Source organism: Bifidobacterium sp. ESL1133, assembly GCF_058107325.1.
Genome location: NZ_JBYLUI010000007.1, coordinates 1 through 100,982, shown reverse-complemented (window position 1 = coordinate 100,982; position 100,982 = coordinate 1). Strand labels below are relative to the sequence as shown.

Genomic DNA, 100,982 nt, shown 5'->3' with positions numbered 1-100,982 from the left:
CGGCGAAGATGCGGTAGTGCTGTTGTGATGCATGGTTCCTCAATAAGTACGATGTGCCCGACTTCAGACAACAAGACAAATCTAGCACCACCTGAGCCGAGCCGCTAAGCCCATCACACGAAATGTAACCTTTCACACATAGACTGAGCACTGCTGACAACCACCACGAAACCGGCGTTCGGCGCGCCGTCACTGCGCAGACATCGCTTCACCGCTTTTACCAGCAGCGAGAATTCCACTCACACTTCATCGCAGCTGCCGCCGAAGAACATGGTACGGCCGCAAACCTAAGGGCGGAGATTCTGTATGATGACAGTATGGCCAACACTTCGAGAATGACGTCATATCAGCGGCGTGAACAGCTGATAGCCATAGGGCGCGCACTGTTCGCCGCAGAAGGTTTCGAAGCGGTGAGCGTGGAGGAGATAGCGGCTACTGCCAAAGTAAGCAAACCGATTGTCTACGAACACTTCGGAGGCAAAGAAGGGCTGTACGCCGTGGTGGTGGATCGCGAGATGCGCAAGCTGACCGACACCCTGATCAACGCATTGTCAGCCAACGACGAGCATCCCCGTCAAATCGTGGAGCGCACCGCATTGGGACTGCTCACCTACATCGAAGAGAATGCCGAAGGATTCCAGGTGCTGGTGCGAGACTCCCCCAGCACCGATCCGGCCAGCTCTTTCAGCTCGCTGTTGGGAGACGTGAGCATGCACGTCGAAGAGCTGCTGGGCAAAGCGTTCAAAGCCCACCACCTGCCCGTCAAGACCGCACCATATTACGCACAGATGCTCGTAGGTATGACCGTATTCACCGGTCAATACTGGGCAAGCCACCCCAAAATCAGCAAGGAACAAATCGCCGCGCACATCGTCAACCTGGCATGGCATGGTCTCTCCCGGCTAGAACCCAAGCCGGAGTTGCGATTCGAGAGCAACAACGGCAAGGCTGCCGGCAGCGCCACCAACGCTGACAATATCGACAACGCGGGCAGCACCGCGAATTCCGACAGCACCAACAGCACCGACAGCCACGCCGAATAACCACACCAGGGGCAGCGCCGCAACCTCGGGAGCCTTGTCTCCAACGAATTCAACAGGCCATGCCGCCCCTGACCAATACCTAACGCACTACGTCAGCGAGGACGGTCGGAGAGCGCAAAAGCATTGTTCATCAGGTCGCTCGACGTAAAGAGCACCTGGGAGAGCAGCTTCTGGTTGCGCGCCTGCAAGTAGTCCGACATGCGCTGATTTGCACGTTCCAGCAGCGTGCGCAACGCTTGCTGAGACGTTGACTGCGCAACCGTGTGAGCAGCCTGATCTGTTTGATCCACAAACATGTGCCCATGCCCCATCACATCTTCATGGAACGCCTCGAGCGCATTGCTGTTGGGATTGTAATGCGCGTCGGCAATCACCGAAATCAAACGGTTGGTCCAATACAACGAGTTGGTGTCCACCTCACCCGTGGTATCACGCAAGTAGGCAGGGGTATCGGCCACTGACGTATAGAACGGCACCGGGCAGGTAAAGGGTTGTGCGCCGAAGGCAAGCCACATCAGCGAACGGTAGGATTCCGGCATGTACGGGCGGATCTGCATGATGGCCATGTGGCCTGTGCGGCTGATACCGATGGGACGATACCGGTGACGAGTCTCTTCGGTCCCCAGACGCCCGTAAGGATCATACGGTGTGTCTTCGTAGTGGGAGCTGAGCACCATGTCCATGTCTTCGAGCGTCACCTTACGCTCAGGCACGCGCGCCCAGGGCATGTCCTCCGAGATGGGAGTAAAACGCGCGTCCGGCGAATCCCAGTCGTCGCTCGGGTTCAGACAACGCTGCATATACCAAGCACGAGGCGTGTTGTAGATGTGGTCCTTGGTGGTGGCCGTTCCAAACACATGGCGCGGGTTCATGTGACGCCACCGGTCTTCCCCACTCTCCATGGACCGGTCAAGATGATTGGCTGCAATAAACTCGCGCATATCCTGCGAGCACAGGAAATCACACGGTTTTTGCTCATCACCGTCGTAGGCAAGTGCCGCCTCAAGATCGAAATCATCAATGCCCAGCTGATTGGGAATCGCGGCGTAGCAGTCGTCAGGCACGCGCTTGGCAATCCAGTGATGCCCACCGATGGTTTCCACGTACCAGACTTCGTTCACATCAGAGATGCTCACACCGTTGGCTTCATATGTTCCGTACTGTTCCAGCAGCGACCCCAAGCGCACCACCGCTTGGCGAGCCGTGTGCACATACGGCAACACCAGAGTGATGATATCTTCTTCGCCGATTCCCCCTGGAACCTCTCCATGCGCCTGCACATCGGAGGGAATGTCACTCACGGCATTGGGCGCCGCATCGGAAGGCAGCAAATCATTGACCTGCAGGCCCGTGTCCAGAATGCTGCCGTCATACGGTTCAGCCTCGCCGTGCAACCGCCAGAACTGGTCTACGGCAAGCTCACCGGCATCACCCTGCGCTTGGGAACCGTTGCCGGCGGCATGTTCGGTGCGCGCCTGTCGCAGCTCGACCATCGGATCGGCTCCGAGCACCCGCTCGTTGACGGCGATGGTTTCCGTGGCACTCATTGCCACGTTGCGCTCGCTCACACCAGCTTCGGCCAGAATACCGCGGTCACGCAAGGCGTCGGGAGCAATCGTGTACGCGCAGGGATCATCCGGCAGATCGATCTCAACGTGGCTGAGCGTGCTGCGGTAGTGGCGCGGTTGATCCTCGGGGCGCACAGCCACCAAACGCTTGGGATCATAGCGACCGTGACCGGAGTCGTCGTCACGCGCAATCAGCGTGGACCCGTCGTAGCTAGCGTTTTTTCCTACAAGAAGAGTGGTACAAGACATAGCCCGATTCTACCTACTGCCCACTACCCATGCCCGCACCATACATACCACAACAATTCAAATTTGACAGGCGGCAACGCCGGAGAGTCAAATTCACAAAACGAGAGACTTCCGTGTGTCTCGTCAAGCAACGCTGTATAATGGCTTTTCGTGCCCCTCTGGCTCAATGGTTAGAGCAGCGTCCTTTTAAGTCGTGGGTTGTCGGTTCGAGTCCGACGGGGGGCACTTTTGCTGTGTTCAGCATTCCCGACTTTCAGCGATGTAGGTGCTTAGTACCGTGTATTGGCCATTCACAGCAGCCAACACGAAACGCTAAGTTCCAGCAGCATGAGAAAATAGTAAGCATGAACACACTTGAGGATCTGGAACAACGACATTCCGTGCGCTCCTACACCGACGAGGCCGTCGATGGCGAAACCTTGGCCCGCATCCAGCATGAAATCGAGGTCTGCAACGCAGCTTCCGGATTGCACATCCAAATGACAAGCGGATTGGACGACGCCTTCATGGGCTGCAAAACGCATTACGGCAGGTTCCGCAATGTCCACAACGCCATTGTGTTGATCGGCAAAGGCAAGGGACTCACTGGAGACGAACTCAAGCACGCCGCCACAAGTGGAACAGCAGAGGATGCCGACGAAATCGCATTGCAAACGAACGTCGGATACTGGGGCGAGCACCTGAGCGTGTTCCTGGTGAGCCTAGGCCTGGCGACCTCGTGGGCCGTGCTCGACAATGCCACCGATGGCTGGTGGGACCTCAACCCGGGCGAACATATCATCTGGGTGTTGGCGTTCGGCCATCCCGCAGGCAGGATTTCGAAATGTCGCAGCAAAGCCATGACTCAATTGTGCGAGATTCCCGATGACATGTCGCTGGATTGCGGTTGCTCCAGCACAGAAGCGAACAGCACAGGTACGGGCTCGCCAAGCGTAAACCTACCCAGCGCAAGCTCACCCAACACAGACAAACCCGGCACAACCGCTGCACCGACGCAAACTGCGGGAGAATCCCAACCGGCACCGCAGTGGTTCCTGAACGGCATGCAAGCCGCGATGCGTGCTCCCACATCGCTCAACCAGCAGCCGTTCGTCTTCACTTTGCACAGCGGAACGAACGGCGAGGCGACCGTAAGCGCCCGAGCGAGCGAGGGGCTTTTCGCCCACGTGGGGTTGGGCTGCGCCATGTACAACTTCGAGATCGGCGCAGGGCCAGAACACTTCAACCAGCTGCTCTGGCGCACGGCAAATCAACAGTGATCCAACCCCGGGTCGATAGACGGATTAGGTTGTTACAGCACCTTTGAGAGGAACGACTTCAGGCGTTCGCTCTTAGGATGGTTGAAAATCTGATCGGGTGTGCCCTGCTCCTCAATCACACCACTATCGGTGAAGATGACGCGGCTGGACACCTCTCGCGCAAAACCCATCTCATGAGTAACCAGAATCATCGTCATGCCTTGATCCGCCAGACGACGGATTACTTCAAGCACATCGCCGACCATCTCCGGGTCAAGAGCACTCGTGGCCTCGTCAAAGAGCATAATCGACGGATTCATAGCCAAGGACCGCGCAATGGCAACACGCTGCTGCTGACCGCCGGAAAGAGAGGACGGCATGGCATCCTTCTTCTCCGACAGTCCGACCAAATCAAGCAAGCGGGCTGCGGTTCGGCGAGCCTCCTCCTTGGGTGTCTTGCGCACCATGGTGGGAGCGAGCGTGATGTTCTCTTCCACACTCATGTTCGGGAACAGATTGAAGTGCTGGAACACCATGCCGATCTGCTCGCGCACCTTGTCGATGTTCACGTCCCTGGAGGCAATATCCTCACCGTTGACCACAACCGACCCCGAAGTCGGCGTTTCCAAGCCATTGAGGCAACGCAGCAACGTTGATTTGCCGGCGCCCGAAGGCCCGATGATGCACACCACCTCACCCTTGCGCACCTGCAGGTCAATGTGCTTCAACACCTGCGTATCGCCGTAGCTCTTGCACAGGTCGCGCACGTTCACCACCAGTTCACCTGCATCTGCTGTGCCGGCTGCAGCGCCGTCGGTCATGGCAGTATCAGCTGCGGTCGCACCCGATACTGTAGCGTTTCCTCCGGCTACACCCATCATCTCGTCCGTCATGGTTTCTCCCATCATCATTCTTCTCATCAGCATTTCTCTCATCGTCGCATCATCGTTGTGGATTCGCGGTTCACTTCTTGTTCAAACGTCGGTCGACAATGTTCGCCAGCCACGTGAGCACGGTGATGGCCACGAAGTAGATGACACCGACCATAAGCAGTGTCTCCGTAACGCGGAAGTTCGCCGCATAGAGCTGTTGTGCCTGGTAGAGCAGGTCGGCGAAACCGATGGTGAGCAGCAGCGAGGAATCCTTGAGCAGAATGACCAGTTGATTGATCACGGACGGTGTGGCGTAGGCAATGGCCTGCGGCAGCACGACTTTACGCATGGTCTGCCCACTGGTCATACCCAGCGAGCGCGCCCCCTCGGTCTGACCGACATCCACCGACTGAATGGATCCGCGGATAATTTCCGTCAGGTATGAGCCGGAGTTGAGCGAAAGCGTGAGCAAGCCGGAGATCCACAGCCAGTGCGGCAGCGAGTGACCGACCATCTGCGGGATGCCGAAGTAGAAGAAGAAGGCCCAGACCAGCACTGGTGTGCCGCGGAATATGGCCGTATAGATCCTGGCAATCCACTGAAGGATCTTGTTCTCACTGACACGCATCAGCCCGAACACCAAGCCAAGAATGAGGGCGACCACGAACGAGAGCACCGTAATGATAAGCGTGTTTTTCAGGCCTGTCATCAATGCCGGGAAGGACTGTTTGACCAAATCCCAGAATCCTACCTTCTTGACGGTTTTGACGCTGTTGGTGTCTTTCGAACCAGTGGCGTTGTCCCCCAAGTAGGTGGTAAGTATCTTGTCGTATTGTCCGGATTCGCGCAGCTGTGCAAGACCGACGTTGAAGGCCGCGAGCAGTTCAGCATTACGCCCCTTGTTGACGGCGAAACCGTAGGAACCTTCCGGAACCTTGGGCGTGACGGCTTTCAGCCCGTTGTTTTGCGAGATGCCGTAAGCGAGCACCGGATAGTCGTCGAACATGGCGGCGGCGTTGCCGGACTTGACCATTTCAACCATTGTGGCCGACTGGTCAACAGGCTTTACAGTGAAACCGTACTTCTCGCTGATCGACTTGGCGTAGGTCTCGCTTTCGGAACCGGTTTTGACTGTCACCGTCTTGCCCTTCAGCCCCTGGTATCCCTTGATGCTGTCGTCGGACTTGGCGACGGCCATCTGCACACCGGACTGGAAGTACGCGTCGGAGAAATCATAGGCTTGGCGCCGCTCGTCCGTCATCGACATGCCTGCGATGACGCCATCGGCCTGATTCGAGCTCAAAGCCTGCACTGCCGCATTGAAGCCAAGCGACTGAATGGTGACGGTGAACCCTTGGCTTTTGGCGATGCCGTTGACAATGTCCATATCGATACCGACGAGCTTACCGTTTTGCCTAAATTCAAAAGGTGCGAATGTGGTATCCGTGGCGATGGTGTAGTGCCGCCCCTTGGCCTTGACTGCGAGCGCCTTCGTCTCGTCGGTGACGCTCGACTTGCCGGACTGGTCAATGCCTTTGTTTGCGCCTTCGGCTTGCGTTGCAGCCGTTGCGCTCACAGCAGTGGAAGCCTGTGCATCATCGGGGAATGCGACAGAGAAGCCGAAGCTGGCCACGACCATCAGTGCGGCCAGCAGGAAAGCGAGCCATTGATGTGCCGATCCCCGCGTCTTCACATGTGTTGTCCTATGTGGAAAACCAGTCATAAATATCCTTCTTTTCGACGTAACAGTTTGTGCGGTTCACTGACGCTCAGCAAGACTCATGTTTGGTCTTCGCCTGCGATGCTCAGCAAACATCCGCTTTTAGTAACTCTTAATGCCGTATTCGTTGTCCGGTCTCATTACGATATGGCAACATCCTATAGCAATTCCGTTTTCGTGTATGTTACAGATATATCACCGCCGAGACAGACCGAACACAGTCACGCAACACTCCGGCCCGGCATTACACTTGTTGTACAGACGCGCACAGCTGCGTTCCTGCCGTCGGCAAGTAAGGGGAACCATGAAAAACGATTTGATCTACCAGTCCACTGACTACACATGCGCCCCCACCACCGTGTTCAACGCGCTGCGCTACCTGTACGAGCGCGAGGAGCTACGCCCGGACGTGGTGTGGTCCGTGTTCACCCGCACGATGGACAATTACGACCCCGATGGCACTTTTGCTGGCAACGGCACCTCGCCAAGCGCCATGTTGGCGCTGATGGACGTGCTCAACATGTACGGCGAGACGGGACGATTCCCCATACGAGCACAGCTGTATCGGGGAGATCAGGCTCTGGCCGGTGCAGCCGGAAGCCCTTTGCGCACTGCGATACAAGATGGGGGAGCCGGCATGGCACGTATCTGGTCCAACAAGATGAATGGCCATTATGTGCTCGTCACCGGATTCTCTCGGCTTCCTGACGGCCAGGACGCGGTGGAGGTGTTCGACCCTTATCTGAATTCAGCTGTCGATGAAATGCAGGTCCAACGTATCGAAAACAAGCCCGGACGCGCCAATCGCCTTATCTCCGTACGGTTGTTCGACGGCGGTGAGCGCCGACCGTACGCCTTGGTCAACGACGAGCACCAACGTCGCGTCATCATTGTTGACCGTGGCGATGCATGATAGCTGGCGCCGTACGAATTGCCGGCATCCGCCATACCGGTGTGATGGGGTTTGCTGATAGTCCAGCATAAGCAACATCAATATCGTAAATACCCGTGTCCGTCCATTTCCGTAACCAACTTGTTTTATACTTACTGGAAGCCTCGCTCCGGCGTGCAGCATCCGTACGTTCAACTTGAGGCGAAAATCAAGAGAAGGAGTAGTGCCATGACCGTCCTTACCCGAAATGTCAAGAAAACCGCATCTCTTATAGCAGCGCTCACTGCAACCGGTATGCTGTTGGCCGGTTGCGGCGCCACCGGCGACACCAAAGCCGACAACAAATCCTCGTCCTCGGCGCAAAGCGAGACGAAAAACTCAGTCGGCAAGCCGCTGGACACCAAGGCTTACGACGCTCTCATCAAGAGCGGAGACGTGGCTTCCGCAGCTGATGTGAATGCGAACAAGTGGGCCGCATCGGTCAAGAAGGACGGCACACTGAAAGTGGGCGCGGTCAAGACTTCCACACTGTTCTCGTTGCAAAGCCCGGACGACGGTAAGCTACGTGGATTTGATGCCGGCCTGTCTCAACTGCTGGCACGATATATCCTCGGGGACGCCAAGACCAGCGTGAACGTGGTAGATTCCTCCACTCGCGAGGCTGTGCTGCAGAACGGCACGGTGGATGCTGTGTTCGCCACGTATTCCATCACCGACCAGCGTAAGGAAAAGGTTGACTTCGCCGGACCTTACTACAGCTCCAAGCAAGGCATTCTGGTGCGTTCAAACAACGACGACATCAAGGATGTCAAGGATCTGGCCGGCAAGACCGTAGGCGTGCAGGAAGGCTCCACAGGCCCCCAGATCGTCAAACAGTATGCCCCAGAAGCCAAGATCCAACAATTCCAGACCGATGCCGAAATCGTGCAGGCGCTGAAGCAGAAGCGCGTGGATGCCTATGTGGTCACACAGTCGTTGCTGCTCGGAGACGTAGCAAAGGACCCGAAGTCGCTCAAGGTGGTCGGCGAAGGCTTCGGCACCGAGGATCCCGCCGGCATCGGCTTGCCTAAGGGCAGCGATGCCACCACGTTCGTGAATGCCTGGTTGAAGAAAATCATCGATGACGGCACGTGGGCCAAGCTGTGGCAACTCACCATCGGCGACCGTACCGGCGTTGACAAAGCCCCCACTCCCCCAACGGTTCAGTAACAGGTTCAGTGGCGTATGACCCAAGCAAATTCGGGATGGGACAGCATCCTCTTTCTCCTTCAGCATTACTGGCGAGACTACTTGGCCGGTTACGGGGTGACACTGCGCATCGGCGTCATCTCGTTCGTCTTGGCTCTGGCGCTCGCGCTGGTGCTCACGGTGTTCAGGGTGAGTCCCATCCCTCCGCTGCGGACTGCGGTTTCCGCGTACGTAGAGGTATTCCGTAACATTCCAGTGCTCAGCCTGCTGATTTTCATCGTCTTCGCACTGCCGGAAGTGGGTGTGGTGCTTGACTACGAGCCGAGCGTAATTGTCACACTGGTATTGGTCGGCTCGGCCTTCGGCTCCGACAACTTGCGTTCAGGCATCAACGCCATTGACGTAGGGCAAATTGAGGCGGCCCGCTCGTTGGGTCTTTCGTTCCGCCATATCGTCTCTTCCATCGTGCTTCCGCAGTCGTTGAGAGCCGTGGTGCAGCCTATGGTCACTCTGTTCATCTCGCTGATCATCAGCTCCTCGACCGGAGCGATGGTGCCGTTGGCTCACGTTGAGTTGACCGGCTTGGTATCGCGCATCAACAACGACGAATCTTTGGGGATTCCCACATTCTTCGTCGCAGCGCTGTTTTATGTGTGTACTGGATTGGTCATTGCTGCCATCGGTCGCTTCTTGGAGAAGAAGGTCATGCTATGGCGATGACACCAACTGAATCCGCACTGTTCGAGTCCGCCGGGCCGCGCGCACGGCGACGTATTGCCATCGGCACCGCCATCGCTTTGTTGGCCGTGGCTGCTCTGGTGGTCTGGGTGGTCATGCAGCTTGACGCGAACGGCCAGTTCGACCCGATGTATTGGAGCCTGTTCGCCAACGTGAACGTGTGGAAGTTCTTGGGGCAAGGTTTCGTGGGAACCGCTCGCGCCGCGTTGGGAGCAGGAGCCATCGCACTGGTGGGCGGTCTGGTCCTCATGTTCGGACGCATCTCGACCATTGCGCCGATTCGTTGGATTGCCACGGCCGTCATTGAGTTCGTCCGGGGCACACCGACCCTGTTGTTCATCTACTTCTTCTTCCTGGTACCCAGTCAGTTCGGCATCCACCTGAGCACATACTGGATGGTGGTCATACCCGTTTCTCTGGGTGCTTCCGCAGTGCTGGCTGAGGTGTATCGCGCCGGCGTGCAGGCGGTGCCTACCGGGCAGAAAGAAGCCGGTCTGTCCATCGGTCTGACCAAGTGGCAGAACTACCGTCACATCATCTTGCCACAAATGATGCAGATCATTGTGCCCACTCTGGTAACCCAGCTGGTCGTGGTGGTCAAGGACACCACGTTCGGGTATGTGGTCACCTATCCGGAGATGATGCAGAACACCAAGGTCATCATCGCCAACTACAACAGCCTGCTGCCAGTATACCTCGTCACCGCGATCATCTACATCCTGGTCAACTACGCGATTTCACACTTCGCACGCTGGCTGACCTACCGTATGGGCAGGAAAACAGTAGATCATCGACCGTTACAGTAGTGCAGGTACTCGTCGAAGAGGTTGTCGACCGTGCGGCTTTCCAAGCGATATGCAGGGAAGGCCGCCGGATCATTCGTAATGATGCGATACCCACCCAGCGGGTCGGCCTGCGGTTCGGCCTCGCCGATATGCCCGATGAGACCGGCATTCGCATAATGGCGGTATTGTTCGGCGCCGAGGTGGAACACCGAAAGCGAGTACGGGGCCGGGAACGCTCGTTTGAAGTCTTTCCGGGCAATCACACCGCCGTGCGGCATGAAGGAGTACCGGTACGAGGCAATGCCGGTCTTGTCGGCCACGTATTGCGCAAAACCGGAGACATCCACCGACTCGTCCATCCAGTGCCGATAGTCCTCAAGACGCAGTTGCCGGGCAAGAAGATCCTCCTGCCCGCTCTCCAGGAAGTTCGCGTCATCCCGACTGCCGGGACCACCCCAATCAGCATCTCGGCGCTCGTCGGCACCATGACCCGGATCCATTCCGTGCATGTCAATCAGACTGGCCTCTCGCGAAAGCACGCTGCCATCATCGCCGATGGTGAAGCGCATGCAGCCAACGTGGGAGCCCTGGTAGCCCGGCTGCACATATACCGCGCCTTGGCTCTCGCCGCAAGCGGTCCGATGCTGGTGCCCACACAGCAGGCCGTCGATGCCCGGCACCTCGCTGAGCATACGGTATGCCTCATCCTCACCGGTCGCATATTCGGTCGGATGCCCGTCGCCCATGTCACATTCGATGCCGCCATGATAGGCCACCACCACAAGATCGCAATCCTGCCGCACCTGCGTCACGGTGTCTCGCACGCACTCCACAGGATTGAGCACATGGATGTCGGCGGTGTTGGCGAATGCCGTCAGTTGCGGCAACGCTCCTGTAACCGCTCCAATCACGCATACGCGCACCTGAGCGACCTGCACCATGCGGTACGCGGGGAAGAGAGGGACTCCGTCCGCATCGGTCACATTGCAGCACACCAGACGCTCCCCCAGCACCGGCACCTGCCTGCGCAGGAAGTCCGAGCCATGGTCGAAATCATGGTTGCCCGGGGCCATAGCGGCATACCCGAATTCCACAGCCATATCGGACAGCGGCGAGGGAACGGAAGACTTGGCAGCACACTGGTCATCTTCCAAGAACGACGTGTATGCACTGCCAAGGAAGAAGTCCCCCGCATCGATGAGGATGCTCGTGGCTGGGTCGAACCGTTGCATGGCCAGAGAACCCGCCATGATACCGGCGGCGTGCCCTCCTGCCACGGACGGATCGTCGCCATCCCACCCGGCGGCCCTCCCAAGAGCCGCCGGGACAAAACCGTGCAAATCGCTGGTTCCCAGCACTGTGACTTCAGTCATGCAATCTCCTTCACCGATGCGTCCGCCCGCAAGATGCACGAGTTAGACGCTTTAAACGCGTTGATCGAGTTCAGCAGGCATCGATTAGAGCAGCTTTTTGCGCAGCCACCCGGTCACCAAGTCGATGACCGCAACTACCACGATGATGCCCAACAGCAGGATGCTCACCCGGTCCCACTGCCGGTTTTGAATGGCGAAAATCAGCGGGGCACCGATACCGCCTGCACCGACCAAACCGAGCGTGGCGGCGGAACGCACCGCAATCTCGAAATGATTAAGCGACAGCGACGCGAAAATGGGCATCAACAGCGGAATACGACCGAACAGCAGAGTCTTGGTAAACCCTGCACCGACGGAAGCCATCGCCTCGGCCGGCTGATCGTTCATGTTCTCGATGGACTCCGTGTACAGTTTGCCCAGCATGCCGATCTGATGCACGCCCAATGCCAGAACACCTGCGGCGGGGCCCGGGCCGACCACCTTGACGAAGATAATGGCGTAGACCAGCTCGGGGAACGCACGAAGCACATCGGTGATGAACTTGGCGACCTTGGGCACGATACGCGCATGCGGCCACAGCGTAGTAGCGCTGATGAACGACCATGGGAACGCGATGACCGTGGAGATGATGACACTCAAAAACGCAATGGCGATGGTTTCGAGCATGAGGGACACCAGATCCTCGCCCGAACCGTCGTAGACATACCCCCAGTCGGGATGCAGGAGCTGCCCGAGCGTGGTGCCGAGCGTGCTGAACGACATCGGTGTTTTATCGGAGTAATCCACCGTGGCGAAGGCCCAGACCACCACCAAGGCCATGAGCGCGTAGCCTGCCCGTTTCAGCCATTGCATGGCTGTCGAAGAAGCAGCGGAACGATGCCCGGCATTGCCGGAGGTACGTGAAGCAGTTGTTGCAGCCACCTTGTTCATCAGCGTACCGCCTTTCTGATGGCCTCGCTCAAGGTGTCCACGATGACGACCAGCACCAGGACAGTAAGGATGACGAGGGATACACGGTCGTAGCGCATGAGGCTCAACGAGGAGTTGAGCATCACGCCGATGCCGCCGGCACCGACATAGCCGAGCACCATCGAGGCTCTGATGTTGATCTCGAACACATACATGGCGTACCCTACGATGTCGTCCATGATTTGCGGAGCGATGGCGGTCCAAGCGATTTGCACACGGTTGGCGCCCACCGACCGTGCGGCCTCGACCGGGCCGAGATTGCTGATTTCAATGGCCTGATAGACCAACTGGCCGACGATGCCGAACGTAAACACGGCGATGGTGGCCACACCGCTGACCTGCCCGATGCCCACGAAGGTGACGATCAGCGCGGCGAGCAGCAGGGTCGGTATGGTGCGGATGATGTCCATGACAAACCTGGCCACACCGGTCACCGCCATATTGGAAGTCACAATCTTCGTGCCCAGAAATGCGAACGGCACAGCGAACACCAGTCCGATCACCGTTCCCACCACCGACATGCGGATCGTCTGCAGCAGTGGAGTCCACAGTGTCGGGAAGAATCCCCAGTCGGGGCGTAACAGTTTCGAGAAGAAGTCTCCGGCCTGGTCGGCGTTGGAGAACACCTCACCCAAGTCGGTTTCCGTGATATTCGCAGCGGCGAGCACACATATGGCCAGCACGGCAAAAGTCAGCGCACGCTTGAGCAACGAACGATGGACGGTCTGCGAGAGAGGACGGCGAGCAGATGCGGCCGTTGATACTGTCTGTGCCATCACCGCTCCTCGCCGCTGTCGGAAGCGGACTGGTAGATTTGCGCGAACATGTCGTCACTGAGCTCGTCGGGGGTCCCGTCAAAGACGATGCGACCTCGACGCATGCCCAGGATGCGCGTGGCGTACCGTTTGGCAAACTCCACCGAATGGATGCTGATCAGCACCGTGGCATGCTCCTCGCGGTTGAAGACCTGCAAGTCGTCGAGAATGGTCTGGGACGTGACCGGGTCGAGCGAGGCAACCGGCTCATCGGCCAGTAGCAACCGAGCCTGCTGCACACGGGAACGGGCGATGGCGACGCGCTGTTGCTGGCCGCCGGAGAGCTGGTCGCTGCGCTCCTGCGCCTTGTCGAGCAGCCCGACGTTATCCAATGCCTGATCGACCAACGCATAATCCTCTTTGGGGAAGATGCCAAACAGCGTTTGCAGGGTGGAATAGCGGCCAAGACGCCCCGATATGACGTTCTTCTGAACCGTGGCATTGCCGACCAGGTTGAACTGTTGGAAAATCATGCCGATTGCACTGCGCATCTTACGCAGCTGGCGACGGCTGGCGTGCGTGATCGACTCGCCGTCGATGCGAATATCTCCCGAAGTCGTGTCTTCCAGCCGATTAACGGAGCGCAGCAGTGTGCTCTTACCTGCTCCACTCGGCCCGATGATGGCCACGAATTCGCCATCGTTCACCTTCAGGCTGATGTCGTCAAGTCCGACGGTACCGTTGTCGTAACGTTTCACGACATGTTCTATTTCAATCATGATGTCTCCGTTGTTGCTCGTTCATCGCCAAGAGCCCAGCCTCGCAATCTGGAATCTTGGCGAGGCAAACGGGCCGGCAGGGGCTGCGCTCAAGTAACTCGCGCAGCCCCTGCCGTTATATCAGCGTCTACTCCGCCGCCTTGTTGATGTAGCTTTCGATGGTGTCATAGGTCTTCTCGTTGACGGGACTGTAACCATCATGGTTCCACATCTTCATCGCCGTCTTGCCTTCCTTGTCGTTCTTCATGTCAAGGAACGCCTGCTTGACCTTGTCTTGCATGGCCTGATCCATCTTGGGGTTCACCGCGATGGCATCGTTGGGAATGTCACCGTCGGTGAGGTACAGCACTCGCAGTTCCTTGTACAGATCATGGCCGGGGAACTTGTCGCCGAAGGCGTTTCTCGTCCCCTCAAACCCGAAGCACGCGTCCTGCTGAGAGCCGAGCACCGCGGTCAGCTCGCTGGGAATATCGTTGACGGTGGTCAGCGTGGACTGGGTGACCGGGTCCACCCCAGCCTTGCTGCGCATCTCCACCACCGGGTAAATGTAGCCACTGGCCGACCCGGGGCTGAGCGTCGCGATCTTCTTACCCTTAAGATCCTTCAACGTCTTGATGGGACTGTCGGAGCGCACCAGCACCTCGGCCTTGTACGAGCTCACCATCTTGTCCGGCGTCGGCCTGCCGGTCTTGCGGTCGTACCCACCGCGCTCGGAAGTCAGCAGAGCCTTGGCAGCCTTCTTATCCCTGGCCTGCACATAAGCGGCCGGAGGCATGACGCCGATGTCCACCTTGCCGGAAGACATGGCCTCCACAATGGTGGTGTGGTCGGTGGCCAGCGTCACCTTGACCGTGCGGCCGAGCTTGCGCGTCATATAGTCCGCGAACGGCTTGGCTTTGGCCTGCATGGAACCGTCGTTGTTGGTGGGAACGAACTGCAACGTCAGCGGCTTGTCGTCCGACTTGGCAGAGCTGGAACTACCGCACGCCGCCAGCGAGGCGCTGACCGCAACGACCGCAGCCGCAGCGAGCATCGTTCTGAGTAGTTTGGAGGATTTTTTCATGACATGGTCCTTTCGAGAGCAACCACTATGCATTGTGTAGCGAAACGATGAGGTGGATATTGATTATCGAAGAAAGATGAACTAATGAATGAAACGATAATGAACGATGAAATATTGAGATAGCTGATACAGCTGAGTACTACAAACGATCAACATACGCAACGGTATGTCCACAACGAAACGGCACACTTACGGTGTCATGTCAAGCATCCTCCCCTCTCCACGCCGAGCACCCATCAATAATGGGCTGATACAGCTCAGGTAGCGTCGCAGCCTGATAGGTTGGATGCGGACCTGAGACAGATGATTCAGGTGTGCGCTCGCCGATGAGCGCTCCCTGAAAACCTTGTGCGACCACTGGTTCAACGTCATTGCTCCAGTAATCGCCGATGCTCAACAAGTGCGTTGAGCGCGCGGTAGCAGTGAGATAAGCGAGATGTTCGTTCCAATGGGAAGGCTTGCCGGCGGAGGCAATGACCTCATCGAACAGGCCGTCGACCCCGAAACGCTGCAGGGTTTGCACCAATCCGGTCGTCGGGGAATTGGAGAGCAACACACGGCGGCACCCCAGCTCTCCCAATGTCTCAAGGAACTCATGGAGTCCATGTGGAGCGTGCACCGAAACCGAGCCGGACGCTAGATCCTCACGACTGGCCAAGTACGCCTCATTGCGCAGCTCGGGCCCTACAGACTCCCCACACAAAGAAACGACGGCATCGTAGCCGTCGTTCCAATCCACTGCACCCGCAATCTCACCCTGCGCGGAATCTTCTGGGCCCTTTGAGATCTTTGAATTTTCTGGGCTCTTTGAATCTGTTGGGCTCGTTGGACCTTCTGAGTTCTTTGGCCCTTCTGAGTTCGCGGAATCCTCAGAATCTGATGGATTTACTGGATTCGCTGGATTTGCTAAAGCATGCAGATAGCGGTACAGCATATGTTCTGCTTCAGCTCGTCGTGGCTCATCGAGATGTGCGAATGCATGGTGCGCGTAAGCAAGAACGGGGCCATCCCCCAGACTTATGGTGCCATCAAAATCGAAGACCACCGTCCCGAGGTATAACTTGTTAGAGGGAATTGGCCGTTGTGTTCGGCCAGTGGAGAACTCCTGCAAGAGCGATTCCTCTAATGGCATAAGTCCGATTATAGCTTAGAGAGAGATATAACACGCCCGTACCTCACATTTTCGAACGGGCATGATGTTATCGCGGTGGAACTCATGTTGCCGACACGGTGGAACTGTCCTAACTGTAGGACTTATCGAAACCATAGAAACAATAGGATCTATCGGAACCATCGAAGCCGTCCGAAACATGACAATTCGCGCGACGCTGCGCAACCTCAGAAAAGCAAAGCGGCGAGACAGCTCAACCGTCTCACCGCTTTTGCAGTCATCCCAGCGCCTGCAAGCAGACGCCTACCGCATCAGCCTCGCTTAGAGCAGCGTGGCGATGTCGAGCGGAATGCCGGGGCCCATCGTCGAGGTGATGGTGGCACCCTGGATGTAGCGTCCCTTCACCGTGGAGGGCTTCAGGCGCTTGATTTCGTCGGCAACAGCCTGGAAATTCTCGGTGAGCTTGGCATCATCGAACGACATCTTGCCGATGATGAACGCCAAGTTGCCGTCCTTGTCCACGCGGAACTCGATCTTGCCGCCCTTGATGTCGGCAACAGCCTTGGCCACATCCATGGTCACGGTGCCGGTCTTGGGGTTCGGCATGAGGCCACGGGGGCCGAGCACGCGGCCCAAACGGCCGACCTTGCCCATCATGTCGGGGGTGGCAACCACGGAGTCGAAGTCCAGGAACCCGCCCTGAACCTTCGTCACCAGCTCGTCATCGCCCACGATGTCGGCGCCAGCCTCGGTCGCTTCAGCAGCCTTGGGGCCGCGAGCGAACACGAGCACCTTGGCGGTCTTACCAGTGCCGTTAGGCAGGTTGACTACGCCACGCACCAACTGATCAGCCTTGCGCGGATCCACGTTGAGACGATACACAGCCTCGATGGTCTCGTCGAAACCACGCTTGGGCATGCTCTTGAGGAGCGCTACCGCCTCGGCGGCGGTGTACAGATTGCTCGAATCGACCTTTTCGGCCGCTTCACGATACGCTTTTGAGTGCTTCTTAGCCATCTGTTTCTCTCCCTTACTCGTTCACCGTGATGCCCATCGAGCGCGCAGTGCCCTCGATGATCTTCATGCCAGCTTCAATGTCGCGCGCCGACAGGTCGGGCATCTTGGTTTCGGCGATTTCGCGAACCTGAGCCTTGGTGACGGAGCCGACCTTGGTGGTCAGAGGATTGTCGGTACCCTTCTTGATGCCGGCAGCCTGCTTGAGCAGCGCCACGGCCGGAGGGGTCTTGGTGATGAAGGTGAAGGAACGATCTTCGAAGACGGTGATCTCAACAGGAATAACCTGGCCCATCTTGTCCTTCGTGGCGTCGTTGTACGCCTTGCAGAAGTCCATGATGTTCACACCGTGCGAACCCAGAGCCGGGCCGAGCGGCGGGGCCGGGTTGGCCTTGCCGGCCTCAATCTGCAGCTTGATTAAAGCTGTGACCTTCTTATTCTTGGCAGCCATACTATGCTTCCTTTTCTTTCGTGCGGTACCAACGGTCGCTTCCCTATTCAGCAGCACGCGCGTTACGACCTCTGCCGTTCCGCTTGGTTTCAGCCGGTTATTGGCCGACTCACCATGCGCACCACCGTGTCCGGAAGTCTCCTCCCGCAATCGATATTGCTGTGCTGTGCTAGCGGGTCTCCCCTCCAGGCGCAAGCCTTTCCATTGTCCCTCTCAAGCCCGACAAGCATTACGCTTCAGCACCAATGACAGGCTCTCTTGCAACGGTCTATCTGTTCCGCTTGCCTCGGGCATGTTCATTTGCCTCGTCTGCTGTATTTGTCTTGTCTATTTCATTTGTCTCAAGCACGCATTCATCCGCCCGCTTCGCTTGCTCTTGGTGCCTCGGTCATCGGCCACTGCCCAACGTCCAACGTCCAATGTCCAATGTCCAAACCGTACCCACAATCCGGATATCACAATCAAACGCGTACATTTCAATCAATATTGCGCCCTGACCTGACCAGACCGTACCCATCTTCCGCAATAAACCACCAAACCGGGTACGGTACGGCCACCAACCCCCCCCACCTTCATGACCAAACCGTACCCACAAACCACCACAACCACCACAGCAGGTACGATACGGTCTCCAAACCCAACCTTCACAAACAAGCCATGTCCACAATTCGGATATCACACATCAAACGGGTACATTTCGGTCAATATCACACCCTTACTTGACCAAACCGTACCCATCTTCAGAAACAAACCACAAAACAGGTACAATCCGGCCACAATACCACGCATCGCACCAGACACCAGCCCCTACCGCGCACCCAACGCAACAAACCCGACGCTCACACCAACTCAGCGACGGTTCGGTTGCACACTCCGCACCAAACGCAACAAACCCGACGCTCAACTTCATCTGGCGACGGTTTTGTTGCGTTAGTACTCCATCCGCTTGGATCTCACTATGCCATACGATCACACACCCACACCAAACGCAACAAAACCGTCACTCACCCCCGCTCAGCGACGGTTTAGGTGCGTATCACTCGCCTCACGCAACAAACCCGACGCTCAACTTCATCTGGCGACGGTTTTGTTGCGTTAGTACTCCATCCGCTTGGATCTCGCTATGCTATACGCATCACACACCCACACCAAACGCAACACAACCGACGCTAGTATTCATTCAACGTCGGTTTGAGTGCGCATCACTCACCAAACGCAACACAACCGACGTTCAGGTTTGAGCAGTAACTGTTGGTTCCGTTGCATCACTGTATCCTCGCGTACCCGAATCGACACTCGAACTTGTTAAGCGACGGTTTAGTAGCACATCGCTCGCCTCACGCAACACAACCGTCACCCACACCGCCTCAGCGACGGGTTGGGTGCACGGCACTCACCCTGCGCAACAGAAGCGACGCTCACACCAGCTCAACGTCGGTTCAGTTGCACACTCCGCACCCAACGCAACAAACCCGACGCTAGTATTCCTTCAGCGACGGTCCGGTTGCGCAGCGCTCATCAAACGCAACAAACCCGACGCTCACACTGGCTCAGCGACGGGTTGGGTGCACGGCACTCACCCTGCGCAACAGAACCGACGCTCACTCCAACTCAACGACGGGCTGGGTGCGCACTCTGCTCCTAACTCACCCAGCTCAGCAAACGCACCACATACGAACAGACCTCGCCTATCAGCTAGGCGAGGTCTGGTGCAACATCGAGCTGGTCCTAACACAGTTGCGCAGCAACATAGCCACGGTTACACAAATATAGTGTCACACAACCACGCGGTCGCACAGCCCACGGTCATGCGGTTGCACGGTCACACAACCCACGGTCATGCGGTTGCACGGTCACACAACCCACGGTCATGCAGTTGCACAGTCACGCAGTTGCACGGTCACACAACCACGCGGTCACGCAGCCCACGGTTATGCGGTTGCACGGTCTGCAGCCCACAGCTACGCAGCTACACGGACGAGCAGTTACACAGCTGCGGCCATGAAATCGTCAATTTGCTTGAGATATTCAGCCTTACGTTCCTCGCTGATCCACGAGGTCTCGAACGAGTTGCGCGCCAACTGTGCCAACTCCTCCTTACTGAAGCCGTGCTCCTGCCCCAGCAGCAGGTAGTTGTCGGCAATGTAGCCGCCGAAGTAGGCAGGATCGTCAGAATGTATGCTGATCTTCACACCTTCGTTAAGCAGTTCGCGAATCTCCTTGGACTTGCAGTTCTGCGGGCAGATGAAGCTGTTGGAAATCGGGCAGCTAGTGAAGCCCGTGCCTTTGGCCTTGGCAAAGGCAACCAAATCCGGGTTCTCCACAATGTTGGTGCCGTGATCGATGCGCTCCACCTCGATGATTTCCAACGCCTGCTTGATGTGATCGATGGAATCCACCTGATCGATGTCGCAGTGCATGGTGATGTGGTAGCCCTGCGCCACACCGTCTGCAAACTGCGTTGCGAATTTGAGCGGCGGATGATGATGCTCGTCGGAGTCAAGCCCCAGCCCCAAGATACGGTCACGGTACGGTTCAGCCTCAGCCAGCGTGCGGCGCGCGGATTCCTTGGACATATCGCGCAGGAAGCACATGACCAGCTGGGCGTCCACCGCATCGCAATCGTCGATGGCACGCAGCAAACCGTCAATCACCGTGTTGAAGGCGACACCACGGCTAGTGTGCGCTTGCGGGTCGAAGAAAATCTCGGCGTGCTTGACGCCGTTGGCCTGCGCGCGGGTGAGGTATGCCGTCATGAGATCGTAGAAATCCTGCTCGGTCTGCAGCACATTCATGCCGGAGTAGTAGGACGCGAGGAATGAAGGCAAATCGTCAAAGTTGTAAGTGGCGCGAATTTCTTCCACGCTGTTGTATTCAAGCTCAATACCGTTGCGCTGAGCCAGTGCGAGCTTAAGCTCCGGCTCCAGTGTGCCCTCAATATGAACATGAAGCTCAGCTTTGGGCAGGTCGTGAACGAAGGATGGCAATGCTACATCTGACATGAGAATTTCTTTCTGTGATGTGTCAATTGTGTGTAAATTGCATCACTATTATATCAATTTCGTGCCCACAAACGCTGCTGCGAGGCGGAGCTGCAGAGGCGCAGCGGTGAGGAGGAGCGGTGCACGAACCGGAGCGGCGGCTGCCCTAGGTCATTCCGGCGAGCCGGCACTCAGCATGCAGCTGGCGGCACTATAGCAAGAACGACTTCGGTACGTGATGACGAAACCACCCTTAACGCATAGTCAGCGGTGACTTCGCCATCATCCGCACACCGGCACGCTGCAATTCCACCGAGATGCCTGCCCCGAGTATGGGGCAACATAAGCCAGTAGTATGCGAGCAGCACACAAGATGGCTTGCCATCGAACACACGTGGCTCGGTTGCACAAATGCGCACACAGCACAGAACGCAAGACAGCACAGACAGTGCAAACAACGCAACAACACAGATAACGGGTAACTCAGCAACGCAAACGGGCGCCTGCACAAGAAGTGCAAGCGCCCGCTGCTATAAACGTCTGTCGATATCAGGCAATCTTCTCGACCTGATCGAAGCCCAGCTCCACAGGCGTGTCTCGGCCGAAGATGGAAACCAGCACGGTGAGCTTCTGCGTGGTGGGCTCCACACCCGAAACCACAGCCGCCATCGTGGCGAAAGGACCGTCAGTAACCGTGACCTGGTCGCCCACAGCATAAGAGACCTCAAGCGTACGCTTCTTGGCTGCGGCAGGCTTGTCGCCAGCCTCCTTGAGCGCCTGGGAGGAAATCATCGGAGCCATCATCTCCACGACTTCCTTGCGGGTCAGCGGCGCCGGCTCCTTGCTGGGGCCTACAAAGCCGGTCACACCCTCGGTCTCACGCACAATGCGGCGTGCATCGTCGTCGGGGTACATGCGGATGAGCACATAGCCTGGCACACGCACACGCGTGATGACCTTCTTGCCCTTATCCGTATGTTTCTCCACTTCCTCAAGCGGCACCTCGACCTGGAAAATCTTGTCTTCCAGACCGTAGCTTTGAATACGGGACTCCACGTTGGTCTTCACACGCTTCTCATACCCGGAGTAGGTGTGCAGCACATACCATTTGCCTTCGAGACCGCGCAGGCTCTTGGAGAACTCCTCAATGGCCAAGGCTCCGGCATCCGTTCCCGCAGGTGTCTCCTGCTTGGCAGCATCGGCATCTTCCGCTTGCGGTTCATCGCCTTTGCCTGCATCGGAGGATTCTTCTGTGCCTTCCTCAGACGCGCCTGACTGAGACAGCGCAGCCGAATCGGCATCGACACCGTCATCAGCGTTGTCACCGCCCATGTTCAGTGCCTGCGCCATCACCTCGTCGGCACTTTCACTGGCCCGAGCTTCGGCCTCTGCATCTGCGGAACTACCCTCGCTCATCGGAATATCCGGCAGAGCATCGAGGTTCTCGAGATTGACTTCTTCATTCATGCTATTCGTCACCTTTTCGTTACACGGTCAACGACCTGGCGCTGCAGCTCAGCCGAAAATAAACAGTGTGAGCTTGCCGAGCCCGAGATCCATCAGCGAAACCACGACCATAAGGATGAACACGAAAACGGACACTGCCACAGACCATCCGGCGAGCTCCTTACCGGTGGGGGTGACCACCTTGCGCAGCTCGTCAATGCACTGACGGATGAACAGGCCGATGCGCATGAAAATGTTTGGCTTGCCATTGTTCGGTTTTTTTGCCTTAGCCATTTCCATCCTTCGTCTTGGGTTTCGCATTGCGTGGCAGGGAAGGCGGGACTCGAACCCACAACCTACGGTTTTGGAGACCGTTGCGCTACCAATTGCGCCACTTCCCTAGGTGAACGTAGTCCAGCGTACCCGAAGCTGGGGACTGCTGGAAATCGCCGAGTCACCACTATAGCGCAGACCGGCACTTTCGTCCAGCGCACTCACGCTCGGCGAGTCACCTCTCACAAGTCCCATCTTGCACTTGATCCATATGCAGCGTGCCGAAAAGCACTCAGCCCACCCACTGCTTGAAACGGCGCATACCTTCAGCCAAGTCATCGTCAGCCAGAGCGTAGGAGAAACGCAGGAATCCGGGAGCACCAAACGCCTCGCCCGGCACAGCCGCCACATGGGCTTCGTCGAGCAATAGAGCAGCAAACTCCGCGGAGGTAGTTGCCACGGAACCGTTCGGCCCCACCGGCTCCCCCAGCAGAGGAGTGATATCAGCGAAAGCGTAGAACGCGCCCATCGGTTCCGGGCAGGTAACACCACGCACGTCACGAAGCGCCGCAACAATGGCCTGCCGACGCCGACCGAATGCCTCTCGCATCTCGTGTGCCGCGTCGAGTGAACCCGATACCGCCGCGAGCGCCGCACGCTGGGAGACGTTCGCCACGTTGGAAGTGAGATGACCTTGGAGTTTGGAGAAGGCTTGGGCGACCGGCGCGGGCGCAATGGCCCACCCCACACGCCAGCCGGTCATAGCGTAGGTTTTTGCCACGCCGTTGAGCACAATGAGCTGATCGCGCACGGGCGGATATACCGCTCCGATGGCGACATTGCTGGCAGTGCCATACGTCAGGTGTTCGTAAATCTCGTCGGAGATGACCCAAACGTGGTGCTCCACAGCCCACCGGGCAATGTTTTCGAGCGTCTCCTGGCTCCATACCGCACCGGTAGGATTGTTGGGAGAGTTGACGATGATGGCTTTGGTGCGCCCGGTACGCGCAGCCTCGATAGCTTCCACACTCGGCTCAAACCCTTGCTCTGCCGGAGCGAACACCGGAACCGGCTTGGCTCCGGCCAACTTCACCGCTTCTGGATAAGAGGTCCAATATGGGGCGGGAATGATGACCTCATCTCCAGGATTAAGCAACACCTGCATGGTTTCATATACCGCCTGCTTGCCGCCGTTGGTCACGACCACCTGACTGGCTTCAACCTCATATCCCGAGTCTCTGAGCGTTTTAGCCGCAATCGCCTCCCGCAGCTCAGGCAGCCCGGCGGTAGGCGTGTAGCGATGATTTTTAGGATCCCGGCACGCAGCCACAGCAGCTTGCACCACATATTCGGGGGTGGGAAAGTTGGGTTCACCAGCACCAAAGCCAATGACGTCAACCCCTGCGGCTTTCATCGCTTTTGCTTTGGAGTCCACGGCGAGGGTGGCGCTCGGCGTCACCTCGTTGATGCGTTCACTTAATACTTGCCAGTCTGCCATAGTCATGGATTCGATTCTACGGCATGACCGCTCCACAGACCATCTTGGTCTCACCAATCGGTGGCATCACCAGCAATCTGATAATCTGGCAAACCAGCAATCCACGCATACCATGGCTCACGCCGCACACAACACGCACGATGCCCGCAACGTGATTGCAGCACGGCAATCACCACGTTCGCCGTCTAAACCGTCTAGACCGTCTAAACCGCCGTCACCGTCTACACCAGCACGAGATTGTCCCGATGCACGAGCGGGTGAGCGTACCCTTCACCCAGCAACCTGCTGAGTTGAGCAGTGGTGCGTCCCAGCGTGCGCGGAACCTCCTCCGAGTCGAAATCACAAACTCCCCTCGCTAAGTGATGCCGCTGTTCGTCGTCGATCCACACGATGTCACCAGAGGAGAAGTCACCGTGAACCTCCAGCACTCCGGCAGACAACAGACTCGCTTTTCCGGAAAGCACCGCCTGCGCGGCACCGGCGTCTGCCACAAGAGCCCCCCTCGGGCTCGAGGCATAGCCGATCCACAAGCGTTTGGACGAGTCCCGATGCGATGTGGGCGCAAAGGCCGTACCGACCCGCTCCCCGGCGAGCGCCCTGCCGGCGTTGGCGGCACTGGTGAGCACCACAGCAATACCGGAGGCACAGGCTACGCGGGCAGCTTCGAGTTTGGTAACCATGCCACCTGTGCCCAGTCCCGATGTACTGCCGGAAATGGTGACGCGCTGCCCGGCCGACTCGGCGTCCGCCACAAATCCGATACGCTCAGCGCCGGGGCTTGAAGGCGGTGCCGTGTACAGGCCGTCCACATCGGTGAGCAGCACCAAGGCGTCAGCACGCGTCAGATTGGCCACCAGAGAGGAGAGGCGATCGTTGTCCCCGAAGCGAATCTCATTGCTGGCGAGCGCATCGTTCTCGTTGACGATAGGCACCACGCCCAGGCCGAGCAAACGGTCGAACGTGCGCTGCAGGTTGCGGTACCGCGAAGCTTGTGCGGTATCGCTGGCGGTGAGCAGAATCTGCCCGACGCGTACGCCGGCACTGGCGAACGCTCGCTCGTAATGCGCCATCAGCAGCCCCTGCCCCACCGAGGCGGCCGCCTGACTGGTGGACACGTCTTGCGGGCGAGTATCGAAACCGAGCGGCCCGAAACCTGCGGCGATGGCGCCCGAGGAGACCAGCACCACATGGGTGCCGCGTTCACGCGCCTGCACCAACGCCTGCACCAAGGCTTCAAGACGAGCCACGTCAAGGTGACCGGAAGGCAAGGTGAGCGAACTGGACCCTACCTTGACCACCACGGTTTCGGCATGCGCCACCGCTTGCCGTACCTCTTGCTCCCGCTCATTCACCGCTGTTCCTTCTTTACGCTTTACTGTTACTCGTCGCGGTCCGCTTCGTGCCCGCCGAGAATGGCCTGCTCGTCGTGGCGATCGTCGTCTATGCGCGGGTCTGCCCAATGCCCTGCGGCACGTTCCTGATGCATGGCCAAACGTACCGCGGTCTTGGCGTCCATCATCTCGTGATATTCACGGCGGCGTTCGGTGTTCGTACGCCGGTGGGCACGACTGTCTTCACCGTCTTCAAGGCGAAGGTCCTTGCCGCGGGCACCCAGCTGCGTGCCGTCCAGCATTTCCGCGCCTGCAGCGATGGTCGGATCCCAGTCGAAGGCCATGTAGTCGTCACCTTCTCCGATACGAACCTCGTCCCCGGGACGGGCACCGGCGTGACGCAGCGCGTCTTCCACACCCAGACCGGCCAAGCGGTCAGCCAAGTAGCCGACTGCCTCATCGTTGTCGAAGTTGGTCTGACGCACCCAGCGTTCCGGCTTGCGCCCGGTGACGCGGAACCATACATCACCGGCACGGTTCGTCTCGCGTTCCACGTGGAAGTCTCCCGAACCTCCACGCTCATCGTCCCTTCTGCGACGGCGCCGAGGCTCTTCGAGCGGCTTGATCAGCACACGCTCATCGTCCTCCTGCTGCTCTTGCGCCAAGCGTTCGCGCAGTTCGGTCACCATTTTGCCCAGTGCCCAGCCCAACTCATCCATGCCTTCATGGCTGACCGTGGAGATGATGAACACCGGCAGGCCGAGCTTCTCGAACTCCGGTTTGACGAACTGTGCGAGCTCTTTGGCCTCAGGCACATCGGTCTTGTTGAGAATGACGATGCGCGGGCGCTCGGCGATGGGAATGACACCCAACGGCAGCTTGAGCTGAGACGCGTAGAGCGACAGCTCCTTCTCCAATGCCAGATAGTCCGACATCGGGTCGCGGCCGGCCTCCAGCGTGGCGCAGTCGATGACATGGGCGATGACCTCGGTGCGCTCGATGTGGCGCAGGAACTCCAACCCCAAGCCCTTGCCGGTTGAGGCACCGGGAATCAGACCGGGCACGTCGGCGATGGTGTAACGGTATTCGTCACGGTTCACCACGCCGAGGTTCGGCACCAAAGTGGTGAACGGATAGTCGGCGATTTTCGGCTTGGCGGAACTCATGGCAGCCACCAGGCTCGACTTGCCGGCCGAGGGGAAGCCCACCAGCGCCACGTCGGCAATGGATTTGAGTTCCAGAATCACGTCTCGTTCCTGACCGGGCTCGCCGAGCAAAGCGAAGCCGGGTGCGCGGCGCGTCTTGCTCGCCAACGCGGCATTGCCCAAACCGCCCATACCACCATGGGCAGCTACGAACCGGTCGCCCTCATGGCGCAGATCGGCCAGCTGACGCCCGGGGTGTTTGCTCTCGCCCACCTGGCCTTTGGCTTCGAAAATCACCGTCCCCGGCGGAACCGGCAACACGACGTCCTTGCCCTTTGAACCGTCCTTGGTGTCGCCCAAGCCCATGGTGCCACTGTCTGCCGTGCGATGAGGCACGAAACGGTAGTCCAGCAGGCTGTTGGCGTTGGCGCTGGCCTCGAAGATCACCGAACCGCCGTCACCGCCGTTGCCGCCGTTGGGGCCGGCAAGCGGCTTGTATTTCTCACGCTTGATACCGGCGGAACCGTTGCCGCCATCGCCGCCCTTGACATGGACGGTGACCCTATCTACAAAATCCACGACAATAATCCCCTCGAAGTAGTCCTATGGGCACTCGCCGCGAAATAACGCTCTTCGTCTATGCAAACGCACCCAGTCATCCGTAATGCTCGTCATTATACGGCGTAGCACGAATCGGTGTCACCGCAAGCATAAGACGCGTGCATGGTTCGCACTCTGCCGGCGAGTGGCTTCCTATATTACCGGCCGCAAACATCTATCGTCGTATCAGCATCTATTGTCGCATCATTCACAGTTCACACAACGCAAGGCGCCCGCCTGCAATACGCAATAGCCGCATCATCGCAGGGAAATCGCGGAAGTCGCCTCACATTCCGTCACATACCCTTTCTACAGAAATGAGACGCACAACACAGAGTCCTTGCACATAACTCCTCTTAATGCCTAGACATCTAACCTAATATTGTTTAATAAGTTTAGCATCTTGGATCATCCGGCACCACGCCTGTAGCGCACGGCGCCATGAGGAGACCGCGCATGAGCATCCACTACAACAACGCCGGCGGCAGAACGCCCGGGACGCATACAGTGGAGGGTACTACCCACCGCCAACGTATCACCGCCACGATTACCGCAACCGCATTGGCGATAGCCTGCACGGTACTGCTCGTAGCACTTCCCCGGCCAGCCAGGGCCGAGGCGCAGACCGAAACAACCGCTGCGGCACACACTTCCGCACACAGCAATCTCACCCGCTCAGCAAGTTCACAAGGGTTCTCCATCTCCCCCGACCATGGCCCGGATACCGGCGGTACAAGTGCGAATATCACAGTCCCAGAGGTCACATTCGCACATATCAGCGCAGGATTCGTGCATTCTCTTGCCATCGGATCAGACGGTAACATCTATGCCTGGGGATACAACGGCAAACATCAGGCAGACCCCTATTCCGATGCCACAAACATCACACCCACCAAACTGGATACCTCTTCTCTCCCTGCAGGCATCAAATTCAGTCAAATCAGCGGAGGAGGAAGCCATTCTCTGGCAATCAGCACCGACGGCAACACCTACGCCTGGGGAGCCAACAACACCGGGCAACTTGGAGTAGGAAACAGCGATCCGCACAAAATCGTTCAAGTGCAAACCGGTGGTATGCACTACACGCAAATCAGCGCAGGGAACGGATTCTCACTAGCCCTCGGAACCGACGGCAACATCTACGCCTGGGGCTGGAACAACTACGGACAACTCGGCACCGGAGACACCACCGACCACTACACACCCACACGCATCAATACTGAGGCACTTCCCGCAGGAACCACCTTCACCGCAATCAGCGCCAGTTGCTCCGGCGACTCGCTAGCCCTCAGCACAGACGGCACCATCTATGCCTGGGGCTCGAACACCTACGGACAACTCGGCACCGGAGACACCACCGACCACTACACACCCACTCCAGTGGCTGACATCGGCGTCAGATTCACACACATCAGTGCAGGATTCACCCACTCGCTTGCCATCGATACCTACGGCAACGCCTACGGGTGGGGAGGCATGAACGGATTCGGACAGATTGGCACCGGAGATAGAAACGACCATTACACACCCACCCGCATCAACACCTCGCAAATGCCGGCGGGTGTGGGTTTTGCCGACATTAATGCAGGAAGTTTCACATCTCTGGCTCTCGGCACTGACAAACAAGTCTACGCATGGGGAGACAACGAAAGCGGGGAACTCGGCACCGGAGACACCACCAGCCGCTACGTCCCCACCGCGGTACGCAACCTTGGTAACTCAAACACACAAATAAGCCTGAAAGGCTCCCATTGCCTTAATCTCGACGCCTACGGATACGCCAGTACTTGGGGGAACAATGAGCAAGATCAGCTTGGCAATGGAAACACCACGAACAGCGACCTCCCCTACAGCCTCCCAATGCTCGAAGTACCCCAGCTCACCAGTGTCAGCTTTGACGGGATTCCCGGCACATCATTGAGCCGCAATACCGACACGACCTGGTACGTCACCACGCCTCCGCACCAGGCAGGAACAGCGACAGTGAACATCGCATGGAGCTTACGGAACGTAAGCCAGACACCAATCAGTCTCGACTACACCTATTACCACGACCATCACATGCTTATTTACGATCTCCAAGGCGGAACCACGCCCGCCTCACTACCCAACGGAATCACACCATGCTCCGGCAACACTAGCCAACTGTGTCACGCCGTGAAAAAAGGAACCAGCGCAGCCACCGCTTTCATACTGCCCACCAAAAGCGGCCAACACTTCGACGGCTGGTACACATCCGGATCGCACGCCCCATTCGACTTCTCCCAGCCACTCACCACCAACACCACCATCGAAGCCCACTGGAGCCCCGACTGGATCACCGCCAAACCAAACCCCACGCACGGATCTGATACCGGCGGTACACGAATAACGCTCACTGCACCACCCGCCATCAAGTTCTCCCACATCAGCGCAGGAGCAGGATTCTCACTAGCTCTCAGCTCAGACGGCAACATCTGGGCATGGGGCAACAACGCGTACGGCCAACTCGGCACAGGCGACACCGCCCAGCACAACACACCAACCCAAGTACACACGCCAAACGGCGTCACGTTCACCTCCGTCAGCGCAGGCTCCGACTTCGCCCTCGCCCTCAGCTCCGACGGCAACATCTATGCCTGGGGAGACAACGCCCACGGCCAACTCGGAGACAACACCACCACCAACCGCAACGCACCGACTCACGTCCAAACGCCCAACGGCATCACCTTCACCACCGTCAGCGCAGGCTCCGACTTCGCCCTCGCCCTCAGCGCAGACGGCAACATCTGGGCATGGGGCGATAACACCCATGGCCAACTCAGCAACGGCGACACAGGAGTTACCGTAAATTCCCGACCTTCGAAAATCATCGGCTTCTTCCAGCTCGAAGATGTCACCTTCACCTCCATCAGCGCAGGAACCAGCCACAGTCTGGCAATCGGCAGCGATGGCAACATCTACGCCTGGGGTGACGGCAGCCGTGGCGAAATCGGCGACGGTGACACAACAGGTATCACTACGGCGATTCCCGTCACGTCATCAGACGGCGACCCCTTCACTTCCGTCAGCGCAGGAAACTGCTTCTCCCTTGCCACCAGATCCGACGGCACCACTTGGGTATGGGGTGCCAACAACTTCGACCAGCTCGGCACCGCAGACACCATCGATCGCAGCACTCCCACCAAGCTGACAGACATACAAGCAGGAATCAGCTTCACCGCCGTCAGCGCAGGCCAGTGGCAGTCCCTGGCTCTCGGCAGCGACGGCAACACCTACGCCTGGGGCTGGAACGCCTACGGGCAGCTCGGCGACGGCACCACCACCAGCAGATCCACGCCCGTGCAGGTCTACAGCAACGGCGTCAAATTCACGCAAATCAGTTCGGGACAATACCACAGTGCCGCCATCGGATCAGACGGCAACACCTGGGATTGGGGAGACAACCAATTCAGCCAACTCGCCGACGGCACCACCACCAACCGCTCCGCACCCGTCACCGCAGCAACGCCCACACCCCGCCCCACGCGCGTCACCTTTGGAGGAGCCACAGGTTCCGTCTCCACGCCAAACACCAGCGACACCACATGGACTCTCACCACACCGGCCCATACAGCCGGCACCGTGCCGATGAACGTTGAATGGGAGCTCGGCGGCGCAGCCCAACCACCGGCCACGTTCAGCTTCACCTATGAACTCACACACAAACTCACCTACGATCCCAAGGGCGGGACCATGCCTACAGCCCTACCCTCCGGAATCGTGCCATGCTCCGGCAAAGCAGGCCTGTGGTGCCACACCATACAAGACGGCGCGTCAGCAGCCACCGCTTTTATCTCCCCTGCCAAAGCCGGCCAGCACTTTGACGGCTGGTACCAAACCGGATCGAACACACCATTCGACTTCTCAGCACCGCTGAGCGCCGACACAACGCTGCAAGCCCACTGGAGCCACGACTGGGCCGTCACCGGAACCGTTCCGGCACGTGTCCCCAATACCGGAGACACCCCGATAACCCTCGCCCCACCAAACGGCGTCAGGTTCTCCCACATCAGCGCAGGAGCAGGATTCTCACTGGCACTCGGGTCCGACGGCAACACCTATGCATGGGGCAACAATGCCCAAGGCCAGCTAGGCACCGGCACCAGCGACAAGGCCAAACACACCACACCCGCCAAAGTTCAGACACCTTCGGGAGTCACATTCACCTCCGTCAGCGCAGGGTCAGACTTCGCCATCGCCATAGGCTCCGACGGCAACACCTACGCCTGGGGCAACAACAACCACGGCCAACTCGGCACCGCAGACACCGCCAACCACAACACGCCGACCCAAGTATGCACGCCCAACGGCGTCATGTTCACCTCGGTCAGTGCAGGGTCAGACTTCGCCATCGCCATAGGCTCCGACGGCAACACCTACGCTTGGGGCAACAACGGCAGCGGACAGCTCGGCACCGGCACCAGCGATGCCGACAGCCACGACACACCCGACAGAGTAGACGCCTCCGGCCTTGCCGATGGTGCGACTTTTGTCCATTTGAGCGCCGGAAGCACCCACTGCCTGGCCCTTGACTCAGCAGGCAATGCTTGGGCTTGGGGAAACAACAACAAGGGCGAGCTCGGCACCGCAGACACCGTCCAGCGCAACGCGCCCACCAAGGTGCAGATGCCTGCAGGGATCACATTCTCCCAAGTCAGCGCCGGATATTACTTCTCCGACGCCATCGGCACCAACGGCCGCGTCTATGCCTGGGGCCACAACGCCTACTACCAGCTTGGGGACGCCACCTCCACCGACCGCCACACACCCGTGGCCGTCAGCACCGTGAACCTTCCGGCAGGCATCAAGTTCACGCATGTGGCGGCCGGGAACTACCACACGCTCGCACTCGCCTCTAACGGCAATGCCTGGGCATGGGGCAACAACGGCAACGGGCAGCTCGGCACCAGTACCGGCAACGCGGCGGCACCGGCACTGGTCAAGGCTCCGGCAGGCGTCACCTTCACTCAACTCAGCGCAGGACAATATCACAGTGCCGCCATCGGATCTGACGGCAACACCTACACCTGGGGAGCCAACGGCGACGGCCAGCTCGGCACCGGGAGCACCTCCGGCACGGGAACGCCCGTCACCATGTCACTGCCCGCACCCCAGCCCGCTCTCCTCACCTTTGGAGACAAGTCCGGCACCGCGTTCAGCAGGACACAGGACGGCAACTGGACCGTCAACACGCCGGCCCATGCGCCGGGCACGGTCAACATGACGCTGCAATGGACAGAGGCTAATGGCGCTAAGAAAACCTCAAACCTCGGCAAGCTCAGCTATTTCCCGGTAACCACCACATTGCCAGCCACCGGCGGGAAGTATTTCTACGCAGGTCTCGCCCTGTTCATCCTCTTCTGCGCTCTCGTCTTGGCTATGCTGATGCGCCGGATCAGACATATGCAGCTGGGGGCGGCACCGGTCCATGCTGTGCGGACACCCACGATGCATCATCGTCCAGTAAACCACCGAAATGGGCACGGGCGCGGATATGGGCACGGACACGGGCGTCACCGCATCCGTTGACCCTGTGCCGAAGCGTCCGCGGATATGGGCATGGGTGCCATCGCGGCCGTTGAGCCTATGCCGAACAGCCTCGGAGAGCGGCGGTACCTTGCGTGTTGTCAGTGTGACGTCGTAACAACAACGTCACACTGTTACAGCAGACAGCCATACACCTTCACATCGCCAACCCGCAAATCATTGCAGATGTTATCGGCACCGCCTCATCGTTGAGGTCACGCAGGCACGCAAGCACGGCAGTGGCCGACAGAAACGCAGTGGCAGACCGACACGACATCACGATAGACAAGCGCGCGCAGTCTACTGCACTTAAGCTCCCGCACCGGTACAACGTGTCTAAGGCATGCAAAAGGCCGCACCCCCTGCTTGGAGAGATGCGGCCTGAGCTTAAACTTTCGCTAACGCCTACTCAGCGGTAACGACGTCAACCACCTTGCGGTCGCGACGCACGCCGAACTTCACGTTGCCGTCGGACAGAGCGAACAAGGTGTGATCCTTGCCAACGCCGACGTTGCGGCCTGCGTGGAACTTGGTGCCACGCTGACGGACGATGATGTTGCCGGCCACGACGGACTCGCCGCCGAACTTCTTTACGCCGAGGTATTGAGGCCCTGAATCGCGACCGTTACGAGACGCGGACGCACCCTTCTTGTGTGCCATGGTATTTCCTTTCGGTTCTCTATACGTTCATCGGCCGCTGTGCGCGACCTAAGTTTGAAACTGCGCTGAAATCAGGCGATGGCCGTGATCTTCAGAATGGACAGCGGCTGGCGGTGACCCTTGCGACGAGCAACGCCGGTCTTGTTCTTGAACTTCTGGATGTTGATCTTCGGGCCCTTGGCCTCATCGTTGACCACTTCGGCCTTGACGGACATCTTCGCCAAATCCTTGGCAGCCAAGGTCACCTTGGCGCCATCAACCACGAGCGCGACCGGGAACTCCACAGTCTCGCCCTTCTTTGCCTTGAGACGGTTGACCAAGATGGTGTCACCGACCTCGACCTTCTCCTGATGGCCGCCGGCCTTCACAATCGCGTACATATCCCATTCCTTGCTATTCGTAAAAGCATATTGCCCGGCACGACTGAGCCTCGCGGCCAGACACTAGCTCATAAGTGTACACCGTCCCCGGTACTAACTTTCACCAGTACCGGGGCGCGTTTCACTCAGTCTTCTTCCGACTCCTCAAAACCCGATGCAGAAGCACCGACCGCAACATCGTCGCTCTCGCTTTCATCGTCCCCTGCAGCAACAGCCGCAGCGGCAATTTGAGCCAGCTTGGCCTTCACCGAGGCACTCGACCCTTGAGGAGCCTGCACTTCAGGGGCACCGTGACCATGCTTGTTGGTCTTGACGAACGGATCTCCACCCTTGAGTGCGTAGGGATCAGCGTAATCCGCGGAGACTGTAGGCTCATCGTGCAGGATGAACCCGCGGCCCTTGCACGTGGGGCATTCCTCGGAGAACGCCTCAACCAGCCCCTGCCCCACACGCTTACGTGTCATCTGCACCAAGCCGAGCGAGGTGACCTCAGCCACCTGATGCTTGGTGTGGTCGCGAGCCAGGCACTCCATAAGACGGCGCAGCACCAGGTCACGGTTGGCCGGCATCACCATATCGACGTAATCGATCATGATCATGCCGCCGATGTCACGCAGGCGCAGCTGGCGGGCGATCTCCTCGCTGGCCTCCAGATTGCAACGCGTCACCGTCTCCTCAAGCGACTTGCCCTTGCCGATGAACCGTCCGGTGTTCACGTCAATGGTGGTCATGGCTTCGGTGCGGTCGATCACGATCGAGCCGCCGGAAGGCAAGTACACTTGGCGCTCCATGCCCTTGCGCAGCTGGGAGTCAATCTGCCACTTGTCGAACACGTCCTTGCCTTCGTGCTCTTCAGGATCCCAACGTTCCAGTCTGTCCTCAAGGTCCGGAGCCATGGTATTGAGGTATTCCTCGATGCGAGAATATACCTCGTCTCCCTCCACGATCATCTTGGAGAAATCGTCGTTGAAAATGTCACGCACCACACGGATTGCGACATCAGGTTCACCCTGCAGCAGCTTGGCCCGCTTGCCGTGGCGGAACTCCTCACGCCTCTGCTCAATCTGCTCCCACTGGCGTTCCAGCGTCTGCAAATCGTGTTCCAACGCCTCTTCGCTGGCCCCCTCGGCGGCGGTGCGAATAATCACGCCCATGCCCTTCGGCCCGATGCGAGAAACAATGGACTTCAGCCTGGTGCGCTCCTTCTCAGGCAGCTTGCGGCTCACACCCGTCATGCCGCCTGACGGTACCAGCACCAGGAAACGGCCAGCCAAAGTAATCTGCGACGTCAAGCGCGGACCTTTGTGCCCGATCGGATCCTTGGTGACCTGCACCAGCACCGGATCGCCGGACTTGAATGCCAGTTCGATGCGGCGCGGCTGCCCCTCCAAACGTGTGGAATCCCAGTTCACTTCACCGGCATACAGCACACCGTTGCGCGCCTGACCGATGTCGACGAATGCCGCCTCCATGCTGGGAAGCACATTCTGCACACGGCCAAGGTAGATGTTGCCTACCGTGGAAACCTCTTGGATATCGGAGACGTAATGTTCCACCAACACGTTGTCTTCGATAACGGAAATCTGGGTGTGCTGCCCCTTCTCACGCACCACCATGAGACGTTCCACGTTCTCGCGGCGTGCCAAGAAGTCCTGTTCCATGATCTGACTCTGCCGGTTACGCTCACGGCGGTTGTCCTTGCGACGCTGCTTCTTGGCCGCGAGTCTGGTGGAACCTTCGATGTCGGTGATTTCGTCGATGTATTGCTGCTTGCGCGAACGCGTGGAAGAGCCCTGTACGCCTTCACGAGTCCGAGGCTCGCGCTCGTCCCTCTCGTCACGCTCGGTGCGGCGGCGCCGACGACGGCGTGTCAGCGGCTGATCGTCTTCTTCGCTCTCACGATCACGGTCTCGCTGGGAACGTGAACGTACCCGGGAACGGCTCGACGAGCGCTCATCCTGCTCATCATCTCCGTTGTCACGATCATCGCGCTCAGGCTTCGCTTCTCTCGAGAACCTGTCTACATCCTCTGAACGCTCGGCATGCTTGCGCACACGACGGCGAGTTTCACTTGCCGGTTCCTCGTCACGCTCATCTTCGTCACGACGGCTCAAACGGGCGGATTGAGCGCCACGGCCACGCTTCGGCTCACGCTCCGCAGCACGCCTACGGTTCGACGAGTCACGCCCTGTGCCCTCTGTTCGCTCGTTGATGTCGATGAACTCGTCATCATCGCTGAACGGATCGTCAAAATCGCTATCGTCGTCGATACGCACAATGCGGCTGTGCCCGTGACCACGCTTGCCGCGCGCATCGTTGTCGCTGTCGATGTCAATATCAATGTCTTCGACAGCCTCGATTGCGTCCGGGTCAAAGAAGTCTTCTCGGTCGTCATCGAAATCACGGCTACGCGAGTTTCTGCGAGTGCGAGAACCATTGCGGTCTCTGCGGTTGGAGCGGTCCACACGCCCCCCACGTTCGGTGGTACGACTGCGCCGACCGGAGCGTCCGTCACGATCTTCTTCGCGCTCGTCACGGTCATCTCGTTCGTCGTGCTCATCGCGCCGTCCATGACGAGAAGATTCCTCTCGCGCATCGCTGCGCGCGTTGCGATTGTCGCGCTCAGAGCGATTGGAACGGCCGGAACGAGAGCGCGACGTACGTTTTGACGGCTGTTGTGTGCGCGGCGCATCATCACGGTCATCAATGTCGATGAAATCGGCAGCATCGTCATCGTAGTCAATGCTGATGGGGCGATAGTCTATGCGTTCGTCCTCGAGATCCTCTTCGATCTGCTCGACCTCGTCGGCGGCACGACGCTCTTCGGCATTGAGCCTGCGGCGGCGTGAAGGACGCTGCTCGTCCTCGTTCCTCCCGCGGCGCCCCTCGCGTTGCACCTCAAAATCGTCAAGATCAGGAATCACCGGTTCCTGGAAGAGGGAAAATGTCTGACGCTTGGCAGCGGCAGGCTTGGCAATATCGTTCTGTTCCACGGCGTTTTGATCCGCGCCGTCCTGTTTGGTAACGGGCACAATGCTCCTCGCGTCACTCTGCAATGCAACGCTTTTCTTCGGCCTCGGTCTCACGCCGCGTCTCACTCACGACCACGCCAATCGGCGTTCGAGGCACCTTCAAAGTCCTGTAGCTGAAAGCGGACACCGGCCTTGCGGAAAGTCCGCACAAGGGGATCGACGCCATCAGCGTTCGGCGATTTGCAGTATCACCACTGCTCATTATAGGGAACGCGAGGAACAAATTCCGAACACAGCAGAGCCGATATAAACGTGAAAAAGAAAAGGAGATATGCGAACTTGAGAACAGCCCGCGCGGTACCCCCTGAGAGAGTCGAACTCTCGTTGTCAGATTGAAAGTCTGGTGTCCTAACCGTTAGACGAAGGGGGCCAACAACTCAATCAGTCTAAAATACGGCACAGACCAACGGCAAACGGTGTGTTGCGAATTGCGCGACACACCGACAAACACCGCATTTTATATAGCATCGAGCAATTCATGCAACACTCATCTCACTGCGCCACATATTCAAAATCATGAATTACACGGCCCGCTGCAATCCCCTTACGCTCAAAGTTCGTTACCATTCTGCCTTTGAACCGTTCAGACTCAGTAAACAGGGCATGCTCAAGATGCATCGCCTCGTCCACCGTCCCCTTGCCGACGTGCTCCACCGGCAAGGAAACCTGAAGCTCTCCGGCATTTCGAAAATCGCTCCTGCCATCCATCACTTCGTGCACATGCAAAGCATAATCCTCAATATCTGTGGCCAAGCGCCACGAACCGCCATCAACCAAAGCACGGTGTACATGTTCCGCCAAAGCCGGCTGCACAATCCGGCGCTTGTGATGGCGCATCTTGGGCCACGGGTCCGGGAAGAACGTCCACACCTGAGACGCCACCCCCGGCTCAGCCACTGCCATGAGATCGGAGGCGTCCACTTGACAGATGCGCAGGTTACGCAGTCCCAGCTTGCCCGCCATCAGCATGGTGTGCGCCACCCCTTGGTCATACACCTCCAAAGCCAGGAAATTCATATCGGGGTTGCCCTGTGCCGCCGCAACCACGTTCTCCCCCTGTCCCGATCCGATCTCCACTACGAGAGAGTGATCATTGCCCCAAGTATCCCTCACCAACTTGCGGCTCAACGTCACGCCGGGGCGCACGCCGAGTGAACCTGATTCCTGCTCGTCACCCACATTGAGCAGCAAGTCTTCCGCATACCGTTCGCGAGCCCGCTTGAGCCGCTCGTCGATATGGCTCGAGCGCCGCACAAACGACCTCACCGTTTTGCGAGGCGTGCGTTCCTGAGACCCCTGACCTTCGCCTATGCCGGAACCGCCAGTTTCCTGCTGCTGTATATCGGCGCTTTGATGCTGCTGAAGTTCTTCCATAGCAGCCAGTGTATCGAGTCTTGGCGTACAGCCGACACATCGCGACACGCGGGCACTTGCGGATGTCAGAGTTTCGGGTAAGCTTAATCATCGTTGCTTGCGAAAGCGCAACACGGCTCCGTAGCTCAGTTGGTTAGAGCGCCGCCCTGTCACGGCGGAGGTCACCGGTTCAAGTCCGGCCGGAGTCGCTAGGATTTCAATGCCCGGTCTTCCGGGTTTTGTTTTCCATGGCTCTGTAGCTCAGTTGGTAGAGCGAACGACTGAAAATCGTTAGGTCAGCGGATCGACGCCGCTCGGAGCCACCATTCTTCTCTTCTTGTGCAGTGTATTTCCTTTTACGTTCTTCTTGCCTTATGTGACGCGACGCCAATTTCTGAGTTTTGATGCCGCGTCCATAAGCTGTTACTGCTTCAGTTGCTCCTCTACCCAGTCAACGATGTACGGAGCGACTTCGTCAATCTGATTGATGGCAATATCAAAATCTTCCGGACCACCGTACCAAGGATCCACCAAGTCGATCTCGCTTTCACGCCCCGGCTTGGGCGTCGGCAGATTCGGGTCGAAGCTGCGATACAGATGCACCTGCCCACGCTTAGACTGAGGCAACTGGCGCAATAATGAGCTCATATGCGACGCAGTCATCGGCAAGAACAGATCCGTGCGCTCAATCTCATCCCTCGTGATGCGATGGGCAAAGTGACTGGCCGGAATCTCATAGCCACGCTCCCGCAGGACCTTGAGTGCGCGACGATCGATAGGATGACCATACTCCTCATCACTCACGCCGCTCGACTCCACAGCGACCAGCGAGTCCAGTCCGCGCTCGGCAAACCGTGCACGCAAAATAATTTCTGCCATAGGCGAACGGCAAATATTGCCGGTGCACACCGTCATCACTGTGTACGGAACCTGTTCACTCATCCGTCGTCCTTTCACCGTACCGGAACCCTCGGCTCAAGCAGTGCCGGCTATAACAGCCGACCCGCATTGCTCCAATACCAATGAGGCCGGCTCGCCGCCGACCCCATGAAATCAATTCTTCGCGTAATCCACAAACCGGTACGAACACACCTCACCTTCCGGGTTGGCAGGTGCCACCCAATCCGTGCTGCGCTCAACATGCCACAGACCTTCGTTCACCCTCGACTCAATGTCGGGCGCATACGTATCGGCGTCTACACAGCCCTGAATATACGTGACATACGCCTTGTTGGCGAACGGCTCGACGGCTTTGAAAATCTGCGCACCGCCAATGACCCAAATCTCGCTGCGATCCAGTCCATCATCAGGAATGGCCTCTTGCCGAGCCAAATCGAGCGCCGCTTCAATATCAGGAGCCACCGTGGCCCCCTCAGCACGATAATGCGGATCATGCGAGACTACAATGTTGTCACGGTTGGGCAGCGGACGGAACTTCTCGTTCAACGAGTCCCACGTCTTGCGCCCCATAATAACCGGGTGAGATACTGTCAGTTCTTTGAACCTGCGCATATCCTCAGCCAAATGCCACGGAATGCCGCCTTTGAACCCCATCGCTCCATCGCGACCGTCCTTGTCTTGGGCACAGGCCCAAATCAGGTTCACCGAGAACGTTTTGACGACATCGTCTCCCCAGTCCTCGTCACTCTCAAGCCCGGCAAATCCGGGCTCGGGTTCGTGATATCCGCTGCGACTACTGTCATGCTCCATTTCGTCACTCCTTGAAATCAAACTTGCGGCACAAGCCTACTCAACCACTCAGACCGCAACGGGAGCCTTGATGGTGGGATGATGGCGGTAGTCGACTATCTCAAAGTCGCTGAACTGGTAATCGAACAGCGAATCGGCCTTGGCAATCTTGATCTTCGGGTACGGGTACGGCTCTCTGCCCAACTGCTCCAGCACCTGATCGATGTGATTGTCGTACACGTGACAGTCACCGCCCGTCCAGACGAACTCCCCCGGCTCCAGGCCGGTCTGCTGCGCCATCATGAGCGTGAGCAGCGAATAGGAGGCGATGTTGAACGGCACCCCGAGGAACATGTCGCACGAACGCTGGTACAGCTGGCAGGACAGCTTGCCATCGGCCACATAGAACTGGAAGAGCGCATGGCATGGAGGCAACGCCATCTGATCGACCTCTGCCGGATTCCAGGCGGTGACCACCATGCGGCGTGAGTCCGGACTGGTCTTGATGAGATTCATCACATTGGTGATCTGATCGATGGTACGGTTCGGATCCTCGGCCGTAGGTGCCGGCCAGCTACGCCACTGCACTCCGTACACCGGCCCCAAGTCACCGTTCTCGTCAGCCCACTCATCCCAGATGTGGACGTTGTTCTCTTGCAGCCAACGCACATTGCTCGACCCTTTGAGGAACCAGAGCAGCTCGTATGCCAAACCTTTGAAGAACACAGTTTTGGTGGTGAGCAGCGGGAACGAATCAGCGAGGTCAAAACGCATCTGCTGGCCGAAGAGCGAGATTGTGCCCGTGCCGGTACGGTCGGTCTTCAATGTTCCCTCGGTCAGGATTTTGCGCACCAGATCCTCATACGGCGTGGGAATGTCTGTCTTGGGGCGCGCGGGAATGCGTGTGCGAATATCTGCAAGCTGTTCAGGTGTCAACATGAGGCCATTCTAACAATCGGTATTGAGCTGGCAACGCGCCAGCCCAAGGTTTCCGAACATGCCCGACAACTTGGTACGGCAAGGCAAAACCGTACGCAGAGCGCTCTGAAAGTCGGTGTGCGGTAAGCCGGAAGCAGAGCGCAAACAGTATAAATCACAGAAACACTTAAGAGACAACCGGCACATGTTTCCGCTCGGCGATACATTGGATACACCAGTCGTTTCCAACGACCGCATACATCAAGGAGGCTCTCATGGGTAAAAGGTTATGGGTGGAACGCAACAAAGACGGTTCCTGGGACGCGTTCAGCGACGACGGCGCACACTTGAAGTTCGGCCACGGCAAAGGTCAGTTCAGCCCTGGAGATCTCTCCAAGATAGCGTTGGCAGCATGCGCCGCGCTTTCCAGCCAAATGCCCGTCGAACGGGCTCTGGGAGAAGGAGCCGGCGCCAAGATCATCGTTAACGGCACGTATGACGGCACCGATGACTCCTACATCAGCTTCAATGAGCAGGTGGTAGTCGACGCTTCCGGCACGGATATGAGCGACGAAGATGCCGACAAACTCCAGGAGCGCGTGAAACGGCATATCGACAAGTCCTGCACCGTCAAGCACACGTATGAGAAGGAAACCCCCGTACGCATGGACGTGACGGTACGCCACTGAACCGGCAGCGACCTACCGATTGATGGTTGATGCAGAACGCTGATGCCACAACAGCAGCGCCAGCGCCACAACGGAAAACAAAAGTGGTGCCTGTTCCCTTGAGGGAAGCAGGCACCACTTTGTATATGAACACCGCTCCAAGCCGCACAGGTGCGAGCCAAGAGTCAGTACTTCTAGCCAGTCAGTGCTTCTGGCGAGTCAGTGCTTCGGATCGATAGACGATGCGAGAGCCTCGGCCTGCTCGCTATCGGCTGTCTCCACCGTCACCTTCTCGACACCGTCCACACTGTCCGGCGCACTGTTCGCACGCGACTGCTCTGCCTCGACGAACTTACGCGGAACCACATAAACCGGCCCCTCGGAATGCTGAATCAGCCCTTGACTGGTCGAACCGACCAGCAGACCGGTGAACCCGCCACGACCGCGAGAACCGACGACCACCACATCATGGTCGGCGCTGGCCTTGGTCAATGCGCTCACCGCACTCTCAGGAACGATGGCCTTATTGATCTCAAGGTCGGGATGAGCCTGACGCAGCGAAGCGATCATGCCTTCCAAATCCTCCATGTAGGATTCTTTGACACCCTCTTCGTCCACCACACCCTGCAGGCCGGGAACAGCATCGATTACATCAAGGCTGGCACCACGTTCCGCAGCAAGGTCGCCGGCTATCTGCAGCGCTTTCTGTCCCCACTGGCTCTCGTCAATGCCCACAGCCACTTTGGTAATCGTATTGTTCAGATGCATGGTGTTACCGTCATCGTCGGTATACGGCACCACCACAATGGGGCAGTAAGCATATGCCGGCAGCGAGGAACTCGTGGTGCCCAACAGACGCTCGGCAAGGCCCCCCTTGCCACGGTTACCAATCACGATGAGGTTGTAATTGCGCGACAGCTCAACGAATACCGCCGATGGATCTCCGGTGACAATCAACGTTTCCGCATCGACACCCTGACCGGCGGCAACAGCCTTGGCCTTGGAAAGGATGTCTTGAGCGTCGGCGTGAGCGGCATTGTCGTCACCAACCGAACTGTAGGTGGCATCGAATGAAACCGCAGCGTAGCTCGGCAGAGAATATGCACACACGATCTGAAGCTTAAGTCCAGCATGCTTGGCGTAATTCGCCGCCCACCACGTGGCCTTGTAGCTCGCCTTTGAGCCGTCAACTCCAACCAAAATAGACTTGTCGTTTACCATAACTACCCTCCTTGGAACTATGGTGCGGCTGAGCCGCCCCTTCAATACAAGGATACCGCGTTTTGGCAAATAGCGCAGACCAGCACGTCATACGCGTTTCATATATGCGCGAGGTGACATGGCACTAGTCGATTTTGACGTGCGCAGCGATGCAGGCCGATGCTGACAGCCGTAGGCGCACAAACAACAGCCAGCCGTCGGCTACAACTTGATATGGTACTCAGTTGAACCCAGACCGTACTACAGTACGCGGCGGATGGAGTAGGATCCGCTCATTGCCTGGCTTACCAGCGCATACGTAGTTCCGGCACGTTCATTCATGGCGTTCACCACCATGCCGTTGCCGACATAAATAGCCACATGCTGACCATTGGCAATGATGTCTCCCGGCATGGCCTGCGACAGGTCAGCCACCGGTCGACCAACCTTGGCCTGCTCACCGGACGTGCGCGGTAAACCGATACCGAACTGAGCGAACACATACTGCACGAACCCGGAGCAATCCCAGCCCTGGGGCGACGTACCGCCACTGACATACGGCGATTTGCCTACAAACTGGCCGGCGAACGACAGCACCGAAGACGCAGTCTTTCCGTTAGGAGGAGTCACCGTGAAATTCGGCACAGGCGCTGAGCCTGGCTGCGAACTAGAGCGGGAACGACCAGCATTTGCAGACCCGGCAGCGTTCTGCGCAGCCTGTTTTGCCGCCTCATCAGCGGCAGCCTTGCGAGCCTCTTCATCTTTTTGCGCCTGCGACTGAGTCTGCGGGACGTCGAGGGACTCGACCCCGCCCCAATTCGACTCCGCATCAACGTCGGAAGAAGTGGATTCCTGCAGCAAGTTCAGCTGTACAGAACTCATTTTACGGAATGATCTCGAAGCCGTTACAGCCTGTTCGACTGGTGCAGGTGCGGCCGCGACGGCCCCCGGCGCCAACGCCAACAGGGAGACGCTCGCCAAAGCCGCTGTGAAGAGCGAGGTGAGTGACTTCGAAGTTCTTGACATAATCACACCCTAACATGCGGCGTGAATTTATAAGGTCTCAGCGCAGCGTACCACGCATTGTGCCTGTCAGTAGTGAATCACGGCGTGAGCGGAAACCTGAGCTGCGGTAAACGTGCGCGAGAACGTCTTTCCGTTCATGGGAGCGCCACTTTCGGAAGTTTCCACCGAACCGTCGGGGTTAATCTTCTCAATGACGGCCACATGGCCACATATCGGATCGCTGCCGTCCTGCCCAGCAGCGAACACCATGATGTCACCCACATGCCGAGCAGTGTGGTCCACCCAGTACCCCAGCCGCTGCGCCGAAGCAGCCCACGCTTCACCGTTGCCCATGTTCGATCCGACCGGCAGCCCCAGTTCATGACGCCGCTGATATACCCACCACGTGCATTGGCTGAACTCGTAGCTGTTACCGGTGTCTCCAGACGCATGATCGGGCTGAAAACCCGAAGGCAGCACATCCTGATCGCCGTCCAGCAATGCTGCCACGGCAGGATTCTTCGCCGTGAGTTTGGACAACTGGCGTACGTCCAAACCACTTTGCCCAAGATTCCAAGCACCATCGTTCGACGTCTGCTCCGTGCGAACCTTGTTCTTCCCGCTCTGGCCTTCGCCCGGCGTGGAGGAAGGGTTCGTCCCGGTCGTTTCCTCACCTTTGGCCCCTGCATCAGATGCCACCGGATCGCGGCCTGCAGTCTGCGAGAGCGGCACCGCGGTCTTGACTACATGTTCTGCCGCACTAGTTCCCCGGCTGGAAGCCAAAGCCGTGTCGGGCCTATCGGACATTGCGGCAACGGAGACAATCGTGCCCACCAATGCCGCGCATGACAGCGACACCGCAATCTGTGTGTGGCGCGCGCGGGACTTGCGCTCCTGCCGCAACGCCTTGCGCGTCTTGGGAACCGTGGAGTTGATGGCACGCAACACATCGGGATCCAACGAAAGCGCCGCCGAACCGCGGGAAGCATGGCGCACCGACGGTGAAACAACCGGCTGAGAAGCCGAGCCAAAAAGCGCTTCATTAAAGCGCAGGGGCGACCGGGAGACAGAAGCCGATCCCTCATCTGCTGTCGAACGAACATGCGCACCTCTCGGAGCAGTCTCCCCACCGTGCGACGCAAACGCTCCGAGCACACCAAACACACCAGCCCGCGAAGCGCTCTTCGGCGCTTTATGCAAAGCATGGCTCATAGCGGTCTCCAGCAAATCGAAATATTTCTATCAGCATAACTTGAAGACCGGATTTCGCCAGCGCTCACACCTGCGTTGACGCACAGATGAACGCACCCTCCGCAGGTTGCGCATATTCGCCGTTCACTTTGCCGATGTCCAGCCAACCTTCCGCGGCCGGGACAAACACCGCTTGCCCTTGTGTGAGCACGCGAGCGTCCACCGCCGTAGCCACGCTTACCTCACCTTCGGTGCACAGCACAATGCGCGGCCCATAATGACGTTGCAGACGCCCAGCCCCGGCCATCATTTTGCCGTATCGTTCCGTCAGTCGTTCCAACCATTGACGTTTCGACTCTCCGAATCTGCCGTAGGTGAGCATGAATTCGCTGATGCGGGGTCGGTATACGACTCTGTCCCCTAGTATGGTGCGCAATCCGCCGGCACTGGGATCAATCGGCGGTGCGGAACGGCAGTTAAGACTGTGCAACAGATTGCCGATGTCCCGCGGTTTCACCGTCATCCCAGCTCGCAGCACATTGTCGGAATTCGTCATGATCTCTGCTGCGGTGCCGTGAATATACGCGTGCACCGTGCCGGCGGGAATGAACACCGATTCACCTTCCGCCAGCTGCACGGGATTCATCATGAGCAGCGCCAGCACACTCGCATCGCCCTCAAACGCGTGCGCCGCCTCAAGCGCATACGCAAACGCGCGAGCGCCCTTCGTCTCGGTCATCCGGGTTCGCGCATGTTCAAGCGCCGGCACCAGACCGTCGACAGGCCCTGCGGTCACCGCCGCATGAAACGCACGAAACACCCGTTTGCGCGAAGGCGGCCATACCACCGCTCCTGCAGGCATCATCCGATCCGCCTGCCCGGCGTCACAGTCCGTTCGCCCCAAAAGTTGCACCATGCGCCGCGCCACCGGATGGTCCACCAATTCCAGGTTCGCTACCATGAATGCGTGAGAGGCAAACCCCACCGACGCCTCAAACGGTTCCAGCGCCACCACCATCTCGTTTTTAGCCACCGCATCCCGGAACGAACGCTCCGGTGCATTCAATGGGACGCCCGCCGCGTTCTGGGCATTGAAGCCGGCACGCGCCTCAAAATCAACCGGATGCACTTGCAAAGACAACGGAATGCGAGCCGAAATCACTTTAAGCAAATACGGCAGCACCGGTCCGAACTGGGCTGAGCAGCGAGCTCCCAACATGGCTTGCGGCTGGGAGCGTATAGCCTGCGTCAACGGTATTGGCGCGATGTTCTGCGACGAAGACACCTGCAGCAACGACGGCCACTGCGCATGCCCGCTGAACCACATCTCCGCCAACGGTTCACCACTGGACAGATCAGGAGAGGACGACGAATCATTAAGGGATTCGTCAACATCCGAACCCGGTGCCTCATTGGCGAGCGAGGCAGCGTCATCCAAGCCAAACAAACGTTGCAAGCGGGTGCGCGACCCCCATGCATACCGTTTCTCCACTGGCTTGATTGAGTACACGATCCGCCTTCCCTTCACCGCTTCACCTGTATAGGGTAATGGATAGGTACCCCCGAAGGTTAGAGTATAAGGCATGAAGTTCGCTCCGATCGTCAACCCTGACGTGTGCCGCCCCGCGCCGAAACCCGTGCGCGTCGATTTACGGAAGATTTTCCTTACTGTCACGGCCCTCTGGGTGCTCGCCTTGGTGATTTCGCTGGTATTGCTCGCCTGCGGGTTCAACGTAGAGTACAACGTGGTCGTATGCGTGGCAGGCACGGCCATCGGCGTGGTACTGCTGATTTGGGAATATTTCGACCGTTGGGACTATCGCCGTTTGGGGGAATAATGCGCGTAATCTACCATCAGGAACTACAGAGCGTGGCCGATGCCTTGGAGACCATGTCCGAGCTTGTGGCACAAGCGATCCACGGAGCCGGAAAGGCGCTGATTGACGGAGACATGGCAGCGGCGCAAACCGTGGTGGAAGGCGACGACGCCATCAACGCCCTTGAGGCGCAGCTCATCGACCAGTGCGTACGTTTGCTGGCTCAGCAAAGCCCTGTGGCCACCGATCTGCGCATCGTGGTATCGGCACTGCGTCTTGCAGCAACATTCGAGCGTATGGGCGATCTGGCACAGCATATTGCACAGACGTCGCTGCGCACAGCACCGGCTTCACCGCTGCCGAGAGACGAACGCACGCAGCAAATTTTCAGCTCCATGAGAGCATTCCTCGACATGACCGCGGATCGGTTGACCGGCATGCTTGCCGAGCGTGACACCGACATCGCCGACCGTGTCATCGCCGACGACAACACGCTTGACCAGTTGCATCAGGAAACCTTCGATTTGGCTCTTGACGAAACCTGGCAGGCCACACGTCAGCAGATCATCGACGAAGTGCTGCTCGCCAGATTCATGGAACGTTTGGGAGACCATGCGGTCTCTGCCGCACGCCGGGTGGTATACATCGTCTCCGGGTTCGATCCCAGCAAGGAGCCGAAGGGCGAGGACGACTGACAGCCGTGAGCAGCCGCGATCAGTAAAGCTGAGCACCCTATTCGGCGGTACAGGGCAGCGTACGTTGCCTTGTACCATTGGCTCATAGCTATCGCCGCCACCCGCAACAGAAACGTCCCGTGTTCCCTGAGCCATATAGACTCGTTGAACACGGGACGTTTCCTATACCCTTGGCGCTTTGTGCCAGTGTAGTGTCTTATTTACTTCTGCCCTTGCGCGGCAACGGCTGCGGCACCGGCAGCAGCGGCTTCGGGGTCAAGGTACTCGCCGCGAGGCTTGATCGGCTTCATATCCTCATCCAGCTCGTACAGCAGCGGGATGGCGGTGGGAATGTTGACCTTGGCGATCTCTTCCTCACTCAGCCCGTCCAGCATCTTGACGATGGCACGCAACGAGTTGCCGTGCGCGGCAATCATGACGGTCTTGCCGCTCTTGAGTTCGGGGACAATCTCAGACTCCCAGTACGGGGTCACGCGAGTCACCACGTTGGCGAGCGCCTCGGATTCAGGCACCGGGTCGCCGGCGTAACGCGGGTCGTGGTTCTGTGCGAATTCGTCGTCGGGGTTGATGTCCGGCGGCGGGGTGCCGTAGGAACGGCGCCAAACCATGAACTGGTCGTCACCATACTCTTCGCGCACCTGCGTCTTGTCCTTGCCTTGCAAAGCACCATAGTGACGCTCGTTGAGCCTCCAGCTGCGCTTCACCGGAATCCAGAGGCGATCCGCCTCATCCAGCGCGTAGTTCGCCGTGTTGATGGCGCGGCGCAGCAGCGAGGTGAAGACGATGTCGGGCAGTACGTTCTTCTCTTTGAGCAGATCGCCGCCTCGCTTGGCTTCCTCCACACCCTGCTCGGTGAGCGGAACGTCCACCCAGCCAGTGAACTGGTTTGTTTTATTCCATGCGCTCTGGCCGTGCCGGAGCAGAACTAGTTTGTAAGTCATGGTGTTCATTCTAAGCGGAGAATGGGACGGGCAGACCAATGCCTGCGCACCATGCGGAACAAGCGGCAGAGCTCAGAGCACTATGGCCAGTTCCACTACGACGAACATCACCGAGAACAGCAGTACCGAAGCACTGCAGCCAGGCAGCGCGTGGACAAAATCGTTCTTTTTTACAGCTTGCGTGGCAGCTCCCGCCACCTTGATGCATGGCACCGCAACCACAAACCCAATGGCGGTGAATACCAGCCCCGCCAAATCAACCGTCCACACTTCGCCGCGTGCCATCAGCACCGGCGCAAAGGCCATCAGCACGGTGCACGCCATCGACGCCAAGTAGACCACCAGCAGCAGCGTACGTGCGCGATGTTCTCCAAGACGCACGCCGAGCGTCATTTTGCCGCTCACCACGTCTTCTTTTACATCACGCAGGTTGTTGACCATCAGAATGGAGCAGGAGAACAGTCCGCACAGTACCGCTCCAACCACGCCATCGACGCTGATGCCGCCGCTGAGCACATATTGCGTGCCTAGTACCGCCACCAGGCCGAAGAATACGAATACGCCGACTTCGCCGAAACCGGCATACCCGTACGGGTGTTTGCCACCGGTGTAGAACCAGCCCGCAAGCAGGCATGCCACGCCGACGAGCAGCAGCCAGTAGGTGCCGGTCATCACGATGAGAGCAAGACCTGCCACACAGGCAACGGCTGCGTTGACCAACGCCGCGGTCAGCACACGCTTGGGAGCCACCAGTCCGGAGGCGGTGATGCGCTGCGGTTTTGAGGTTTGCGACTCGGCATCGCCTCGCCCCGCATCAGTGCCACGAATGCCATCGGAATAGTCATTGGCAAAATTGACCGCAATCTGCAGGAACAGAGCCACCACTGCGCACAGCGCCGACAATGCCGCAAACATCGCCCACCCTTGGGAAGGTACCAGGCTGCGTTCCACACAGCCACCGACGCCAGGACGCGAAGTGGCACAGGTTCCGCGGGTAATCAGCCCTTTGTATCCCGCTGCCACACCGACAAGCACCGGCGCCACGGACGCAGGCAACGTTTTAGGCCGCACGGCGGAAAGCCACACGGCAAGATTGCTCCCTTGGCCGTTCACATTGGGGTTTGCCGGACGCTGACTCTCACCGTCACGGCCATTCCCGGTATCACCTATCTGTACAGGCACCGCCGCAGACGACTCGACCACCTGATTGGTCATACCACGTTTATGTGCGTGTTTTGCCATAATCCTCACCTAGTTACCGTTCACACGTACCGCTCATACATTTCCATACGCTACGTCTTTCGTATCGCACAGTGTGGAAGGAACAACCACAGCCCACCACATCCGGCAATACCTTGCGATTCGTGCCGTACACAAGTACACAACATTGCACGGCGCGTGACACAATTCTTATTGCAGCGGTTTGACCAGCGGGAAGGTAATGGTATCGCGAATGGTCGCGCCGGTCAGTGCGATGAGCAGACGGTCGATACCCATGCCCATGCCGCCAGCCGGGGGCATGCCTACGCCAAGAGCTTCGATGAAGTCCTCGTCGATGTCCATTGCCTCCACGTCGCCGGCAAGCGCGTCCTTGGCCTGCGCCACAAAACGTTCACGCTGCACCACCGGGTCATTGAGCTCGGAGTAACCGGTGGCAAGCTCGAAGCCGCGCACGTAGAGATCCCACTTTTCCACCATGCCGGGCTTGGTGCGGTGTCCCTTGACCAGCGGACTGGTCTCGACCGGGAAGTCGCGCACGAAGGTGGGCTCGTAGAGGTTGTCCTCGTAGAAGTGCTCCCAGAGATGTTCCACAAGTTTGCCGTGGTTTTCCACGTCGTCCCGCTCCACGCCAAGCTTGTCGGCAATGGCCCCCAGGTGATCCACACTGGTTTCAGGAGTGATTTCCTCGCCCAGAGCCTCGGAGAGGGAGCCATACATCGTAATTTGCTTCCATTCACCGCCAAAGTCGTATTCGCTGCCGTCCACAAGTTTCACTTTGGTGGAGCCGAACGCATCGATGGCGGCGTTCTGGATGAGACTCTGCGTCAGCTCGGCAATGGTGTCGTACGTGCCGTAGGCCTGATACGCCTCAAGCATGGTGAACTCCGGGGCATGCGTGCCATCCACGCCTTCGTTGCGGAAATCGCGGTTGATTTCGAACACACGCTCAATGCCGCCCACCAGGCAGCGCTTCAAGAACAGTTCAGGGGCGATGCGCAGGTACAGGTCGATGTCGAAGGCATTCATGTGCGTGGTGAAGGGACGCGCCGCAGCTCCCCCATGCACCGTCTGGAGCATAGGCGTTTCCACTTCGAGGAAGTCCCTCTTGGCAAAGGTGTTGCGCAGCGAGGTGACTGCCTGCGAGCGCCGGCGCACCATGCGCTGCACTTTCTCGTCGGCGATCATGCCGACGTAAGGCTTACGGATACGAGTGTCGTCCGTCAGGTCTTTGTGCAGGGCGGGCAGAGGCTGGAGCGCCTTTGCCGCGATCTGCCAGCGTGAGGCGAAGATTGAGAGCTCGCCTGTTTTCGAAGCGATGACGCGCCCTTCGAGGAAGAGGTGGTCGCCAAGGTCAACCATCTGCTTGAATTCCTTGAGCGAGTCGGCACCGACTTCCTTCTTGGAGATCATGCCCTGAATCTTGGTGCCGTCGCCTGCGGAGAGCTGCACGAAGCACAGGCCGCCGCCGTTGCGAAGGAAAAGCACACGGCCGGCAACACCGACCACATCTTGTGTTTCTTCGCCCGCCTCGAGCGTGCCGTCGTAACGGGAACGCACCGCTTCGATGGTGTCGGTCACGTCAAGGTGCACCGGGTAGGGCTGCTCCCCGTTCTTGAGCATCATGGCTCGTTTTGCCACGCGCATCTGCACCTGTTCGGGGTTGGCTTCCGGCCCGAACTCCTTGTTGGTCGGGTCGATCGCCTCCTCGAGCGACGCACCGTCCTGGACTCGCTGCGCGATGGTCTCGTCCTGTTTGAGTCGCAGCTGCGCGCGTTCAACCGTCGACAATGCCGGCGTATGGTTCTCTTCTTCATTCCCGGGAGTTCCGGCAGCATTCATTTCAGTCATAGCTTCCGAGTGTACCGAAGCGTCACTACACGTAAAACCGTGCAATTGGTACTGTTTTATCTCGATGACGCCTTTCTTTTCACGGCTCTCCCGACACGCACTGAGCATAAAGCCGAGGGGCTGCTGTACACTAATTCTGTTACCAATCGGGCTGTAGCGCAGCTTGGTAGCGCGCTTCGTTCGGGACGAAGAGGCCGCGAGTTCAAATCTCGCCAGCCCGACCAGATTGAAACCCCTTGTACTCCAAGGGGTTTCTCTTTACTCGTCCTATCCACACCACTTGATCCTTTCGCGTTTGGGGAACTCATGAAGAAAAGTCTGCTTGCACTCGCCGGCGGCGCCTTTGTGTTTGGCGCAGCTGAATTCGTGATGATGGGCATCCTGACCCAGGCGGCACATAACCTGCATATCAGCATCCCCTCGGCCGGTAACTTCATCACCGCTTATGCCGTGGGCGTGTGCGTGGGCACCCTCATTCTGATCATCGGCAGAAAGGCCGGTCCCAAGCAGTTGCTGGTCGTACTGATGCTGATTGCACTGGCCGGCAACCTTATGAGTTTCCTCGCCCCTTCCGCAGGCATGCTCATCGCCGCACGATTCATCTCAGGGCTGCCGCATGGTGCATTCTTCGGCACCGCCACGCTCGTAGCCAAACTTCTTGCCGACAAAGGCAAGGAAGCACAGGCCGTATCCATCATGGTAACGGGACAAACGGTAGCCAATATGCTCGGAGTCCCTGCCGGCACCCTCATTGCCGAGCATATGTCGTGGCGACTGCCCTTCCTGGCACTGGCGGTTCTCGCAGCCTGCACCGCGCTGCTCATGGTGATGTGGCTCCCGCACATCGATCCCGTGGCCGACACCGGGCTCGCCGGGCAGTTCCGATTCCTCACCAAACCGGGCCCATGGTTCATCATCGCCGCCACGTTTGCCGGCAACACCGGTATTTTCAGCTGGTGGAGCTATGTCTCGCCATGGTTGAACCATGTTGGCGGGTATGCTACGCAAACCGTACCGTGGCTCATGATGCTGGCAGGACTCGGCATGGTGTTCGGAGGTCTTGGTGGCGGACGTGTCGCCGATCATTGGCGGCATGGCGGAACAGCGGCCTTGGGGCAGATGATTTCAGTGATCGGTCTGGCCTGGATCGCATTCATCCCCGGTTCCCGCGTCGTCACCGCAATGCTCACGTTCGTTGTCGCTTTTGCCATGTTCTTCATCGCCTCCCCACAGCAGCTCCTCATGGCTGAAGCCGGTGCTGGCGGCGGGGAGCTCATCGGAGGAGCAGCCGTGCAGATTGCGTTCAACATGGGCAATGCCTTGGGATCAGCGCTCGGCGGTTTCATGCTTTCCTCCGCCCACATGGATTACCATGCTCCGGCGTTGGGCGGTATAGCACCCGCAGCCATAGCAGTGCTCATGCTGGCCATCTACACGTGGCGCTACGAAACGCACACCGACGCGCTTGAACGCATGCAGCCAGTGGAAGTGTGACACAACATACACTTTGTGCATATCGCGTTTGCCGAGCACACTGTATTACAGCCCGGCAAACGTTTATTTTGCTTCCCGCGCGAGCGGACAACCCGTCCTCCCCTCCCTCTCATGAACCCCGGCCTTTGCCAGTCCTTTCCCTTCTGTTTTTGAGTCTTTGGACTGCAAAACCCGTCCAACCCGTCTACAATCGAACGAAGACCTAGGCAGCGCGGACAGGATGAGCAAAATGGACAGTACACAACCTTTCAACGCCGAGCAGTTCTTCAGTGGGCTCGACGCCATTTTCTCCGCGCACGAGGCATCAACCAAAGCCGAACCGTACCTGCTGCAGGCACTGCACGATGCCCAGAGCAGCAACGATCAAGCAGGTCAGCTGACGGTGCTGAACGAAACCATGGGATTCTACCGTTCACGAGGCCGGCACGAAGACAATCAGCACCTGGCACAGCAAGCACTGGAGCTCGGACGTTCCATGCATATCGAAGGCAGCGAGGCCTGGACCACCACCCTCATCAACGCCGCCACGGCATTGCGTGCAGCACAACGCTACGACCAGTCCAAAGCCATCTATACCCAAGCGTTGGAATCTGCCGAGCAGACCTTCCCAAAGAACGACCCACGTTTGGCCGCTTTACACAACAACATTTCCATACTCGACAGCGAAACCGACGATTTCGCAGGTGCCAGCAGCGAACTCGAACAGTCGTTGCGTATCCTTTCCGCCGCAACACCGGCACCGAACATCAGCATCGACACCGCGTCAACCCACACCAATCTGGCCCTGGTACTGATCGAGCAGGCCCACAATTCGCCGCGTGAAGAACAGCAACAGCTACTCAGCAAAGCGTTCAGCCATGCCTCGACCGCATTGGACATCTACCGAACCGAGCACCTTGAGCACAGTGCGCACTACGCTTCCGCCCTTGCCGGGTTCGCCCAAGCCTGCTTCGCCACCGGAGATTTGCAGCAGGCTGCCAACAGCTATCGCCAAGCACTGCAGGTCATCGAAACATGCTACGGCAAGAACACCGATTACTACCGCACCACTGCTGCGAATTTGGATGCCGTCGAAGACACCATCGCGCTTGCCGAGGAAACCGCTGCCGCACCAGTGGACACAAGCCCGGCAACCGCGCGGCCGGAAAGCGCGCAACCTGCGACCGCAGACATTCGCGGCTTGGAACTGTCACGCGCATATTGGAAAGCGTATGGAAAACCCATGCTGGAACGCTACCCGCAATACCGGGGGCGCATCGCTGCAGGACTGGTGGGGCATGGGTCGGAATGCTACGGTTTTGACGACGCGCAATCACAGGACCACGATTTTGGACCGGGTTTCTGCCTGTGGCTGGAACATGACGATTACCAAGCCATCGGCGCACAGCTGCAAGCCGACTATGACGCTCTGCCAACCGAATTCATGGGATTCTCGCACAAGCAACAAACCGCACGGGCACAAGGAGCCGGGCGGCGCGTCGGAGTCTTTGACATAGGGGATTTCTTCGCATCGATCACCGGCTTCCAGCAAGCTCCACAAGCAGACAAACCGCATGAATGGCTGCTGCTCGACGAACCAACACTTGCAGCGGCCACCAATGGAGCAGTATTCGCAGACCCGCTGGGCACCTTCTCCAGGACGCGACAAGGATTTAAACTCATGCCCGAAGACGTGCGCCTCTCCCTGATTTCTCGCCGGCTGGGCATGATGGCACAAGCGGGGCAATACAATGTGCCGCGCATGATTAAGCGAGGTGACGTTCAAGCGGCTTGGCTGTCGTTGAACGAGTTCGTGAACAGCGCATGCTCACTGGTTTTCCTTATCAACGAGCCAGCCAGCGCCGGCTACCTGCCCTACTACAAATGGCGGTTCCGGGCGATGAGGCAGCTCAGCTCACGCATGGGAGCGCGCCTGCCCGGCATCTGCGAACTGCTGGAAACGTTGATACAAACCTGCGGCGCCGCATGGTTCCCAACCCCAAGCACCGATCTCACCGATCCGCAACCCGATGCCCCGTCAGACAGCGCGCGCCGGCCAACCACACACCACGATGGTCAGCTTCAGTTGCAAGACCAGCTGCAGGACCGGCTGCAACGCACCATTGAAACAATATGCTCGCTTGTCGTGCAGGAGCTGCTTGATGAGGGACTCACCGAGTCACACGAACAGTTCCTCGAATGGCAGCGCCCTTACGTGGAGGCACATATCAGCAGCAACGACCCCACCTTGCACAGCATATAACCAAATATCCGCCCGTATCAGGCACACTAAGAACCAACTGACCGACCTACCGACTGACCAACTAAACTGACCAACCGCAGGCCCTGCAATCCACCACACAGCACATACACCCCGCAGAAAAGAGCACACGGACCAGCACAGATCCGTGTGCAACTCACGAGCCGACCTTTCCCAGACAGACCGAAACCTCGGCAACGAAAGGAAGACCATGTCCAATACCGACAGCAGCAACTCCATCACCACAGACAATGCCACTCCAACAGCAACCGCGCCGACGGTGGCCACGCCAACCAAGGAGGATATCCACATGAACCAATTGCGGGAATCCATTATCCAGCATGAATGGAATCAGTTCCAAGACACCACCAATGAGGGCGGACGGGCGGCATGCCAAGGCAACTGGCCCATGTTCTACCAAATGCGCCTCAGCCAATTCCTCACGTGGGACGAGCCGCTGCTGTCCAGTTATGAAGCGGATCTGGAAGAGGCCGAACGGGTAGGGCGCAACCTGGTCACCGAAAAATATGGCCGCATGATGGAATCGACTGTACCGGACGAATACCACCGCAATATCGAACCGTACATACCGCAGCTGTCGGCCCAGCGCATCGCCAAACAGGAACGCATCATTGTGCAACAAGTGAAGTGGGCATCTGAATTCCGCGAGCGTTACCACAACCTTGGTGAATCGATGCGCGTACTGACATCGGATGAAGACACCGCTGACACCACGTCGTTCGAAACCTACCTGCGCGGGGAATTGGGCACGTATTCCGATGCCACGTTGGCGTTGTACGAGCACCTTGTGGAACAGTATGGTGCCAACAATGCCAATCTCAGCGAGGCAACCATTCGCAATACGGTGCTGTTGGGCGGCTTTTCGTCTTTGGAAGAGGCTGAGTCAGCGCAATAACATGCATGTCTGCACAGTGATGGTGCGCTGCTACATATAGACAACCGTGCCACCACACCATCATCTGCACCGCCAAACCATCGTTGTTCAGGCGCCGCTCGTGACGCTCGCGCAACGCGGTAAGCGCACACCTAGAGGCGGTGAGTTACAGTGACACTCATGCGATTGCTGAAACGAACACTCCCCTATCTTGCCACCCTAGCCGTGCTTATGGTTATATTCAGTGCGCTCGGCCAGGCCATGGCCCCGCAATGGAGAGCGGAACCGTATACGGACCATATTGCGGTCAGTGAGCGCAACACCGAGGTTCGGGCCAGGAACATGCACCCGGTTCAAGAAGGGACCTATGATGTTCGCACCATCAACACTCGTGTGACACTGGCTGAGGGGGTCAGCGTAGATGCCATTATTCGCGAACCCATCGGCGCCCCATCGGGCAGACCCGCATGCCTGTTCATTCATGGTGCCGGCACCGGCAAAGCGGCTGAAGTGTATGAAGATCTTTCGCGGTCCATGGCCACCGCCGGTATCGTCACCTTGGTGCCCAGCAAGCGCCTCGACACCTATACTCTGACTCATCGCAACTATCAGAACATGGCCCACGACTATGAGGCATCCCTCAATGTACTGCGGCACCAAGCGGGAGTCGATCCCGCGAAGGCAGGCCTGTATGCCGAGTCCGAGGGCACGTGGATCAGTGAGGCCATGGCGGCCATCGACCCGAACATCGCGTTCATGATCCTCACCTCACCGCCGGCCTTGTCCGGCAGGCATCAGATGGCCATGGCAGCTAACTCTTACCTGTCCTTGGCTGGAGCGCCCGATGGCCTCAAAAGCACCGTGGACAGCATTCTCAGCATGAACCTTGCCCCGTTCGGCCCGGATTATGCGGATTTTCCTTCGGAACAGTATCTTCATCATCTCACCATGCCATTGCTCATCAACTATGGCACTGAGGATCCGGCCATGCCCATTGAGCAGGGCGCCAAACTCATTACCGAAACCGCCAAGACGGCCGGCAACAGCAACGTCACCTTGCGCTACTACCCGGCCAACCATCAGATGCGCGTAGGCGCGAAAACATCAAAACCCGGTCTTCCTCTCGATTCTCATTACACCAGGAACCTGGACGATTGGACGAATTGCGCTACTGCAGGTACCACAACGATCCAGTGGTCAACTCCGCTGATTGCAGGGTCACAGCCTCATCAGGAATATGCCGCTCCGACCAGCACACGCCCGGGGCTCATCACCTCCATCAACGTGCTGGCTGCAGGAATCGCCGCAGCCTTGGTGTGCTTCGTTCTGGCTATTGTGCTTGCCATATGCATCGGTATCTGCAAGGTCATCCGTGCACTATTCTCTTCACGCCCCCGGCAGCGCACACCGCACAAGGTGCCGAAGCGGATTGCGGTCCCGCTCACGCTCACCGGCGTTGCCGCATTGGCCAGTTTGCTGGAAGTGTTCGCTTATGCGGGCATAGCGGTAAGTGCCGCTATGAAACTGACGCAAGATACTGCGACACTTCACCGTGGGTGGGTTGGCTTGCACGTCTTAGCTCTCGTCGATGTGCTACTGCTGTCATGGCTGCTGGTGGCGCTGTGGCGCAACCATTACTATAAGCAGACCAGTGCTGATCATCGCGGCTTTACTGCAGCTGCTTTTGCAGACGATTCCGCTGCCGCAGACGCAGACAAACTGACCGGAACTTCATCTTGGGGAGTAGCGCGCACCAGCACGATGGTATTGACCCTCATCGCAGCTGTTCTGACGTTGCTGCTGTTGTCGTTCTTCGGACTATTCGTCTGGTAAGAGACAACAGGCAGCAACGCAAGAGATCAGTCGGGCAGCAACGCCATAGATCAGTCGCACTGCTGAGATTGCCGAGATGGGTTTCCAGCAGTGTCGGCGTCATCAGGCTGTTGCGTTTGCGTTTGCGGCTGGAATTGCATCTGCGATTGAGAAGACTGAGGCTGATACTGCGGCTGCGGCTGGGACTGGAATTGTGTTTGAGGCTGCGGCTGCGACTGTGGCTGAGTTTGATACTGAGATTGAGGTTGTGGCTGCGCCTGGTACTGAGGTTGGGACTGGTACTGCGGCTGAGCTTGGGTTTGAAGCTGAGTCTGGAATCGTGACTGCTTATCCGCTGCACGATTGTGTATGGCACCAACGATGCCACAGCACAACGCAATAACCAGCAACAGGATGCCTATCAACGCAAGCCCGGCCGTGACCAGTACTTTGGAGTTCTGCCCCACACTCTGAATCTGGTTATCGGGAAACCACATAGTGACAGCAAACAGCAGTACACCGACCACTAACACCATGGCACCCCCGACAATAGTGACCGTACTGGGTCCTGTTTTTGCCGGTATCACCGGTTGCTGCACAGGCTGTTGTTCGACATTGGGCTGGTAGAAAGGCACCTGCTGTGGTTGCCGGTCAGGCTGCTGATTCTCATTCTGACGCTGACCATCATACTGATGCTGATATGTGGTATTCGTCGTGTCCATGAATGCGGCTGCGGCTGTGTCGGTGAATGCGTCTGCACCTGCGGCTGCAGCTGCGTCAGTGAATGCGTCTGCACCTGCGGATGTGGCTGTGTTTGCGACCGTATCTGTCTCCTTGTCTGTGTCAGCATGCTCCATCTCGGATTGATCACCTCCTATCGGCATGGTATCCGCTGACTCACCTACAGTTGTTGCCGTCGGTAGCTGTTCGGTAGCCATATCTTCCGTACCATCCCGAACGTCGCGGTCATGGATTTCATGTTCTTCTTGCACATGTTCTTCTTGCACAGAGTGCTCTGTTCTATGGGAGTCTGTCATGATGTCTTCCTTCAAGTGTGCTGCGGTCTGGTGAATATTGGTTCTAGGTGCCCATCGGGATTGCTCGCTGCCATGTTCAGGCACGATCACTGCTGATCCGCCTGATCCGGGTACAGGACTCGGACTTGTGCCTGGACCAGTTCGCTGGCTGAAATAATAAGTTCGGGACCGTTTTGCGGCATGGTACCGTTCTCGCTCATCCACTGGTATTCGCTCTCTTTGGGAAGCGGGCGATTGTCACTCTGCTGACTCATATGCAACTGCATATTGAACCCGTCGCTGGTCATCATGCCATACGGCGAGCCAAGCGTACGTGCGCCCGGAATCAGGGTATTCAACGGCATCCCGTCATACCAGTACCCTCTACCCGTTCGGCCATACATCGAAATATGCTTATCAGCGTCTACACTGCCAAAATAGTAATACCCATCGGAGTCCTTGCACTCCAGGTTTATTCCATCACTATCGTCCGTGTCAGCATCTGGCGTTACGCCGCATTCAAAGCCACCAAGGTCTCGATGATCGTCTTTGCTATACACCTCGACCTTCCGAGATCCGTCATGCTCCGAGATGAGGTGTGCCTGCTTACCGTCCTGCCTATTGTAGATACCTACGAGCCCCTCGCGAACATTGGTCAGCATGAACGAGCATCCGCGAGGCAACGTCACCACTATCTGCGCGTTGTATGCGGTCAGATTGATTCGCCCTGCGGGACAGCCGGAATCAACAGTCTCCCCGTTTTCCTGTGTCATTTTATGCGTGCCAGCAGTTTTGGCATACTCACTGAGGTCAAGGTTAAGCACAGAACTGTCGTAGTCCGTTCCATAGTATGAAACGCCGTTGTTCAACCGTTGCATTTTGTCTTGTGTTACAGAATGATGCACGAAACCGTCAACACTTTCGCTGTTATAGCTGCGCTTGTATGGTAGAGACTCGTATCCTTCGGCGACGAGGGTACCATAGAAAGCGGATGTCAGCACTGCAGCGCACACCACAAGAACAGCCAAAACGTTCATGCCGCCGGCACGCCGCCCACGTGCTCCAAGAGTAACGATGACGATACCGACCACCAAACACATCACGGCCACGGCGACACCGATGACTTGCAGCACGCCGCTGAAATATGCATTGCCGAACAATATAGACCCGCAAGCTGCGGCAGCAATCAGGAACACCAGACCGAAAGACAAGAGTGTGACAACAGCTCCGGCAGGACGCCGACGCAAACGTTTAGGTTTGCGCTTGCGTGGAGGCGCAGACACTGGAGTCGACACATAAGTGGTACCAAAAGGTGCAGTGGCCGCGCCACCTTGTGGCATGTACGGCGTTCCCTGATCTCCAGCAGCACTGCCGGATTGATTCCACTGCCCATTGCCCTGCTGATAAGGCTGCCCTGTTCCGCCACGCATCCCATTGCGTTCAGGCTCAGACCGCACGCCGGCAGAAGCATTGCCATTCATGGCTGCACCGTCTCTCCAGTCTCCGTATTGAGCACTGGTGGAACTGCCAAACGAGGCATCTGCGGCAGGTGGAGAAGCGTTGGATGAATTACCACGATAAGGAGCGTTGTCGCCTTCCCTTGCTTGATGGACAAGCGTATTGACCATAATGCACAGCACGATGACAGCAGTAAGGAAAATCAACAATCCAAGCCCCGGCATCCAGCTTGCCATAATCAAAAGAATGATTGGACCGATCAAAGTCCAGCTCCATTCCCCGTGTATCGTATCCTCGCCGAGGATACGCCCATCTTCAACGTCGGGAAGCAGCACCCACGCCACCGCATAGAATGCGAGACCAAATCCAAACACCAATGAGGAGGCTCCCACCACCGCTCTGACGAATGACGGGCTGACGCCGTATCGCGAGGCGAGACCACTGCATACGCCACCGACCCAGCGGTCACCGCCACGCATCAATCCGCTTCTGCGGATCCAGGTGAAGAAACGACCGGACTCATATTGCCATCGATTATTGTGTGTGTTGCTCATAATGCCATTACAGCACACGAAACTCTCAGAACGTATCAGGGAACACCCTGAGTTTACCCTGAATTTTGCAAAATCCCATGTTGAAATCATCATCAGCATGCACAATATATGTATGAACCATATGCCCAACGCACCAGAGCAGCACCAGCGGCCACCGCTGCTGCGAGCGCGCCGACACCGTATCTTGTGCGGTGTCTGCCGCGGATTGAGCGTGCACTTAGGCATCTCTGTAAGGTTGATCCGTATCTGTTTCATCCTTACCACTTTCCTGTTCGGAGCCGGTCTGGTGGCATATATGTTCTTGTGGATTTTTGTGCCGCTGGAACCAACCGACCGCACCGCCGGCCGTGGCCAGAAGGCCCAAACACAGACAAATACACACGTGAACGGGTCTGCTTATGGGCCGTCTGACTCACCGACGATCCACACGTCATCAGATTCGGACTCGCATGCAAAGGAGGGGTTCAGCGCCGCCATTGAGCGAGCATCCAAGCCGGCTTTGTTCGCATTCACCGGATTGGCTGCGATTATGCTGGCATCAGTGATGGCGCTCAGTCCTCTGCCAACACGCACCATACTGCCAGCACTTATCGCGATCTGCGGCATCGCAGTGGGTTGGTTCCGATTCGGCGGCGAGGATGAAGGCCAGTTCCGCTCCATGCTGCTGAGCTTGCTGCTCATCATTGCAGCGTATGCTCTCTTTATTCTTGCCAACTCTTCAATGTTGCGCAACCCGTTGAAAACGATTGCATCCGGATTGGTGTTGTTGGCTTTTGCAGGTGTAGCCACCATTCCATGGTTCAACAGGCTTATCCACGACCTCGGTGTGCAACGTGCGCTCAAGGAACGTGAGGAGGAGCGTGCAGACATCACCGCTCACATTCATGATGGCGTTTTGCAGACACTCGCACTCATTCAATTGCATCATAATGAACCCCAGACCGTGTTCACTTTGGCTCGCGGCCAGGAGCGGGATCTAAGAGAGTGGCTCTACCAGGAGCGGGCCGCACCGGAACGTTCGGTGAATGCCGGCATCAAGGAAATAGCTGCACGCATCGAGGATGAGCATAGCAAACCCATCGAAGTGGTTACTGTTGGCGATGCGCAGCCTTCCGCACAAACCGATGCGCTGCTGGGAGCTACGGGACAGGCTTTGCTCAATGCCGTTCAGCATGGCAAAGAACCGATATCCGTGTATTGTGAAGCCGGGAAAACCTTTGTGGATGTCTTTGTCAGAGACCACGGAGACGGGTTCGACACTGCTGCGGTGCCCCCAGACCGACTGGGCATCAGAGAATCCATCGTAGGTCGCATCAAACGGCGCGGTGGCACGGTGGATATCGTCTCGAAGAACGATTGGGGAACCGAAGTCCGCATGCACATGCCAATCGCCTCGGAACGCAAGACACCACAACCGCATGCCGAACATGTCAACGTATCAACCAATACCACGGAAAGCGGGATGTGATGAACAGCAGACAGACCGATAACAGCCCCATGAATGACGCTCCGGCAGATAGCGATTCGGTAAGCAACGATTGCACAAACGAGCACATTCGCATCGCGGTAGTAGACGACCATGCCATGTTCCGGGCAGGCATCCTCGCCTCGCTGCAACCGCACTTCACCGTCGTAGGCCAAGCTGCGGATGTGGACGGATCCGTCAATATGATCTCGGCCACCCAACCCGACGTGGTACTACTAGACGTGCACGTCCCCGGCGGGAACGATGGCGGCGGAGCAGAAATCCTCACCCGTTCAAAGCCTCTTGCTCCAAAGTCCGAATTCCTGGCGCTTTCAGTCTCTGATGCCCCGCAGGACGTGGGTGCCGTAATCCGAGCAGGTGCACGCGGATACGTGACCAAAACGATCGACACAGCCAATCTGGTCAGCTCCATCGAACAGGTTGCCCTAGGGTATGCGGTCTTCTCCCCCAAGCTTGCCGGATTCGTACTGTCAACATTCCAAGGCACCAGTCCCGCGCAACAGGACGAAGAGCTCGACAGACTCTCCGCCCGCGAGCAGGACGTGATGCGGCTCATCGCACGCGGATACACCTACAAGGAAACAGCCGCCGAACTGTTCATTACCACCAAAACCGTCGAGACCCACATGAGTTCGGTACTGCGCAAACTCCAGCTCTCCAATCGGTCGGAACTCACACGGTGGGCTGCCAGCAGGAAGATTGTGTAGCCCACCGGCCACCATCCTCTGCCGTATCCGTCTTCTGCTGTCTCCATCCTCAGTCTCTTAGACGCACCCCAGCAGCTCATGCCGAATGAGTTGGCTACCAAGCAACCAACTTCTCCCTTATCACACCACAACAGCTCTACGGGAAGCTGCCGTATAAGAGCAGAGTACGAAAATGGGTGTCGCCGCTACATACGCGTAGCGGCGACACCCATGAGAGAAGTGGCACAACAGCAGGTTCAAGACCTCAGACTCATGATCTTGGGCTTAGCCCTTCAGATTCAGAACTTCAAACTCAAGACCTCAGATTCAGGACTTGCGGAATCCGTTGGGGTTCTTGGTCTGCCAATTGAGCGAGGACTGAGCCATATCGTCGATGCCAAGCTCTGCCTTCCAGCCCAAGTCGCGCTCAGCCTTGGACGCATCGGCGTAGCAAGCGTCGATGTCGCCAGGACGGCGAGGCTTCAGCGCGTAAGGAATCGTGTGGCCGGCTGCCTTTTCGTAGGCCTTGATGACCTCAAGCACGGAATACCCGTGGCCGGTGCCCAGATTATAGACAAACACACCGGAATCATCGATGTGATCGATAACCGCCACATGCCCCTTGGCCAGGTCAACCACGTGAATATAGTCACGCACGCCAGTGCCGTCCGGAGTATCGTAATCGGTGCCGTACACCTGCACTTCCTTCAGCTCGCCGAGCGCCACCTTGGCGATGTAGGGGGTGAGGTTGGCGGGAATGCCCTTGGGATCTTCACCGAGCAGCCCGGATTCGTGGGCACCGACCGGGTTGAAGTAACGCAGCAGCACCACGGTCCAACTCGGGTCCGAGACGACCACGTCGCGCAGCATCTGCTCCTGGAAATACTTTGAGGTGCCGTAAGGATTGGTGGTGCCTCCGGTACGGCTGTCCTCGGTAAGCGGCAGCTCTTCCGGATCGCCGTACACGGTGGCGGACGAGGAGAAGATGATCTTCTTGACATCGTGTGCCTTCATCACCTTGAGGAGCACCAATGTACTGTTGAGGTTGTTGTCATAATACTCAATCGGCTTGGCTACGGACTCGCCCACAGCCTTGAGCCCGGCAAAATGAATCACCCAGTCAATGGGGTTCTCGTCAAAGATGCGATTCATGAGCGCTTCGTCGCGCACATCACCGTCGTAGCGTTTCACACTCTTGCCGGTAATCGTCTCGACGCGTTCAAGCGCTTCGGGAGAGGAATTGCCATAGTTGTCGACGCTCACCACGTCGTACCCTTTGTTCAGCAGTTCGATGTCGGTATGTGTGCCGATGTAACCAGCGCCACCGGTGACCAGAATAGTTGTCATGCTTCCTCGTGTTCCTAGGAGTCAGATTCACCTCCAGTATAAGGCTACGTAGCGCCTTCGGAACCGATTCGAACAGAAAACACAACACTGATGTGCGAACTGTCAAGAAAACGCACATACCATTTGTGCGCACGCAGTCACAAGCACAAGCACAAGCACAAGCACAAGCACGGCATAGCCACAACTCGCCACCCACGGGAAACCGCACCATCTCCTATGCGTAGCTACGGGCTCGCGCGTGCCGGCCAAGCCATCCCGACACTGTCCCCAGACCAGTCCGGCTACACTCAGTCCTCCGACGCAGAACGCTGCTTGAGCCCACGCCGCTTCAAACGAGGCGGACGACGGGTGGAGACGAAAAGCGGCTGCGTTTCAATAACCGGGTTGTACGGCGCCAAACCAAACCACTTGACCGGAGACCCGGCCACATGGCGAATCGTATATTTGGCCTTGAGGGAGAACGCCTCACGTGCACTGATTTTCGACTCGGGCATAAGCGCCTTATGCAGCAGCACGTAACGCACGGTGCCAATGTCGGGATCGGCATCGACCTTGGGATAAACGGACTTCTGCTGAGGCAACTCGCCGGTGGCAGACAAATCATGCATCACCTGGTGAATATAGGCGGGAATGGACTGGGACACCTTGAACCCGAGGCGAATGCGCACACGGAAAATGTAATCCGTACCGAAGTTCTCAACTGAATATTCACGGGTGAACGGTTCGTCCGTGGTCTGCACGGAGACCGCCCACCAGGCGCGCGCCCGCTTGGGGTGGTCGGCGAAGATCGAGAAGAAGATGTCGGTGTCGAGCCGGCGCATGTCCGGATCGGAGGTGAGGTAGACGAGATTGTCGGCGAAATAAGGAATGCGGAAGTCGTCATGCAGCTTGTGCAGCACCGGCTCGAAGTCCCGCTGCTTCATGTGCCGGCGTTGGCTGCGCTCGATCTTCGTGCCGTCGTTCCAGGTGATCATGATGAGCAGAATCATGGCGGTGAGCAGCATGGTGAACCAGCCGCCGCGCAGGAATTTGGCCATGGACGCCACGAAGAACATAGTCTGTATGGCAATGAAGACGACGAAGAAGACGACCGCGGAAAGCTTGTGGCGCGAGTACCACAGGTAGACGGTGAGCAGCACCGTGGTGGTAATCATGGTGATGGTGAGCGCCAGACCGTAGGCCGCCGAGATATGTTCGGAATCCTTGAAGATGGCGAGCACCGCCAGCGTGGCCACGCACAGCACCAGGTTGACGGCCGGGATGTAGAGCTGACCGCGGGTACGCGCGGGATAGTGCACTTGCAGGTGCGGCATCCAGTTCAGGCGCGTGGCCTCGGAGACCATGGTGAAGGCACCGGTGATGAGTGCCTGAGAGGCGATGACACCGGCCGCCACGGACAGTATGACCGCGACGGGGCGCAGTCCCGGCCCCATCATCTGGAAGAACGGGTTCACCCCTCCCGCCATGTTCACGAGCGCCGGGTTGCCTTGGTTGCGCAACATCCACGCACCCTGCCCGAAGTAATTGAACACGAGCGCCACGAAGATGAACGGCCATGTGAAGTAGATGTTGCCTCGACCCACATGCCCCATGTCGGAGTAGAGCGCTTCGGCGCCGGTGGTGGACAGGAAGACGGTGCCCATCAGCGTAATCCCGGCCACGTTGTTGCCACTGAAGAGGAAGCGGATGCCATAGACGGGGTTGATGGCCTGGAATACACTCCAGTCACCGTGCAGGTTCGCGATGCCCGTGAGGGCCAGGAAGGTGAACCAGACGAGGGTGACCGAACCGAAGACCTTGCCGATGCGTTCGGTGCCGCGCGACTGCACCGCGAAGAGGATGACGATGATGACGACGGTAATCATCAGGGAAAGGCTGCCGTTCTCCCTGAACATCGGCTCGAGGACGGGTATGGTCTTCAGACCTTCGACCGCAGAGGAAATGGAGACCGCAGGGGTGAGCACGGAATCCGCCAGGAAGGCAGCACCGCCGAGCATGGCCGGGATGACAAGCCACTTGCCATAGTGGCGTATGAGCGAGAAGAGCGCGAAGATGCCGCCCTCACCCTTGTTGTCGATGCGCATGGCCACAAACACGTATTTGACGGTGGTGATGAGCGTAATGGACCAGAACACCAGACTGAGCAACCCCAGCACAGCCTGCCGGTCGATGTTGCCCAAGCCGCCCTGCCCGGCGAGGAAGGTCTGCGCCGTGTACAGGGGCGAGGTGCCGATGTCGCCATACACCACGCCAAGAGCCACGATGGCCATGCCGGCACTCACCTTGTCCGGCCCTGACTGCACGCGCCGCCACCACCGGCTGATGGGCGTGCGCGCAGCCTTGGAGAGTTTCTGTGCCTCTTCCTGCTCGGCCTTCTCCTGCTTGTCGAGCTCCTCACGCTCCTCGAGCGTGAGCGTGGACCGGGAGACTTTGGGAGCGTTGGTAAAGGTGTCGGCGCGCAGCAGCGCCTCTTTCTCCGCCTTCGCGGCTCGGACCTCCGCCTCGGTCTCAGACATCGCCTTGTTGGCGCCGCCCTGCGTTTTACGGGCCGTCTGCCCTCCGGTTGATGATGGTTCCGCTTTCCCTGACCCAGCCATGCTTGCCTCCACAGCGGAACCCTGCTCCGCGTCGCGTTCCCTAGCGCCCGTGCCCGGGCATGTAAACTTCAAACCAAAGCGCCAGTGTAGACCCATTCACCGCAGAACACCAAATACGCGGTCACCATGCAGTCGCAGCCGCCCACATCACAGACAGATTCCCGCACAAAACATAGCGCATGCGCAGCACGAATACATTGACAGACATGCGCCCGTCCGTAGGCTACACTCCATACACCGCACGTGTGGTGTCGCGCGTGGCCTGCGCCACCTGCACCAACGGCACGTCCAGCGCATCGGCCAAGGCCTGGAGCGTGTAGGGAATCATGTAGGGGGCATTGGGTCGCCCGCGGTAGGGCATGGGCGTGAGGTAGGGGGCATCGGTCTCCACCATGATGTGGTCAAGTCCCACCACGGCCGCCGATGCCGCGATCTCACCGTTGCCTTTGAACCCGGACGTACCGGAAAAGCTCAGGTACCATCCGTGCTCCCGCGCCACCTGCGCCATGGCGGTGTCTCCCGAGTAGCTGTGAAACACGGTGCGCTCGGGTGCGCCGTCGGCCAGTAAGGTCTCAATGACCTCGGCATGGGCGTCACGGTCATGAATCTGCATGGGCAGGTCGAGTTCCTTGGCCAGAGCAATGTGCGCACGGAACGCTTCGCGCTGCAGTTCCTTGGCAGCCTCACCTGTGCGGAACAGATCCATGCCGGTCTCGCCTATGGCCACCACCTCGCGCGGGTGAGCGCGAGCCAGGCGTTCAACTTCGGCCAGTGCGTCGTCAAAACTGGTCTCATGCCACGGCCGGTACGTCACCGGCAGCCCGTCGGGCCCGGCGGCACCGCGGTGCCCATGCAGCACGGATTCGTTGGGATGGATGGCCAAGGCGGCGTGGACCCGGCCGGGATGGTCGAGTGCCATGCGCACGGCGGTGCCCAGGTTCGGCAGCTCGCAACCCACATCGATGACGCCCTCCACCCCCACGGACGCGGCTTGGTCGAGCAGCTCGTCCACCGTAGGCACCGTCACCTCGCCCTGCCCGCGTTCCACGGCCTGACGGCTGAGTTCCTCTACAAACGGAGGCACCGACGCCACATGCGTGTGATTGTCCACTACCGTGACACCCTGCGGCAGCGGCGGCGGCAGCGGCGCCCAGTTTCTGTCCCTATGCTTCTTGCCCATGCCGCTCAGTCTAATGTGCGCAGGGCATATCGCACTGCGCGAAATACCGAACGTTATATGCCGCACATCTGCAAGTCAGCAAATTAGAACATCTTTTTCAGGATGACTAAATAAAAACCACTTGACTGTGACACCCATCATTGTTTGCAAATTTATTTAGACAGAATAGCGCACTATGCACTTATTGCGAAGAAGAATGCATCTTATCTGACGTTTATGCACTACTCTATATTGCCTCTATACGCAGAAACTAGACACAAGATTGGCAAGCACTAGACACTGTGGTTGAAAATCTCCATACCAGAAAAAGACCATACAGAAACCGCACATGAGACACAGTACCGATAATCGTTCATCCTCTCCGAAGCATACACGCCGCTCTTCACATGCAACCGCCTTCTTCACCGCGGCCATATGCACCGCCATCCTGACCGTCACAGCCCCCAGCGCGGACGCCACCGAAACGCATCTCGCCTCACCGAGCGCAACATCAAACAGTACTAAGAGCGCAATGCCTTCCACGCACGGCTCCGGCAATGCCGACTCCACCAACACCACCTCCGGTCAGCCCCTGCCCTCATCGCCGCAGAACAGCACCTCCCCCAACCAGCCAGCACTCGGCACGCAGCCCGAATCCACACTCACCGCTGGCGGCAGCAAACCCACCGATGGCACCGGCAAGGACAGCACAACAGACCACAACGACAAGACCGACGCCACCCTTGGCAGCGACGACCCAATCGATGCCGACAGCGACGCCTCCACCAAAATCGGCCATGCCGACAACGACAGCAACGGCACCACCGACCCTTCACCCGCCCCACACGCGCAAGACGACGATCAACCCGCCTTCACCGCTGACAACACCTCCGGCCCGGACCAAGGCGGCACCAGAATCAACCTCACGCCGCATATCAGCGGCACCATCACACAGCTCGCCACCGGCGCCATACATTCCATAGCGCTCACCGCCAACAACCGCCTCTACACGTGGGGCGGCAACAACTACGGGCAACTAGGAAACGGCACCTCTGGCAGCGCCAATCAGACCACGCCCACACCCATCTCCATCCCAAGCAACCCGACCATCAAGTCCATCGCAGCCGGCTTCTACCACAGTCTCGCCCTCACCGACACCGGGCACATCTATGCGTGGGGATCGAACTCCCATGGCGAACTGGGCAACGGCACCACCAGCAACAGCACCAGACCCACCGACATCACCCCCGCAGGTCTCACCTTCAAGGCCGTCAGCGCCAAAGGCTATATGTCCATGGCGCTGACGAACGACGGCACCCTGTACACATGGGGAGACAACGACTACGGCCAATTGGGCAACGGCACCACCAGCCTCGCCGTTCAGAGCAGACCCAAAGCAGTCGCCATCCCCGGCAAGCAGACCATCAAGTCCATCGCAGCCGGCTTCTACCACAACCTCGCCCTCACCGACACCGGGAACGTCCTGACATGGGGAGACAACACCTACGGACAACTCGGCAACGGCACCGTCCACGGCAACAACAGCCCCAAACCCATCACCATCCCCGGCAACCCCAGCATCAAGTCCATCGCAGCCGGCAACTATCACAATCTTCTCCTCACCTCGACCGGGCGCATCTACGCGTGGGGATACAACACCATAGGTCAAGTGGGCAACGGCACCACCGCCAACCAGAACTCGCCGGTCGAGGTCACCATCCCGGGAGCAGCCACCGTCACCGACATCGCCGCCGGAGGCAACCACTCCATGGCCAGAACCAAGGACGGCACCCTCTACGCATGGGGATACAACACCTCCGGGCAGCTGGGCATTGGCACCAACGACAACAGCAGCGTGCCGCAGCGAGTCCAAAGGAGCCTCAGCGTCACCGGCATCATGGCAGGCGGCAACATGCATACGCTCGCCCTCGCCACCAACGGTGAGCTATACGCTTGGGGCAGCAACGGCTACGGTCAGCTCGGTACCTCGAACACTACCAACAGCAATGTCCCGCTCAGGATCAACTCCATCAACGCAAAGGTCACCTCCGTCACCTTCGATACCACCGCAGGAATCGACCTCGGCTTCCATGAGGCCGACGGCCATTGGATCGTCCACAGCCCGAAACACCCGGCAGGCACCGTGTCCATGACGGTCAACTGGACCAATGCCGACGTGCCGCAGCCCGCGGTCACCATCCCCTACACCTACACGTTCACACCGTCATATACGGTCACATTCAACACCGCAGGCGGCAGCGCACCACCAGCCAGCCAACAGGTCCTCAAGGGCAGCACCCCCACATGGCCGAGCACCACTCCCACCAAAGAGAACGCCCTGTTCAACGGTTGGACCCTGGACGGCACCACCCCCTACGACTTCAACAAACCCGTCACCGGGAACATCACCATCACCGCCATGTGGGGTGCATTCAGCGCCGACCCGACGCGAGGCCCGGCCAGCGGCGGCACGCGAGTCGGCATCACCCCGCCGCATAACAGCAAGTTCCTGCAAATCAGCTCCAGCGGGTACTACTCATTGGTGCGGAGCACCACCGGGAAAACCTACGGGTGGGGTCTCAACCACCTCGGCCAACTCGGCAACGGTAAAGTCGACTCCAACGGGAGCATACTTCCCACGCCCACCAAGACGCCAGCAGGCACCACCTTCACCAAACTTGCCGCCGGAGCATGCAGCGCCACCGCCAAAGCCTCCGACGGCAACCTCTACAGCTGGGGTTACGCCGAAGGCGGCATCACCGGCATCTCAGGAGCTTCCGGAAACCTCAGCACCCCGAGCAAAGTCACCACACCGGCCGGAGTGCACTTCAACACCGTCTCCATCAGCGACCCTACGTACTGCAACAACGAGTATTCGCTCGCCATCAGCTCGGACGGCGCCACATGGGCTTGGGGCAATAACAACAACCAAGCCTCAAGAAGCGATGAAGCCGGCGGCGTGGGCACCTTGGGCGACGGCACCACCATCAACCGGTCAGCCCCCGTCAGAGTCGTTCAACCCTCCGGCGTCCGGTTCACCCAGGTGAGCGCCGGCGGCAACTTCGCCTTGGGACTGGGTGACGACGGCCTCATCTATTCGTGGGGATCGAATACCAACGGGCAGCTCGGCAACGGTCAATACACAGGCACTGCCCTCATCCCCACCAAAGTCAACACACCATCGGGGATGACCTTCACGTCCATCAGCGCAGGTTACAACGACGCTTTCGCCATAGCAAGCGACGGCACCGTATGGGCTTGGGGCAAGAACAGCGGCACTACCACCGCAAGCGGCAACACCTTCTCCAGCAACGGTGCCCTGGGCGACGGCACCACCGTTGACCAGCCCACTCCGGTGCGGGTCCAGGCCGGAGGAGCCTCCTTCACCACCGTCAAAGCCAACCGGGGATTCGCCCTTGCCCGCAGTGCCGACGGCACCCTGTATTCTTGGGGTTCCAACAACCAGTACGGGCAGCTGGGCAACGGCACCACCCGACCCAACAGCACACCCACCGCAGTCGACGACAGTCTGGGACAGCCGGTAAAGGCCGTAGACATAGATATCAACGATTGTGCCTCCTATTACATCGACGACGAAGGCACCACCCATGCCTTCGGGTACAACGGGAACGGCCAGCTGGGCAACGGCACCACCGACAGCAGCAGCACGCCCGTCACCGTCAGCCTGCCGCTCGTCACCGTCACCGCGGTCACGTTCGGCACCGGCAGCACCGCCAAGCCAGGCGTCGGCCTGGCCTGGAACAACGCCAAGCAGGTATGGCAGGTCACCACGCCGGCCTATCACGGCGGCACCACCGACATGACCATAAGTTGGTCCAACGGCGACGCGCAACCCCCGATCATCCAACAGTTCACCTACGCAGCACCTCCCCTCAGCAGATTGCCGATTACCGGAGCGAGTACCACAGCTCTCGGCCTCGCCATTGCAGGAGCGGCCATCGCGCTTGCATTCTTGGGATTGGCATTGTGGCTGCACCGACGGCTGTTGCACTAATCGTCATTGACAGCTGACAGTTATTAGTAACTAGTTGATACCAGCACATACACTACAGGCTCCGTTCTGCGATTGCAGAACGGAGCCTGTACTGTTTCAGCCAATTAAAGAGGCCTACATCAAAGCCAAGCGTCGCGCCATCAGCGTATCCCCGCCGCAGCCTCCTGACGACGCTTGAACATCATGAGCGACACCGCGACCATCAGCAGCAGCACTGCGACCGCAACCGCGAGCGCCACACCGGCACCACCGGTCAACGGCAGCTGGGACACAGCGGTGACGTTGTGCACCACGATGGCGGTGTCGGCAGCCACCGGTACCCGATGCGCCTCGACCAGACCCCATATGTCGCCGGTGTTGGACACCTGCCCGTCAGCGCCGTTGCCGGACAGCGTGACCTCGAAGGATGGCTTGAACGATGCGGCGTACCCGGCCGGAACTTCGGTCTGCGCCACATCATAGGCCTGCTCACCCAGTCCGTCTACCGTGAGCTGTCCCTGACTGTTAGCCTGCAGGTTGACGGTGGTGGAGGTTTCGCCATCCCCGCTGTCATCCGACTGATCGACGACCTTCCGGTAGGAGCCCGGAGCCAGCTGCCGGAACCTGATGAGCTTGCCGCCCTTGGAGCTCACTTGGAACGTGGCGCCCTGCGGGCCACCGGGAATCGGCGTTTCCGTAGCCTTGTCCTTGTTGACCAAGGTGAACGAGCGGTAGTAGGCAGTGGGGGTCGAACTCGGGTCGTTGGTGACGGTCTCAAAGGAACCGTTCTCGCTGACTGGATCCGTGTTAATCTGACCGGTCTCGCCGTCGATTTCGCCAGTGCCGCTGGACTGATGGGCGCTGTCATTGCTGAAGGCCAGCGTGACGCCGTTCTGCAGCGCACCGGGCTGAGCCTGATCGTTGACGGTCATGCTGTACTCGATCTTGATCGGATCGTGCCATACCTTGGTGCAAATGCCATACGAGAGGTTGAAGGTGACATATCCCTTGCCGTCATTGGCGGCACCGTCGAAATCGATTTGATAGTCGATTCCCTCCTGCATGACCTTGCCGCCGATGGTCACCGTGGTGTCATCGCTGTTGTAGGTCAGGCCGGGCTGCTTGGGCGTATCGGTGATGGCGAAGATGTACTCGCTGAAACCGGTGGTCAGCGGCACCTGGGTTGTGATGACATAGTGCAGTGTGCCGCCGATGGAGGCATCGTTGTGTTTGGAGGTGTCCAGCTGTTTGGTGATGGTGGGCTTTGCGTCGTTCTTCATATTGATGGTGCCCAGGGGCTGCCCATTGATGTTCCCGTAGCTCACCCCTGCAGTGGAGGTGATGCCTGTGCTCACCAGCATCGGAATCGAGTTGGTATGGGTCTCGTCGGGCTGCGTCCCCGTGGTGTCTTCCACCACGTAGATGCCGGGAGCCAGACCTGCGATCGTGGCGGTGCTGTTGGCACCGGCGTCGGTGAACGTCACGGGCGCTGCGGCGGTGTCCTTGATGGCGGCCTTGAAGTCCCGCTGCCGAATCAGCCGCGTGACGAACCGGCGCAGGCCACCGGTCTCGCACTCCTCGCCATCGCTGGCTTGCGTACAGTCTTTGCCCCACGCGTCTTTGTCCGTGCCACTGTTCGAAATGGTGTCCTCGCTGCCGGGCGCCGCAAAACCGAGCCATGTGGCAGCCACTGCTCCCACCGGATTGTCGTCATAGCTTGCATCGGCATCAATGCCGTCACTTGCCGCTTGGGCGGCGTACACGAGCGTCGGTTCGGTGGTGACCGCCACATGGTTGAGTGTGCCGGTGGAGGCAACGCCGTCGGCACTGGCATAGTCACCGATGCGCACAGCCTTGAACACGTGGTTTTTGACCGCCGCGCTTGTGCCGGTAATGGCGATGGCCACCTTGTTGTCGTCCGAAAAGGCGACGGGCGCGGAAGCGGACTCGCCGCCATCAGCCGCATATGCACTGGCCGGAACCCCCAGAGCCAGTAGGGTGGCCGCCGTTACGGCCACTGCCGCAATGTTGCGGAACCTTGATCGGATACTCATCATCTTTCTCCTTTTCCCTAACACTTCATCGGGAAATATGCGATGCCCGCGTGTGCATGAATCGCAGGCCGACAGATGATTGCGCGACGTGCTGTGGTGCATCCACAGACTTACCGTGTACCGTTCGCGTCATACCGACCGCTATTTAGGCAAAGCATCGTTCTTTATTAGTCAAAAACATCAGTCCTCAGCAAAGAGTGAGCTTTCTTGCGTAGACAATTACGAATATATCACTATTTACCTATAAAAGAAGAAAGGAATATTAAACAAATCAGATGATTTAATATATTTACCGTGTTACGTGCTTCACTGATTCTTTGTGGAAGCAATCACAGCGCGCACTTTGCTATACAAATTCTAGTTCTTTGGCTGTTTTATAGAGTGATGAGAAGCACAGCGCACATCCCGCTCCCCCACACCCTTCCATACAAAAGCGGACGGCCTACCGTGAAGTAGACCGTCCGCCTATATGAGTTCGCCAAGCAGAGCAGGAAGCTCATCCGGTTTTATTGCCTAACCGTCATGCGCTTCCCTCAAATGCCTAGTTTCAGCGCAATCCTGCGAGCGTAGCCGCCTGACGACGCTTGACAATCATCAGCGCCACAGCGACGACCAGCAGAAGCAGCGCCACGACGACTGCAAGCAGTACGCCGGCGCCGCCGGTCATCGGCAGCGAGGAGATGGAGGTGACGTTGAAGACCACGATGGCGTTCGTGCCGTCATTGGTGTTCGTAGCGGTCTTGCGCTCCTCGACCAAGCCCCAGATGTCGCCGGTGTTCGTTGCCACGGAGATGGTGGGATCGCTGGAGTCGCCCGAAAGCGTGACGGTGAAGCTGGGCTTGAACATGTCGGAGTAGCCTGCAGGAGCCGCGGTCTGGTTGACCGTGTACGTGCCGTCAGACAGACCGTCCACCTTCAGCGTGCCGTCCTGTGCGGGCTTCAGATCAGCCGTGGCCGAGGGGGAACCCTGAGCGGCGGCCTTCTTGTACGAGCCGTCCGAGAGCTGGAGGAACTTGATGGGAGCGGCGGCCTTGGTGTCGCCCTGGCTCACCTGGAAGGTGCCTTGCAGAGGAGCGCTGCTGGTCTTGTCCTTGTTTGCCAGCGTGAAGGAGCGCAGGTATGCGGTGGAGTTCGCGTTCGGATGCTCCGCATCTGGCTTGTCGGTGACCGTGTCAACCGAACCGTTGCCCGGATCGCTGGGGTTGACCAGGCCGTTGTCCGTGCTGCCGTTGCTGCCGTCGCTGATGGTCGGCTTGTCTGAGGTCGGCTGCTTGTCCGAGTCGTTGCTGAAGGACAGCGTGACGCCGTTGCCGAGCGAACCGCCCTGCGCATTGTCGTTGACCGTCATGCTGTATGTGACGGTGATCTTATCCTGCCAAGTGAAGCTGCGGATGCTCGAGGAGAGGTCGAAGACCACGTATTTGGTGTTGTTGGCGGCATCGGTATCAACGATGACGTTGTACTGGCTCTTGGACAGCGTCTGGGAGCCGACCGTCACGACCGCGTCGTTGTTGTAGCTCAGGCCCGCCTGCTTCGGGGTATCGGTCATGGTGAAGATGTAGTGATCGAAGCCGGTGGTCAGCGGCACCTTGCTGCTCAGCTGGTAGTGCAGCTTGCCGCCGATGGAGGCATCGTTGCTTTTGCTGGAGTCGAGCGTCTTGACGATGGACGGCACCGTGTCGTTCTTCATCGTGATCACGCCCAGGTCCGTGCCGTTGATCTTGTTGTAGACCGTGCTGCCGGAAGTGACTCCGGTGCTCACCAGCATGGGGATGGCGTTGGTGTAATCCGCCGCCTTGCCTGCGCCCGAGGTCGGGGTGACATCCTTGACGACATAGACACCGGGGTTCAGGCCAGTGAGCGTCACCGTGGTGTTGGCACCGGATTCCGCAGAGGTCACCTCGGCGTTGGAGGTGCTGTCAAATGCGGAGGTGAGGGCCTTCTCTTTCGAGAAGTTGGTGACGAAGGCACGCAGCTTGCCGTTCTTGCCCCATGCGTTGGAAGCGGTGCCGCTGTTTGAGGTGGTGTCATCACCGGTGGTGCCGTAGCCGAGCCACTTGGACGACACCGCACCGATCGGGTTACCCGCGTAGGAGGGGTCAAGACCGGCTCCGGCAACGCTGGTGAACGCAGAAGTGGCGGCCTCGTTGAAGTCGCTTACCGTAGTGACGGCGACGTTGGTGAGGTTGCCGTCGGCAGTGCCTTCGGCGTTGGCGTATTCGCCTACGCGCACGGCCTTGAAACTGTGGCCCTTCACTGCGGCGCTGATACCGGTGATCGCGATGGTCTCCTTGCCGGAGTCGCTGATGGCGATCGGCTTGGGCGTCGCGGGGACATCGGCAGCGAACGCGCTGGCCGGCACACCGAGAGCCAGCAGGGAAGCGGCCGCTACAGCCGCTCCTGCAAGCTTGCGCAATGGTGATTGCATGTTCATTGATATTTCTCCTTTTCCCTGAAACTGATTGGGAAATCTTGTATACGAGGGGACTCACGATGGCATTTCGCGCCAATAGGCAGTCGCCCCTCAGGCTGTGCAGCATGGCCATGTACCGGAGGCAAAGTCACACCGCGCGCCACGTAGCATGTACTGAGTATGTACAGTTTTCTATTATTTGCCTAGCTTTAGCATGAAAAGAATTCGCCTTCTTTACGCCAGATAATAAGAATATCGCAATACTAGACAAATGTCAGGTATAAATTTGCACAAAATGCCGTCATTACATCAAGCACGGCTTCAATTTGCCGAGTTTGGTGCCGCATTACGTATTGACATAGTTACCAATCACACATTTATGATACATCTCACTATGCCCATAACGAATTACTTCTTCATAATTAGACAAAACAAAATCCGCATGCAGTCTCCCGCACACGGATACTTGCCGACCTTAGCCCCCCTACTCACTCCCCCGCACGACCAAACGCCAGTGCCGCCGCATGCAACGCATACGACGGCACCAACAGCACCTTCCTACCTACGTCTGGCATTCATTACCCAGCCAGCACAGGAAGGATAGCTACTCATTCACACTTCATCCGCAAGTTGACCCCCGAACAGACCGTAGGCGAACTCTCCGTGGCGAGCCTCGTCCACGCCAAGCAGCTCCTCATCCTCACTGACGCGCCAACCCACCGTCTTTTCCAGCGCAAACGCGATGACCCACGTCACGGCCGCCGAATACAGCACCGCCACCAGCGACACCAGCACCTGTACCGCAAGTTGCCGCCACGATCCGCCTGTGAACAGACCGGTGCCTTGGGCAAACAGACCGACCATCACCGTGCCGACCAGTCCGCCCACGCCGTGCACGCCCACCACGTCGAGGGAGTCATCGTAGCCCAAGCGGAACTTCACATCGCACGCCAGGCATGTGAGCACCCCGGCCACAGCGCCGATGACGATGGCCCACAACGGCCCCACCACATCGGCTGCCGGAGTGATGGCGACCAGTCCCGCCACCATTCCCGTGGCAGCGCCCATGGCGGTGTAATGACCGGTGCGCACACGTTCGGTGAACCCCCATGCCAGCATGGCCGCACCGGCCGCCACCGACGTGCTCACCCATGCGTACCCTGCGGTGCCGTTCGCCGCAAACGCCGAACCGGCATTGAACCCGAACCATCCGAACCACAGCAGGAACGCACCCAGCATCACGAACGGCACGTTGTGCGGGCGCATGGTGCGCTTGCCGAACCCCTTGCGCTTGCCGGTGAGCAGTACGATCATCAGCGCTGCCACAGCGGCATTGATATGAATGACCGTGCCGCCAGCGAAATCATGCGCTGGCGCACCCAGCGCCTCAGAGATGGCACCGGTGGCGGACAGCAGGCCGCCGTTCCATACCATGTGTGCCATGGGCGAGTATTCGAACGTTACCCACAAGGCCACGAAGATCAGCCATGTGGTGTATTTGATGCGTTCGGCGAGCGCCCCGGAGATAAGCGCCACCGCAATCATGGCGAACGCCATCTGGAAGGCCACGTCGATGGTGATCGGATAGTGGCCGTTGGCGTTGAGTTCGGTGGCACCCAGCGCCCCGCTGTCGCCTTGGGCACTCACCGCGTCCTTGAGCAGCAGGCCCGAGGCCGGAGAGCCGAACACACCGCCGATATCGTCGCCGGCGTAGGCGATGGACCAGCCCCACAGCACCCAGACGATGGAGCCAACCGCCAGAGCACCGGCGGAGAGCAGCAGCATGTTGAGGATGGCCTTGCGGCGCACCATGCCGCCGTAGAAGAACGCCACGGCGGGTGTCATCAGGAACACCATGGATGCCGCCATGAGCATCCACGCGGCGTTGCCGGTATCGATTCCGTTGTTCATATGATTCCCCTTCAGTCTCGGCTACGGGATGGGAACCATAGAACGCCGCTCATATGACGACGGCATTACGCCACATTACGCACGATTACGCCGCCGTTACGCCCACGTAACGATACGCCTAAACGTGGTGCGACACGTTGATGGCGCAATCCACACAGCGGTCGTTTCAGGCCAGGATGCCGTCCACGAACCCTGCTGCATCGAAGGGAGCCAGATCGTCCGGCCCTTCGCCCAAGCCGACGAGTTTGACCGGCACACCGAGTTCACGCTGCACCGAGATAACAATGCCGCCCTTGGCCGAGCCGTCGAGCTTGGAGAGCACCACGCCCGTCAATCCAATCGCCTCAGCGAACACCTTGGCTTGGGTCATGCCGTTCTGGCCGGTGGTGGCGTCAAGCACCAGCAGCACTTCATCCACCGGCAGGTTCTTCTCGGTGACCCGGCGAATCTTGCCCAGTTCGTCCATGAGGTTCGACTTGTTCTGCAGCCGTCCGGCTGTGTCGATGATGAGCACATCGACATTCTCCTCCTTGGCTCGCTGTGACGCTTCGAACGCCACGGAAGCCGGATCGCCCCCCTCTTTGTGCGAGCGCACCACCGGCACGTTCACCTTGGCACCCCAGGTCTCGAGCTGATCGGCAGCGGCAGCACGGAAGGTGTCCGCAGCCGCCAACATCACCGATTTGCCCTGTGCCACAAACAGGCGTGCCAGCTTGCCGGCCGTCGTGGTCTTGCCGGTGCCGTTGACTCCCACCATCATGATGACGCTGGGGCGAGAAGCCTGGGGCTTGTTGGCGTTAAGCTCGCGATCGGGAGCAATCACCGCTCCGGATGCAGCGCTCTCACCCTCAGCCTGAGTCACGGTCTCGCCGGAAATGGCATCGACCTGTTCCACGAGCTTGGAGCGCAGCGCCTCTCGTACCTGAGCCGCATCGGCAGTACCGGTCACGCGTGCGTCGGTGCGCAGCCCCTGAACCAAGGTCTCACTCGCCTCGCTGCCGACATCGGCCAGCAGCAACGTGTCTTCGACATCCTCCCAATCGGACTCGGAAAGTTTGTCTTTGGCAAGAATGTTGAACAGCGCCTTGCCGAACGGATTGGACGACTTGGCGAGTTTGGCTTTGAGACGTGTGGCGCGTGAACCGGCAGACTCGGGACGATCACCGTCTTGTTCAGTCTCTTCCCCTGGCTTCAGGTTCGTTTCACTGCGAACAGGTTCGTCACCCTCCGCACTACCCTCAGAGCCACCATCGGTGCCGCCATCGTCACTGACACGGTTCCCACCTTCACCGCCGGTACCGCTACCAGAAGAGGCTGCACGTTTGTTGCGTGTACGACTTGCAACAACACCGGCCACGATGAGCGCCACAACAACCGCTGCTACGACGACCACGCCGATAATCACATTCATATCCATGTGTTCCAGACTAGAGTTCTCAACCGACAGTTGCCTGCCCACAGTTGACATCAGCAACGCTCCACCAAGAGCGCATAATCGTGATACAACGCACATCTTCCCCTACAATGGGTATATATAAAGAGTAATCGTGCTATAAATAGACGGTTACTAATAAACTGTATAAACGTACCGTTGCAGCATCACGTCCAATCATGAACGCCTCAATGCCGCCGATACCCAATGCGCCGAACGGATGAGATAAGGAGGAGTGGTGCACGACATCAGAATCGCAGTGATCGAAGACGACCCCGCAGCCTGCCAGCAGGTGCTCGACTACCTCAATCGCTACCAGCGCGAGAACGATGAACATTTCACGGTTTCCGTCTTCGACGACGGAGCAAAAATCGTCAAACAATACCGCCCCATCTACGACATTCTGCTCTTCGACATCGAAATGAAGCAGATGAACGGTATGGAAGCCGCCAAAGCAATCCGCAACGTGGACAACGAGGTGGCCATCATCTTCATCACCGCCGCCGCCCAGTACGCCATCAACGGCTACGAGGTCCAGGCTCTCTCCTATCTGCTCAAGCCGGTACCCTGGTTTGCTTTCAGCCAGGAGCTAAAACGGTCCATTGAGGCAGCACGCCGGCGCAGCCACCACTCCATCCTTGTGGAAACCGGATCGAAGCAGACCCGTTTGGAACTGCGGGAGATTCTCTATATCGAATCCATACGCCACAACATCATCATCCACAATTCCAACAGCAAGATCTCCATCACCTCCACACTCAAGGAGCTGGAGGCACAGCTCGGCCCGCACGACTTCTTCCGTTCCAACTCCTGCTACCTGGTCAACATGCGCCACGTTGCCGGCATAGAAGACCAGGAGTGCCTGATGAGCAATGGTGAGCGCCTGCGCATCAGCAGGCCGCGCAAGAAAGCCTTTGTCGCCGCTCTAGCCGATTACATCAGCGGTACCGCCAACAAGTAGGCTGCCATGAACGAAACCATCACCAACGCCCTGCCAGACATTCCCCGCGTATTCACGGCCCTCAGCGAATGGGCGGCGTGCATGGTCTATCTGCTGGTGATCAACCGCAGGGTTTCCAAGGCACGTACCATTGCCGTGGCCGCCTTGGGTCTGCCTGTCATCATCGCCGTACAATACATCAACGGCATCGCCCCGGCGCTCTTTTGGATGTTCGGCATGCTGCTGGCGTTCGCCGTAATGTACACGATCATCATGCTCGCCACCGGAACAGCACTGCGCGAAGGCTGTTATATCACCGCCCGGGCGTTCGTACTTGCGGAACTGGTGGCCTCGCTACATTGGCAACTAGCCATGTTCGCGGGCGTGAACCTGCATGACCACCGCCTGATGGGCTTCAACACTGTGCTGCTCGTGGTCACTTATCTCACCTGTTTCATCCTGGCATGGACGTTGGAACGCCGCAACTTCGACGGTTCCGCCCCCACCAATCCCACGCTCTCCGCCACATTCGGAGCCATCGCCATCACCATCGTCACCTTTGCCATGAGCAACCTGAGCTTCGTTTCCACAAACACGCCTTTCTCCGGCACGATGGGACAAGAGGTGTTCTACATCCGCACACTGGTGGATCTGTGCGGCTACGCCGTGCTCTACGCCCAGCAGGAGCAGCTGCGGGCGCAGCAGGTCAGCGCCGAACTGGCTTCCATTGATGCCGAGCGTGAGAGCGAGCACCGCGAATACCTGCAGTCCAAGGAAAACATAGAGTCACTCGGGCGAATCTCTCACGACCTGAAACACCAGATAACGGCACTGCGAGCCGAAGTCGACCCCGAGCATGTGGCGGCTGGGTTCGAACAACTTGAGGATTCGGTACGCCAGTACAGCGCACAGCAGCACACTGGCAACCCGGTACTCGACGTGGTTCTCACCACCAAGATGCAGGCGTGCGATCGTCAAGGCATCACCTTCACCACCGTTGCGGACGGCAAGCTGCTTGACACATTGAGCTCCATGGACATCGCCACCCTATTCGGCAACGCTTTGGACAATGCCATCGAAGCGGCATCGAAGCTTGACGACCCGCAGCACCGTCTCATCAAACTGGCGCTTTACACATACGGCGATTTCACGGTCATTCGCGTGGAGAACTACTACCGTACCGAGCTGAAGAAGGATGGGAAAGGCAACCTGCGCACCACCAAGGCCGACCACCATTCACACGGCTACGGCGTGAAGTCCATACGCCACATCGCCGAACAGTATGGCGGCACCCTCACCATCAAAGCACAGAACCAGTGGTTTACCCTCACCGTGCTCCTGCCCAAACAGCAATTGGAGACGGCATAACAATTCCCACCCGACGCGATTCGATCAGTCATGATTCAATCAGTCACTGTTTAATCAGTCATGTATCAGTCGCGCATCATCCACACATCAGTCACGTATCAGTCACACATAACGCAAGCGGCAGGCTGACAAATAAGTCAACCTGCCGCTTTATTCGGTTTCTCAGCCGGCTCCCAACCGGCCCCTCAACGAAGAGCCATACGAGTAGTCACATCACCCGTGAGGCTGCACGTCGGCGGGAATCACAGACTTGTACTGCTCGTCCTTGAAGTCCTGAGCGTACGCTTCCTTGGCCTTTGCCAACAGATCCGCATCGGTCAGCGCGTCGTAGGCCGTCAGCGCGATGGTCTTGGCTGCCTGCACCAAGCCCTTGTGGGCGATGCTGGACTGGCCGTTGGCCACCCACTGCCAGGAGTGCGCACTGGCCCCCTGCGGCTCGAAACCGCCGTAATACTGCGCCGTGGGCGCGCACCAGCTTACGTCGCCAACGTCGGTGGAGGCCTGACCTTTGGTGCTCGTGGGGTAGGTCAGCGGGAAAATCTCGGTGACGATGCCGGCGCGGGCCATCTGGTCAATCTCCTCGTCGCTCTTGCCGGGGAAGGCCTCCCTGGCCCGGGCAGCCATGCGCTCAGTAGCGCCGGGGGCGTTGCTTGCCGCGATGGAACGAGCGAAGTCCTGCTCCTCATCGGTGATCTCGAGCGGGCCTGCCAAGCGGAGGTTCAAGTCCATCGCCTCACTGAGCGGGTGGTTCGGCACATAGTTGGCACAGGCCGAGTCGAAGTCGATGCTCAGCTCGGTGTCGGTCATCATGGCCGCACCCTCAGCGATCTTGACCACGCGGTCGTAGATTTCCTTGGCCTGATCAAGCTTGGGAGCACGCACGAAGAAGTACAGGTTGGCCGAGGGGTGCACCACGTTGGCGGACTCGCCGCCGGCGTCGGTGTAGGCGTAGTGGACGCGAGCCTCGTCGATGATGTGCTCGCGCAGGAACTGCACACCCACCGTCATGAGCGTGGCCGCGTCGAGCGCGTCACGGCCCTGGTCGGGCGCTGCCGCAGCGTGGGAGGCGACGCCCTTGAAAGCGAAGTTCGCCTGCATGACGGCCAGGCCCGAACCGCCGCACACCGCGGTATTGTCCGCTGGGTGCCAGGTGAACGCCGCGTCCACGTCATCAAACACGCCGTCGCGCGCCATGAAGGCCTTGCCGTAGCCGCTTTCTTCGGCCGGGCAGCCGAAGAGCTTGAGCGTGCCCTTCAGGTTCCGCTCTTCCATGAGGGTCTTGAGCGCCACCGCGGCACCAAGCGCACCGGTGCCCAGCACGTTGTGGCCGCAGCCCTGACCTGCCCCGCCGTCTATCACGGGCTTGCGCTGCGGGTTGCCGGCCTCCTGGCTGAGATTGTCGAGCGCATCGTATTCCGCGGTGATGCCGATGACCGGCTTGCCCGAACCGTACGTGGCGATGTAGGCGTAATCCATACCGGCCACGCCCTTGGTGATCTCGAACCCTTCGTTCTCCAGCACTTTGTAATGCTGCTCGACCGACTTGGGGACAGTGAACCGGGTCTCCGGGGTTTCCCAGATGCGGTCCGAAGCCTCGATGAACTCGCCTTTTTTCTCATCGACGATGTCGATAATACGTTGTTTGTCTTGTGTTGCAGCCATGGCCGCCACCTTTCATACCATTGGCCCGACGAGTCAATGGGTTGTGAATGATTGATTACCACACATATCAGTGCGGGCCCGCCGCAAGGGCGAGCCCGTCATGTTATTTCTCGATGCGCACGAGCTGCACCACGACTGCAGCCGCCACACCGACACCCGCCATGAACAGGAACCCGGGAGTGAAGTTGCCCCCCGTCACCAAGGCACCGATAATCATGGGAGCCAGGAAGCCTCCCAAGGTGCCACCGGTGTTGATGATGCCGATTGACGAACCGATGACCTGCGCGTCCATGATCTTGTGAGGCCATGTAAACACACCGGTGAAAGCAAGGGTACTGAGCATGCTGATGCACACCATGAGCACGATGGTGAGCACCAAATTGTGCGAGGTGACAAAGAGCACCAGCAGCACTGCCACGATGAGGACGGACCACGTGATGGCCTTCTTCTCACGCCCCAAGAAGAACTTGGAGAGCAGAGAGCCGGAGAAGATGGTGGCGATGGTGGAGAACACCGAGTTGCCGGCCAAGATCCATCCTGCCTGCCCCACGCTCAGCTTGAACGTTGCGGTGATGTAGCTGGGCAGCCAAGACATGTTGCCATAAAGCACCACGTTGAGCAGAAGCATGACCACGAAGAGCACGATGACATTGCGGTTAGTGATGACGTCACGGAACCCGAGCTTGGCGGGGGCATCCTGTGTTTCAGCCTTCACAGCCGGCTTGGTGCCACAATCCTTGGGAACGAAGAACGCAATGAGTACGAACGAGACCAAGTAGAGGCTGCCGAGCAACACATAGGCCAGCTGCCAGTTGTAGGAAATGAGCTGAGCGCCCAAGGTGAAGGCCAGGATGCCGCCGATACCGGAGGTGGAAAGGATGAGTGACTGCACGAACGTGCGGCGCCTGGGCTCGAAGTTCTCCGAAACCGCTTTGGTGCAGCTTGGCGGGTAGCCGCCATGCCCCATTCCGGCAAAGAAGCGAATAACAATGAACATGGCCAGGCTGCCTGCGGCTCCGAGCCCGGCAATACTACCCACCGCGCCGAAGCAGTAGGAGAATACGGCGATGACCACCATGGAGGTCATCAGCACGCGCTTGGCGCCGAACCGGTCAGCCAGCCAGCCGCACGGAATCTGCATGATCGAGTAACCCAGGAAGAACAGCGACATGATCAGGCCGGTCTTGCTCGAGTCGAGGCCGAACTGCTTGGAAATAGGGATGATGGCGGTGGAGATCATGTTCTTATCCATGTACACCACCGAATAACCGGCCATCAATGCCACAATGAGCGGAGCACTGCTGCGCGCCGTCCGAGACAACTCACCGGTCTTGGTTTGTTCTTCCTTCATAAAGCCCACTTTCGCTGGGGTTGGTATGGGTGTGCCCTGAGACCAACAGACAAAACGGTTCCGCTGGATAAACAAGCACTATGTGATACAGCATACATAAATTCGATTAAGGGGATGTAACGCGCTCACCAGTTGAGACGCGTTAGAATGTGGTCCATCCTCCGTCTACCGGCACAACGGCACCATTGACAAACTCGGATTCGTCACTCACCAGGAACAACGCAGCCTGTGCAATGGACTGTGACGACCCCACACCAGGCATAAGTGCCATGCCTGCCTTTTGCCGATTCATGCCAAACTCATTGACATTCTTCATCGACTCCGAGATGTTGGTGTTAATGCCGCCTGGGGCGATGGCATTGACGCGAATCCCTTCCCTCTCATACATAAAAGCGGTGTTTTCTGTCAATCCAACCACTGCATGCTTAGCCGCCGTGTAGGCCGCACCGGCACGACCGCCGTTGGTACCACCCACCGAGGCAATATTAAGGATGACGCCACTCTTCTTAGGCAGGAACTCCTTGATTGCCTCTCGAGTCGCATACATAACGCTATCGGTGTTGATGGCGAAGACACGGCGCCACATCTCGTCACTCATCTCCCCCACCGGCGACATGTCGTCCATAATGCCGGCATTGTTGACAACGGCATCCACACCGCCAAATTTCTCCTTGGCCAAAGCAAACACGGCCTGAATATCCTCGAGCTTGGACACATCGGTACGGATGGTTTCAATGCTTCCGCCAGCTTCACGCACGTCGTGCGCTACCTCGTCTGCACGTTCCAGGTTGATGTCAGCGCCGACAATCTTGGCACCTTCCTTCGCGAACAGACGCGCCATAGCGGCACCCATCCCCGAACCCGACCCGGTGATAATCACTACCTTGCCGTCTAAACGACCTTCCATCTCTACCTCCTAGAGCAAGGATTACAACGCTTCACTGCACATATGCCACTCACACTGAAATTCATTGTCATGACGCAGCGAAGTCAAATCTCACTCTACAAGGTGTGTTATACATCACATATTCCGCCTACCAGAGGCGCGCTTCCAACCATTCCAACTGCAGCGGGCATTACATCCTCGCAAAACAAAGAGCCTGTGGAATGCCGATACACATTCCACAGGCTCTTCAATAGCAACCGCTGCCACAACAGGGCAACGTGTCAGTTAGACGTTCAGTCCTTCTTCTCTTCCTTGTTTTTCGGCATAATCCACCACTTGAGCAGCGGGTAGCTGATGATGACGGCCAGCAAGGTGTTGACCACCGAGGAGATGGTGGAGGAGATGGCATTGTTCCAGCCCCAGCTGGTGCACAGCTTGGTGACGTAACCCGGCAGCACCAGGTTGCAGATCACGATGATGATGGCCAGAATCACGTACTTCCACGCAGCGTCCTTGAAGCTGGAGTCGGACTTGAACACCCACTTCATCTGCACCACGAAGTTGACGGCCTGAGCCGCCACCTCGGCGATGAGGAAGGTGAGGAATCCGCCCAAACCGTTGGTATCAGGCGTGGAATAGTTGAAGATGAGGAATTGGAAGGGCTGCGTCATGTGCATGGCGGTCACGAAGACGGCCGTGAAGATCCACACCACCACAAAGCGGGTGATGGTGGAAATGTTGGAAAGCACATTGAACTTGATGAACTCCCACAGGTTCGGGTACTTTGCGATGAGACGACGGCACGCGGCCATGAAGCCGGTTCCCTCGTTCTCGGTGTCTGCGCTGCCAGCGTTGTTGCTGTTCTCGTTGCTCACGTCATTGCTCCATTCTTATCAAAATTGTGCGTTCGGGTCGGCTTGCAGCCGAGAGTCTCACTTCTCGCCCAGCTCCTTGGCCATGCGCTTGTTGGCTGAGGAATTGCGGAAGAATCCCGCAATGAACGAACCTGCTCCGCGGAAGGTGTGACCGTTGGCGATCTTGACAACTGCCTGCACCATGTCTTGGTCGATCATGCCCTGCGTCATCTTGCACATGGCGCGCGGAGGCATGTTGAGAATAAACAGCGTGTTCAGATCAGGCGAACCTGTCTTTTGACGCACCTTCTTCTCACGGTTTGTCAGGAACTGCGCCACATGTCGTGCCACAAAGCCCTTCGATGTGACCCAAGAGGAAATCGGATCGTTTTCACCCAACACCTCAGGCTGGTATGGCTCAGGAAGCGCTCCCCCAAACAGGGCGTTCACTTCTTGGTCGGTGACCTGCTTGACCTGACCGGTCGCATAGTGCCCCAAGGCCGGATCAGCCGGGGTCAGCTCTTTGTCGCCACGCACATCGAGAGAAGCCGACAGCGGAAGATGTTCGACGTCGCCGCCCACCATCACGGTCCAAGCGCCAGACTCGGTGCACCACGAGTCGGAAGCCGTATCAAAGTTGCGGAACGTGGTCTCATCGAAATCGATGCGCACGCTCTGCGTTTCCCTCGCTTCGAGGAAAATCTTCTTGAAGCCCTTGAGCTCGCGCGCCGGGCGAATCATGCCACCGGTAGGTCCTGAGACGTACAGCTGCACCACCGTGGCGCCGGCCACTGCGGAATCGTTGGTCACCGAAACGGTGGCACCCTTGTCGTCCACGCTTAGATCGGAATAGGAGAACGAGCTGTAGCTCAGACCAAAGCCGAAGGGGAAACGCACCGGAACGCCGGCGGTCTCGTAGTAGCGATAGCCCATGAACAGACCTTCGCGGTATACCGAATCGCGATCTGCGGCCGGATAAAACTCGGCGCTTGGGCAGTCTTCATACTTGAGAGGCCAAGTCTCCGCCAAATGACCGGACGGGTTCACCTTGCCGGTGAGCACACGTGCGGTGGCCGAAGCACCGGCCTGACCCGACAGACCGATGTACAGCATGGAGGACACGCTATCGAACCAGGGAAGCTCCACCGGAGAACCGGCTACGAGCACGATGACGACAGGCTTGCCGGTGGCCGCCAACGCCTTGACTAAATCATTCTGCACCTGGGGAATGGCCATGGTGGAGCGGTCGAGGCCTTCAGATTCGCTGCGCTCGTCCAAGCCGACCACAGCCACCACCACATCGGTGGTATCAGCGGCAGCCAATGCCACAGCATCCTCAATGAGTGCGCGGTTCGGCTCACCTTGACGGTCATAGCCCTGCTGATAGCCGGCGACCTCTACTCCGTCAATCGCCTTGAGCTCGTCGAGCAGGTTCTCTTCCTTCGTGGCGTTCACCTTGGAAGAGCCGGAGCCCTGATAGCGTGCGGTCTTGGCCATGTCGCCGATCACCGCCACACGTGCACCGGGCTTGAGGGGCAGCGTACCGTCGTTCTTAAGCAGAACGCTCGTGCCTTCTGCAACCTTGCGAGCCACGTCGTGATGAGCCTTCGACATCTCGTCCGAGAGAAGGTCGTCGCGGCCCACACCCTCGAAACGAGTGCGCTCGGCGGTTTTCGCCACCTCACGAGCACGGGCGTTGATATCGTCTTCGGAAAGCGTGCCGGCTTTGACCGCGGCAGTGAGCTCTCGCACCGAAGTGTAGCCGGGAGCCGGCATCTCCAGAGAACCGCCGGCCTTGACCGCGGCAACGGCCGAGTTCGACCCGCCCCAATCAGAGACCACCATGCCGTCGAAGCCCCACTCCTTGCGCAGGATGTCAGTGAGTAGGTGCTTGTTCTCGTGGGCGTAAACGCCATTGACCTGGTTGTATGAAGTCATGATGACCCATGGGTGAGCCTGCTTGACTGCAATTTCGAAGGCAGTCAAGTACAGTTCACGCAGTGTACGCTCGTCGATGATCGAGTTCGAGGCCTGACGGCGCAGCTCCTGGCTGTTGACCGCGAAGTGCTTCGGGCAGGATGCCACGCCATTGCTCTGGATGCCTCGAATGAGGCCGCTGGCCATATGCCCGGCCACCTGAGGGTCTTCGGAATAGTATTCAAAGTTACGGCCGCACAAAGGGTTGCGCTTCATGTTCATGCCAGGGCCCAGCAGCACGTTCACGTCCAGGTCGTGCGCCTCACGTCCCAGCGCCTCGCCCATGGTCTCAGCCAGTTCAGGGTCCCAAGAGTTGGCCACGGTGCCTGCCGTAGGGAAGCATGTGGCAGGCTTGGAGCCGCCCAGACCGAGGTGGTCGCCGGCTCCGAGCTGACGACGAACGCCGTGCGGCCCGTCGCTCATCACGAAACTGGGAATACCTGCTCGCTCGTTGCCACGAGAATCCCATTCGGAAGCACCAGAAAGCATCGCCGCTTTCTCTGCTACAGAAAGTTGCTCAAGTTCCATTGCACCCTCCGTGAATCGCTGCGCATGCGCCACTCAGTGCCACATTGCGCTTTCACTACTACTATGTCTCAACGCTATTAAATCAGCTTGCGCGCAGCGCGCAGAACCGCCATACTCAACTTGTCGGTTTGCACGCATGAATCGAAGAGGAGACGCCAGGCAACGCCCAAGCCTTCACTCACAGCGCATAGTGTCCCCGGTCTGCGAACTACCAAGCACCGCATCTGGGTCGTCCTTCACAGCACGGCGTTGCACGGGCATGGCCTGCGCATAATCGGCGGAACGAAGCGACATTAGACTCGGCCCCGCTGCCTGTCACCATTGCCATAAGCAAACGCGCGCAAACGTAAGCACCTGCTATAACGCAAGTGGGCGAGCACCGAAGCACTCGCCCACAGAAACGGCACTATGCCGTCATACCTTTGTCTCTGCCGCTATCCGCGACGACGACGCAGGTAGCGCTGGATGGATACAATCTCCACGCCTGCCAGCAGCAGTACGAGGATGACGTCGACGACGACCAAGGCGATCTTCCATGCCGGGGTCTTCATCGCCGAGCTGTCCTCCGCGTAGGCGCCGCTGTTGACGACGGCGTAGAGGATGTGACGGCTGGCTTGGCGCAGCGACTTGACCGACGTGGCGTTCTTCTTGTCCTTCACCACGTTGGGGCCCTTGCCATAGGTGGACAGCATGATGTCGACGCCGCGCGGGAAGGCGTTGTCGGCATTCATGAAGCCACGGCCGTCCTCACCGAAGGAATCGGTGAGCGCCATGCCGTTGAAGCCCCACTCGTCGCGCATGATGGTGTTGACCCATCCCTGCTCGCCGGACCACTTGTTGCCCACGAACGCCCAGGCGACCATGGTGGCGTCTGACTTGCCGTTCTTCACGCTCAGCTCGAAGGGACGCAGGTAGACCTCGCGGGCCGCCTGCTCGTTCGACCAGACGCTGACCATCATGGCGTTGGAGTCGTAGAGCGCGAAGTGCTTGATGTAGGCGTACATGCCCTTCGACTTGGCGCCGGCAACCACGTTCTCGCCGATCTCGCCGGCCAGCTCGCCGTCCTCGGAGTAGTACTCGAAGTTACGGCCGCCAATGGCGGTGCGGTGGGTGTTCATGGCCGGTGCGTACCAGCCTGTCACGCCCATCTCCTTGCCCATCTGGCCCATCATCTCACCGTACTGGCGCGCCAGCTTCTGGCTCCAGGTGTTGGCCAGCACCACGGCGATCGGAAAGCCGATCGAACCCTGCTTGGTGAAGTTGTTGTTGATGGCGGCCGGGCCGTCGCAGTCGGTGGTGGCCACCTTGCCAATGGAGTCCACGGCAGCGGTCTGGAAACCACCGAGCGAGGTGAGCTTGGTCATGTCGTCCACGCTCAGCTCGTCAAGCAGCTTGTCCCACTTCGGGTCGTTGGCGTCAAGACCACGCAGATCCTTGAGCTTGAGACCGTTCTTGGCACCAGTGGTGGGCATCTTGTCGTCCGGGTTGTTGTAGGTGGAGTGGTCGAAGTCCGCGTTGAGGTGGTAGTCCTTCGCGTACTTCTCGGGCATCACGTCGCTGGCGGGAGCCGCTACGACGGCGTCATGGTTGGCGAAGTGGTCCTTGCGGGACATGTAGGTCACGTCGCCGGCCACCTCGGAGATCTTGTTGGTCGCCGCGGTCTTGTCGCCTGGGCGCGGGTTGTCCTTGCCGTAGGTGACGGTCTTGGGAACCGTATAGGTGGCGGAGTCCAACACGTGGTGGGAGTCGGACTTGATGGCGATGCCATAGTCGCCCTGCTCGAGCACGTAGGCCTTGGCGCCCTTCTCATCGTAGGAGGCCAGCTGGGATACGGGGAAGGAAACCTTCACGCTCACGGACTCGCCGGGCTTGATGGTGTCGGTCTTCTTGGAAACCAGCAGGTTGGCCGAAGCCTTTTCGATGCCGCCGTTGGTGTATGGCGGGTCGGAGTAGACCTCCACGGTGTCCTTGCCTGCCACCTTGCCGGTGTTCTTCACATCCACGGTGAAGGTGAGATTGTCACCGCTCTTGGAGATCTTGCCCATCTTCTGCTCGAACTTGGTGTAGCTCAAGCCGTAGCCGAACGGGTATTGCACCACGTCGTCATAGTTGATGAAGCCTTCCTTGGCAGCCGTCTCGTAATACTTGTAGCCCACATAGATGCCCTCGACGTAATTGATGAACGAGGGATCAAGGTTCAGTGTCATCGTCTTGGAGATGGGCAGGTGGATGGCCTTGTCCTTCAAGTTGCTGTACTTGATCGGCTGGGAGTTGTTCCACCACGGCGCCTTGCTCATGTCATACAGGAACGTGTCGGTGGTGCGGCCGGAAGGATTGACCTTGCCGGTGAGGATGTCGCCGAGCGCGTCAAAACCGACGTTGCCGGGGGCCGGAGCCCACAGGGCCGACTTGATCTGCGGGTGTTCGTTGAGGAATCCGAGCTGCATGGGGTTGGAGCCGTTGTAGACGACGATGACCTTGTCGAAGTTCGCGCACACCGTGTCGACCATGTCCTTCTCGGTCTGGGACAGCTGCAGGTAGGATTCGCCGGGATTGAAATCCTTGTAGGACTTGGAATTGTCCTTGTATTCAGCCTTGCTCATATCGGTGGGCATGTCGCTGTAGCCTTCGCCGCCCACGCGCGCCAGCGTGATGATGGCAGTGTCGGAGAACTGCTTGGCCTGGCTCATCACCTGGTCGTTGAGCATGTCCTTGGTCGCCTCAGGCAGCGACCAGCCGGAGCCGGACGTGGTGTTGACCACGGCGCGGTGGCCGACCTTGTCGTACACCTTCGTCAGCTCGTCGTTGGTCTTGAAGCCGGCCTTATGCAGACCGTCCTTGAGTGACTCGATCTGGTAGTTCTCGTTAATGGCGCCGGAGCCGGTGCCGCCGTAGACCGGGTTCTCGGAAGCCCAGCCGAAGAGGTTGAGGTTCTTGGTCTGCTTGAGCGGGAGGGTGTCGGCGTCGTTCTTCAGCAGCACGAAGCCTTCACCGGCGATGTCGCGAGCCAAATCCGAGGCCTTGGCCGTGGTGGCGTCGGAGACTTTCTGGCTTGTGCCACCGGAGGCCGCGAGGTTCAGCAGTGTGGACATGGGGCCGGTGAGCATCATGCTGACCGCGGCCACGATCGCTAGGACGGGCACCACGATGGCGTTCGAACGAATGAGTTTACGGGCGGGCACATTCACCTTGCGCACGGCGACCGCCACCACCGCGGCAATAAGAATCACGGCGACGATAAACGCCAAATACCACTTAATCGACTGGAAGACGCCTACGACGTCAGACCATGCTATACCAAGCATCACTGCTCCTTCTCTTCGTGACTTCTTCGCCACACACCTCATTGCTTCAGCGCAGCTACCGCACCATAGCGGCAGAAAGTCCCCTCTAGTCTATGCGTCAACATGGTTGCTGTCCAATCGCACGGAATGTCAAGTGTTCAAATGCGCAAAAGCCCCGCCTGAAGGCCGCTAGGCTATTCAGACGGGGCTGATGGGTGGCACCTGCAGGGTGCCGCTGGAACTTTACCGATACTTTTACCGGTACTACCGGAACATGGCCGGCATCAGTCCTGAGACTGCTTGGCCTTTCCTTTCTTTGCCTTGGGGGCACGGTAGCGTTCCGGGAACTCGCGCTCGTTCCTGCCGCGGCGAATCATCCACACCACCATGACGACCGCGAAGAGCGCCACCAGCACATCGATGGCCACCAGCAGCTTGCGCCACGGGCTCATCGAAATGCTCATGGTCGAGCCTGGGGTCATGCCGTTCATGGCGTTCGAGTTGGCCACCATGTAAGCCACATTGTGCACCGCTGTGCGCATGCACGCTTTGGCCGTGGGGCTGTCATAGTCGGTGGCGTTGTAGCCGGGGGTCTGAATCATGTACATGTCGCTGCCGGCGCGCATGGTCAAGTCACGCTGGGTCTTTGACTTCTCCATGAACAGATCGGTGACCACAGCTCCATGGAAGTTCCATTCGCCACGCAGCACGTCGGTGAGCAGACCCTTGTGACCGAAGCCGATCACACCGCCGATAAGGTTCTGGGCGCTCATCATACCGGTCGCCGAGCGAATCACCTTGGTGTGTGCGTGCCCTTCGGAATCCAGGTAACGCTCTGTGCTCTTGGCTTCCTCGGCAGCAATCTGGAAGGGCTTGAGGTACAGCTCGCGCGTGGCTTGCTCATTGGCCCAGGTGGACAGCCCTTCGGAACGGAAGGTCTCCTGATCGTTGAGCGCGATGTGCTTCAAATAGCTGAACACACCTTTGTCGCCCGCGCCAGAGATCGAAGCGGCTGCCAGCTTGCCCGAGAGCACACCGTCCTCCGAGTAATACTCGTAGTCACGGCCCGAGAAGGGAGAGCGGTGAATGTTGACCGCGGGAGCATACCAGCCGTTGATGCCGGACTGCAAGCCTTCTTCTCCGATGCTGGAGCCCACCTTCTTGAGCAGGTCGGTGTTCCAGGTGGCTGCCATCACGTTGGCTCCGGCCCAGGAAGATGCCCCTTTGACGCTCCAGCCCATGGCACCGTCCTTGTCAACGGTGAGCGGTTTGCCGATGGACTCGATGTCCTTGGTCTGGTAAGCGGCCATGTACAGCAGAGACTGGATGTTTGCCTTGTCCTTGCCCCAGTCAAGCTGATCGAGCAGCTTATCCCACTTTGGGTCGTTGTACTTCAACCCGCGCAGGTCGATGAGCGAAAGCTTGTTTTTGGCGCCGCTGGCAGGGTCGGAAGCAGCGTATACGTCACTGCCTTTGACATTGCCGAGCGTCTTGTCGCTCTTGGGATCGAAGTTCTGGTAACGGTCGAACTCGTCGATGGCCATCTGCGGGGCGGTCTTCTCGCGGTTCTGCGGGCCGACGGGCTGAGTGCCGGCCCAATCGCTGCGGCTGAGCTGCTTGACCGTGGTGTCCATGTAGTCGTTCATGGTTTGGAACTCGTTGCTGGCGGCCTTGAACGATTTGCCTTCGGGCTTACCGGTGGGGTTGCCTTTGTCGTCAAGCATGGACTGGGCGTCCTTGTCGCTCTGCGTCGGGTCTTTGCCTTGGAACACCTTGGTCTGCGCAACGCTGACCTTCTGAGAGTCGATGACGTCATGGGAGTTGTTCTTCAACGCCACGTCGTAGTCGCCGGCTTCGAGCAGATAGGCGCCGGTGGTGCCGTCGTCATTCTTATGGTGGTAGTCGTAGGAGGCCATGTCGTCGCGCTTGAAGCTCAGCTTGAGCGTTTGCGATTCGCCGGGCTTCAAGAGCTTGGTCTTCTTGAACGCCGCAAGGTTGGTGGCGGCCTTCTCAATCTTCGAGCTCTTGTCGAGGTCGGTGTACGGCGAAGTGTAGTAGAGCTGCGCCACGTCTTTGCCGGGCTTGGAACCGGTGTTGGAGACGGTAACCGACGCTTCGATGTTGGGGCCGGAAGCCTTCACTGAATTGAGCTTCTGGTCGAACGTCGTATAACTCAGGCCGTAGCCGAACGGATATGCCACAGCGCCGGGCTGGGCGAGCGCGCCTTGGGCGTCCACCGCACCGTAGGTGAAGCCGGGATCCACCGCGGCTGCGGTCTCATAGTATTTGTAGCCCACATAGATGCCTTCGGCATACTCTACGAAGGGACGCTGGATGGTGCCGAAGCTGGCACCGGGAATCATGTCGCCCAGCAGGGTGTTGTCCTTGACCGTGGCGTTGGTGTAATGATATTCGCCGAAGTTCGCGTAGGTGGGGTCCTTGGTGAAATCAGTGGGATAGATGTCGGTGAGACGACCGGAGGGATCGACGGTACCGTCCAGCACATCCGCCAGCGATGCGAACCCGCGCGAACCGGCCGTACCCGTCCACAGCACGGCGTCCGCTTGGGTGTCGCCGCTCATCAACGGAGCCACTTGCATGGGGTTGGCGGTGTTCAGCACCACAACCACTTTGCCACAGGTGCGCTTGGCAGCCTTGATGGTGTTCTGCTCGGCCTGTGTGAGCGCCAGATAGTGCGGGGTGCCGTCATTGTAACCGGTGGAACGCTTATCGATGCCTTCGGAGCCGTTGCGTGCGATGAACACGAGGCCTGTGGAGTCCTTAGTGGATCCGTCAAGGGCGTTGTAGATCGAGGGGTCGTACTCGTTGATCTGCGCTGATTTGCCTTTGTCCATCACGGCTTGCAGCGAGTTGTGATCGGCGTCCAACGCCGGTGTGCCGTCAGCAGCGCCCGGGAAGGAGGGCTTGGCACCCTTCATGGCTTTGACCGCAGCATCGTTGACTTGGAAATGCTTGGCGAGCTCCTTGTCCGGAGTGGCCATGCTCTTGTCGGTGGTGGCCGCCGCTCCGGAGCCGGAGTAGACCGGGTTCAGGTAGCCGTAGCCGAACGGAGTGACCGCGCTCTTGGACTTGAGCGGCAGCACGCCGTCGTTTTTGAGCAGCACGATGCCCTCGTCGGTAACCTGCTGCGAGACCTTGTCACTGGCCGCCTTGGCATCCTTCATCGACGACGTGGTCTTGGCGTTGTATGTGGCGTCCCAGGAGGAGGTGCCACTGGCTTTGTGCACCTCTACCTTGCCACGCCCCAGGTAGCTGTCGAGCACGCCGGAGAACATGCTCCCTGCAATGGTGAGTGCCACCGCCACCACGACCACTATGGCCACTATGGTTATCCAGATTTTCTTGAAGGTGCTGTTGCGCATCTTGAGCTTCTTGCCCTTCGCTTCGCGCGCCATGATCTCTCCTCTCCTTTGACGATTCCGACCGCAGCCATGGCTTGTCGCCGAACGCAGCCGTTACAGTACGGTCTTAGGCTAGGACGGAATGGGAGCCACAGGGAGGCGAGCGCGCGAACTGGCATCTCCACCGCGCCAACGGTTCAGGAACATGGTTCAGGAGCGCGATGCCTGAGGAAAAACTACCGATAGTGTGAAGACCCCATCCTGTGTGCGCACGCGCATCGTCCCGTCGTAATGCTTCACCTGTTGCGCCATGGAGCGCATGCCGAAACCGTGAAGATTCACATCCGCATGCGTGGTGCGCGGCAGACCGCCCACCATGGTCAACTCACCCGCAAAGTAATTGCGTTCCTCCACTCGCACAAAGCCCGCCTTGGCTTCCACGTTCATGTCAATGACCCGCAGGTGCGAATCGTCCAGCTTCATCACCGCCTCAACCGCATTGTCAAGCATGTTGCCGAACAGGGAGTACAGGTCGTCATCATCCATGAAATCCAGCGCCGACCCGTCTGCCATGCAGGTAAAGGCAATGCCGTGCTTGGAGCAGTACAGGCTCTGCTGCGAAAGCACCACGTCCAAAGCCGGGTTGCCGGTGTGGAAGAGCGAATCGACCTGGGTCACCGCACGCTGCGCCTGATCCACCAGCGCGGGTGCCGCACCACTGCCCGATATGGCGTTGAGCCGTTTGCGCAGATCATGGAAGGTGATGTTGATCTGTTCCATGCCGGCGCGCGACATTTCATAATGGCGGCGTTGCATGCGTGCGGTCCGGCGCATGCTCAGCAGGTCTTCCTTAAGCCTGTCGTTCGTGGCAGCGATGTTGAGAGCAGTGAGCACCAGCGCTGTGCAGATGGCGTCGTACAACACCAGCGAGGTCTGTACCTGCACCGGCCAGCCCACACCCACCACCAGGTTCGCCACAATCACGAAGAGCAGGAGACCCAATGCCCCGAGTACCCACATGGGCTTGTGCCGAAGCGCCTCATGATTGGCGCTGAATCGACGCCCAACCACCAGCCACGATAGTGCATACGTGAGCACATATACTGACAGATATAAGACGTAATAAGGAAGCGTGAAATACACGTCTCCGCGAGCGCCGGCAACGATGAGGATAAATTTAAGCACATCATAGGCGATGTGCTGCACTGCATACCCGGCACATACGGTAATAAGCGCCTCCACCCATGAGGCATGCGTAACCAAACGCGTCAGCAGCACGAGAACCGCCACACACGAGGCGTAGTAGACCAAGGCTTCATACCAGGTCTGAGAGACCGGAGAAAACCGCCCCAACCCCTCACCGTCAACACCGAAACCGTAAACCAACACCACTGCCGGAACGGCCAGCAGCCTCCACGAACAACGCCACTGCCGACGCGAACTGAACAATGCCGTGGCAACCATCAGTTCCACTATGAAGAACGAAAGCCGAATGTCGTAATGCACGTCAGCCTCCGTAATATGCCGCGAGCGCCTGCATCAGCGGTTTCTTTCTGGCGCGGCTCACCTGCAGCTCCTCACCATCCACACTCACGGTGCCACCGCCGCACCCACTCACCCACCGCAAGTTGACCAGACAATAGCGCGAAGCCATCACGAACGGTTCGCCTTCAAAGGCCTGTGCCGTGGAGCGCAACGTGCCCCACGCCTTGAGCACCCGCTGCGCTCCCACATGGTAGAGGATCTCGTGGCTGTATACCTCCACATACCGCACGTCAGCCGAACGGATGTACTCCACCCCGCCTGCACTGTGAATAGGGACAGTGACCCCGCGGCGCTCACGCATCAGGCTTTCTGCCTTGCTCATTTTGAGCGCCAGACCGTAATATTGCAGCGGCTTGACAAGGTAGCCTATGGCATCCACGTCGTAGCCGGCGGTTGCGTACTGCGCCATCACCGTGGTGAAGATCAGTACCACATCGGTGTCTATCAAGCGCAGCTTGCGTGCGGTCTCCAGACCGCTGATGCCGGGCATTTCAATGTCCATGAAAATGCAATCGAATACAGAGCGGGACGATGCGGAGGATGCCGCTGCCAGAGAGCCTTCGGCCGCTTTAGGATTCCGGTACGAATCACGACGCTCGTGGATGCCGTCGCGCTGTCCGCCGTCATCAAGCTGCCGATCTTGAGGATTGTAGGCCTTGAGCAAAGACTCGCCGTCACCGAACGTGGATACGCAATACGCCGACTCCCGTCCTTCGTAGTAGCGGTCGATCATGGATTTGGTCTGCGAGGCGTCGTGCTCGTCATCGTCCACCACAGCTATGCGGATCATCGTCTCCTCCTTGAAGATGTGATTCCACGGTAGCACCGCCATTGACACAACAACGACAACACAACGCCGACCGGTTACGCGCACCGCACTTGCGCCCCTCAGTACCACAGCCTTTTCCTCATCACGCAACACCTACCGGTTTAAGAATCATTCCCCAACAGTTGTTCGTATGCATCGTATATGCATTAATTGTCAATATTCACGAGTATCGTAGAACACAGCGTGGTTCCGCTCCGATGTTCACTCTCGAGTGTTCATCTCGATTGTTCACGCAGACACCACAATACAACAGAACATATTCCGCACGGCGGCCTGAAGCACTGGTAGTGCCATACACCCCGGCATACGGACATATACGGAACAACCACAGACCAAGAGGACGTACAACATGAGCACGCTTCCCACCACCAACCGCGCCGAACACGGCGATTTCACAAAGTCCGCACGCACGCGCCTGGTTGCGGGCATCGCCGCCGTAGCCACCCTGCTCACCGCCTTCGCCGCAGGCTCAGTCGCCCATGCCGGCAACACCGCCAGTGAAGCCCAAACAGCAGACGCAGCCTCCCAAAATAGCAATGACATTACCCCCCCCCCAGCAGAACCGGCACGCTAGGAACTGAACCAACCGCAAGCATCTCTACACAAGGCGCCGAAGCAGTCGCCACCCAAGCAAACGTAAAACTTCTCTATAACGAGACCACCACAGAAGTCCCTGCACAAGTCACACTGAGTGCAGCTCAGAACGCTCGACTCGGCATCAGCGGCACGGCAACCATCAATGCCATCGACGCAGCACAAGGCAACACCATCCTGCTTGCCCCCGTGGCGCAAACCACCACAGACGCAGCCGGAGCCAAGGTTAATTTTTCCGGCAATAGCAGCGGTCTGAAGGTCAACGATAGCTCAGGCAACGAGCTCGGCATCGTCAGATACGTCAAAGATCAATCCTCATGGGGGCCGTCGGTGGTGCTCGATGTCACCAACACATCCGCGGCAAGCGGCATCATCACATTCACCTTCTCCACAACATGGCTATTCGATCTCAACTGGGCCACTCCTCCAGAAGTCCTGCGCCGCATGCCCTACGACAACACACTCAAAGTAGGCACCTTTGATGCCAGCAGCGGCAGAACCGGCACCTTCGGCACACCGCACAACTACAACTTCCACTTCAACGCTCCGCAAAAAACCACCGATGCAACCAATTACTACTCCAACGTGTCAATGATCAACGCACGCACCACAAGCTTTAACTTCATGGACAATCGTTTCACCGACCGCATCACGTCCGCCTCAGCATTCCAGACTTTGCAAAATACCGGAGGAGCCTCTGGCGTATCCTCACAAGGATACGCAATCCGTCGTAATTACTTCGCATGGCTCGACAATCAGAGCATTATCCCCAGCACCATCACTGTAGAGTTAGGTTCCTACTACGTTTCCGCCGCCACCGGTCGCATCCAAGCTGCCGTAGGAAGCACATATCCAGCATACAATGAATCCGCTATGACAACCAGGACAATCCCCTATACCAACGCAGGCAACAACGTAAGCTTCGCCAATATGCAAGCTCAAATCGCAGCGACTGGGAAGTCCGGGGCCTATTACTCATTGCAAGACAATGGACAATATGCGATAGCAGTCACCCTCACATACGCCGATACCATTCTCACTCCAGCAGAGTTGGAATCGAATACCAGGAAAAACCCCGACCCGGCAACGGCAACCTCAAACATCGAGGCCGACGTGCAGGCTACAAAAAACTTCTATTCCAAAGCACTCGGCAACAGTGCCACCTACATCTTCATCGTCCCGAGTTTCCAACTTACCGACCAGTACAAAAAATCATTAATTACCTATACGATGTGCAATATTGATGACGCTGATTGGAGTAAAGGAACCGGATATACCAGCCCGGTATCCATTGCCGCAGCCGGCCAGACAGCGGTAAAGTCCCACTACCTCGGCCTCGACGGCAGCTCCGTGAATCCCGTCACCGCCACGGCCGGCGACCCGACCGGGAAAGCCAATTCAATCACCGGAACCAAAGGCACTGCTTCCGCTCCCGCCTCGCCGGCCGATGTTGCCGGTTACCGGCCGTTGACCGTCGCCGATCTCAGCACGCTGACCGCGGCACAACGGCAGACCATAGCCACGACTTTGGGCACCACGGACTCAAGTGTGGCCGGTTTGACCGCTCTGGCCAACAAAACCACCGGCAAAACCGTGTGGGCCACCAACAACCTCACCGTCCCCTACCCAGGAGAAACCGGCAAAACCTACAACAGCGCCGGCGACATCGTAGCGGCAGGCACAGCCGGATCAACCACGGGCTGGGGCACCACCGACGTGTACTACTTCTACACCTTGGCAACCCAAACACTCAACATACACGCCATCGCCGTGCCATGCTACACCAACTCTGCCGATGCCAACAGCGGCAAGGACTGCGACGCGCAACCCGCCAACGGCACCAGTTGGCAGCCATCCGACGGCAACGAGGTCACCAGTCTGAGCGAAACCTTCACCGGACTCTCCGGCACCACCGCCACCAACACGCTCACCAAATACAGCGTGCAACTCGGCGGCAAAGACCACCCGGTTAGCCTCAGCGCAGGCCTGCAGCAGCTTGCCCCCGGCA

Annotated in this window: 73 protein-coding genes and 6 tRNA genes; 27 read left to right on the top strand and 52 right to left on the bottom strand. The window is 58.5% G+C overall.

What is annotated here, in order from left to right:
- The first annotated feature begins 335 nt into the window (after positions 1-335).
- Positions 336-1,043, top strand: coding sequence for a TetR/AcrR family transcriptional regulator (locus tag AC3B5A_RS07595; protein WP_489800032.1), 708 nt, complete (start codon positions 336-338; stop codon positions 1,041-1,043).
- A gap of 92 nt (positions 1,044-1,135) precedes the next feature.
- On the opposite strand, the gene AC3B5A_RS07590 is transcribed toward AC3B5A_RS07595, so the two are convergent.
- Positions 1,136-2,860: a C69 family dipeptidase gene (locus AC3B5A_RS07590; protein ID WP_489800031.1), complete on the bottom strand. Its 1,725-nt coding sequence runs from the start codon at positions 2,858-2,860 to the stop codon at positions 1,136-1,138.
- A gap of 152 nt (positions 2,861-3,012) precedes the next feature.
- Here AC3B5A_RS07590 and AC3B5A_RS07585 point away from each other — a divergent pair.
- Both AC3B5A_RS07585 and AC3B5A_RS07580 read left to right on the top strand, forming a co-directional pair.
- Positions 3,013-3,085, top strand: a tRNA-Lys gene (locus AC3B5A_RS07585).
- A gap of 119 nt (positions 3,086-3,204) precedes the next feature.
- Entirely contained in the window at positions 3,205-4,119 is a 915-nt protein-coding gene (locus tag AC3B5A_RS07580; protein ID WP_489760288.1) for a nitroreductase family protein, read from the top strand.
- 32 nt (positions 4,120-4,151) lie between these two features.
- Here AC3B5A_RS07580 and AC3B5A_RS07575 read toward each other — a convergent pair whose 3' ends face one another.
- Together AC3B5A_RS07575 and AC3B5A_RS07570 are read right to left on the bottom strand one after the other, a co-directional pair.
- Positions 4,152-4,919 carry an amino acid ABC transporter ATP-binding protein gene (locus tag AC3B5A_RS07575; RefSeq protein WP_489760348.1) on the bottom strand — a complete coding sequence of 256 codons (768 nt, stop codon included), beginning with the start codon at positions 4,917-4,919 and terminating at the stop codon, positions 4,152-4,154.
- Between the two features lie 142 nt (positions 4,920-5,061).
- A complete protein-coding gene (locus AC3B5A_RS07570; protein ID WP_489800030.1) occupies positions 5,062-6,663 on the bottom strand; it encodes an amino acid ABC transporter substrate-binding protein/permease in 1,602 nt (533 codons plus the stop codon).
- A gap of 331 nt (positions 6,664-6,994) precedes the next feature.
- Between AC3B5A_RS07570 and AC3B5A_RS07565 the strand changes: the two genes are divergently transcribed.
- The 4 genes from AC3B5A_RS07565 (at position 6,995) to AC3B5A_RS07550 (ending at position 10,314) form a co-directional block, all read left to right on the top strand.
- Positions 6,995-7,603, top strand: a complete 609-nt coding sequence (locus AC3B5A_RS07565) for a C39 family peptidase (RefSeq protein WP_489800029.1) — start codon at positions 6,995-6,997, stop codon at positions 7,601-7,603.
- A 207-nt stretch (positions 7,604-7,810) separates the two neighbouring features.
- A complete protein-coding gene (locus tag AC3B5A_RS07560; RefSeq protein WP_489760291.1) occupies positions 7,811-8,791 on the top strand; it encodes a glutamate ABC transporter substrate-binding protein in 981 nt (326 codons plus the stop codon).
- Between the two features lie 15 nt (positions 8,792-8,806).
- Positions 8,807-9,490 (top strand): amino acid ABC transporter permease, encoded by a 684-nt coding sequence (locus AC3B5A_RS07555; RefSeq protein ID WP_489800028.1) that lies wholly within the window; start codon positions 8,807-8,809, stop codon positions 9,488-9,490.
- Positions 9,481-10,314, top strand: coding sequence for an amino acid ABC transporter permease (locus AC3B5A_RS07550; RefSeq protein WP_489800027.1), 834 nt, complete (start codon positions 9,481-9,483; stop codon positions 10,312-10,314). Before AC3B5A_RS07555 ends, AC3B5A_RS07550 begins: the two co-directional genes overlap by 10 nt.
- Here the strand turns inward: AC3B5A_RS07550 and AC3B5A_RS07545 are convergent.
- The 6 genes from AC3B5A_RS07545 to AC3B5A_RS07520 all read right to left on the bottom strand — a co-directional run bounded on the left by AC3B5A_RS07545 (position 10,296) and on the right by AC3B5A_RS07520 (position 15,971).
- On the bottom strand, positions 10,296-11,666 hold the full coding sequence (locus tag AC3B5A_RS07545; RefSeq protein ID WP_489800026.1) for a metallophosphoesterase: 1,371 nt from the start codon (positions 11,664-11,666) through the stop codon (positions 10,296-10,298). The two genes, AC3B5A_RS07550 and AC3B5A_RS07545, sit on opposite strands and share 19 nt — an antisense overlap.
- Before the next feature lie 84 nt (positions 11,667-11,750).
- Positions 11,751-12,596, bottom strand: a complete 846-nt coding sequence (gene phnE, locus AC3B5A_RS07540) for a phosphonate ABC transporter, permease protein PhnE (RefSeq protein WP_489800025.1) — start codon at positions 12,594-12,596, stop codon at positions 11,751-11,753.
- Positions 12,596-13,411 (bottom strand): phosphonate ABC transporter, permease protein PhnE, encoded by an 816-nt coding sequence (phnE, locus tag AC3B5A_RS07535; RefSeq protein WP_489760296.1) that lies wholly within the window; start codon positions 13,409-13,411, stop codon positions 12,596-12,598. The genes phnE (AC3B5A_RS07540) and phnE (AC3B5A_RS07535) overlap by 1 nt, the downstream gene beginning before the upstream one ends.
- On the bottom strand, positions 13,411-14,169 hold the full coding sequence (gene phnC, locus AC3B5A_RS07530) for a phosphonate ABC transporter ATP-binding protein (protein WP_489800024.1): 759 nt from the start codon (positions 14,167-14,169) through the stop codon (positions 13,411-13,413). Before phnC ends, phnE (AC3B5A_RS07535) begins: the two co-directional genes overlap by 1 nt.
- Positions 14,170-14,296: 127 nt before the next feature.
- Entirely contained in the window at positions 14,297-15,232 is a 936-nt protein-coding gene (locus AC3B5A_RS07525) for a phosphate/phosphite/phosphonate ABC transporter substrate-binding protein (RefSeq protein WP_489760298.1), read from the bottom strand.
- 202 nt (positions 15,233-15,434) lie between these two features.
- The gene (locus AC3B5A_RS07520) at positions 15,435-15,971 is read right to left on the bottom strand and encodes an HAD family hydrolase (protein WP_489800023.1); all 537 of its coding nucleotides are present in this window, start codon (positions 15,969-15,971) and stop codon (positions 15,435-15,437) included.
- A 195-nt stretch (positions 15,972-16,166) separates the two neighbouring features.
- Between AC3B5A_RS07520 and AC3B5A_RS07515 the strand changes: the two genes are divergently transcribed.
- A complete protein-coding gene (locus AC3B5A_RS07515) occupies positions 16,167-16,292 on the top strand; it encodes a hypothetical protein (RefSeq protein WP_489800022.1) in 126 nt (41 codons plus the stop codon).
- A 372-nt stretch (positions 16,293-16,664) separates the two neighbouring features.
- Here the strand turns inward: AC3B5A_RS07515 and rplA are convergent, their stop codons facing one another.
- The 10 genes from rplA to obgE all read right to left on the bottom strand — a co-directional run bounded on the left by rplA (position 16,665) and on the right by obgE (position 27,061).
- Positions 16,665-17,360: a 50S ribosomal protein L1 gene (gene rplA, locus AC3B5A_RS07510; RefSeq protein ID WP_489760301.1), complete on the bottom strand. Its 696-nt coding sequence runs from the start codon at positions 17,358-17,360 to the stop codon at positions 16,665-16,667.
- Between the two features lie 13 nt (positions 17,361-17,373).
- Positions 17,374-17,808 carry a 50S ribosomal protein L11 gene (gene rplK, locus AC3B5A_RS07505; protein WP_489760302.1) on the bottom strand — a complete coding sequence of 145 codons (435 nt, stop codon included), beginning with the start codon at positions 17,806-17,808 and terminating at the stop codon, positions 17,374-17,376.
- Positions 17,809-19,793: 1,985 nt separating this feature from the next.
- Positions 19,794-20,810 carry an adenosine deaminase gene (add, locus tag AC3B5A_RS07500; protein ID WP_489760303.1) on the bottom strand — a complete coding sequence of 339 codons (1,017 nt, stop codon included), beginning with the start codon at positions 20,808-20,810 and terminating at the stop codon, positions 19,794-19,796.
- A gap of 528 nt (positions 20,811-21,338) precedes the next feature.
- Entirely contained in the window at positions 21,339-22,256 is a 918-nt protein-coding gene (gene nusG, locus AC3B5A_RS07495) for a transcription termination/antitermination protein NusG (RefSeq protein ID WP_489760304.1), read from the bottom strand.
- Between the two features lie 48 nt (positions 22,257-22,304).
- Positions 22,305-22,529: a preprotein translocase subunit SecE gene (secE, locus tag AC3B5A_RS07490; protein WP_489800021.1), complete on the bottom strand. Its 225-nt coding sequence runs from the start codon at positions 22,527-22,529 to the stop codon at positions 22,305-22,307.
- 31 nt (positions 22,530-22,560) lie between these two features.
- Positions 22,561-22,636 (bottom strand) — tRNA-Trp (locus AC3B5A_RS07485).
- Positions 22,635-22,763: a hypothetical protein gene (locus AC3B5A_RS07480; protein ID WP_489760306.1), complete on the bottom strand. Its 129-nt coding sequence runs from the start codon at positions 22,761-22,763 to the stop codon at positions 22,635-22,637. The genes AC3B5A_RS07485 and AC3B5A_RS07480 overlap by 2 nt, the downstream gene beginning before the upstream one ends.
- A gap of 37 nt (positions 22,764-22,800) precedes the next feature.
- The gene (locus tag AC3B5A_RS07475) at positions 22,801-24,006 is read right to left on the bottom strand and encodes a pyridoxal phosphate-dependent aminotransferase (RefSeq protein ID WP_489760349.1); all 1,206 of its coding nucleotides are present in this window, start codon (positions 24,004-24,006) and stop codon (positions 22,801-22,803) included.
- Positions 24,007-24,227: 221 nt separating this feature from the next.
- Complete coding sequence (proB, locus tag AC3B5A_RS07470) at positions 24,228-25,358, bottom strand: glutamate 5-kinase (RefSeq protein WP_489760307.1); 1,131 nt, start codon at positions 25,356-25,358, stop codon at positions 24,228-24,230.
- A 26-nt stretch (positions 25,359-25,384) separates the two neighbouring features.
- The gene (obgE, locus tag AC3B5A_RS07465; RefSeq protein ID WP_489760308.1) at positions 25,385-27,061 is read right to left on the bottom strand and encodes a GTPase ObgE; all 1,677 of its coding nucleotides are present in this window, start codon (positions 27,059-27,061) and stop codon (positions 25,385-25,387) included.
- 477 nt (positions 27,062-27,538) lie between these two features.
- Between obgE and AC3B5A_RS07460 the strand changes: the two genes are divergently transcribed.
- A complete protein-coding gene (locus AC3B5A_RS07460) occupies positions 27,539-32,632 on the top strand; it encodes an RCC1 domain-containing protein (RefSeq protein ID WP_489800020.1) in 5,094 nt (1,697 codons plus the stop codon).
- 402 nt (positions 32,633-33,034) lie between these two features.
- On the opposite strand, the gene rpmA is transcribed toward AC3B5A_RS07460, so the two are convergent.
- The 5 genes from rpmA to trmB form a co-directional block, all read right to left on the bottom strand.
- The gene (gene rpmA / locus AC3B5A_RS07455; protein WP_489760310.1) at positions 33,035-33,289 is read right to left on the bottom strand and encodes a 50S ribosomal protein L27; all 255 of its coding nucleotides are present in this window, start codon (positions 33,287-33,289) and stop codon (positions 33,035-33,037) included.
- A 71-nt stretch (positions 33,290-33,360) separates the two neighbouring features.
- Positions 33,361-33,669: a 50S ribosomal protein L21 gene (gene rplU / locus AC3B5A_RS07450; protein WP_489760311.1), complete on the bottom strand. Its 309-nt coding sequence runs from the start codon at positions 33,667-33,669 to the stop codon at positions 33,361-33,363.
- 125 nt (positions 33,670-33,794) lie between these two features.
- A complete protein-coding gene (locus AC3B5A_RS07445) occupies positions 33,795-36,701 on the bottom strand; it encodes an Rne/Rng family ribonuclease (RefSeq protein ID WP_489800019.1) in 2,907 nt (968 codons plus the stop codon).
- Positions 36,702-36,999: 298 nt separating this feature from the next.
- Positions 37,000-37,071 (bottom strand) — tRNA-Glu (locus AC3B5A_RS07440).
- Positions 37,072-37,193: 122 nt separating this feature from the next.
- Positions 37,194-38,075, bottom strand: a complete 882-nt coding sequence (gene trmB, locus AC3B5A_RS07435; protein ID WP_489800018.1) for a tRNA (guanosine(46)-N7)-methyltransferase TrmB — start codon at positions 38,073-38,075, stop codon at positions 37,194-37,196.
- Positions 38,076-38,189: 114 nt separating this feature from the next.
- On the opposite strand from trmB, the gene AC3B5A_RS07430 reads away from it, so the two are divergent.
- Positions 38,190-38,263 (top strand) — tRNA-Asp (locus AC3B5A_RS07430).
- Positions 38,264-38,304: 41 nt separating this feature from the next.
- Positions 38,305-38,380, top strand: a tRNA-Phe gene (locus tag AC3B5A_RS07425).
- 97 nt (positions 38,381-38,477) lie between these two features.
- On the opposite strand, the gene AC3B5A_RS07420 is transcribed toward AC3B5A_RS07425, so the two are convergent.
- From AC3B5A_RS07420 to AC3B5A_RS07410, 3 genes are all read right to left on the bottom strand, one after another.
- Positions 38,478-38,996: a low molecular weight protein-tyrosine-phosphatase gene (locus tag AC3B5A_RS07420; protein ID WP_489800017.1), complete on the bottom strand. Its 519-nt coding sequence runs from the start codon at positions 38,994-38,996 to the stop codon at positions 38,478-38,480.
- Positions 38,997-39,107: 111 nt separating this feature from the next.
- Positions 39,108-39,764 (bottom strand): dihydrofolate reductase, encoded by a 657-nt coding sequence (locus tag AC3B5A_RS07415; protein WP_489800016.1) that lies wholly within the window; start codon positions 39,762-39,764, stop codon positions 39,108-39,110.
- Positions 39,765-39,812: 48 nt separating this feature from the next.
- Positions 39,813-40,682: a thymidylate synthase gene (locus tag AC3B5A_RS07410; protein ID WP_489800015.1), complete on the bottom strand. Its 870-nt coding sequence runs from the start codon at positions 40,680-40,682 to the stop codon at positions 39,813-39,815.
- Positions 40,683-40,936: 254 nt separating this feature from the next.
- Here AC3B5A_RS07410 and AC3B5A_RS07405 point away from each other — a divergent pair, with 254 nt between their 5' ends.
- Positions 40,937-41,350 (top strand): OsmC family protein, encoded by a 414-nt coding sequence (locus AC3B5A_RS07405; RefSeq protein ID WP_489800014.1) that lies wholly within the window; start codon positions 40,937-40,939, stop codon positions 41,348-41,350.
- A gap of 198 nt (positions 41,351-41,548) precedes the next feature.
- Here AC3B5A_RS07405 and AC3B5A_RS07400 read toward each other — a convergent pair whose 3' ends face one another.
- The 4 genes from AC3B5A_RS07400 to manA form a co-directional block, all read right to left on the bottom strand.
- Entirely contained in the window at positions 41,549-42,550 is a 1,002-nt protein-coding gene (locus AC3B5A_RS07400) for a universal stress protein (RefSeq protein WP_489760318.1), read from the bottom strand.
- 240 nt (positions 42,551-42,790) lie between these two features.
- Positions 42,791-43,555 (bottom strand): C40 family peptidase, encoded by a 765-nt coding sequence (locus tag AC3B5A_RS07395; RefSeq protein ID WP_489800013.1) that lies wholly within the window; start codon positions 43,553-43,555, stop codon positions 42,791-42,793.
- Positions 43,556-43,621: 66 nt separating this feature from the next.
- Positions 43,622-44,746: a CHAP domain-containing protein gene (locus tag AC3B5A_RS07390; protein WP_489800012.1), complete on the bottom strand. Its 1,125-nt coding sequence runs from the start codon at positions 44,744-44,746 to the stop codon at positions 43,622-43,624.
- 64 nt (positions 44,747-44,810) lie between these two features.
- Positions 44,811-46,235, bottom strand: coding sequence for a mannose-6-phosphate isomerase, class I (gene manA / locus AC3B5A_RS07385; RefSeq protein ID WP_489760321.1), 1,425 nt, complete (start codon positions 46,233-46,235; stop codon positions 44,811-44,813).
- Positions 46,236-46,308: 73 nt separating this feature from the next.
- On the opposite strand from manA, the gene AC3B5A_RS07380 reads away from it, so the two are divergent.
- Both AC3B5A_RS07380 and phoU read left to right on the top strand, forming a co-directional pair.
- Positions 46,309-46,563, top strand: coding sequence for a DUF2530 domain-containing protein (locus AC3B5A_RS07380; protein WP_489760322.1), 255 nt, complete (start codon positions 46,309-46,311; stop codon positions 46,561-46,563).
- Positions 46,563-47,237 (top strand): phosphate signaling complex protein PhoU, encoded by a 675-nt coding sequence (phoU, locus tag AC3B5A_RS07375; protein WP_489760323.1) that lies wholly within the window; start codon positions 46,563-46,565, stop codon positions 47,235-47,237. The genes AC3B5A_RS07380 and phoU overlap by 1 nt, the downstream gene beginning before the upstream one ends.
- A gap of 200 nt (positions 47,238-47,437) precedes the next feature.
- Here the strand turns inward: phoU and AC3B5A_RS07370 are convergent, their stop codons facing one another.
- From AC3B5A_RS07370 to lysS, 3 genes are all read right to left on the bottom strand, one after another.
- The gene (locus tag AC3B5A_RS07370; protein WP_489760324.1) at positions 47,438-48,178 is read right to left on the bottom strand and encodes a phosphoglyceromutase; all 741 of its coding nucleotides are present in this window, start codon (positions 48,176-48,178) and stop codon (positions 47,438-47,440) included.
- Positions 48,179-48,250: 72 nt separating this feature from the next.
- Entirely contained in the window at positions 48,251-49,420 is a 1,170-nt protein-coding gene (gene menA, locus AC3B5A_RS07365) for a 1,4-dihydroxy-2-naphthoate octaprenyltransferase (protein ID WP_489760325.1), read from the bottom strand.
- A gap of 168 nt (positions 49,421-49,588) precedes the next feature.
- On the bottom strand, positions 49,589-51,238 hold the full coding sequence (gene lysS, locus AC3B5A_RS07360; RefSeq protein ID WP_489800041.1) for a lysine--tRNA ligase: 1,650 nt from the start codon (positions 51,236-51,238) through the stop codon (positions 49,589-49,591).
- 156 nt (positions 51,239-51,394) lie between these two features.
- On the opposite strand from lysS, the gene AC3B5A_RS07355 reads away from it, so the two are divergent.
- The 5 genes from AC3B5A_RS07355 to AC3B5A_RS07335 all read left to right on the top strand — a co-directional run bounded on the left by AC3B5A_RS07355 (position 51,395) and on the right by AC3B5A_RS07335 (position 57,708).
- Positions 51,395-51,471 (top strand) — tRNA-Pro (locus AC3B5A_RS07355).
- Between the two features lie 82 nt (positions 51,472-51,553).
- The gene (locus tag AC3B5A_RS07350) at positions 51,554-52,741 is read left to right on the top strand and encodes an MFS transporter (RefSeq protein ID WP_489760326.1); all 1,188 of its coding nucleotides are present in this window, start codon (positions 51,554-51,556) and stop codon (positions 52,739-52,741) included.
- Positions 52,742-52,970: 229 nt separating this feature from the next.
- Entirely contained in the window at positions 52,971-54,983 is a 2,013-nt protein-coding gene (locus AC3B5A_RS07345) for a DUF4037 domain-containing protein (RefSeq protein ID WP_489800011.1), read from the top strand.
- A 307-nt stretch (positions 54,984-55,290) separates the two neighbouring features.
- Positions 55,291-55,896, top strand: a complete 606-nt coding sequence (locus AC3B5A_RS07340) for a DUF4125 family protein (protein WP_489800040.1) — start codon at positions 55,291-55,293, stop codon at positions 55,894-55,896.
- A gap of 159 nt (positions 55,897-56,055) precedes the next feature.
- Positions 56,056-57,708 (top strand): alpha/beta hydrolase family protein, encoded by a 1,653-nt coding sequence (locus AC3B5A_RS07335; protein WP_489800010.1) that lies wholly within the window; start codon positions 56,056-56,058, stop codon positions 57,706-57,708.
- A gap of 50 nt (positions 57,709-57,758) precedes the next feature.
- Here AC3B5A_RS07335 and AC3B5A_RS07330 read toward each other — a convergent pair whose 3' ends face one another.
- Positions 57,759-58,625, bottom strand: a complete 867-nt coding sequence (locus AC3B5A_RS07330; RefSeq protein WP_489800009.1) for a hypothetical protein — start codon at positions 58,623-58,625, stop codon at positions 57,759-57,761.
- 185 nt (positions 58,626-58,810) lie between these two features.
- Positions 58,811-60,715, bottom strand: coding sequence for a PspC domain-containing protein (locus tag AC3B5A_RS07325; RefSeq protein WP_489800008.1), 1,905 nt, complete (start codon positions 60,713-60,715; stop codon positions 58,811-58,813).
- Between the two features lie 121 nt (positions 60,716-60,836).
- On the opposite strand from AC3B5A_RS07325, the gene AC3B5A_RS07320 reads away from it, so the two are divergent.
- Together AC3B5A_RS07320 and AC3B5A_RS07315 are read left to right on the top strand one after the other, a co-directional pair.
- Complete coding sequence (locus AC3B5A_RS07320) at positions 60,837-62,183, top strand: ATP-binding protein (protein WP_489800039.1); 1,347 nt, start codon at positions 60,837-60,839, stop codon at positions 62,181-62,183.
- Between the two features lie 29 nt (positions 62,184-62,212).
- Positions 62,213-62,908: a LuxR C-terminal-related transcriptional regulator gene (locus AC3B5A_RS07315; protein WP_489800038.1), complete on the top strand. Its 696-nt coding sequence runs from the start codon at positions 62,213-62,215 to the stop codon at positions 62,906-62,908.
- Positions 62,909-63,214: 306 nt separating this feature from the next.
- Here AC3B5A_RS07315 and galE read toward each other — a convergent pair whose 3' ends face one another.
- The 3 genes from galE to AC3B5A_RS07300 all read right to left on the bottom strand — a co-directional run bounded on the left by galE (position 63,215) and on the right by AC3B5A_RS07300 (position 68,011).
- Entirely contained in the window at positions 63,215-64,234 is a 1,020-nt protein-coding gene (gene galE, locus AC3B5A_RS07310; protein WP_489760331.1) for a UDP-glucose 4-epimerase GalE, read from the bottom strand.
- 287 nt (positions 64,235-64,521) lie between these two features.
- Positions 64,522-66,750 carry a KUP/HAK/KT family potassium transporter gene (locus AC3B5A_RS07305; RefSeq protein ID WP_489800037.1) on the bottom strand — a complete coding sequence of 743 codons (2,229 nt, stop codon included), beginning with the start codon at positions 66,748-66,750 and terminating at the stop codon, positions 64,522-64,524.
- Positions 66,751-67,054: 304 nt separating this feature from the next.
- Positions 67,055-68,011, bottom strand: a complete 957-nt coding sequence (locus tag AC3B5A_RS07300) for a TatD family hydrolase (protein ID WP_489800007.1) — start codon at positions 68,009-68,011, stop codon at positions 67,055-67,057.
- Positions 68,012-68,339: 328 nt separating this feature from the next.
- Between AC3B5A_RS07300 and AC3B5A_RS07295 the strand changes: the two genes are divergently transcribed.
- Positions 68,340-72,005: an RCC1 domain-containing protein gene (locus AC3B5A_RS07295; RefSeq protein WP_489800006.1), complete on the top strand. Its 3,666-nt coding sequence runs from the start codon at positions 68,340-68,342 to the stop codon at positions 72,003-72,005.
- A 140-nt stretch (positions 72,006-72,145) separates the two neighbouring features.
- On the opposite strand, the gene AC3B5A_RS07290 is transcribed toward AC3B5A_RS07295, so the two are convergent.
- The 4 genes from AC3B5A_RS07290 to ftsY form a co-directional block, all read right to left on the bottom strand.
- Positions 72,146-74,041, bottom strand: coding sequence for an isopeptide-forming domain-containing fimbrial protein (locus AC3B5A_RS07290; protein WP_489800005.1), 1,896 nt, complete (start codon positions 74,039-74,041; stop codon positions 72,146-72,148).
- Between the two features lie 544 nt (positions 74,042-74,585).
- The gene (locus tag AC3B5A_RS07285) at positions 74,586-76,472 is read right to left on the bottom strand and encodes an isopeptide-forming domain-containing fimbrial protein (RefSeq protein ID WP_489760335.1); all 1,887 of its coding nucleotides are present in this window, start codon (positions 76,470-76,472) and stop codon (positions 74,586-74,588) included.
- A 591-nt stretch (positions 76,473-77,063) separates the two neighbouring features.
- Entirely contained in the window at positions 77,064-78,362 is a 1,299-nt protein-coding gene (locus AC3B5A_RS07280) for an ammonium transporter (RefSeq protein WP_489800004.1), read from the bottom strand.
- A 166-nt stretch (positions 78,363-78,528) separates the two neighbouring features.
- Positions 78,529-79,773: a signal recognition particle-docking protein FtsY gene (gene ftsY / locus AC3B5A_RS07275; protein WP_489800036.1), complete on the bottom strand. Its 1,245-nt coding sequence runs from the start codon at positions 79,771-79,773 to the stop codon at positions 78,529-78,531.
- 259 nt (positions 79,774-80,032) lie between these two features.
- Between ftsY and AC3B5A_RS07270 the strand changes: the two genes are divergently transcribed.
- Positions 80,033-80,755: a LytR/AlgR family response regulator transcription factor gene (locus tag AC3B5A_RS07270; RefSeq protein ID WP_489760338.1), complete on the top strand. Its 723-nt coding sequence runs from the start codon at positions 80,033-80,035 to the stop codon at positions 80,753-80,755.
- A gap of 6 nt (positions 80,756-80,761) precedes the next feature.
- Complete coding sequence (locus AC3B5A_RS07265; RefSeq protein WP_489760339.1) at positions 80,762-82,102, top strand: GHKL domain-containing protein; 1,341 nt, start codon at positions 80,762-80,764, stop codon at positions 82,100-82,102.
- 213 nt (positions 82,103-82,315) lie between these two features.
- Here the strand turns inward: AC3B5A_RS07265 and AC3B5A_RS07260 are convergent, their stop codons facing one another.
- The 8 genes from AC3B5A_RS07260 to AC3B5A_RS07225 form a co-directional block, all read right to left on the bottom strand.
- Positions 82,316-83,764, bottom strand: a complete 1,449-nt coding sequence (locus AC3B5A_RS07260; RefSeq protein WP_489760340.1) for an amidohydrolase — start codon at positions 83,762-83,764, stop codon at positions 82,316-82,318.
- A gap of 103 nt (positions 83,765-83,867) precedes the next feature.
- On the bottom strand, positions 83,868-85,115 hold the full coding sequence (locus tag AC3B5A_RS07255; RefSeq protein WP_489800003.1) for an MFS transporter: 1,248 nt from the start codon (positions 85,113-85,115) through the stop codon (positions 83,868-83,870).
- Positions 85,116-85,257: 142 nt separating this feature from the next.
- Complete coding sequence (locus AC3B5A_RS07250; protein ID WP_489800002.1) at positions 85,258-86,022, bottom strand: SDR family oxidoreductase; 765 nt, start codon at positions 86,020-86,022, stop codon at positions 85,258-85,260.
- 272 nt (positions 86,023-86,294) lie between these two features.
- Positions 86,295-86,813: a GtrA family protein gene (locus tag AC3B5A_RS07245; protein ID WP_489800035.1), complete on the bottom strand. Its 519-nt coding sequence runs from the start codon at positions 86,811-86,813 to the stop codon at positions 86,295-86,297.
- Positions 86,814-86,933: 120 nt separating this feature from the next.
- The gene (locus tag AC3B5A_RS07240) at positions 86,934-89,360 is read right to left on the bottom strand and encodes a glycoside hydrolase family 3 C-terminal domain-containing protein (protein ID WP_489800001.1); all 2,427 of its coding nucleotides are present in this window, start codon (positions 89,358-89,360) and stop codon (positions 86,934-86,936) included.
- 434 nt (positions 89,361-89,794) lie between these two features.
- Positions 89,795-92,665 (bottom strand): glycoside hydrolase family 3 C-terminal domain-containing protein, encoded by a 2,871-nt coding sequence (locus AC3B5A_RS07235; RefSeq protein ID WP_489800000.1) that lies wholly within the window; start codon positions 92,663-92,665, stop codon positions 89,795-89,797.
- Positions 92,666-92,928: 263 nt separating this feature from the next.
- On the bottom strand, positions 92,929-96,060 hold the full coding sequence (locus AC3B5A_RS07230) for a glycoside hydrolase family 3 C-terminal domain-containing protein (protein WP_489799999.1): 3,132 nt from the start codon (positions 96,058-96,060) through the stop codon (positions 92,929-92,931).
- Between the two features lie 156 nt (positions 96,061-96,216).
- Positions 96,217-96,552 carry an ATP-binding protein gene (locus AC3B5A_RS07225; protein WP_489800034.1) on the bottom strand — a complete coding sequence of 112 codons (336 nt, stop codon included), beginning with the start codon at positions 96,550-96,552 and terminating at the stop codon, positions 96,217-96,219.
- Between AC3B5A_RS07225 and AC3B5A_RS07220 the strand changes: the two genes are divergently transcribed.
- Positions 96,469-97,089, top strand: a complete 621-nt coding sequence (locus AC3B5A_RS07220; protein ID WP_489800033.1) for a methyltransferase — start codon at positions 96,469-96,471, stop codon at positions 97,087-97,089. The two genes, AC3B5A_RS07225 and AC3B5A_RS07220, sit on opposite strands and share 84 nt — an antisense overlap.
- Positions 97,090-97,513: 424 nt before the next feature.
- Here AC3B5A_RS07220 and AC3B5A_RS07215 read toward each other — a convergent pair whose 3' ends face one another.
- Positions 97,514-98,341, bottom strand: a complete 828-nt coding sequence (locus tag AC3B5A_RS07215) for a LytR/AlgR family response regulator transcription factor (protein WP_489799998.1) — start codon at positions 98,339-98,341, stop codon at positions 97,514-97,516.
- 388 nt (positions 98,342-98,729) lie between these two features.
- On the opposite strand from AC3B5A_RS07215, the gene AC3B5A_RS07210 reads away from it, so the two are divergent.
- Positions 98,730-98,954: a hypothetical protein gene (locus AC3B5A_RS07210; RefSeq protein ID WP_489799997.1), complete on the top strand. Its 225-nt coding sequence runs from the start codon at positions 98,730-98,732 to the stop codon at positions 98,952-98,954.
- A 209-nt stretch (positions 98,955-99,163) separates the two neighbouring features.
- The coding region (locus AC3B5A_RS07205) for a hypothetical protein (protein ID WP_489799996.1) at positions 99,164-100,982 on the top strand (1,819 nt) is incomplete at its 3' end.

Coding starts and splice junctions, on each gene's coding strand:
- AC3B5A_RS07315 (WP_489800038.1), top strand. CDS start 62,213: ATGAATGACGCTCCGGCAGATAGCGATTCGGTAAGCAACGATTGCACA.
- rplU (WP_489760311.1), bottom strand. CDS start 33,669: ATGTACGCGATTGTGAAGGCCGGCGGCCATCAGGAGAAGGTCGAGGTC.
- AC3B5A_RS07480 (WP_489760306.1), bottom strand. CDS start 22,763: ATGGGACTTGTGAGAGGTGACTCGCCGAGCGTGAGTGCGCTGGACGAA.
- phnC (WP_489800024.1), bottom strand. CDS start 14,169: ATGATTGAAATAGAACATGTCGTGAAACGTTACGACAACGGTACCGTC.
- AC3B5A_RS07380 (WP_489760322.1), top strand. CDS start 46,309: ATGAAGTTCGCTCCGATCGTCAACCCTGACGTGTGCCGCCCCGCGCCG.
- phnE (WP_489760296.1), bottom strand. CDS start 13,411: ATGGCACAGACAGTATCAACGGCCGCATCTGCTCGCCGTCCTCTCTCG.
- AC3B5A_RS07565 (WP_489800029.1), top strand. CDS start 6,995: ATGAAAAACGATTTGATCTACCAGTCCACTGACTACACATGCGCCCCC.
- AC3B5A_RS07400 (WP_489760318.1), bottom strand. CDS start 42,550: ATGGTAAACGACAAGTCTATTTTGGTTGGAGTTGACGGCTCAAAGGCG.
- AC3B5A_RS07395 (WP_489800013.1), bottom strand. CDS start 43,555: ATGTCAAGAACTTCGAAGTCACTCACCTCGCTCTTCACAGCGGCTTTG.
- AC3B5A_RS07235 (WP_489800000.1), bottom strand. CDS start 92,665: ATGCTTGGTATAGCATGGTCTGACGTCGTAGGCGTCTTCCAGTCGATT.
- AC3B5A_RS07415 (WP_489800016.1), bottom strand. CDS start 39,764: ATGGAGCATGACAGTAGTCGCAGCGGATATCACGAACCCGAGCCCGGA.
- AC3B5A_RS07560 (WP_489760291.1), top strand. CDS start 7,811: ATGACCGTCCTTACCCGAAATGTCAAGAAAACCGCATCTCTTATAGCA.
- rplA (WP_489760301.1), bottom strand. CDS start 17,360: ATGGCTAAGAAGCACTCAAAAGCGTATCGTGAAGCGGCCGAAAAGGTC.
- AC3B5A_RS07245 (WP_489800035.1), bottom strand. CDS start 86,813: ATGGCCGCGTGCCGTCGTCTCATCGCAAAGTACCCGAACCTGTGGGAG.
- galE (WP_489760331.1), bottom strand. CDS start 64,234: ATGACAACTATTCTGGTCACCGGTGGCGCTGGTTACATCGGCACACAT.
- AC3B5A_RS07295 (WP_489800006.1), top strand. CDS start 68,340: ATGAGACACAGTACCGATAATCGTTCATCCTCTCCGAAGCATACACGC.
- AC3B5A_RS07350 (WP_489760326.1), top strand. CDS start 51,554: ATGAAGAAAAGTCTGCTTGCACTCGCCGGCGGCGCCTTTGTGTTTGGC.
- phoU (WP_489760323.1), top strand. CDS start 46,563: ATGCGCGTAATCTACCATCAGGAACTACAGAGCGTGGCCGATGCCTTG.
- phnE (WP_489800025.1), bottom strand. CDS start 12,596: ATGAACAAGGTGGCTGCAACAACTGCTTCACGTACCTCCGGCAATGCC.
- nusG (WP_489760304.1), bottom strand. CDS start 22,256: ATGAATGAAGAAGTCAATCTCGAGAACCTCGATGCTCTGCCGGATATT.
- rpmA (WP_489760310.1), bottom strand. CDS start 33,289: ATGGCACACAAGAAGGGTGCGTCCGCGTCTCGTAACGGTCGCGATTCA.
- add (WP_489760303.1), bottom strand. CDS start 20,810: ATGTCAGATGTAGCATTGCCATCCTTCGTTCACGACCTGCCCAAAGCT.
- AC3B5A_RS07475 (WP_489760349.1), bottom strand. CDS start 24,006: ATGGCAGACTGGCAAGTATTAAGTGAACGCATCAACGAGGTGACGCCG.
- AC3B5A_RS07330 (WP_489800009.1), bottom strand. CDS start 58,625: ATGGCTACCGAACAGCTACCGACGGCAACAACTGTAGGTGAGTCAGCG.
- AC3B5A_RS07555 (WP_489800028.1), top strand. CDS start 8,807: ATGACCCAAGCAAATTCGGGATGGGACAGCATCCTCTTTCTCCTTCAG.
- trmB (WP_489800018.1), bottom strand. CDS start 38,075: ATGGAAGAACTTCAGCAGCATCAAAGCGCCGATATACAGCAGCAGGAA.
- AC3B5A_RS07405 (WP_489800014.1), top strand. CDS start 40,937: ATGGGTAAAAGGTTATGGGTGGAACGCAACAAAGACGGTTCCTGGGAC.
- AC3B5A_RS07590 (WP_489800031.1), bottom strand. CDS start 2,860: ATGTCTTGTACCACTCTTCTTGTAGGAAAAAACGCTAGCTACGACGGG.
- AC3B5A_RS07260 (WP_489760340.1), bottom strand. CDS start 83,764: ATGGCTGCAACACAAGACAAACAACGTATTATCGACATCGTCGATGAG.
- AC3B5A_RS07580 (WP_489760288.1), top strand. CDS start 3,205: ATGAACACACTTGAGGATCTGGAACAACGACATTCCGTGCGCTCCTAC.
- AC3B5A_RS07265 (WP_489760339.1), top strand. CDS start 80,762: ATGAACGAAACCATCACCAACGCCCTGCCAGACATTCCCCGCGTATTC.
- AC3B5A_RS07410 (WP_489800015.1), bottom strand. CDS start 40,682: ATGTTGACACCTGAACAGCTTGCAGATATTCGCACACGCATTCCCGCG.
- AC3B5A_RS07210 (WP_489799997.1), top strand. CDS start 98,730: ATGAGCACGCTTCCCACCACCAACCGCGCCGAACACGGCGATTTCACA.
- AC3B5A_RS07290 (WP_489800005.1), bottom strand. CDS start 74,041: ATGATGAGTATCCGATCAAGGTTCCGCAACATTGCGGCAGTGGCCGTA.
- AC3B5A_RS07230 (WP_489799999.1), bottom strand. CDS start 96,060: ATGGCGCGCGAAGCGAAGGGCAAGAAGCTCAAGATGCGCAACAGCACC.
- AC3B5A_RS07575 (WP_489760348.1), bottom strand. CDS start 4,919: ATGACCGACGGCGCTGCAGCCGGCACAGCAGATGCAGGTGAACTGGTG.
- ftsY (WP_489800036.1), bottom strand. CDS start 79,773: ATGAATGTGATTATCGGCGTGGTCGTCGTAGCAGCGGTTGTTGTGGCG.
- rplK (WP_489760302.1), bottom strand. CDS start 17,808: ATGGCTGCCAAGAATAAGAAGGTCACAGCTTTAATCAAGCTGCAGATT.
- AC3B5A_RS07515 (WP_489800022.1), top strand. CDS start 16,167: ATGTTCTGCTTCAGCTCGTCGTGGCTCATCGAGATGTGCGAATGCATG.
- AC3B5A_RS07300 (WP_489800007.1), bottom strand. CDS start 68,011: ATGGGCAAGAAGCATAGGGACAGAAACTGGGCGCCGCTGCCGCCGCCG.
- AC3B5A_RS07240 (WP_489800001.1), bottom strand. CDS start 89,360: ATGGAACTTGAGCAACTTTCTGTAGCAGAGAAAGCGGCGATGCTTTCT.
- menA (WP_489760325.1), bottom strand. CDS start 49,420: ATGGCAAAACACGCACATAAACGTGGTATGACCAATCAGGTGGTCGAG.
- AC3B5A_RS07390 (WP_489800012.1), bottom strand. CDS start 44,746: ATGAGCCATGCTTTGCATAAAGCGCCGAAGAGCGCTTCGCGGGCTGGT.
- AC3B5A_RS07255 (WP_489800003.1), bottom strand. CDS start 85,115: ATGAAGGAAGAACAAACCAAGACCGGTGAGTTGTCTCGGACGGCGCGC.
- AC3B5A_RS07550 (WP_489800027.1), top strand. CDS start 9,481: ATGGCGATGACACCAACTGAATCCGCACTGTTCGAGTCCGCCGGGCCG.
- lysS (WP_489800041.1), bottom strand. CDS start 51,238: ATGAATGCTGCCGGAACTCCCGGGAATGAAGAAGAGAACCATACGCCG.
- AC3B5A_RS07345 (WP_489800011.1), top strand. CDS start 52,971: ATGGACAGTACACAACCTTTCAACGCCGAGCAGTTCTTCAGTGGGCTC.
- AC3B5A_RS07215 (WP_489799998.1), bottom strand. CDS start 98,341: ATGATCCGCATAGCTGTGGTGGACGATGACGAGCACGACGCCTCGCAG.
- secE (WP_489800021.1), bottom strand. CDS start 22,529: ATGGCTAAGGCAAAAAAACCGAACAATGGCAAGCCAAACATTTTCATG.
- AC3B5A_RS07525 (WP_489760298.1), bottom strand. CDS start 15,232: ATGAAAAAATCCTCCAAACTACTCAGAACGATGCTCGCTGCGGCTGCG.
- AC3B5A_RS07370 (WP_489760324.1), bottom strand. CDS start 48,178: ATGACTTACAAACTAGTTCTGCTCCGGCACGGCCAGAGCGCATGGAAT.
- AC3B5A_RS07335 (WP_489800010.1), top strand. CDS start 56,056: ATGCGATTGCTGAAACGAACACTCCCCTATCTTGCCACCCTAGCCGTG.
- AC3B5A_RS07320 (WP_489800039.1), top strand. CDS start 60,837: ATGCCCAACGCACCAGAGCAGCACCAGCGGCCACCGCTGCTGCGAGCG.
- AC3B5A_RS07285 (WP_489760335.1), bottom strand. CDS start 76,472: ATGAACATGCAATCACCATTGCGCAAGCTTGCAGGAGCGGCTGTAGCG.
- AC3B5A_RS07305 (WP_489800037.1), bottom strand. CDS start 66,750: ATGTCTGAGACCGAGGCGGAGGTCCGAGCCGCGAAGGCGGAGAAAGAG.
- AC3B5A_RS07340 (WP_489800040.1), top strand. CDS start 55,291: ATGAACCAATTGCGGGAATCCATTATCCAGCATGAATGGAATCAGTTC.
- AC3B5A_RS07595 (WP_489800032.1), top strand. CDS start 336: ATGACGTCATATCAGCGGCGTGAACAGCTGATAGCCATAGGGCGCGCA.
- AC3B5A_RS07225 (WP_489800034.1), bottom strand. CDS start 96,552: ATGGATGATGACGACCTGTACTCCCTGTTCGGCAACATGCTTGACAAT.
- AC3B5A_RS07280 (WP_489800004.1), bottom strand. CDS start 78,362: ATGAACAACGGAATCGATACCGGCAACGCCGCGTGGATGCTCATGGCG.
- AC3B5A_RS07545 (WP_489800026.1), bottom strand. CDS start 11,666: ATGACTGAAGTCACAGTGCTGGGAACCAGCGATTTGCACGGTTTTGTC.
- AC3B5A_RS07420 (WP_489800017.1), bottom strand. CDS start 38,996: ATGAGTGAACAGGTTCCGTACACAGTGATGACGGTGTGCACCGGCAAT.
- AC3B5A_RS07250 (WP_489800002.1), bottom strand. CDS start 86,022: ATGGAAGGTCGTTTAGACGGCAAGGTAGTGATTATCACCGGGTCGGGT.
- AC3B5A_RS07325 (WP_489800008.1), bottom strand. CDS start 60,715: ATGAGCAACACACACAATAATCGATGGCAATATGAGTCCGGTCGTTTC.
- AC3B5A_RS07460 (WP_489800020.1), top strand. CDS start 27,539: ATGAGCATCCACTACAACAACGCCGGCGGCAGAACGCCCGGGACGCAT.